This is a genomic window from Streptomyces sp. 2114.4 (assembly GCF_900187385.1).
Taxonomy (GTDB): domain Bacteria; phylum Actinomycetota; class Actinomycetes; order Streptomycetales; family Streptomycetaceae; genus Streptomyces; species Streptomyces mooreae.
Genome location: NZ_FYEY01000001.1, coordinates 4,710,144 through 4,824,999, shown reverse-complemented (window position 1 = coordinate 4,824,999; position 114,856 = coordinate 4,710,144). Strand labels below are relative to the sequence as shown.

General features: G+C 69.7%; 102 protein-coding genes, 1 tRNA gene, 4 pseudogenes and 1 riboswitch (2 of these 108 only partly in view). Of the genes and pseudogenes, 50 read left to right on the top strand and 57 right to left on the bottom strand.

The features are described from left to right. A protein-coding gene (locus CFW40_RS21285) for a MoaD/ThiS family protein (RefSeq protein ID WP_086721746.1) crosses the window boundary here: on the bottom strand, positions 1-254 show its 5' portion. Its footprint begins 25 nt before the window's first position; only the first 254 of its 279 coding nucleotides appear in the window; it begins with the start codon at positions 252-254; the stop codon falls past the left edge of the window. 123 nt (positions 255-377) lie between these two features. Further along, the gene (gene thrC, locus CFW40_RS21280; protein WP_176956420.1) at positions 378-1,661 is read right to left on the bottom strand and encodes a threonine synthase; all 1,284 of its coding nucleotides are present in this window, start codon (positions 1,659-1,661) and stop codon (positions 378-380) included. A 17-nt stretch (positions 1,662-1,678) separates the two neighbouring features. Then, positions 1,679-1,837: riboswitch (SAM riboswitch) on the bottom strand. 169 nt (positions 1,838-2,006) lie between these two features. Between thrC and CFW40_RS21275 the strand changes: the two genes are divergently transcribed. Both CFW40_RS21275 and CFW40_RS21270 read left to right on the top strand, forming a co-directional pair. Next, positions 2,007-2,969 carry a glucosyl-3-phosphoglycerate synthase gene (locus CFW40_RS21275; protein ID WP_088799381.1) on the top strand — a complete coding sequence of 321 codons (963 nt, stop codon included), beginning with the start codon at positions 2,007-2,009 and terminating at the stop codon, positions 2,967-2,969. Positions 2,970-3,216: 247 nt separating this feature from the next. Further along, positions 3,217-3,825, top strand: a complete 609-nt coding sequence (locus CFW40_RS21270; RefSeq protein ID WP_088799380.1) for a hypothetical protein — start codon at positions 3,217-3,219, stop codon at positions 3,823-3,825. A gap of 93 nt (positions 3,826-3,918) precedes the next feature. On the opposite strand, the pseudogene CFW40_RS38200 reads toward CFW40_RS21270, so the two are convergent. Beyond that, a pseudogene (locus CFW40_RS38200) lies at positions 3,919-4,104 on the bottom strand (GntR family transcriptional regulator); the annotation flags it as partial. 79 nt (positions 4,105-4,183) lie between these two features. On the opposite strand from CFW40_RS38200, the gene CFW40_RS21260 reads away from it, so the two are divergent. After that, positions 4,184-5,629 carry a trehalose-6-phosphate synthase gene (locus tag CFW40_RS21260; RefSeq protein ID WP_088799379.1) on the top strand — a complete coding sequence of 482 codons (1,446 nt, stop codon included), beginning with the start codon at positions 4,184-4,186 and terminating at the stop codon, positions 5,627-5,629. Positions 5,630-5,758: 129 nt separating this feature from the next. On the opposite strand, the gene otsB is transcribed toward CFW40_RS21260, so the two are convergent. The 3 genes from otsB to CFW40_RS21245 all read right to left on the bottom strand — a co-directional run bounded on the left by otsB (position 5,759) and on the right by CFW40_RS21245 (position 8,556). After that, positions 5,759-6,655 carry a trehalose-phosphatase gene (otsB, locus tag CFW40_RS21255; RefSeq protein ID WP_088799378.1) on the bottom strand — a complete coding sequence of 299 codons (897 nt, stop codon included), beginning with the start codon at positions 6,653-6,655 and terminating at the stop codon, positions 5,759-5,761. Between the two features lie 187 nt (positions 6,656-6,842). Then, the gene (locus CFW40_RS21250) at positions 6,843-7,151 is read right to left on the bottom strand and encodes a DUF3263 domain-containing protein (RefSeq protein ID WP_256331350.1); all 309 of its coding nucleotides are present in this window, start codon (positions 7,149-7,151) and stop codon (positions 6,843-6,845) included. A 136-nt stretch (positions 7,152-7,287) separates the two neighbouring features. Further along, on the bottom strand, positions 7,288-8,556 hold the full coding sequence (locus CFW40_RS21245; protein WP_176956421.1) for an extracellular solute-binding protein: 1,269 nt from the start codon (positions 8,554-8,556) through the stop codon (positions 7,288-7,290). A gap of 279 nt (positions 8,557-8,835) precedes the next feature. On the opposite strand from CFW40_RS21245, the gene CFW40_RS21240 reads away from it, so the two are divergent. The 3 genes from CFW40_RS21240 (at position 8,836) to CFW40_RS21230 (ending at position 12,214) form a co-directional block, all read left to right on the top strand. Further along, positions 8,836-9,801: an ROK family protein gene (locus CFW40_RS21240; RefSeq protein ID WP_088799377.1), complete on the top strand. Its 966-nt coding sequence runs from the start codon at positions 8,836-8,838 to the stop codon at positions 9,799-9,801. Beyond that, on the top strand, positions 9,801-11,012 hold the full coding sequence (gene nagA / locus CFW40_RS21235; protein ID WP_088799376.1) for an N-acetylglucosamine-6-phosphate deacetylase: 1,212 nt from the start codon (positions 9,801-9,803) through the stop codon (positions 11,010-11,012). Before CFW40_RS21240 ends, nagA begins: the two co-directional genes overlap by 1 nt. A 263-nt stretch (positions 11,013-11,275) precedes the next feature. Next, on the top strand, positions 11,276-12,214 hold the full coding sequence (locus CFW40_RS21230) for a 1-phosphofructokinase family hexose kinase (protein ID WP_088799375.1): 939 nt from the start codon (positions 11,276-11,278) through the stop codon (positions 12,212-12,214). 183 nt (positions 12,215-12,397) lie between these two features. Here CFW40_RS21230 and CFW40_RS21225 read toward each other — a convergent pair whose 3' ends face one another. Then, positions 12,398-13,321 (bottom strand): carbohydrate-binding protein, encoded by a 924-nt coding sequence (locus tag CFW40_RS21225; protein ID WP_088799374.1) that lies wholly within the window; start codon positions 13,319-13,321, stop codon positions 12,398-12,400. Between the two features lie 377 nt (positions 13,322-13,698). Further along, entirely contained in the window at positions 13,699-15,375 is a 1,677-nt protein-coding gene (gene cdgB, locus CFW40_RS21220; RefSeq protein ID WP_088799373.1) for a diguanylate cyclase CdgB, read from the bottom strand. A 313-nt stretch (positions 15,376-15,688) separates the two neighbouring features. Here cdgB and CFW40_RS21215 point away from each other — a divergent pair, with 313 nt between their 5' ends. After that, positions 15,689-16,303: a flavin reductase family protein gene (locus CFW40_RS21215; protein WP_088799372.1), complete on the top strand. Its 615-nt coding sequence runs from the start codon at positions 15,689-15,691 to the stop codon at positions 16,301-16,303. A gap of 131 nt (positions 16,304-16,434) precedes the next feature. Here CFW40_RS21215 and arfB read toward each other — a convergent pair whose 3' ends face one another. After that, on the bottom strand, positions 16,435-16,863 hold the full coding sequence (gene arfB, locus CFW40_RS21210; RefSeq protein WP_088802263.1) for an alternative ribosome rescue aminoacyl-tRNA hydrolase ArfB: 429 nt from the start codon (positions 16,861-16,863) through the stop codon (positions 16,435-16,437). Between the two features lie 203 nt (positions 16,864-17,066). Here arfB and CFW40_RS21205 point away from each other — a divergent pair, with 203 nt between their 5' ends. Together CFW40_RS21205 and CFW40_RS21200 are read left to right on the top strand one after the other, a co-directional pair. Then, positions 17,067-17,642, top strand: a complete 576-nt coding sequence (locus tag CFW40_RS21205; RefSeq protein ID WP_006603875.1) for a TerD family protein — start codon at positions 17,067-17,069, stop codon at positions 17,640-17,642. 253 nt (positions 17,643-17,895) lie between these two features. Next, positions 17,896-18,393 carry a hypothetical protein gene (locus CFW40_RS21200; RefSeq protein ID WP_088799371.1) on the top strand — a complete coding sequence of 166 codons (498 nt, stop codon included), beginning with the start codon at positions 17,896-17,898 and terminating at the stop codon, positions 18,391-18,393. Between the two features lie 21 nt (positions 18,394-18,414). On the opposite strand, the gene CFW40_RS21195 is transcribed toward CFW40_RS21200, so the two are convergent. The 6 genes from CFW40_RS21195 to CFW40_RS21170 all read right to left on the bottom strand — a co-directional run bounded on the left by CFW40_RS21195 (position 18,415) and on the right by CFW40_RS21170 (position 24,100). Further along, on the bottom strand, positions 18,415-19,059 hold the full coding sequence (locus CFW40_RS21195; protein ID WP_088802262.1) for a pentapeptide repeat-containing protein: 645 nt from the start codon (positions 19,057-19,059) through the stop codon (positions 18,415-18,417). A 277-nt stretch (positions 19,060-19,336) separates the two neighbouring features. Beyond that, the gene (locus CFW40_RS21190) at positions 19,337-20,440 is read right to left on the bottom strand and encodes an aminopeptidase P family protein (protein ID WP_088799370.1); all 1,104 of its coding nucleotides are present in this window, start codon (positions 20,438-20,440) and stop codon (positions 19,337-19,339) included. A gap of 153 nt (positions 20,441-20,593) precedes the next feature. Further along, positions 20,594-21,790: an NAD(P)/FAD-dependent oxidoreductase gene (locus CFW40_RS21185; protein WP_256331351.1), complete on the bottom strand. Its 1,197-nt coding sequence runs from the start codon at positions 21,788-21,790 to the stop codon at positions 20,594-20,596. Beyond that, a complete protein-coding gene (locus tag CFW40_RS21180) occupies positions 21,790-21,984 on the bottom strand; it encodes a ferredoxin (RefSeq protein WP_088799369.1) in 195 nt (64 codons plus the stop codon). Before CFW40_RS21180 ends, CFW40_RS21185 begins: the two co-directional genes overlap by 1 nt. 62 nt (positions 21,985-22,046) lie before the next feature. Then, positions 22,047-23,264, bottom strand: a complete 1,218-nt coding sequence (locus CFW40_RS21175; RefSeq protein WP_088799368.1) for a cytochrome P450 — start codon at positions 23,262-23,264, stop codon at positions 22,047-22,049. Beyond that, positions 23,261-24,100 carry a DUF3159 domain-containing protein gene (locus tag CFW40_RS21170; RefSeq protein ID WP_088799367.1) on the bottom strand — a complete coding sequence of 280 codons (840 nt, stop codon included), beginning with the start codon at positions 24,098-24,100 and terminating at the stop codon, positions 23,261-23,263. The genes CFW40_RS21175 and CFW40_RS21170 overlap by 4 nt, the downstream gene beginning before the upstream one ends. A gap of 380 nt (positions 24,101-24,480) precedes the next feature. On the opposite strand from CFW40_RS21170, the gene CFW40_RS21165 reads away from it, so the two are divergent. Both CFW40_RS21165 and CFW40_RS21160 read left to right on the top strand, forming a co-directional pair. Further along, positions 24,481-25,143 carry a response regulator transcription factor gene (locus tag CFW40_RS21165; protein ID WP_088799366.1) on the top strand — a complete coding sequence of 221 codons (663 nt, stop codon included), beginning with the start codon at positions 24,481-24,483 and terminating at the stop codon, positions 25,141-25,143. Between the two features lies 1 nt (position 25,144). Further along, positions 25,145-26,578, top strand: coding sequence for a cell wall metabolism sensor histidine kinase WalK (locus CFW40_RS21160; RefSeq protein ID WP_088799365.1), 1,434 nt, complete (start codon positions 25,145-25,147; stop codon positions 26,576-26,578). Between the two features lie 21 nt (positions 26,579-26,599). Here CFW40_RS21160 and CFW40_RS21155 read toward each other — a convergent pair whose 3' ends face one another. Continuing rightward, positions 26,600-27,823 carry a hypothetical protein gene (locus CFW40_RS21155; protein ID WP_119098135.1) on the bottom strand — a complete coding sequence of 408 codons (1,224 nt, stop codon included), beginning with the start codon at positions 27,821-27,823 and terminating at the stop codon, positions 26,600-26,602. A 939-nt stretch (positions 27,824-28,762) separates the two neighbouring features. Between CFW40_RS21155 and CFW40_RS21150 the strand changes: the two genes are divergently transcribed. The 14 genes from CFW40_RS21150 (at position 28,763) to CFW40_RS21090 (ending at position 41,611) form a co-directional block, all read left to right on the top strand. Then, positions 28,763-30,088 carry a TfuA-like protein gene (locus CFW40_RS21150; protein WP_088799363.1) on the top strand — a complete coding sequence of 442 codons (1,326 nt, stop codon included), beginning with the start codon at positions 28,763-28,765 and terminating at the stop codon, positions 30,086-30,088. Beyond that, a complete protein-coding gene (locus CFW40_RS21145; RefSeq protein WP_088799362.1) occupies positions 30,081-31,220 on the top strand; it encodes a YcaO-like family protein in 1,140 nt (379 codons plus the stop codon). The genes CFW40_RS21150 and CFW40_RS21145 overlap by 8 nt, the downstream gene beginning before the upstream one ends. Positions 31,221-31,264: 44 nt before the next feature. Further along, positions 31,265-32,041: a hypothetical protein gene (locus CFW40_RS21140; RefSeq protein ID WP_088799361.1), complete on the top strand. Its 777-nt coding sequence runs from the start codon at positions 31,265-31,267 to the stop codon at positions 32,039-32,041. Between the two features lie 32 nt (positions 32,042-32,073). Further along, positions 32,074-32,352, top strand: a complete 279-nt coding sequence (locus CFW40_RS21135) for a hypothetical protein (protein ID WP_088799360.1) — start codon at positions 32,074-32,076, stop codon at positions 32,350-32,352. Further along, positions 32,345-32,794, top strand: coding sequence for a hypothetical protein (locus CFW40_RS21130; protein ID WP_088799359.1), 450 nt, complete (start codon positions 32,345-32,347; stop codon positions 32,792-32,794). Before CFW40_RS21135 ends, CFW40_RS21130 begins: the two co-directional genes overlap by 8 nt. Further along, a complete protein-coding gene (locus CFW40_RS21125; protein WP_088799358.1) occupies positions 32,791-33,915 on the top strand; it encodes an acyl-CoA dehydrogenase family protein in 1,125 nt (374 codons plus the stop codon). The genes CFW40_RS21130 and CFW40_RS21125 overlap by 4 nt, the downstream gene beginning before the upstream one ends. Beyond that, on the top strand, positions 33,915-34,157 hold the full coding sequence (locus tag CFW40_RS21120) for a phosphopantetheine-binding protein (RefSeq protein WP_088799357.1): 243 nt from the start codon (positions 33,915-33,917) through the stop codon (positions 34,155-34,157). The genes CFW40_RS21125 and CFW40_RS21120 overlap by 1 nt, the downstream gene beginning before the upstream one ends. After that, the gene (locus tag CFW40_RS21115; protein ID WP_088799356.1) at positions 34,157-35,716 is read left to right on the top strand and encodes an amino acid adenylation domain-containing protein; all 1,560 of its coding nucleotides are present in this window, start codon (positions 34,157-34,159) and stop codon (positions 35,714-35,716) included. Before CFW40_RS21120 ends, CFW40_RS21115 begins: the two co-directional genes overlap by 1 nt. Before the next feature lie 14 nt (positions 35,717-35,730). Beyond that, positions 35,731-37,017 (top strand): MFS transporter, encoded by a 1,287-nt coding sequence (locus CFW40_RS21110; protein WP_176956423.1) that lies wholly within the window; start codon positions 35,731-35,733, stop codon positions 37,015-37,017. 72 nt (positions 37,018-37,089) lie between these two features. Further along, positions 37,090-37,983, top strand: a complete 894-nt coding sequence (locus CFW40_RS21105) for a phytanoyl-CoA dioxygenase family protein (RefSeq protein WP_088799354.1) — start codon at positions 37,090-37,092, stop codon at positions 37,981-37,983. Positions 37,984-38,057: 74 nt separating this feature from the next. Further along, positions 38,058-38,612 carry a hypothetical protein gene (locus tag CFW40_RS21100; protein ID WP_143034546.1) on the top strand — a complete coding sequence of 185 codons (555 nt, stop codon included), beginning with the start codon at positions 38,058-38,060 and terminating at the stop codon, positions 38,610-38,612. 251 nt (positions 38,613-38,863) lie between these two features. After that, complete coding sequence (locus tag CFW40_RS37195; protein ID WP_176956424.1) at positions 38,864-39,016, top strand: hypothetical protein; 153 nt, start codon at positions 38,864-38,866, stop codon at positions 39,014-39,016. A 179-nt stretch (positions 39,017-39,195) separates the two neighbouring features. Then, positions 39,196-40,482, top strand: coding sequence for a TfuA-like protein (locus CFW40_RS21095; RefSeq protein WP_176956425.1), 1,287 nt, complete (start codon positions 39,196-39,198; stop codon positions 40,480-40,482). A 28-nt stretch (positions 40,483-40,510) separates the two neighbouring features. Next, complete coding sequence (locus CFW40_RS21090) at positions 40,511-41,611, top strand: YcaO-like family protein (protein ID WP_176956426.1); 1,101 nt, start codon at positions 40,511-40,513, stop codon at positions 41,609-41,611. Between the two features lie 77 nt (positions 41,612-41,688). Here the strand turns inward: CFW40_RS21090 and CFW40_RS21085 are convergent, their stop codons facing one another. Continuing rightward, positions 41,689-42,360 carry a TetR/AcrR family transcriptional regulator gene (locus CFW40_RS21085; protein ID WP_176956427.1) on the bottom strand — a complete coding sequence of 224 codons (672 nt, stop codon included), beginning with the start codon at positions 42,358-42,360 and terminating at the stop codon, positions 41,689-41,691. Between the two features lie 107 nt (positions 42,361-42,467). On the opposite strand from CFW40_RS21085, the gene CFW40_RS21080 reads away from it, so the two are divergent. The 4 genes from CFW40_RS21080 to CFW40_RS21065 all read left to right on the top strand — a co-directional run bounded on the left by CFW40_RS21080 (position 42,468) and on the right by CFW40_RS21065 (position 49,640). Further along, positions 42,468-43,907, top strand: coding sequence for an amidase (locus CFW40_RS21080; RefSeq protein WP_088799349.1), 1,440 nt, complete (start codon positions 42,468-42,470; stop codon positions 43,905-43,907). A gap of 478 nt (positions 43,908-44,385) precedes the next feature. Next, positions 44,386-45,951: an FAD/NAD(P)-binding protein gene (locus CFW40_RS21075; protein WP_176956428.1), complete on the top strand. Its 1,566-nt coding sequence runs from the start codon at positions 44,386-44,388 to the stop codon at positions 45,949-45,951. Beyond that, on the top strand, positions 45,951-47,429 hold the full coding sequence (locus tag CFW40_RS21070; protein WP_088799347.1) for an MFS transporter: 1,479 nt from the start codon (positions 45,951-45,953) through the stop codon (positions 47,427-47,429). Before CFW40_RS21075 ends, CFW40_RS21070 begins: the two co-directional genes overlap by 1 nt. Positions 47,430-47,960: 531 nt before the next feature. After that, entirely contained in the window at positions 47,961-49,640 is a 1,680-nt protein-coding gene (locus CFW40_RS21065; RefSeq protein ID WP_088799346.1) for an amidohydrolase, read from the top strand. Between the two features lie 4 nt (positions 49,641-49,644). Here CFW40_RS21065 and CFW40_RS36715 read toward each other — a convergent pair whose 3' ends face one another. Next, positions 49,645-50,121, bottom strand: coding sequence for a hypothetical protein (locus tag CFW40_RS36715; protein WP_143034547.1), 477 nt, complete (start codon positions 50,119-50,121; stop codon positions 49,645-49,647). A 210-nt stretch (positions 50,122-50,331) separates the two neighbouring features. On the opposite strand from CFW40_RS36715, the pseudogene CFW40_RS21060 reads away from it, so the two are divergent. Beyond that, positions 50,332-50,604 (top strand): annotated as a pseudogene (locus CFW40_RS21060) (tyrosine-type recombinase/integrase); the annotation flags it as partial. A 603-nt stretch (positions 50,605-51,207) separates the two neighbouring features. On the opposite strand, the gene CFW40_RS21055 reads toward CFW40_RS21060, so the two are convergent. The 4 genes from CFW40_RS21055 to CFW40_RS21040 all read right to left on the bottom strand — a co-directional run bounded on the left by CFW40_RS21055 (position 51,208) and on the right by CFW40_RS21040 (position 55,282). Then, entirely contained in the window at positions 51,208-51,393 is a 186-nt protein-coding gene (locus tag CFW40_RS21055) for a hypothetical protein (RefSeq protein ID WP_088799345.1), read from the bottom strand. Continuing rightward, the gene (locus CFW40_RS21050) at positions 51,390-52,169 is read right to left on the bottom strand and encodes a hypothetical protein (RefSeq protein ID WP_088799344.1); all 780 of its coding nucleotides are present in this window, start codon (positions 52,167-52,169) and stop codon (positions 51,390-51,392) included. Before CFW40_RS21050 ends, CFW40_RS21055 begins: the two co-directional genes overlap by 4 nt. Further along, on the bottom strand, positions 52,166-54,322 hold the full coding sequence (locus tag CFW40_RS21045) for a hypothetical protein (protein WP_256331352.1): 2,157 nt from the start codon (positions 54,320-54,322) through the stop codon (positions 52,166-52,168). Before CFW40_RS21045 ends, CFW40_RS21050 begins: the two co-directional genes overlap by 4 nt. A gap of 432 nt (positions 54,323-54,754) precedes the next feature. Beyond that, positions 54,755-55,282, bottom strand: a complete 528-nt coding sequence (locus tag CFW40_RS21040; protein WP_088799343.1) for a hypothetical protein — start codon at positions 55,280-55,282, stop codon at positions 54,755-54,757. Between the two features lie 855 nt (positions 55,283-56,137). Between CFW40_RS21040 and CFW40_RS21035 the strand changes: the two genes are divergently transcribed. Further along, entirely contained in the window at positions 56,138-57,133 is a 996-nt protein-coding gene (locus CFW40_RS21035; protein WP_143034548.1) for a hypothetical protein, read from the top strand. 179 nt (positions 57,134-57,312) lie between these two features. On the opposite strand, the gene CFW40_RS21030 is transcribed toward CFW40_RS21035, so the two are convergent. After that, positions 57,313-57,879, bottom strand: a complete 567-nt coding sequence (locus tag CFW40_RS21030; protein ID WP_088799341.1) for a peptide deformylase — start codon at positions 57,877-57,879, stop codon at positions 57,313-57,315. A 163-nt stretch (positions 57,880-58,042) separates the two neighbouring features. Continuing rightward, a complete protein-coding gene (locus tag CFW40_RS37190; RefSeq protein WP_176956264.1) occupies positions 58,043-58,240 on the bottom strand; it encodes a hypothetical protein in 198 nt (65 codons plus the stop codon). Between CFW40_RS37190 and CFW40_RS21020 the strand changes: the two are divergent. From CFW40_RS21020 to CFW40_RS38975, 3 genes and pseudogenes are all read left to right on the top strand, one after another. Beyond that, positions 58,240-58,582, top strand: a pseudogene (locus tag CFW40_RS21020) (LacI family transcriptional regulator); the annotation flags it as partial. The gene CFW40_RS37190 and the pseudogene CFW40_RS21020 overlap by 1 nt on opposite strands. Positions 58,583-58,912: 330 nt before the next feature. Next, on the top strand, positions 58,913-59,257 hold the full coding sequence (locus CFW40_RS37185; RefSeq protein WP_088799340.1) for a hypothetical protein: 345 nt from the start codon (positions 58,913-58,915) through the stop codon (positions 59,255-59,257). Further along, positions 59,232-60,431, top strand: coding sequence for a sigma factor-like helix-turn-helix DNA-binding protein (locus CFW40_RS38975; protein WP_107446798.1), 1,200 nt, complete (start codon positions 59,232-59,234; stop codon positions 60,429-60,431). The genes CFW40_RS37185 and CFW40_RS38975 overlap by 26 nt, the downstream gene beginning before the upstream one ends. 737 nt (positions 60,432-61,168) lie before the next feature. Here the strand turns inward: CFW40_RS38975 and CFW40_RS21010 are convergent. The 8 genes from CFW40_RS21010 to CFW40_RS20970 all read right to left on the bottom strand — a co-directional run bounded on the left by CFW40_RS21010 (position 61,169) and on the right by CFW40_RS20970 (position 71,663). Further along, complete coding sequence (locus CFW40_RS21010; RefSeq protein WP_088799339.1) at positions 61,169-62,185, bottom strand: hypothetical protein; 1,017 nt, start codon at positions 62,183-62,185, stop codon at positions 61,169-61,171. A gap of 3,206 nt (positions 62,186-65,391) precedes the next feature. Further along, a complete protein-coding gene (locus CFW40_RS21000) occupies positions 65,392-66,435 on the bottom strand; it encodes a serine hydrolase (protein ID WP_088802260.1) in 1,044 nt (347 codons plus the stop codon). 82 nt (positions 66,436-66,517) lie between these two features. Next, positions 66,518-67,615, bottom strand: a complete 1,098-nt coding sequence (locus CFW40_RS20995; RefSeq protein WP_088799337.1) for a glycosyltransferase family 4 protein — start codon at positions 67,613-67,615, stop codon at positions 66,518-66,520. Next, positions 67,612-68,148, bottom strand: a complete 537-nt coding sequence (locus tag CFW40_RS20990) for a deoxycytidine triphosphate deaminase (RefSeq protein ID WP_088799336.1) — start codon at positions 68,146-68,148, stop codon at positions 67,612-67,614. Before CFW40_RS20990 ends, CFW40_RS20995 begins: the two co-directional genes overlap by 4 nt. Further along, positions 68,145-68,684 carry a dCTP deaminase gene (dcd, locus tag CFW40_RS20985; protein WP_088799335.1) on the bottom strand — a complete coding sequence of 180 codons (540 nt, stop codon included), beginning with the start codon at positions 68,682-68,684 and terminating at the stop codon, positions 68,145-68,147. Before dcd ends, CFW40_RS20990 begins: the two co-directional genes overlap by 4 nt. Then, the gene (locus CFW40_RS20980) at positions 68,681-69,904 is read right to left on the bottom strand and encodes a metallophosphoesterase (protein ID WP_088799334.1); all 1,224 of its coding nucleotides are present in this window, start codon (positions 69,902-69,904) and stop codon (positions 68,681-68,683) included. Before CFW40_RS20980 ends, dcd begins: the two co-directional genes overlap by 4 nt. Next, positions 69,901-71,229 (bottom strand): UDP-N-acetylglucosamine 1-carboxyvinyltransferase, encoded by a 1,329-nt coding sequence (locus CFW40_RS20975; protein WP_176956430.1) that lies wholly within the window; start codon positions 71,227-71,229, stop codon positions 69,901-69,903. Before CFW40_RS20975 ends, CFW40_RS20980 begins: the two co-directional genes overlap by 4 nt. Beyond that, positions 71,220-71,663 (bottom strand): ATP-binding protein, encoded by a 444-nt coding sequence (locus tag CFW40_RS20970; protein WP_088799333.1) that lies wholly within the window; start codon positions 71,661-71,663, stop codon positions 71,220-71,222. The genes CFW40_RS20975 and CFW40_RS20970 overlap by 10 nt, the downstream gene beginning before the upstream one ends. A gap of 176 nt (positions 71,664-71,839) precedes the next feature. Between CFW40_RS20970 and CFW40_RS20965 the strand changes: the two genes are divergently transcribed. Both CFW40_RS20965 and CFW40_RS20960 read left to right on the top strand, forming a co-directional pair. Next, entirely contained in the window at positions 71,840-73,102 is a 1,263-nt protein-coding gene (locus tag CFW40_RS20965) for a helix-turn-helix domain-containing protein (protein ID WP_088802258.1), read from the top strand. Next, positions 73,099-73,653 (top strand): flavoprotein, encoded by a 555-nt coding sequence (locus CFW40_RS20960; protein ID WP_088799332.1) that lies wholly within the window; start codon positions 73,099-73,101, stop codon positions 73,651-73,653. The genes CFW40_RS20965 and CFW40_RS20960 overlap by 4 nt, the downstream gene beginning before the upstream one ends. 55 nt (positions 73,654-73,708) lie before the next feature. On the opposite strand, the gene CFW40_RS20955 is transcribed toward CFW40_RS20960, so the two are convergent. The 8 genes and pseudogenes from CFW40_RS20955 to CFW40_RS20920 form a co-directional block, all read right to left on the bottom strand. Continuing rightward, on the bottom strand, positions 73,709-74,164 hold the full coding sequence (locus CFW40_RS20955; RefSeq protein WP_088799331.1) for a hypothetical protein: 456 nt from the start codon (positions 74,162-74,164) through the stop codon (positions 73,709-73,711). A gap of 9 nt (positions 74,165-74,173) precedes the next feature. After that, complete coding sequence (locus CFW40_RS20950) at positions 74,174-75,517, bottom strand: WXG100 family type VII secretion target (protein ID WP_088799330.1); 1,344 nt, start codon at positions 75,515-75,517, stop codon at positions 74,174-74,176. Between the two features lie 170 nt (positions 75,518-75,687). Further along, positions 75,688-75,846 (bottom strand): hypothetical protein, encoded by a 159-nt coding sequence (locus CFW40_RS38195; protein WP_256331354.1) that lies wholly within the window; start codon positions 75,844-75,846, stop codon positions 75,688-75,690. A gap of 241 nt (positions 75,847-76,087) precedes the next feature. Beyond that, the gene (locus CFW40_RS20940) at positions 76,088-77,797 is read right to left on the bottom strand and encodes a relaxase/mobilization nuclease domain-containing protein (protein WP_088799329.1); all 1,710 of its coding nucleotides are present in this window, start codon (positions 77,795-77,797) and stop codon (positions 76,088-76,090) included. 4 nt (positions 77,798-77,801) lie between these two features. Next, positions 77,802-78,203, bottom strand: a complete 402-nt coding sequence (mobC, locus tag CFW40_RS20935) for a plasmid mobilization relaxosome protein MobC (protein WP_256331756.1) — start codon at positions 78,201-78,203, stop codon at positions 77,802-77,804. A gap of 329 nt (positions 78,204-78,532) precedes the next feature. Next, positions 78,533-79,446 (bottom strand): annotated as a pseudogene (locus CFW40_RS20930) (DUF2637 domain-containing protein). 201 nt (positions 79,447-79,647) lie between these two features. Further along, entirely contained in the window at positions 79,648-81,003 is a 1,356-nt protein-coding gene (locus tag CFW40_RS20925) for a DUF3631 domain-containing protein (RefSeq protein WP_371127280.1), read from the bottom strand. Positions 81,004-81,224: 221 nt separating this feature from the next. Continuing rightward, positions 81,225-81,455, bottom strand: coding sequence for a hypothetical protein (locus CFW40_RS20920; protein WP_088799328.1), 231 nt, complete (start codon positions 81,453-81,455; stop codon positions 81,225-81,227). Between the two features lie 97 nt (positions 81,456-81,552). Between CFW40_RS20920 and CFW40_RS20915 the strand changes: the two genes are divergently transcribed. Together CFW40_RS20915 and xerC are read left to right on the top strand one after the other, a co-directional pair. Continuing rightward, the gene (locus CFW40_RS20915; RefSeq protein ID WP_088799327.1) at positions 81,553-82,242 is read left to right on the top strand and encodes a transcriptional regulator; all 690 of its coding nucleotides are present in this window, start codon (positions 81,553-81,555) and stop codon (positions 82,240-82,242) included. Further along, positions 82,239-83,906 carry a tyrosine recombinase XerC gene (gene xerC / locus CFW40_RS20910; RefSeq protein ID WP_088799326.1) on the top strand — a complete coding sequence of 556 codons (1,668 nt, stop codon included), beginning with the start codon at positions 82,239-82,241 and terminating at the stop codon, positions 83,904-83,906. The genes CFW40_RS20915 and xerC overlap by 4 nt, the downstream gene beginning before the upstream one ends. 45 nt (positions 83,907-83,951) lie before the next feature. Here the strand turns inward: xerC and CFW40_RS20905 are convergent. Continuing rightward, positions 83,952-84,025, bottom strand: a tRNA-Thr gene (locus tag CFW40_RS20905). A gap of 176 nt (positions 84,026-84,201) precedes the next feature. On the opposite strand from CFW40_RS20905, the gene CFW40_RS20900 reads away from it, so the two are divergent. The 3 genes from CFW40_RS20900 to CFW40_RS20890 all read left to right on the top strand — a co-directional run bounded on the left by CFW40_RS20900 (position 84,202) and on the right by CFW40_RS20890 (position 86,834). Continuing rightward, the gene (locus tag CFW40_RS20900) at positions 84,202-85,338 is read left to right on the top strand and encodes an ABC transporter ATP-binding protein (protein ID WP_088799325.1); all 1,137 of its coding nucleotides are present in this window, start codon (positions 84,202-84,204) and stop codon (positions 85,336-85,338) included. Between the two features lie 320 nt (positions 85,339-85,658). Further along, a complete protein-coding gene (locus CFW40_RS20895) occupies positions 85,659-86,075 on the top strand; it encodes a hypothetical protein (RefSeq protein WP_088799324.1) in 417 nt (138 codons plus the stop codon). Positions 86,076-86,105: 30 nt separating this feature from the next. Next, positions 86,106-86,834, top strand: coding sequence for a nucleotidyltransferase family protein (locus tag CFW40_RS20890; protein ID WP_088799323.1), 729 nt, complete (start codon positions 86,106-86,108; stop codon positions 86,832-86,834). Positions 86,835-87,112: 278 nt separating this feature from the next. Here CFW40_RS20890 and CFW40_RS20885 read toward each other — a convergent pair whose 3' ends face one another. The 7 genes from CFW40_RS20885 to CFW40_RS20855 form a co-directional block, all read right to left on the bottom strand. Next, positions 87,113-88,753 (bottom strand): DoxX family protein, encoded by a 1,641-nt coding sequence (locus CFW40_RS20885; RefSeq protein WP_088799322.1) that lies wholly within the window; start codon positions 88,751-88,753, stop codon positions 87,113-87,115. A 178-nt stretch (positions 88,754-88,931) separates the two neighbouring features. Next, the gene (gene rlmB, locus CFW40_RS20880) at positions 88,932-89,888 is read right to left on the bottom strand and encodes a 23S rRNA (guanosine(2251)-2'-O)-methyltransferase RlmB (protein ID WP_088799321.1); all 957 of its coding nucleotides are present in this window, start codon (positions 89,886-89,888) and stop codon (positions 88,932-88,934) included. A 128-nt stretch (positions 89,889-90,016) separates the two neighbouring features. After that, the gene (cysS, locus tag CFW40_RS20875) at positions 90,017-91,411 is read right to left on the bottom strand and encodes a cysteine--tRNA ligase (protein ID WP_088799320.1); all 1,395 of its coding nucleotides are present in this window, start codon (positions 91,409-91,411) and stop codon (positions 90,017-90,019) included. A gap of 122 nt (positions 91,412-91,533) precedes the next feature. Further along, positions 91,534-91,938: a PPOX class F420-dependent oxidoreductase gene (locus CFW40_RS20870; RefSeq protein WP_088799319.1), complete on the bottom strand. Its 405-nt coding sequence runs from the start codon at positions 91,936-91,938 to the stop codon at positions 91,534-91,536. Positions 91,939-92,103: 165 nt separating this feature from the next. After that, entirely contained in the window at positions 92,104-92,649 is a 546-nt protein-coding gene (gene ispF, locus CFW40_RS20865) for a 2-C-methyl-D-erythritol 2,4-cyclodiphosphate synthase (protein ID WP_256331759.1), read from the bottom strand. Beyond that, a complete protein-coding gene (ispD, locus tag CFW40_RS20860) occupies positions 92,642-93,388 on the bottom strand; it encodes a 2-C-methyl-D-erythritol 4-phosphate cytidylyltransferase (RefSeq protein WP_088799318.1) in 747 nt (248 codons plus the stop codon). Before ispD ends, ispF begins: the two co-directional genes overlap by 8 nt. Positions 93,389-93,796: 408 nt before the next feature. Further along, positions 93,797-94,279 (bottom strand): CarD family transcriptional regulator, encoded by a 483-nt coding sequence (locus CFW40_RS20855; protein ID WP_003953493.1) that lies wholly within the window; start codon positions 94,277-94,279, stop codon positions 93,797-93,799. An 885-nt stretch (positions 94,280-95,164) separates the two neighbouring features. Between CFW40_RS20855 and CFW40_RS20845 the strand changes: the two genes are divergently transcribed. Beyond that, positions 95,165-95,803: a DUF461 domain-containing protein gene (locus CFW40_RS20845; protein WP_088799316.1), complete on the top strand. Its 639-nt coding sequence runs from the start codon at positions 95,165-95,167 to the stop codon at positions 95,801-95,803. A 197-nt stretch (positions 95,804-96,000) separates the two neighbouring features. Here the strand turns inward: CFW40_RS20845 and CFW40_RS20840 are convergent, their stop codons facing one another. Next, entirely contained in the window at positions 96,001-96,681 is a 681-nt protein-coding gene (locus CFW40_RS20840) for a response regulator transcription factor (RefSeq protein ID WP_086721180.1), read from the bottom strand. After that, entirely contained in the window at positions 96,678-97,946 is a 1,269-nt protein-coding gene (locus CFW40_RS20835; protein WP_088799315.1) for a cell wall metabolism sensor histidine kinase WalK, read from the bottom strand. Before CFW40_RS20835 ends, CFW40_RS20840 begins: the two co-directional genes overlap by 4 nt. Positions 97,947-98,484: 538 nt before the next feature. Here CFW40_RS20835 and phoU point away from each other — a divergent pair. Further along, complete coding sequence (phoU, locus tag CFW40_RS20830) at positions 98,485-99,162, top strand: phosphate signaling complex protein PhoU (RefSeq protein WP_088799314.1); 678 nt, start codon at positions 98,485-98,487, stop codon at positions 99,160-99,162. Between the two features lie 645 nt (positions 99,163-99,807). Here the strand turns inward: phoU and CFW40_RS20825 are convergent. After that, positions 99,808-100,056, bottom strand: coding sequence for an SCO4226 family nickel-binding protein (locus tag CFW40_RS20825; RefSeq protein ID WP_088799313.1), 249 nt, complete (start codon positions 100,054-100,056; stop codon positions 99,808-99,810). 409 nt (positions 100,057-100,465) lie between these two features. Between CFW40_RS20825 and CFW40_RS20820 the strand changes: the two genes are divergently transcribed. The 3 genes from CFW40_RS20820 (at position 100,466) to CFW40_RS20810 (ending at position 103,801) form a co-directional block, all read left to right on the top strand. Then, a complete protein-coding gene (locus tag CFW40_RS20820) occupies positions 100,466-101,215 on the top strand; it encodes a hypothetical protein (RefSeq protein ID WP_088799312.1) in 750 nt (249 codons plus the stop codon). A 424-nt stretch (positions 101,216-101,639) separates the two neighbouring features. Next, positions 101,640-102,947: a lanthionine synthetase LanC family protein gene (locus CFW40_RS20815; protein ID WP_088799311.1), complete on the top strand. Its 1,308-nt coding sequence runs from the start codon at positions 101,640-101,642 to the stop codon at positions 102,945-102,947. Beyond that, entirely contained in the window at positions 102,944-103,801 is an 858-nt protein-coding gene (locus CFW40_RS20810; protein ID WP_088799310.1) for a maleylpyruvate isomerase family mycothiol-dependent enzyme, read from the top strand. The genes CFW40_RS20815 and CFW40_RS20810 overlap by 4 nt, the downstream gene beginning before the upstream one ends. Positions 103,802-104,012: 211 nt before the next feature. On the opposite strand, the gene CFW40_RS20805 is transcribed toward CFW40_RS20810, so the two are convergent. Further along, the gene (locus CFW40_RS20805) at positions 104,013-104,774 is read right to left on the bottom strand and encodes a phosphoglyceromutase (protein ID WP_088799309.1); all 762 of its coding nucleotides are present in this window, start codon (positions 104,772-104,774) and stop codon (positions 104,013-104,015) included. Positions 104,775-105,034: 260 nt separating this feature from the next. Between CFW40_RS20805 and CFW40_RS20800 the strand changes: the two genes are divergently transcribed. Both CFW40_RS20800 and CFW40_RS20795 read left to right on the top strand, forming a co-directional pair. Further along, on the top strand, positions 105,035-106,459 hold the full coding sequence (locus CFW40_RS20800; RefSeq protein ID WP_088799308.1) for an MFS transporter: 1,425 nt from the start codon (positions 105,035-105,037) through the stop codon (positions 106,457-106,459). A 213-nt stretch (positions 106,460-106,672) separates the two neighbouring features. Further along, complete coding sequence (locus CFW40_RS20795; protein WP_305532195.1) at positions 106,673-108,064, top strand: hydrolase; 1,392 nt, start codon at positions 106,673-106,675, stop codon at positions 108,062-108,064. 173 nt (positions 108,065-108,237) lie between these two features. Here CFW40_RS20795 and CFW40_RS20790 read toward each other — a convergent pair whose 3' ends face one another. From CFW40_RS20790 to mshA, 3 genes are all read right to left on the bottom strand, one after another. After that, positions 108,238-109,167, bottom strand: coding sequence for a trans-aconitate 2-methyltransferase (locus CFW40_RS20790; protein ID WP_176956431.1), 930 nt, complete (start codon positions 109,165-109,167; stop codon positions 108,238-108,240). Between the two features lie 192 nt (positions 109,168-109,359). Further along, positions 109,360-109,920 (bottom strand): YbjN domain-containing protein, encoded by a 561-nt coding sequence (locus CFW40_RS20785; protein ID WP_256331355.1) that lies wholly within the window; start codon positions 109,918-109,920, stop codon positions 109,360-109,362. Continuing rightward, a complete protein-coding gene (gene mshA, locus CFW40_RS20780; protein WP_176956432.1) occupies positions 109,913-111,283 on the bottom strand; it encodes a D-inositol-3-phosphate glycosyltransferase in 1,371 nt (456 codons plus the stop codon). The genes CFW40_RS20785 and mshA overlap by 8 nt, the downstream gene beginning before the upstream one ends. Positions 111,284-111,487: 204 nt before the next feature. Between mshA and CFW40_RS20775 the strand changes: the two genes are divergently transcribed. Further along, entirely contained in the window at positions 111,488-112,453 is a 966-nt protein-coding gene (locus tag CFW40_RS20775) for a class I SAM-dependent methyltransferase (protein ID WP_371127100.1), read from the top strand. 56 nt (positions 112,454-112,509) lie between these two features. Here CFW40_RS20775 and CFW40_RS20770 read toward each other — a convergent pair whose 3' ends face one another. After that, positions 112,510-113,397, bottom strand: coding sequence for a helix-turn-helix domain-containing protein (locus tag CFW40_RS20770; RefSeq protein WP_088799305.1), 888 nt, complete (start codon positions 113,395-113,397; stop codon positions 112,510-112,512). A 246-nt stretch (positions 113,398-113,643) separates the two neighbouring features. Here CFW40_RS20770 and CFW40_RS20765 point away from each other — a divergent pair, with 246 nt between their 5' ends. Then, positions 113,644-114,651: an aldo/keto reductase gene (locus CFW40_RS20765; protein WP_088799304.1), complete on the top strand. Its 1,008-nt coding sequence runs from the start codon at positions 113,644-113,646 to the stop codon at positions 114,649-114,651. A 153-nt stretch (positions 114,652-114,804) separates the two neighbouring features. Here CFW40_RS20765 and CFW40_RS20760 read toward each other — a convergent pair whose 3' ends face one another. Next, positions 114,805-114,856: the 3' end of an Lsr2 family protein gene (locus CFW40_RS20760; protein WP_088799303.1), read on the bottom strand. 272 nt of this gene lie beyond the right edge of the window; the window shows 52 of its 324 coding nt (coding positions 273-324); its start codon lies off the right edge, out of view — the gene reads right to left on this strand; its stop codon occupies positions 114,805-114,807.

Below are 114,856 nucleotides of genomic sequence, written 5' to 3'. Positions count from 1 at the left end.
ATGATCGAGACTCCCGCACCGTCCGGGGTCGGCGTCTCCAGACCCTGCTCGAAGCGCACGTCGTCGTCGTTGACGTAGACGTTCACGAAGCGGCGCAGCTTGCCGGCGTCGTCGAGCACCCGGGCGGCGATGCCCTGGTGGTTCTGCTCCAGGTCGGCGATCACCTCGGAGAGGGTCGCGCCCTCGGCGGCGACCTCGGCCTGGCCGCCGGTGTACGTGCGGAGAATGGTGGGGATGCGGACCTTCACGCTCATGGTTCTGCCTTCCGGGTGTTGCGGAGTACGAGTTCGGGGACGGTGGCGCGGCCTCGTGGCGGACGGGTCGGCAGCCTCGCGGCGGAGGTGGCCCGGCCCCGTGCGCGGACGGGGCCGGCGGCCTCAGCCGGCCAGGCCGGCCGCGCGGAACGCGTCCAGGTCCGGACGGATCGTGGCCGTGGGCCCGGAGGTCGGGGCGACCGCGTCCAGCGTCTTGAGGCCGTCACCGGTGTTCAGGACGACGGTGGTCAGGGACGGGTCGAGCACGCCGTCCTCGATCAGCTTCTTGGTCACGCCGACGGTCACGCCGCCCGCGGTCTCCGCGAAGATGCCTTCCGTCCTGGCCAGCAGCTTGATCGCGTCCACGATCTGCTCGTCGTTGACGTCCTCGACCGCGCCGCCCGTACGGCGGGCGATGTCGAGCACGTACGGGCCGTCGGCCGGGTTGCCGATCGCCAGCGACTTGGCGATGGTCTTCGGCTTCTGCGGGCGGACCACGTCGTGCCCGGCCTTGAAGGCCGCGGACACCGGGGAGCAGCCCTCCGCCTGGGCGCCGAAGATCTTGTACGGCTTGTCCTCGACCAGGCCGAGGGCGATCAGCTCCTTGAGTCCCTTGTCGATCTTCGTGAGCTGCGAGCCGGACGCGATCGGGATGACGATCTGGTCCGGGAGCCGCCAGCCCAGCTGCTCGCAGATCTCGTACGCCAGGGTCTTGGAACCCTCGCCGTAGTAGGGGCGCAGATTGACGTTGACGAAGCCCCAGCCCTCGCCCAGCGGGTCGCCGATGAGCTCGGAGCAGAAGCGGTTGACGTCGTCGTAGTTGCCCTCGATGCCGACCAGGTCACCGCCGTAGACCGCGGCCATGACGACCTTGCCGGCCTCCAGGTCGTGCGGGATGAACACGCAGGACTTGAAGCCGGCCCGGCGCGCCGCGGCGCCGACCGCACCGGCGAGGTTGCCGGTCGAGGAGCAGGAGAGGGTGGTGAAGCCGAAGGCGCGGGCGGCCTCGACGGCGATCGCCACGACGCGGTCCTTGAAGGAGTGCGTCGGGTTGCCCGAGTCGTCCTTGACGTACAGACCGCCGGTGACGCCCAGCTCGGCGGCGAGCCGGTCGGCCTGGACGAGCTTGGTGAAGCCGGGGTTCAGGTTGGGCTTGTCGGCCACGTCGGCGGGGACGGGCAGCAGCGGGGCGTAGCGCCAGATGTTGTCCGGACCGGCCTCGATCTGCTTCTTCAGGCCCTCGGGGTCGCCGCTCGGCAGGTCGTACGCGACTTCGAGCGGCCCGAAACAGTCCTGGCACGCGAAGATCGGGCCGAGCGGATTGCGCTGTCCGCACTCGCGGCAGGACAGCGCGACAGCGGGGCCCAGAGCGACGGTGGGGGTGTTTTCGGTGACTTGCACAGCCATGGAGGCGAGGCCCTTTCTCCTCATCTTCCTCGCGGCGAATCTCGCCACGAGACGGATTTGGCACCTTCCCTAGCCGGGAGCCTCGCGCGCGGGACGTCAGCGTCCTTGCGGCAAGACCGGCTGGAGGGTTGCCGGGGCTTCAACGGGCCGTATCCCTCTGCCCCTCTGGATGAGCGGTATGGCGCTGGGCCGAAACCCAGGCGTTTGTGGCGCGGACCCCGACATGCGACGGTCATCCGCGTTGTTCAAGACTGTAACCGACGGCACTGACGGTTGAGATAGTCGTCCGAACCGCGAGATGGATCACAAGGCCGCCGATCCGGCGGCGACCGAGGAGTCGTAGACGTGCTGGAAGAGGTGGAGCGCTGGCTGAGCAGCCGCTCCTGGTCCGCCGCGGACCGCCCGCTGGGGCAGCTGCTGGAGGCGAAGCACCAGTCGGGCCGCACGGTCAGTGTCGTCCTGCCGGCGCTCGACGAGGAGGCCACCGTCGGGGCGATCGTGGCGGTGATCCGCGCCGAACTGATGACCGGGCCGGTCCCGCTCGTCGATGAGCTGATCGTGCTGGACTCCGGCTCCACCGACCGGACCGCCGAGGTCGCCGCGGCGGCCGGCGCCCGGGTGGTCCCCCGCGACAGCGTCCTGCCGCGGCTGCCGGCCCTCCCCGGCAAGGGCGAGGTGCTGTGGCGCTCCCTGCTGGCCACCACCGGCGACATCGTCTGCTTCATCGACGCCGACCTGCGCGAATTCTCCGCCGCCTTCGTCTTTGGGATCGTCGGCCCGCTGCTGACCGATCCGGACATCCAGTTCGTGAAGGCGATGTACGACCGCCCGCTGGAGACCGGCACCGAGGGCGCCGGCGCCGGCCAGGGCGGCCGGGTCACCGAGCTGGTCGCCCGCCCGCTGCTGAACCTGCACTGGCCGCAGCTGGCCGGCTTCGTCCAGCCGCTGGGCGGCGAGTACGCGGCCCGCCGCTCCCTCCTGGAACGCCTCCCCTTCCCCGTCGGCTACGGCGTCGAGCTCGGCCTGCTCGTCGACGCCCTGCACACCGTCGGCCTCGACGCCCTCGCCCAGGTCGACGTCGGCGTCCGCAAACACCGCCACCAGGACGGCCAGGCCCTCGGCCGAATGGCCGCCGCGATCTACCGCACCGCCCAACTCCGCCTGGCACGCGGCCACTTGGTACGCCCCCGGCTCACCCAGTTCGACCGCGGCACCGACGGCTTCGTCCCCCGCACGACGGACGTGGACACCGAGGAGCGTCCGCCGATGGCCGAAATCCCGGAGTACGCGGAGCGGCGGGCGGCGTGAGGGCCGGCACCCCTCGGCCTCCACGGCTGGCGGGTGACGGCTGACGGGTGACGGCATCCGAAGCCGCACCCCGGGCGTGTCGCCGATGCCGACCCCAGCCCTCTGACCTGGCGGATCCGGGTGTCAGGCGGCCCACCTCCCCGAAGTCCCAGGAGGGAAACCCATATTCGCTTACCAGCGAGTAGTCGGGCCTATTAGGGTGGCAGCGTTCTTGATCATTCCGATCTGACCAGGGGGAAGTCTGTTCATGCGTATCTCTACGGGGAAGATCCTCACCGCCGTGACGGCAGTGGGGGTGCTGGCCACTGCGACGCCCGCTCAGGCGCAGTCGGCCGACTCGGCGCAGCAGCCCGTGACCAAGGCTGCCGCCACCTCCGCGGGCACCGAGGTCGCGGCGGCGGGCCTGCGCAAGCTGTACGACGAGCGCTTCACCGTCAAGCCCAACAACGCGCACTACCCGGGCCTCAGGGTGAGCCCGGCCAAGGCGATGCAGTCGCTGAAGCACTGCTTCAACTGCACGTTCCCCGTCAAGGGGGCGCCCAAGAAGTTCCCGAAGGAGAACCAGCGCCTCAACCTTGAGGCCTGCGCCGCCTTCTTCGCCTGCAAGGACGCTCCGGTGCGCTACCACGGCCTCGGCAGCATGAAGAACGCCTGGTACTTCACCGCGGAGAAGGGCCACTTCGACGGCCAGGGCTCGAAGGTCTACTTCAACTTCTACACAGGCTCCAAGGGCTACCTGGAGCTCCATGTCGAGGGCTACGTCACCCACCCGAGCGTGCCCGACTCGCTCAACAAGCGCTTCGCCCTCGAAAAGTGGCAGGACTTCGCCCACAACATGGGCGTCGAACTCGACTGATCCCCCCGCCCACCGCGGAGGGCACGCGTCACCACCACTGCGCCCCCGGTCCCTGGCCTGCCCGAACCGGCCAGGAACCGGGGGCGCTCCCCGTTCCGGACTGTGCGGCGCGGCGTCCACCAGGTCACGGTCCGGGACATCGGCCGACCAGACCGACCGTCCCTCACCCCATTGCTCCCGAGCCAGCCGCGGGACGCCACGGCGCCGGACCGGCTGGAACGCCCGCACGAAGACCCCGGCACCCTTGCGGGCCTCGGCAAGCCCCTCCGAGGTGAGCACACGAGGAGTGGTCACCCGGCCGCGTCTCTTGGCCGCTTCCGTACGTTTGCGCGGATCCGTGGCGGGTTACTGTCGCGACATGGTGTCCGAGCGCAGTGCGGCTGCCCCTGTGGGGGCCGAGGTTCTTGTTGCGTCCAATCGCGGGCCGGTCTCCTACGGCCTGGCGGAGGACGGCACGCTCACCGCGAAGCGGGGCGGGGGCGGGCTGGTGTCCGGGCTGTCGGCCATCGGGCCCGATGTGGATGCGGTGTGGGTGTGTGCGGCGCTCGGTGACGGGGACCGGGAGGCCGTACGGCGGACGGGTGGTGCGCTGGAGCCGGGGGACACCGGCGGGCAGCGGGTGCGGATGCTGGGCATTCCGGCCGAGGTGCATGCCGCCGCCTACAACGGCATCGCGAACTCCGTGCTGTGGTTCGTCCACCACATGCTGTACCAGACACCGCTGGAGCCCGTCTTCGACGCGGAGTTCCGGGCGCAGTGGGCGTCGTACGAGGCCTACAACCGCACTTTCGCCCAGGCGCTCGCCGACGAGGCCGCCGCGGGTGCGGCGGTGCTGGTGCAGGACTACCACCTTTCCCTGGTCCCGGGGATGCTGCGGGCGCTGCGGCCCGACGTACGGATCGCCCATTTCTCGCACACGCCATGGGCGCCGCCGGAGTACTTCCGGATACTGCCGGACGACATCGCCGAGCAGTTGTTGCGGGGGATGCTGGGCGCCGACCGGCTGGGGTTCCTCACCCACCGCTGGGCGAACGCGTTCCGCGCCTGCTGCGCCGAGGTGACCGGCGGCACCGAGAGCACCCGGATCGGTGTGCACGGGCTCGGGGCGGACGCCGGGTTCCTGCGCGAGCGGTCGCAGCGGGCGGACGTCCACGAGCGGATGGCCGCCCTGCGGGAACAGATCGGCACGGGGCCCGACGGGGCGGCGCGCAAGACCGTCGTGCGGGTGGACCGGACGGAGCTGTCGAAGAACATCGTGCGGGGGCTGCTCGCCTACCGCGAGCTCCTGGCCGGGCACCCGTCATGGCACGAGCGTGTCGTGCATGTCGCCTTCGCCTACCCCTCGCGCCAGGACCTGGCCGTCTACCGGGAGTACACGGCGCAGGTCGGACGGCTCGCCGAGGAGATCAACGCCGAGTACGGCACGGAGAGTTGGCAACCGGTCGAGCTGCATGTGAAGGATGACTTCGCGCGCTCGCTGGCCGCGTACCGGCTGGCGGACGTGGCGCTGGTCAACCCGATCCGGGACGGAATGAACCTGGTCGCGAAGGAGATCCCGGTGGTCTCCGACCAGGGCTGTGTGCTGGTGCTCTCCCGGGAGGCCGGGGCGCACGAGGAACTGGGCAAGGACGCCCTCACGGTCAATCCGTACGACGTCAGCGACACCGCGCGGGTGCTGCACGAGGCGCTGACGATGGACGCCGGGGAACGCGGCGAGCGCACGGCGCGGCTGGCCGCTGCCGCCACGGCGCTGCCGCCGGCGCAGTGGTTCCTGGAGCAGTTGCAGGCGCTGCGGGCGCTGTAGGAGGCAGAGGCCCGGCAGGCGGGAGGCGGGACCCGCGCTGACGTGTCCGCTGCGGCGGCCGTTGGTCCCGGCCAGGGGCCCGGGAAGAGGATCAAGCGCCAGGGTTGCCGTGCGGGACGTCGAGGTGATTCAGCCCAGGCGGTCGGCCAGGGCGGCGAGCAGGGCGACGACTCCGGTCGGGCCGTCGACCACCAGGTCGGCGCGGTCGGCCAGCTCGGCGACCTCGTTGCTGCCGCTGCACACCAGGACGCCGCCCAGGCCGTCGGAGCGCAGCTCTTCGACGGCCGCGAAGGCCGCCAGGTCGCCCAGGTCGTCGCCGGCGTACAGGACGGTGGTGGCGCCGGTCTCGCGGACCCAGTCGGCCAGGGCTACGCCCTTGTCCATGCCCGGCGGGCGGAGTTCCAGGACGAGGCGGCCCGGCTCGACGATCAGGCCGTGGCGTTCGGCGAGCGCGGTGAGCGGGCCGCGCAGCTGGTCGAAGGCGCCCTGGGGGTCGGTGGCGCGGCGGGTGTGGACGGCGATGGCGCGGCCGCCCTTGCGCTCGATGGCGGTCTCGACCCAGGTGCCGTGCCAGACGCCGGAGGCATCCAGGACGCCGGGGAGCTCGGCCTGTATGGCGGCGATGCCGGGGGGCGGGGCGGGCGCGTGGACGGTGCCGGTGGCGGCTTCCCAGCGCTCGGCGCCGTAGTGGCCGAGGACGGTGAGATGGTCCAGGCCCGGCGCCTCGGCGAAGCCGCCGAGGCGGACCGCGACGGTGGCCGGGCGGCCGGTGATCACCGCGGCGGCGCGCAGCCGGGGCGCCAGGCGGCCGAGGGCGGCGACGGCACCGTCATGGGCGCGGGCCTTCTCCGGGTCGGGGACGATATCGGCGAGGGTGCCGTCGAAGTCGAGGGCGATGACGGCGCGTTCCGGGTGGGCCAGCAGCGCGGCGAGGCCGTCGCGGCCGGCAGCGGTGCGCGGGGTCGGTACGGATCCGGGTCCGGGTGTCGGCTGGGAGTGCGGCGCGGCGTTCGGGGGGCTGCCCATGGCGCCGACCCTACCGGCGGACGGCGGGCGGCGGGGGTACCTCCACGAGGGCCGGGAGGGTGCGGGGGCGCACCAGGACGGCGCGGTGGGCGCCCGTGTCAGCGGCGGGCAGCTCTCTCGGCGGCGGACGCCCGTGTCGGCCGTCGAGGTCAGCCGCCGGCGGCTGCGTCAGCGGCGGGCGCCGGGGTCAGCGGCGGGCGCGGCGGGCGTCACGGACGCGGCGCAGGCGGTTGACCGTGACGGGATCGTGGGCGAGCGCGCGGGGGTCGTCCAGGAGCGCGTTGAGGAGTTGGTAGTAGCGGGTCGGGGAGATACCGAGCTGTTCGCGGATGGCGCGCTCCTTGGGGCCGGGGCCCGGCCAGGAGCGGCGTTCGACGGCGAGCACCGCCTCGTCCTGGGCGGTCAGCCCCGCGGCGCTCGCACCGGCCGGGCCACCCGTCCCTTCCGGGCCGCCCGTGGCTTCCGCGCCGCCCGTGCCTTCCGTACCGCCCGTCATCACGCTTCCACGATAAGCGCACGGTCGGACCGGGCCCGGCCCCTCGCCCCGGCCGGACCGGGACGGCCGGGGCGAGGGCACCCCACCGGCCCGACCCCGTCGGCCCGCCTTCTCTCCCGCACCCGCGCCCCCGCCGTCATTCGCCGGTGTTGTCCGCGGCGTCCGCGGTGTTCTGGATGTCGGTGAGCACCCCGGCCGGGTTGCCCCGGGGGTCGACCGCGGCGCCCATCTTGGCCTTGACCGTCTTGGAGATCAGCGGCCAGGACGTCTTGTTCGCCGGGTAGAACTCGGCGTTGGGGAGCTGCTTGAGGAAGCCGTGCAGCTTGGTGTACGCGTCGTCGGCCTGCATCGCCTCGGAGGCGGAGGTGGTGACCGGCAGCAGGCCGTAGTCGCCGGAGAACTTCTCGACGTTCTTGTCGCTGTAGACGAAGTCGAGGAACTTGCCGACCTGGGCGCGGTGGCCGCCCTGCTTGAACGCCATCATCCAGTCGGCGACGCCCATGGTGGCCTTGGCCTTGCCGTTGGCGCCGGGGAGTTCGACGCTGCCGTAGTCGATGCCCTTGGCCTCGGCCTGCTTCATCAGGGTGGGGTGGCCGTTGAGCATGCCGACCTTGCCGTCGGCGAAGTCCTGGAAGGCGTCCTTGCGGTTGAGCTTGGCCGGGTCGGTGCCGGTCAGACCCTTGCCGACGAGGTTTTCCTTCAGCCACTTGAAGGTCTTGACGTTCTCCGGCGAGTCGATCGTGTACTTGCCGATGCTGTCGGTGTAGCCGCCGCCACCGCTGAGCATCCACTGCATCGTCTCGGCCTGGGTCTCCTCCGGGCCGAGCGGCAGCGCGAAGGGCATCTTGACGCCACGAGCCTTCAGGAGCTGGGCGTCATGGGCTATGTCGTCCCAGGTCTGCGGCGGGGAGGCGATGCCGGCCTGGGCGAACAGCTTCTTGTTGTAGAAGAGCCGCCGGGTGCTGGCGCCGAAGGGCATGCCGTACTGGACGCGCTTGTATTCGCCGGCCTCCGCGAGGGAGGGGGTGAAGTCGGCCTGGGTGGTGACGTTGAGCAGCTTGTCGACGCCGTAGAGCTGGCCCTTGGCGGCGTAGTCGGCGTAGGCGCCGATCTGGGCGAGGTCGGGTGCGTGGCCGGCCTTGACCAGGTCCTCGACCTTCTTGTCGACGTCCGTCCAGCTGTAGACCTCGACATCGATCTTGGTGCCGGGGTGCTTCTTCTCGTAGGCGCGGGCGAGCTCGTCCCAGTAGTGCCGGGAGCTGTTGGACGGGCTGTCGCCGTAGTCCGCCGCGATCAGTTTGAGGGTGACGTCGTCGCCGCTACCGGAGCCGCTGCCGCAGCCGGTAAGAGTCAGCGTCATGGTGGTGGTGATGACCGCCGCCAGGCTCAAGTACCGCCGCTGCACCGCTGTTTACCGCCCTTTGTTCTGAAAATCCGTGCTTGCCGGGGCGCCTGGCCCCGCCGTCTGCGGGGTCCCCCCTGCAACGGCATGAACAGCGGGCCGGGCCCGCTGTTCATACCCGAGTCTCCCCCGCGGCCTTTACAAGGTCTACACCACCCCCCGTTTCGCGGAGGCGCAGGCCGTCGGGCCCCTCCCTGTGAGCTCCCTCCGGACAGTCCCTCCGGGTGATCCGATCGGTGAGTGGACTAGACCTTTCGGGGCGGATCGCGCGAAACTGTTCCCGTGAGACACGTCATCGCCCTTGATGTGGGCGGCACCGGTATGAAGGCCGCCCTCGTAGGGGTGGACACGGCGCCTTCCGGGGAGACCGCCACCGGTCCTCCCGTGCTGCTGTACGAGGCACGGCGCCCCACGGGCCGGGAGCGGGGCCCCGACGCGGTGGTCGAGGCCGTCCTCGGCTTCGCCGCCGAGCTGCGTGACCTGGGCGCGGCCCGCTTCGGCGTCCCCGCGGCGGCGGCCGGCGTCGCCGTCCCCGGCATCGTCGACGAGCGCTCGGGCACCGCCGTCTACGCCGCGAACCTCGGCTGGCGGGACGTCCCGATGCGGGCGCTGCTGTCCGAACGGCTCGGCGGGGTGCCGGTCGCCCTCGGCCACGATGTCCGCACCGGCGGTCTGGCCGAGGGCCGGATCGGTGCCGGGCGGGGCACCGAGCGGTTCCTGTTCGTCCCGCTGGGCACCGGGATCGCGGGCGCCATCGGCATCGGCGGCCGGATCGAGGCCGGCGCGCACGGCAGCGCGGGAGAGATCGGCCACATCGTCGTACGGCCCGGCGGACGCGTCTGCGGCTGCGGTCAGCGCGGCTGTCTGGAGACGGTGGCCTCGGCCGCCGCGGTCGGCCGTGACTGGGCGGCGGTCTGCAAGGATCCGCAGGCCGGCGCGGCGGACGCGGCCAAGGCCGTGGAGTCCGGCGACGAGCGGGCCCGCGCCGTCTGGCACGACGCCGTGGACGCCCTCGCCGACGGCCTGGTCACCGGGCTCACCCTGCTCGACCCGCAGACCCTGATCATCGGCGGCGGACTCGCCGAGGCGGGCGACACGCTGTTCACGCCTCTGCGGGAAGCGGTCCGCCGCCGCGTTACGTTCCAGCGGCTCCCCTCGATCGTCCCGGCGGCCCTGGGTGACGCCGCCGGGTGCCTGGGCGCAGGCCTGCTCGCCTGGGATCTTCTCTCCACGGAGGTAACCGCCTGATGGCACGGCAACAGTTTGCGCAGCGGCCCTCGGACCCCGGACGCACCGTACTGACCGGCGCCCGGATCGCCCGGCCGTCCGGCGTCGTCGAGCCCGGCCGGATCACCGTCGAGGGCGGCCGGATCGGCGACGTGCACAGCCGGGAGGCCGATCTGGACGAGGCGGTGGCCGGACGGGTGGTGGACCTGACGGACCACCTCATCGTCCCCGGCTTCGTCGATATGCACGTCCACGGCGGAGGCGGCGGCTCGTTCTCGTCCGCCGACCCCGAGGAGTGCATGACGGTGGCCGAGACCCACCGCCGGCACGGCACCACCTCGATGGTCGCCTCCACCGTCACCGGCGAACTGACCGACCTCGCCCGGCAGGCCGCGGTGCTCGCCGAGCTGATCCAGCAGGGCGAGCTGGCCGGTATCCACTTCGAGGGCCCGTTCATCTCCGCGCACCGCTGTGGCGCCCACCAGCCGGAGCTGCTGCGCGATCCGGACCCGGCCGACGTCCGCAAACTGCTCGACGCCGCGCACGGCACCGCGTCGATGATGACCGTCGCTCCCGAACTGCCCGGCGGCCTGGAGTCCGTACGGCTGCTGGCCGACGCCGGGGTGATCGCCGCCCTCGGCCACACCGATTCCGACTACGACGCCACGCGCCGGGCCATCGAGGCCGGCGCCACCGTCGCCACCCACCTCTTCAATGCGATGCCCCCGCTGGGCCACCGCGCGCCGGGCCCGGTCGCGGCCCTCCTGGAGGACGAGCGGATCACCGTCGAGCTCATCAACGACGGCACCCATCTGCACCCGGCGATCCTGCAGCTGGCGGTCCGTGAGGCCGGCGCCGGACGGGTCGCGTTCATCACCGACGCCATGGGCGCGGCCGGGATGAACGACGGGATGTATCCGCTCGGCCCGATGCAGGTCGAGGTCAAGGACGGTGTCGCGCGGATCAGCTCGGGCCCCACGGCCGGTTCGATCGCCGGCTCCACCCTCACCCTGGACCGGGCCTTCCGGCGCGCGGTCACCCTCGACGGCCTGACGGTCGGCCAGGCCGTACAGGCGCTTTCGGCCACCCCGGCCCGCCTCCTGGGCATCGACGACCGGACCGGCTCCCTGCAGACCGGCAAGGACGCCGACCTGGTGGTGCTGGACGCGGCGTACGAGCTGGTGGGGGTCATGCGCCGGGGCGAGTGGGTGGTGCGCCCGAAGGGGGCCTGACGCCGGGCGGGGCGGCTGCCCGGCGCCGGGCAGCGGCGGCGGGCGTAACGCCCGGCGGGACGGCCGGTCAGGGGCAGGGCGGCGGTCAGGGACACGGTCGGCTGACGGGCCTCCGGCGGCTCCGGTACACCCGGGAGCGGGCCGGGTCTGGGCCAACGACCACCAGCGATGGCATGATCGCTCGCGCACTTGTCCGTATGCCACCGCCGCGCGCGGTGGCCCGACGCCCGGCCGCCCGGCCATGACTGCCCGGAGGGGCGACCATGATCCTCACGGTCACGCTGAACGCCGCCCTGGACATCACCTACCGCGTTCCCCGGCTCCAACCCCACGCCACGAACCGGATCACCGAGGTGTCCGAACGCCCCGGCGGCAAAGGCCTGAACGTCGCCCGGGTGCTGGCCGCCCTCGGCCACCGCACGGTCGCCACCGGCTTCGCGGGCGGCGGCACCGGCGAGGCGCTGCGCGCGCTGCTCGCCGAGACCGACGTCACCGACGCACTGGTCCCGGTCGGCGGCGCCACCCGCCGCACCGTCGCCGTCGCCGACGCGAGCAGCGGGGACACCACCCAGCTCAACGAGCCGGGCCCCATCGTCACCCCCGCCGAATGGGACACCTTCCTCGGCACCTACCGCGAACTGCTGGGCGAGGCGCGGGCGGTGGCGCTGTGCGGCAGCCTGCCGCCGGGCGTCCCGGTCGACGTCTACGCCCGGCTCACCCGGGCCGCGCGCAGCGCCGGCGTCCCGGTCCTGCTGGACACCAGCGGCGAACCGCTGCGCCGGGGCCTGGCCGCCCGCCCCGACCTCGCCAAGCCCAACGCCGACGAACTCGCCGCCCTCACCGGCAGCACCGAACCGCTGCGCGCCGCCCGCGACGCCCGCCGCCGCGGCGCCCATGCGGTCGCCGCCTCACTGGGCCCGGACGGCATGCTCGCGGTCACCGCCGACGGCGCCTGGCAGGCCGCGCCGCCACAGCGGATCGCCGGCAACCCGACGGGCGCCGGCGACTCGGCGGTGGCCGGTCTGCTGTCGGGGCTGGTGGAGGAGCTGCCCTGGCCGGACCGGCTGGCCCGTGCGGTGGCTCTGTCCGCCGCGACCGTACGCGCCCCGGCGGCGGGCGAGTTCGACGCGGCGACGTATGAAGAGCTGCTGGCGCGGGTGGTGGTGACGAGCGCTCACCCCCCGTCCGGCCCGGCCCGCTGAGCAGCAACGCACCGGCCCACCACGGCCGGACGGCGCTCCACGGCAGGCATCGGACGGCGCACGCGCACACCCACCTGCGATCGCCCCACTGCAATCGCCCAACGAAAACGGTGTGCCGCGGGGACCGTTCTTCCCTGCGGCACACCGTCGGCACCTACCGGACCGTCGCCGGCCCGGCCGTCGTCAGCGCTTGACCTGGCCCGCCTTGAGGCTCACCTTGTCCAGGTTGAAGTCGCACTTGTTGCCCTGCTCGCACGAGATCTTGATGGTGTTCGTGCCCTTGTTCAGCTGGATCCAGGCGAAGGTACGGGTCCAGCCCTTGTCCCACTCGCCTTCCTTCGCCCCCGCGAAGTTCTCCATGTTCAGCTTCGTCGAGCGCGGCTGGCCGTTGATGGTCAGCGAGGAGTCGGCGTCCTTGCCCGGTACGCCGTAGCCGACGAAGAGCGTGTAGTCGCCGGACCGGGGCACATCGACACTCCACGTGGCCGACGCGCCAGGGGTGTTCATACCCGCCACATACGTGCCGCCGTCCGAGCGGGCGCCGGGCACGTCCTTGGCCGTGGTCGCCCCGCCGTCGAGCCGCAGGCTGCCGGCGTCCTGGGCGGGCAGCTTGCCGGGAGCGGGCTTCTTGGGCTTGCCACCGGGGTGCACCTTGCCACCGGCCGACGGCTCCGACTTGCCCGCGGTGTCGTCCTGGGAGTTCTTGCCGTTGGTGAGCATCGCGACGCCGATGCCTATGCAGACCACCGCGACGACGGCGACGGCGCCTATCAGCAGGCCATTGCGGCCACGGCGCGGCTCCTGGCCGCCGCCGTTGCCCGGGCCCGCGCCCGGACGCGCGCGGTCCCCGCCGGGCAGCGTTTCCGGCGCGGCGTAGTGGGCGTTCTGCTGCCCGTAGGTCACCTGCTGCGGGGCCTGCTGTCCGTACTGGCGCTGGCCGACCGCCCGCACCTGGTTGTAGGAGGTACGCGGGACACCGGGCTGCCGCGCCGCCGCACCGTCGCCCGACGGGCCCGATGCGCCGCCCTCGCCGCCTTCCGAGCGGTAGAGGTAGCCGAACGGGTCGTCGTTCTCCGGCGTGTCCGCGCCGTTGTTGCCGGCCGTCATTCCGTGTCACTCCCAAGCGATCTGTGCGCGTCTGGACGCGTCTTCCCGCGTGCGCTGTCGTCTGCCGCGCGAACTGGTCTGGCGGGCCCCCGGCGGCACCGCGCCGCATCGGCGCAGCCTACCCCCTCAGGGCCTGCGCACACCGAGCCCGAAGGGCCACAAGATCGCTACGGATCGGTGAACTGCTGGTGTGGGGGCCGTGGGATGCCGGGTGTGAGATACGCGGCATCCGGCCCGGGGCGAGGCGGGCGCCCCGGGCGGCGGGAGCTCCGGCCAACGGGGGCGCTACGGGCGACAGGGCGCTACGGGCGACGGGGCACCCCCGGGCGACGGGAGCGACCCGGCCACCCGCCGGCGCCGGCCGCTCCGCCCGCGGCTCACCCGGCCGCCCGCCGGTTCGCCTTCGAGCGGGAGCGCTTTTCGACGTACATCCGCTGATCGGCCGACTCCAGCACTTCCTCGGCCGTCATCCCGCAGCTCGCCCAGCCGATGCCGAAGCTGGCGCCCACCCGGACCGCCCGGCCCTCCACCCGGATCGGCGGGATGATCGCGTTCCGCAGCCGGACCGCGAGATCCTGGGCGTCGGCGGTGCCGAGACCGTCGGCGAGCACCACGAACTCGTCGCCGCCGAGCCGGGCGACCGTATCGCCGTCCCGGACGCCGCTGGTCAGCCGGCGGGCGACCTCGATCAGCACCGCATCGCCGGTGTTGTGCCCGAAGCGGTCGTTGATCGACTTGAAGCCGTCGAGATCGCAGAAGAGGACCGCGAGCCCCTTGGAGCCGTCGTCGGCCGGCCCGTCCGCGGGGGCGACGAGGTGGACGTGGTGGTCGAACGGGGCCGGGGGCCCGCCCTCGAAGCCGTCGAGCCCGTCGAACGGCTCCTTGCCGTCCGGCCGGAAGCCGGGCGCCTCGTGGGGATCGGTGTGCAGGACGCGCGAGGAGGCGTAGGCGTCCGCCATCGAGCCGGGCGTGCGGGCGCACAGCCGGGCGCCGAGCCGGGCCCGCAGCTCCGCGCTGTTGGGCAGTCCGGTCAGCGAATCGTGGCTGGCGCGGTGCGCGAGCTGCAGCTCGTGCCGCTTGCGCTCCTCGATGTCCTCGACATGGGTGAGCAGGAAGCGCGGCCCGTCGGCGGTGTCGGCGACGACGGAGTTGCGCAGCGAGACCCACACGTAGGTGCCGTCCCGGCGGGCCAGCCGCAGCTCGGCGCGGCCGCCCTCGGCGGAGGTGCGCAGCAGCGTGCCGATGTCCTCGGGGTGGACCAGGTCGGAGAAGGAGTAGCGGCGCATCCCGGAGGCCGGGCGGCCCAGCAGCCGGCACAGCGCGTCGTTGGTGCGTAGCAGCCGCCCGTGCTGGTCCCCGCCCATTTCGGCCACGGCCATCCCGCTCGGCGCGTACTCGAAGGCCTGCCGGAAGCTCTCCTCGCTGGCGCGCAGCGCCTGCTGCTCGCGCTCCAGCCGGACCAGGGCGCGCTGCATGTTCGCCCGCAGCCGGGCGTTGCTGATCGCGATGGCGGACTGGAAGGCGTACATCTGCAGGGCTTCCTGGCCCCAGGGGCCGGGCCGCCGGCCGTTGCGCGGCCGGTCGACGGAGATCACTCCCAGCAGATCGCCGCCGCCGTTGGACGCGGTGTACATGGGCGCGAAGAGGCGGTCCATGGGGTGCCACTCGTCGGGGAAGCGGGGCACGGGCCCGGCCGTGTGCCACTGCGGTACGTCGTCGTCATCGAGCACCCAGCCCTCGGTGTGCGGGATGAAGACCAGGTCGCCCCAGCGCTCGCCCATGGCCAGCCGGCGCTCCCAGGAGGTGCGGGAACCGGCCCGCCCGGCCATCAGCGCCTCGGCGCCCGCGCTGCCGGCGACCGCGGCGACCACGAGATCGCCGTCGGGGCGGACGAGGTTGACCGCGGCCAGCTCGTAGCCGAGCCCGTTGATCGCACCGTCGGCGACCGTCTGCAAGGTGTCCGCGAGACTACGTGCGGTATTCAGCTCGGCGACCACTTGGTGCAGCTGCCGCAGGGTCGCAAGACGGACGTATGGCTCCGACTCGGTCTCCATCGCTCGCTCTCCCTGAGACCTCGACAGCAAACTCCACGATTCTTTGTCGTCCGATTCCACGCTCACTGAATCACAGTGAGCTGTTCACTCGGTACACAGGGTCAACAATTAGCGCCTCCTGTGACTCAAGTCACAAAGCCCGAAGGGTGTTTGGCGATCTTCCATAAACCCGCCACGGGAGCTCGCCTTCACTCTTTCTACACTTGCTGAACGCAAATTTCCGAGTGTTCCGGACTTCCGTCGTCAGACCTAGGACGCGGCTGGTCCCCGGGCCCGATGCGCGGCGCGGGCCGGCGAAGTTAGCTTTTATGGCGTGTTCACGAAAAGCCCTGCCGATACGGCGGCCTCCGGGCCCACCGCCCCTTCCGCACCCGCCGTCGCCCTCACTTCCACGCCGGACGGGGCGCGCATCCCGCATTCTGTTGGAGTGAGTGACGACGAATTCCGTGCCGCCCTGTCCCGCCTCGCCGCAGGCGTGGTGCTGATCACCGCCCGCGACCCGGACTACGGGCCGCACGGCGAGGACGTCGGCATGACCGCCACGGCATTCCTGTCGGTCTCCCTCGACCCGCCGCTCGTGATGGTGAGCGTTCGCAACGATTCACGGATGGACGACCTGCTGGCGCTGCAGCCGCTGTGGGCCGTGTCGGTGCTCTCGGGGCATCAGCGGCAGATCGCCGGCCGGTTCGCGATGAAGGGGCGGATCAGCGACCGGCTGCTCTTCGAGGACCTCAAGTTCGTACGGGGCGAGGTGTCCGGTGCCCCGCTCATCGGCGGGGCGCTCGCCACCATGGAGTGCCGTACCGAGCAGCGGGTGGTGGCCGGCGATCACACGCTCGTCATCGCGCGGGTCCTGGCCACGACGCTGCCCAGCGAGGACGACGGGCCGCTGACGTACTTCCGGGGGAAGTACCGGCAGTTGGAGTGAGGGGCGCACCCTGCCGGGGTGAGCGGGGACGGCCAGGGGCGATGCCTGCGGGACGGGCGGATGGCCGGGGAGGGCCGGGGGCGGCCGGGGGACGGCGCCCGCGGGGCCGGTCAACGCCGGTTGCGGCCCGGTCAGCCCCAGTCGCGGCCCGAGCGGCCGCGCTTGGTGTCGCCGCGCTGCTTCTTCTCCCGCAGCCGCCGCTCGTTGATGCCCCGTGGGATCCGCGACTTGCGGCGCGGCTTGGGCGGCGGCGCCGTGGCCTCGGCCAGCAGCGCGGCCAGCCGGACGGCGGCGGTCTCGCGGTTGCGCCACTGGGAGCGGTGCTCCGAGGCCCGTACGGACAGCACGCCGTCGGTCAGCCGGCCCGCCAGCCGCTCCAGGGCGCGCTCCTTCCACACCGGCGGCAGCGCCTGCGTCCTGCCGAGGTCGAAGCGCAGCTCGACCTGGCTGTCGCTGGTGTTGACGTGCTGGCCGCCCGGACCCGAGGAGCGCGAGAACCGCCAGACGAGCTCGGCCTCGGGAAGGACGACCGCACCGCGGATGACATGGGGCCCGGACATGCGTCCTATGATCTCGCGCGCCACGGGACCCGTCACCCGCTTTTCCTGGTCCATTGCGGCACATCCGGCATCAGGATTCGGCAAAGAAAGTAAAGAGAGCTGGAACCTCCCGGACCTCTGATGGCGTTGTGGTGGGTGACGGTAGCTTCGTCCGCAGTACGGAGCCCGACGCTTCGACGAGTCGACAAGGAAAGGGACTTCCCATGGCTGTAAGCCTGTCCAAGGGCGGCAACGTCTCCCTCACCAAGGAGGCACCGGGCCTGACCGCCGTCACGGTGGGCCTCGGCTGGGACGTCCGGACCACCACCGGCACGGACTTCGACCTCGACGCGAGCGCCATCGCGGTCAACGGCAACGGCAAGGTCTACTCCGACCAGCACTTCGTCTTCTTCAACAACAAGGCGACGCCCGACCAGTCGATCGTGCACACCGGCGACAACGTCACCGGCCAGGGCGAGGGCGACGACGAGCAGATCAACGTCAACCTGGCGGCGCTGCCGGCCGACATCGACAAGATCGTCTTCCCGGTCTCGATCTACGACGCCGAGAACCGCAGCCAGAACTTCGGCCAGGTGCGCAACGCGTTCATCCGCATCGTCAACCAGGCCGGTGGCACCGAGATCGCCCGCTACGACCTCAGCGAGGACGCGGCCACCGAGACCGCCATGGTCTTCGGCGAGCTGTACCGCAACGGCGCGGAGTGGAAGTTCCGCGCGGTGGGCCAGGGCTACGCCTCGGGCCTCGTCGGCATCGCGCAGGACTTCGGCGTCAACGTCTGAGCCACGCCCGCACCCGGCGCGGCCGGGTCAGCGCACGGAGGGCCGGTTCCCCAGGGGGGCCGGCCCTCGGCGCGTTCGGGGGGAAGGAGCCGGGGAGCGGGGCGCCGGCGGGACACATGCGGGCGGGGCGCCGGGCGGGCGGGAACGGCCGGAGACGGGCACGGAGACCGGCGCGGGCAGGCGGGGCGCGGGTGCCTCTCCGTGCGGCCCATGCGGGCGTCCGCGCGCCGCACCGGCGTGACACCATCAAGGCGTGATCGACCTCGGCTACTCCCTCTCCCGCCGCTTCCCGGACCCGCCGCAGACGGACTACCGGACCGCGGACGTGCGCGCGCTGCGCCACGACCTCTTCTGCGGCGATGTCTACCTCGCCGACACGAAGACGGACCGCGAGCTGTCCACGGCCTGGGGCTGGGTGCCGGTCCTCGACTTCGCCTGGGCACTGTGCGACATCGTCGAACAGCTCGACACCGACCCCCGGGGCAACCGCTCCGCCCGCCCCGTCCACGCCGAGCTGGACTTCACCGAATCCGCTGACCGGATCTTCTTCGAGCGCCGCTTCGGCTGGGTGGACGTGGACGCCGACTGGATGGCCGCCGACGAGGCCCCGCTCACCTTCCAGCACGCCGCACTGCGCCGCGAGGCCCGCGACTTCCTGCACGACCTGATCGCCGACCTCACCGATATGCACGACGGCCTCGGCGACAACCCGGCCATCTGGGACCTCCAGGCCCGCTTCCCCCGCGTCTGAGCGCCCGGCCGGCCGGGCGGCTCACTCCACCCGCACCCCTATCTGGGCCGCGAACGCCGGGGCCAGATCCAGCAGTTGGGACGCGCTGATCACCGCGCCCGACAGCCGGTCGATCCCCCGGGCGACATCCAGCGCGGCCGCGCCCCGCAGATCGACGTCCTTCATCCGCGCCTCGGAGAAGTCCACCCGCGCCAGCGTGCAGTCGTCGAAGGTCACCCGCTCCAGCTCCGCCCCCGCGAAGTCCGCTTCGACCAGCACACAGCCCTCGAAGGCGACATCCCGCAGCTTCGCCTTCCGCAGATTCGGGAAATCGATCTTCCCGCCGCGCACCACGACGCGCTGCAGCACCGCGCCGTGCAGCTGGGTCCCGCCGAGCCGGGCGTCCCTCACCTCCACATCCCGCAGGGATGCCTGGGAAAGGTCCGTGCCGACGCCGCGGACGCCGCTCAGCACGCTGTCGATGATCCGCGCCCGGCTGAGCACCGTCTCGTCGAGCGCACAGCGCCGCAGCGCGCAGTCCAGGAAGCGCGCGCCGCGTGCCGACTGCCCGGCCCAGTCGGCGTCCGCGAACTCCAGCCCGTCGTAATCCCCCTCGGCCTCCAGCTCACCGCCGTCGTACGCCGCCAGCTCCGGCAGCCGGACCTCCGGCCGACGCACCGCCCGCACCGTCTCCGCACCGCGCCCTGCCACCGGGCCACCGCCTTCCTGCCGTCCGAGCCGCCCGCCGTCCGAGCCGTCCGCCGTCCCGGCCCACGCCCGCCGCTGCGGCCCGCGCCCGGACTCCGGTCCACGCCTGCACACCCCATCGTGAACCACACCACTGACAACGCACCCTGACCTGCAGAAATACCCGGCAGCCCGCGGCGGAGGCGCGGCCGCGGCGGCAGGCCCCCGCTGCAGGGCTCCCCGGCCGCAGCCGCCCCCGGCCGAAGCGGTCGGCCCCCTACCGCACCACCGCCATCTCCCGGGCCGTCTGGTTCAGCCGTCGCCCGCCCGACTCCGTACACGTCACGATGTCCTCGATACGGACCCCGAACCGCCCCGGCAGATAGATCCCCGGCTCGATCGAGAAGCACATACCGGGGACCAGCGGCAGATGCTCGCCCTCCACCAGATACGGCGGCTCGTGCGTGGTGACCCCGATGCCGTGGCCGGTGCGGTGGATGAAGTACTCGCCGTACCCGGCCGCCTTGATGATCTTCCTGGCCACCCGGTCGATGTCCTGGCACGCGACGCCCGGCCGCACCGCCTCGAACGCCGCCTGCTGCGCCTCCCGCACGATGTCGTGCACCTTGCGCTCCTCGGCGCCCGGCGTCCCGACGTGCACGGTCCGCGAAGTGTCGGAACCGTACCCGTCCTTGAGGCCACCGAAGTCGAGCACGACCATGTCGCCCTCCTCGATGACCCGTTCCCCGGCCTCGTGGTGCGGATTGGCGCCGTTGGGGCCCGACCCGACGACCGTGAAGTCCACCTGGCTGTGCCCGTGCTCGGTCAGCAGCCGCGCCAGGTCCGCCGCCACCTCCCGCTCCCGCCGGCCGCCGAAGCGCACCCCCAGGATCTCCTCGTACGTCGCGTCCGCGGCGGCGCCGGCCGCGGCCAGCCGCGCCACCTCATGGGCGTCCTTGACCGCGCGCAGCATCGGCAGCGCCTCCGTCAGCGCGGTGTATGCGGTCCCCGGCAGGCACCGCTGCAGCCCCAGCAGATGCAACGCCCACGTCCCGTCGGACACCCCGTACCGCCCCTGCGGATCCACCCACTTGGCGACCTCCGCATACGGCTGTGAGCCGTCGGTCCACCCCGACACCTCCATCGCCGGGGCCCCGGCCGAGCGCTCCGCGTCCGGATACTCCAATACGGGCACCAGCAGCCGCGAGCGCCGCCCCGGCTCGATCACCAGGGCGGTCAGCCGCTCGGTGTCCGCGGGCGGACGGTAGCCGCACAGCCACACCAGATCCGGCCCCGGCGTCACGATCAGCCCGGCCAGCCCGGCATCGGCGGCGGCCCGGCCCGCCCGGTCCATCCGCCGCTCGTAGTCCTCGTGCGTCATCGAAGTCACCATGCCGGTGAACTTACGCCGGTACGACCCTGCCGGCGCGTCAAAAAACCTTTCCGGCGGGCCTCTTCCCCCTCCCGTTCACCCGGCCGTCCGCCCCTGGCCCCGGCGGGCGCAGCACCGGTCCGCCCGCCGGGCCTGCCCTCGTTACTCCGGCCCCCCGTTACTCCGCACCCGCTCGCCGATACGGCCGCGGTACGCGTGCAGGGCGCGTGCGCTGTTCCAGCCGAGTACGCCCACCACGCGGCCGCCCTCCTGGTAGAGCGCGACGAACCTGCCCGTCCGCGGATCGCCCTCGACACAGGTGATCCGGGCATCCGCGGGACACCGGCCGTGGAACTGGATCCTGGCGTCGTACTGGTCGGTCCAGCCGAACGGGACCGGCGCGTAGGGCACCGCGTCCTCAGGGCTGGCGAGGAGGTTCCTGGCGACGGCGAGGGCCTGGGTGGTGGCGTTGGTGCGCTGTTCGAGGCGGACGCGGTCGCCGGTGACCGGGTCCGGCCAATTGGCGACGTCGCCTGCCGCGTAGACCCCGGGGGCGGCGCGGCAGTGGCTGTCGCAGAGCACGCCGTCCCCCAGGGGGACCGTGGAGTCGGCCAGCCAGTCGGTGGCCGGCACCGAGCCGATCGCGACCACGACCACATCGGCGGGGAGCCGGGAGCCGTCGTCGAGCACCACCTCGGTGACCCGGCCGTTCCCGCCGGTCAGGCCGGCGACGCCGCGGCCCATCCGCAGCCGGACCCCGTGGTCCTGGTGCAGTCCTGCCACCAAGTTTCCCACCCAGGGGCCGACTTGTGCGGCCAGCGGGGTGGGCGCGATATCGACGAGGGTGACGTCCAGGCCCAGCCCCCGTGCGGTGGCGGCGATCTCGCTGCCGAGGAATCCAGCGCCGATCACCACGACCCGCGGGCCGCCCAGCAACTGCGTACGCAGCGTCAGGGCGTCGTCGAGCGTGCGCAGTACGTGCACCCCGGCCAGGTCGTGGCCGAAGGGCAGCCGGCGGGGCCGCAGCCCGGTCGCGATGACCAGGCCGTCGTAGCGCAGCCGGTCCCCGTCCTCCAGGGTGACGGTGCGGGCCGTCGTGTCCACGCCGGTCGCCCGACAGCCCAGGCGCAGCTCGGCCTTCAGGCGCCCGAGGTCGGCGTCCTGGCGCAGCACGGTCGTCTCCGGTTCCCGCTCACCGGCCAGGACCTGCTTGGACAGCGGCGGCCGGTCGTAGGGCGCCCGGGGTTCCTCCCCGACCATGGTCAGCGTCCCGGCGAAACCCTCGCGGCGAAGGGCCTCGGCCGTGGTGAGCCCCGCGGCCGAGGCGCCCACCACGACGATCCGTTCCTTCTCGGGCACTACTTCAGCACCTCGATGGCCAGCGCCGGGCAACGGGCGGCGGCGTCCTCCACCGAGGAGTGCTGCTCCTCGGGCGGCAGGGCGTCCAGGAGGACGACGACGCCGTCGTCCTCCCGCTGGTCGAAGACCTGGTCTGCGGCCAGCACACACTGGCCCGCGCCGACGCACTTGTCCTCGTCGATGACGACCTTCATCGGGATTCCTCTTCTTCCGTTTCTTCCGTGGTGGGGGTGCCGGATGCCGGCCGTGACGCCGGCTACCAGGTCACGGGCAGCGCGTGGACGCCGTAGATGAGCATGTCGTCGCGCATCGGCACCTCCTTCGCCGGTACGGCCAGCCGCAGGGAGGGGAACCGGTCGAAGAGGGCGGACAGTGCGGCCTTCATCTCCACCCGGGCCAGTTGCTGGCCGATGCACTGGTGGGCGCCGTGCCCGAAGGCCAGGTGCGGGCTGTAGGGCCGCTGCACGTCCAACTGGTCGGGGTCGCCGGTGAACTGGTCGGCGTCACGGTTTCCCGACGTCAGGGACGCGAGCACCGTGGTGCCGGCCTCGATGCGGTGGCCGTCCAGCTCCAGGTCCTCGCGCACCACACGGCGCAGGCCGAACTGAATGATCGTCAGATACCGGAGCAGTTCCTCGACGGCGTTGTCCCAGAGCGAGGCGTCCGCGCGCAGCGCCGCCAGCTGGTCGGGGTGGTGCAGCAGGCACATGGTGCCCAGCGCGATCATGTTCGCGGTCGTCTCGTGCCCGGCGAGCAGCAACAGCGCGCCGACGCCCGCCATTTCCTCGTCGGTGAGCCGGCCGTCCTGCACCAGGCCGCTGAGGATGTCGTCGGTGGGGCGGGCACGCTTGGCCTGGACCAGTTCGTGGATGTGCTGGTTCATCGCCAGATGCGCCTGCTGGACCTCCTCCTGGCTCGCGTCCAGCCGGAGCATGTTGCTCGAATTCCGCTGGAAGTCCGCACGGTCCGCGTACGGCACCCCCAGCAGCTCGCAGATCACCAGCGAGGGGACGGGCAGGGCGAAGTCCCGGAGGAGGTCGACCGGCTGCTCGGCGGACGCCATGGCGTCCAGGTGCTCGGCCACGATCCGCTCCACCGCGGGCGCCAGCTGCCGCATCCGGCGCACCGTGAACTGGCCGGTGAGCAGCCGGCGGATCCGGGTGTGCTCCGGGCCGTCCATCATGATGAACATCCCCGGCGGGGGCGGCGGCACCGGTGTGCCGGCGGGCACGGAGCCACCGGTGCGCGCGGGCCGGCGGTTCGCGCCGAACCGTGGGTCGGCCAGCACCGTCCGTACGTCGGCGTGCCGGCTGACCAGCCAGCCGTCCGTCCCGTCCGGGAAGGTCACCGGCGTGATCGGGGCCTCTTCGCGCAGCGTCCGGTACCCCTCGGGCGGGCTGAACGGGCAGGTCCGCTCGGTGGGCTGGGTCCGGGCGTCGGGCCGGGGCCGGGTGGTGGACTGGGTGTCGGTCATCGGACGGTCCTTTCCATGGGGGGCCGGGTTGGCGGGGTGTGTGCCGGGTTGGCGGGGTGTGCGGAATCGGTGGCGTGTACGGGGCCGGTGGGGCATACGGGGTCGGCGGGGCGTGCCGGGTCCGCGCTCAGGTCGGCGTCTGCGGGGCAGGCGGCGTGCGCGGGGAGGGCGGCGTGCGCGGGGAGGCCGACGTGCGCGGGGAGGGCGGCGTCGCAGCGGTGGCCGCCGAGGGCCCGCAGGTAGACCCGCCAGCCCAGCAGGGCGCCGAGCGCGAAGACGAGCGGCCCGAAGACATCGACCGAGCCGAGGGCGACGGCCTGGCCGGACAGGAACAACGGGAGCTGGACGGTCAGCATCAGGACGTTCCCCGTGAAGAGGACGAGGCTGCCCCTGGCGAAGGCCCGGCGGCGCACCGCGCAGCGGCGCCACGCGGTCCGCTCGCCCGTGAGCAGCCCCGCCATCACCCCCAGCGGCGGCCACCCGAGCAGGATCAGCACCGGTGCCGCCACGGCCATCGCGCAGTGCAGCACCAGGTGCGGGAGGAAGAAGCTGGTGGCCTGCCCGGTCCGTGCGGCCAACGCGCCCTGGACACAGACGAAGCCGAGGATCCCCAGCGCGCGCCCCACCGGCTCCTTGCGCACCAGCCGGTGGATGAAGGCCCCGGCCCCGGCCGTGAAGGCGAGCGTCAGCGCGACACCGAGCCGGTGGGTGAGGGCGAAGGTCAGGGTGAATCCGAAGGCGGGCGCGATATCGATCACGGTGCCGCGCAGCCGGCTCCGCACGGCGGCCCCGACGGCATCCACACCGCCGGCTTCCTCATGTGCGGCTGGGTCCACGGTCTCTCCAGGCTGCTCGGCGGACGGTGCTCTTTCCGGTGTCGTGGCTCAAGAGAAACCGCCCTCGCTGACCCGTCGCGGTCAGCAACCTGACCGTTGCCTGACAGCCTCCGCGGGCCGGGGTAACGTCTGCCGCGCCCGCGGACCGGGGCCAGGGGCCGGAACCGGCAGTCAGGAACCAACCGGTCAGGCAACCGACAGTCAGGCAACCGCCGGCCAGGCGCCCGCCGGTCAGGCAACCGCCGGCCAGGGAACCGCCGGCCGCGGCGACTCGTTGTCGTGACCGCAGACTCCGTGACCGATTGGTGCCCGCCATGCCCTCCGCCTCACAGACGAGTGACGCACCGTTGCCCCGGGGAACGGGGCAACGGCTGCTCGTCGTGGATGACGACCCGCGGATGGCGGAGCTGCTGGAGACCACCTTGGGCCTCGCGGGCTACACGGTGGCGACCGCGGGCTGCGGTGCGCAGGCCCTGAGCGCGTACGAGGCGCAGCCCCCGGATCTGCTGGTGCTGGACGTCATGTTGCCCGACATGGACGGTTTCCGCCTGTGCCGGCGGCTGGTGGAGAACGGGGCGCGGCTGCCGGTGCTGTTCCTGACCGCGCGCGATTCCGTCGAGGACCGGGTGACGGGCTTCGCCATGGGGGCGGACGACTACCTCACCAAACCCTTCAGCCTCCCCGAACTGCTGGCCAGGGTGCACGCCTTGCTGCGGCGCGCGGGCCGGTCCGCGGAGGAGAGTCCGATGCTGCGTTTCGCCGACCTGAGCGTGAACGAGCGCAGCCGGCGGGTGCGCCGCGGGGACCGGCTGATCGCGCTGTCCCCGACCGAGTACAAGCTGCTGCGCTACCTGCTGATCAATGCCGACCAGGTGATGTCGAAAGAACAGATCATGGACCACGTCTGGCAGCACCGCTTCGGAGCGGGCGTCGTCGAGAAGCTGGTGTCCCGGCTGAGGGCGAAGGTGGACGACCGGTCCCCCGCCCTGATCCACACGGTGCGCGGCTTCGGCTACAGCCTGCGCCTGCCCGGAAGCGGCTGAAGTGGCCGCCGCCTGGCGCGGCTCCTTGCGGGCGCGGCTGATGGTCGGGGTCGTCCTGCTGGCGGCCGGGGGCATGGTGGCCGTCAACGCGGTGTCGCTGATCGGGCTGCGCCTCAACCTCATCGATGTCGCCGACGCCACGCTCGCCAAGGCCCGCACCGCCGTGCAGCACCGGCTGAACGACCGGGCGGCCCCGGTCAACTCGGCAGGACTCAACTCCCTCATCCCCGACGGCGTGTACGTCGCGCTGGCCGACGACCACGGCAAGGTGGTCGCCCAGACCCCGGCACGTGACCTGGGCGGGCAGCTCCGCGCCCGCCCCGACCTGCCGTCGCCGGTCCCGGACAGCTTCGCCGACCGTCCCCGCACCCTGTCGGCGAAGAGTGCGCCCGTACCCCGCTACCGCGTCCTGAGCTTCCCCGTCGGCCCGTCCGCCACGGTCCGGCCCGCGCCCGGCGCACCGCCCCAGCGGTTCAGCACGGTCGTGGTCGCCAAGAGTCTCCAGCCGGGGGAGGACGTCGTCTACTGGCTGATCGGCGCCGATGCCGCCGCCACGCTGGCCGCGCTCGGCGGCATCGTGCTCCTCAGCCGCGGCGTACTCCGCGTGGGCCTGCGGCCGTTGCGCGACATGGCCGCCACCGCGAAGGCCGTCGCCGACGGCGACATCGACCAGCGCATCGAGGTCGCCCGACGCCACTCCGAGGTGGGAGAGGTCGCCACCGCCCTCAACCGGGCGTTCGACGAACGGCAGCGGTCCGAGGAACAGCTACGGCAGTTCGTGGCCAACGCCTCGCACGAACTGCGCACCCCGCTGACCACGATCCGCGGCTGGGCGCAACTCCATCTGCACGGTCTGGCCCAGGATCCCGAACTCATCGAGCGGGCGATGCTGCGCATCGAGGGCGAGGCGGCCCGGATGCACGCCACGGTCGAAGAGCTGCTGCTGCTCGCCCGGCTCGACCAGGGCCGCCCGCTCGCCGGCGCACCGGTGAACCTCGGCACGCTCGTCAAGGAAGCCGTCGGCGATGCCCGGGTCCGCGACCCCGGCAAGCCGGTCACCGTCGAGCTGGAGGGCGAGGTCTTCGCCTGCGGCGACGAGGACCGGCTCCGGCAGGTGCTGCAGAACCTCCTGAGCAACGCACTGCGCTACACCCCTTTGGGCACCCCCATATCGGTGGGCGCCCGTGCACTGCCCGGCGACACGGTGGAGCTGACGGTCCGCGACCAGGGCCCCGGTATGCCCCCCGAGACCGCCGAGCGCATCTTCGAACGCTTCTACCGCGGCGAGGAGTCCCGCGACCCGGCCGCCGGCGGCACGGGCCTGGGCCTGAGCATCGTCAAGTCGATCGCCGAAGCACACGGCGGCACGGTGACGGTCCACACCGCACCCGGCAAGGGCAGCACCTTCACCGTCATCCTGCCTGCGCCACGATGAGCGGCCGGCGGCGTCCTCACCTCAGACGAGGTAGCGCTGGTCCAGGCTTTTCGGCGAGAGGGCCGGATAGCCGAGGAAACGCCTGCGGGGTGCGGGCTGGGGCGGTTCGGCGGGAGCGGGGACGAGTTCACGGACGCGGGGGTCGACCGTCATCAGCCTCGGTGCAAAGGAAACATCGAACTTCTGGGCCGCTGCCTCGAGGTGGTAGACCACGCCCTCGTGGACGACGTTCTCCTTCCGGGTCGCCAGATAGACGAACTGCGGATCGATCTCGTGCAGCAGGCGCTTCGGTATCCGCGCCGGGAGTGTCAGAGCGTAGTAACGCGGCCAGTTCTTCAGCCGGTGGCGTTCCAGCCAGGAGCGGCCGAAGGGGCGGAGGCTGGTGAACATGGCGAAGCTCCATTCAAGCTTCACCCCTGCTACGACCAGCAGGAAGTTCAGGACGAAGGCCAGTGCGACCAGTGCGTGGACGAGCGTGGCCGGGCCGCCCGAGGGCGCCGGGCCGAGCGCTTGGGACGACACCGCGACCGCGCACAGCGCCCCGTATACCGCCCCCTGGTAGAAGTCCTTGTACAGCCAGCTGTGTGACCGGGGGCCGGTGGCCGTGCGCCCGGTCGCCAGCGCGAGCAGGCCGGTGGACAGCGCCGCGAGCCAGACAGGACCGGAGCCACCGGGCAGCTCGACCCGGCCGTCCGGGGAGAACGCGGTCACCCACAACGCCATGGCCACCACCGAGAAGGGGAAGTTGCCCGAGACTCCGAAGACCAGGTGCATGAGGACCGCGAGCCACAGACTCCAGCGCACCCCGCCCGGGACGCACAGCAGAAGGCCGGCGGCGAGCTCCGCCACGATCACCCCGGCCGGGACGGCCTTCAGCAGCCGGCGGTGAATCGGCAGGCCGAGCAGACGGAAGTAGTGGGCGGTGACGACCCGGCCCGCGCTCCGCTCGGTGAACAGGTATTCGTCATTGATCTTGAGCAGAGCCGCGGTCAGGTAGACGCCGGCAAGGACGTCTTGCGCAAAGACGGGATGCAGGTGCACCGGCGTGAATGCCATGACCGCTGCCGCCACCGCCCCCAGCCAGGAATGGTCGGAAAGACGCCGGTGCGTCGCAAGCATCCAGTAGAAGGCCAATACGACAGCGATGGCCCGCCCGCCGAGCGAGGGCAGGCTCAGGACGGCCAGCAGAGCCAGCGGGAGGGCCACCACTTGGCCAAAAACCGCCGCCGCGCGGGGCAGCCGCATTCCGAATACCGGCGCAAAGTGGTTCCCCACCCCCGAGAATCCATATTCCCAGTGCCTATTGACCTGGTGAAAGAGCAGACTGGCCACGACAAGAGCAATGGGCGTGATCTGGAAAGTCATTCCGAGTCCCCCGATGGGTTACCTTTTTGCGCCTTCGGGGTGGATGCCATACGACGGCCCACGGGAGCCCTTTGGCCGCACGCGCATGCCGCAAAACCCCGCGTGGCTGATGCTCGACTTCCACGACTTCAAGATCCTGCATGGAGTCGCACCGACCGTCAAGAGCCCTCCGGGCCGCCCGCGGATTCGCTCGCCCCGCTGCCGGCGCGGCTTGCCCCAGGGCCGTTTGAGGCCCACCCGAGGGCCTGCCGCGGCCCACCGAGGGTCGACCGAGACCTACCGAGACCCGTCCGGACCCGCACGACGCCGCTGACCTGCAGATTCATTGAATTCTCCCATTCCTCCCTTCTGCCGTTGGCCACGGAATGGAAGATTCCCACCAAGAGATGATCGCCGATTCCGCAGCTTCGGTAAATAACTCCAAAACCGTGTCACCATTTTCTTTGAACGTGCTATTCGCGCGAATAGTCGGGACGTGAAAACGGAATACTAACGTCCATCGGCAGGCGGGAACGGACGTCCGATAAATCCTCTGGACGAGTGATCAGAGCACGAGGTAGCGTGCCGTCGGCGCTTACAGAAGCGTCGGCACTTCCCTCAATTAATGATTGGGAGAAAGACATGGCTGAGGTAATTCTCGACACCGCCAGCGACGTTGCGGAGCTCTCCGGCGAGGACTTCGAGGGCCTGTTCGCGGACGCCCCGCTGGTCATCACCGACAGCGAGGTTCGTGACTAATCACGTCACGCCAGGCGGTTCGTGCTGATTGAACCGCGCAATTCGGTTCGACGGCACAGCGCTGAAAAAAGGGGGCAGGGCATGGCGGTTCATGTGTTCGTTGGGCCGTCGTGCCCTGAACCTCTCGTACGGCAGAGCCACCCTGGTTTTGTCCTGCACGGGCCGGTCAAACACGGCGACCTCTTCTCGGCCGCGCTCGCCGAGGGGGATGTCGTCGTGATCGTGGACGGGATCTACCACCACCGTCTGGCACTGCGCCACAAGGAGATCCTCGACGTCCTGGCGCGGGGCATCGCCGTGATCGGAGCAGCCAGCATCGGCGCCCTGCGGGCGGCCGAACTCGACGGGTTCGGCATGATCGGCGTCGGCCGTGTCCACCGCTGGTACCGCACCGGCGTCTTCGAGGGCGATGACGCGGTGAGCGTGGCCCACAGCGAGACCGGCTCGCCGGCAGGGCTCAACATCCCCCTGGTCAACCTCCACACCGCGATGCTGGCCGGCTGCGACGCCGGAGTCCTGGGACGGGATTCGGCCCACCGCCTCATGGCGCGGCTGGAGAGCGAGTACTACCCGCTGCGCACCCCCGAGCGTGTGCGCTCCCTCATCAGGCAGTGCGACGAGACCGCATTTGCCGACTGGTACGAGCAGCGCTTGGGCGCCGACCCGGACGCCTTCGACCAGAAGCGGGCCGACGCCCTCGAGGCCTTCGCGCTCGCCGAACGGCTCGACACCCTGGCGCAGCCCTCGTCCCCCGGCGCGGCGAGCGGCGAACGCGACTGGCGTACCGAGTACCACCGGCGCTGGCGCAACCGCTTCGCCACGGCCACCCCTGACCTGCACCACCGGCTCGCCTACCAGCAAATCTTCGACGCCGGCTTCCCCGACGTCTGGTGGGACTTCCTGAACGGCTCGTCCGCCGCCGGGTCCCCAGCCGCCTCCGACGGGTTCCGGGGCCATGTGCGGCAGCAGCTGGGCCCGGTCGCCGTCCCATGGCTCGACGACTCCGCGATGCGGTCCCGGATCACCGCGGTCATCTGCCCGCTTCCCGACCTGGCGGATCCCCGGGAAGCCAAGCTGCTGCTGCGCCGTGAATCGGCCGAGGACCGGGCCCGGGTCGCCGACTGGCTGGAACAGATGCGGCAGCACCTCGAAACCCATCCCGGGCGCAGCCTCGGCCAGATCCGAGAAGCGGTGTGCACACGCCTGCTTGCGCGGATCTGGGACGTGGACACCGGCAGCGAGCTGACCATGGAGTGCGGCCGGAGGGGATTCCCCTCGCCGCGCCAAGCCGCCGGTGCCTTCCGTCCGTTCGCGCTCGCCTACTTGTCCGGCCAGACGGCCCGGACTGCGGAGACGGCGGAGACGGCCCCAGCGGCCCGGACGAGCGGAGCGCGCGGCCATGTCTAAGGTCAGACTGCCCGGGACGCACCGTGCGGTGGCGCCGGAGACCACCTGGGCCCGGCTCGCACCCCGGCTGCGTCAGTACGGCATCAGCCGGGTCGCCGACGTCACCCGCCTCGACAACATCGGTATCCCTGTCTACCTCGCCGTACGGCCCGAGTCCGAGACCCTGGCCGTCTCCCAGGGCAAGGGTGCCTCGCCGATTCTCGCGAAGCTCTCCGCCGTGATGGAATCCGTTGAGCTGTGGTACGCCGAGCGGCCCACGCTCGACACCTTCACCGCCACGGCCGGGAGCCTCGGTCTCCCGTATTGCCTGACCGATCTGAACCTCCGTACGACGGGTGAGTGGATCCAGCAGCTCGAACTGGATTGGGTCTGGGCCTCTTCACTGGCCGACGAGAGGCCGGTACCGGTTCCGCTGGACCTCGTCCGGCTCTCGTACAGCGGAGAGCACTACTGGCGCCACCGTCTCTTCGAGACGAGCAGCACCGGACTCGCCTCCGGAAACACCTTCCCCGAGGCATGTCTCCACGGGCTGTACGAAGCGGCCGAACGGGACGTCCTGGCAGCCCACCCGTCCCGTACCGACCCCGGACGCCTTTTCATCGACCCGGCGACCGTCCGCAACCCCCATCTGCGCTCCTTGATGCGCCGGCTCACCGACGCCGGAGTCGCGTTCGAGATCACCTGCATTCCGAACCGGTTGGGGATACCGACGTTCGCCGCCTTCGTCTGGTCGCCGCTCTTCCCCCTCGTGTGCGCCGGTTCCGGCAGCCACATGGACCCCGGTGTCGCGCTGTCCCGTGCGCTCACCGAGGCCGTACAGAGCCGGCTGACCGAAATCAGCGCCACCCGCGATGACATTCCGTCGGACCAGGACACGGCTCGGGACGCGAGTGCGGACCCCGGCTTCCGCCCCCACGCCGAGGGGGTGAGCCTCGACGACGCGCTGAGCGGTCACGGCGGCAGCTACGACGACATGGAGGAGGAGCTGGCGGTGGTCACACAACGGCTGACGGACGCTACCGGCCACGCCCCCCTCGCGGTACGGCTGTCCGGGCCGGCCGATCCGTTCAGTGTCGTACGGGTCGTCTGCCCCGGGCTCTCCTATGCGGAAGGGCGCACCCTCTCCCCCTGACCGCCAGGGCCATGACGCGCAGGATCAGTGATGCGAGGTTTCCAGTGAACATTCAGCGGGGCAGCTTCCAGCACTCGGAAGGCTACGTTCTCGAGTACGAGGTGACCGAACCCGAGACCCTTACCAGTCCTTATCTGCACATCCTCTTCCACGGCTTCAGCCGCATCGAGAAGCACGTCCCCCCGGTGTTCGCGCGTAAGCAGTGGAAACAGGCGGACCGGTCCGTGTGCCTCTCCTTCTCCGACCCCATCCACCGCTTCACCCAGGACTCGTGCTGCGGCTGGTTCCTGCTGGGCGAGGAGGAGTTCGTACCGAAGATGTACGAGCTGCGCGCCTCCCTGCTGGAGCGCCACGGGCTCAAGGGCACCGTGTGGCACGGCCTGTCGTCCGGAGGATACGCGGCACTCAAGCACTGCATGCGGGCGGGGGGCGACGACCTCGCGTTCGTCATCTCGCCGCACAACGAGCCCACCGTTCTTCCGCAGTGGGAGCGGGAGGCCGCACCGTTCCGCCACCTGCCCGGCATGGCCGCTCCGGAGACCATGACCGACATCATCGAGGACTGGGCCGCGCCCGGCAGCTCGCGCTTCCTGCATGCGCTGGTGTCGGAGAAGGACTCCTACTTCGCGCTGGAGCACCTACGCCCCCTCATCCGGAGCCTGCACGGTCACGAGAGCGCCCGGGCGGTCATGCTCCGTGACGGCCGGGGCCACGGATTCATCAAGGACGCCGACTACGACTCCCAGCTCAACGAGGCGATCCAGCGCTGGGAGGCCCACCGGGCGCGTCACTCCGCCACCGCGGCAGCCACCGCCGAATGACGCATCCGCCGGATCGCAGAGAGGAGTACGCAGTGTCCGAGGTAAAGATCATCCTTTCCACCCCGCTCGCCCGGTTCGCCGACGGCGAGACCAAGTTCCAGGTGCCGGCCGGCACCTTCCAAGAGGTCATCGACAAGGTGTACGAGCGCCACCCGGCTCTGCGGCTGCGCCTGGCGGACGGCGCGGGGGCGCTCCTCCCCTTCGTCAGCGTCTATGTCGGTGAGGACAACATCCGCGATCTCGGCACCCCGGACATCGAAGTGCCCCCGCGGACCACCGTGATGATCATGTCGGCGGTGGCCGGTGGATAGTCCCGCAACTCAGCGGACCATCCGCCAGGCCGCCACCGGCGACGCCGGGGCCGTCCGCGAGCTCTACGGAGCCGGCGAGGTCGAGGAGTTCGCCCTCCGGCTGTCGGACCGGCACACGGCGCCCGGCACCACGCACTACGTCGTCGAGTCGGACGGCCAGATCGTCGCGGCCTTCGCGCTCACCGCGCTCGGCCGGCTGCGGCCCGGTGGCAAGGTCCGGCTGATGCTGCACGAGATCAAACTCCGGCCCAGTTACCGGGGCACCAGCGTCGCCGAGGACATCCTCGGCTGGCTGGCGACCGACCTCGGTGTGGGCACCGGGCGGGAGCTGCTCACGCTGGCTCCGCTGGGCCAGCAGCCCTCCAGCTTCCAGCGGTTCGGGCTGACGGAGTCCCACCAGGCGTTCAAGTGGCCCGTCCGGGACGGAGGCATCCGCACATGACGGAGGATCGAGAGCTCCCGCACGGTCCGGAGTTCACCAACTGGCTTGCCGGATTGCGGTCCTGGGCCGGAAAGGCCCCGGAAGAAGCCACCGCCTGGCGTGCGGCGGGCGCTCAGGGGCTGCTGTCCCTGGCCGTTCCCGAGGCCGCCGGCGGCGCCGGGGCCGGCTACGAGGCGGCCTGCCTCGCCCTGGAGGCATTCGCCGAGGAGAGCGGGCTGAGCGGGCTGCCCTTCTCCATGGCGGCACAGATGTGGGCCTGCCAGGAGCCCCTTCTCGAATTCGGCAGCGAGGCCCAGCACGCCAGGTACCTGCACCCCCTCACGGCGGGCACGGCCGTGGGCGCCTTCGCCGCCACCGAGTACGACGCGGGCTCGGACCTGCTGTCCCTGCAGACCCACGCCGAGCAGGATGCCGAGGGGCGATGGCGGCTCAACGGCGCCAAGACCTTCGTCACCAACGGACCGACCGCCGATATCTTCGTGATCATCGCCCGCACCGCCGAAGGCAGCTCGCTCTCCGGCCTCACCGCCTTCCTGGTCCCCCGGGACACCCCCGGCCTGCAGATCGGCAAGGTGATCGAGAAGTCCGCGCTGGCGGGCGCACAGCTGTGTTCGCTGCTCATGGACGACTGCGTGGTGGACGACACCGACCGGCTGGGCGGCGCCGGCGGCGGATTCGCCGTCCTCATGCATGCGATGCGCTACGAGCGTGCCTTCATCCTGGCGCCTGCCCTGGGGCTGATGGCCAGGGCACTGCACCACGCGGTCGACCACTCCCGCTCCCGCAGCCAGTTCGGCCGGCCGCTCAGCTCGTACGACACGATCCGCCAACGCCTGGTCCGGATGCACATGAGCCTGACCAGCGCGCGGGAACTGCTCTACGCCACGGCCCGGGCGGCCGACGGAAACCGGCTCGAACACAGCCGGTCGTCCTTGACGAAACTGCACGTCAGCACGGAGTTCAACCGGTTCTGCCAGGAGCTGCCGGATCTGTACGGCGGCTACGCGCTGCTACCGGAGACGGGCGCCCTCGCGCTGACGGCCGACGCGGTGGCCAGCCGGTACTACTCCGGCACCTCCGATATGCAGATGAAGATCATTGCTGAAGGGCTGGGTTTGTGATGACAGAAGACTCCGTACTCAAGGCCGTCCTCGCCGCGGTCCGCGAGGTGGCGCCGGGAGCCGAAATCTCCGACGACACCGCCCTCATCGCCCAACGGGTCATCGATTCGCTGTCCCTGCTCAGCCTGGTCTCTCTCCTGGAGAAGGAGTTCTCCGTCACCATCAGGGACTCGGAAATCCTCCCGGCCCACTTCGAGAGCCCGCTCGCCGTCCGGGCCTTCTTGAAGTCCAAGGGCTGCTGATGGCGGCCGGCCGATCCCTCGCCGACGACCTGCGGGCGACCGCCGCCCGCCACGGCGACCGTACCGCCGTCATCGACGGAACCACCACGCTCAGCTATGCCGAACTGGACGGCATCGCGGAACACCTCGCCCAGGCACTGCGCGCGCGGGGCGTCACTCCCGGCGATTGTGTCGTCTGGCACGGGGCGAAGTCCTCGCTGGCGGTGGCGGCCGTCCACGGCATTCTCCGCTCCCGGGCGGGCTACGTCCCGATCGATCCGGACGGGCCCATCGCCCGCGCCGAGCTCATCGCCGGCCGCTGCCTCCCCCGCGCCATGGTGGCGGACGCCGGGGCCCGGGACCAGTGGCGCACGGTCGCCCCCGGGCTCGTATGGGAGAAGCTGCCCCTCGGCCCCGAACCGGTCGGTGAACTGTGGTGCGCAGTCCCCACGGACGCACCACGCGCCCCGCTGGACGATCTCGCTTATGTGCTCCACACGTCCGGCAGCACCGGTCTTCCCAAGGGCGTGGTCCACACCCACGCCAGCGCCTCGGCATTCGTCGACTGGTCGGTCCAGGAGCTGGGGCTCACGGAGCGCGATGTCATCATCAACTCCGCACCGCTGCACTTCGACCCGACGACGCTCCACCTCTTCGGTGCCGCCCGGACAGGCGCCGCGGTCGCCCTGATGCCCGCCTCCGCCGCGCCCTTCCCCGCCGCGCACATCGACTTCTGCCGCCAGGTCGGCGGCACCGTCTGGTACGCGGTGACCTCGACCCTCGCCTGGCTCACCCGCAGGGGCAAGGAGCTGCTGCCGGAACTGCGGGGGCTGCGTGCGGCCGTGGTCGGCGGCGAGGTGCTGCCGCCGGACGAGGTGAACGTGCTGCTCTCGGCCCTGCCGGGGATCCGGCTGCTCAACGTGTACGGACCGACCGAGAGCAACGTCTGCACGTTCCACGAGATCCGTGGCCCCCAGCAGCCCGACGCCGTCATCCCCATCGGGAGGGTGCTGCCGGGCGCTGAGATCGCTGTGGTGGACGAGCGGCTGGAAAGGGTGGAGCCCGGTTGCCCGGGCCAGCTTCTGGTCCGCGGAGCCATGCTGATGGAGGGCTATCTGGACCCCGAGCAGACCGCCCGCGCTTTTGTCCGCACCGCTGACGACCGGCGGTGGTACGCCAGCGGTGACCTGGTCCGGGAGAACTCCGCGGGAGAGCTCGAATTCATCGGCCGCGAGGACGCCCAGATCAAGTCGCGTGGCTTCCGGGTCGAGCTCGGGGAGATAGAACGGCACCTCCACTCGCTCGACGGTGTTCACGAATGTGTCGCGGTGGCGACACCGGACGCCGTCTTCTCCAACGTGATCACCGCTTTCGTGACGGCGGATCACCTCGACGACGTCAAGCCGCTGCCCGATGTGCTGCGGGCCCGGCTGCCGCACTACATGGTGCCGGAGCGCCTTGTCCTGGTCGCGGATGAGCTGCCCAGGAACTCCAACGGGAAGGTCGACCGGAAGGCTCTGTCGGAGCTGGCCGCCCGGCCGGAGCTTGATGACACCCCCGGGCTGACGGTCGTCCACTGAAGGAAGACAGAACTGTGACCCTACCCTCCGCCGACGTCAGCGCCTTGCCCGATGAGACGGTCGAGGTCCTCAAAGTCCCGGACTTCCGGCTGCTGTGGGCCGCGAACGGATTCCGGTACGCGGCCTCCGAGGTTGCCGGGTTCGCGCTGCCCCTCACCGCGCTGCTGCTGCTGCATGCACCGCCGCTGATGATGAGTCTGATCTTCGTCTGCAGCCGGGCCGGGTTTTTGGTGATGGGGCTCCCGGCCGGTGTCTGGATCGACCGCTGGCGCAAAAAGCCGGTACTGATCTGGGCGGACGTGGTGTACGCCGTGGCCTTCGGCAGCATACCGGCCGCCTACTTCCTCCATGCCCTCACCGTGGCCCAACTGCTCGTGGTGGCACTGATGGTGAGCCTGGCAGGCGTCTTCTTCGACGTGGCACACAGCAGTGTGCTGCCCTATGTGCTCCCCAGACGCCGGGTGGCGGACGGCAATGCCCGGCTGCAGACGTCCGAGACCGCCCTCCAGGCGGTCTCCCCCAGCGTTGCCGGTGTCCTGACGCAGAGCGTCGCGGCCCCCGTTCTCTACTGCTTCGCCGCTGTCTGTCACCTGACGTCGGTCGTGCTGCTGCGTCGCATCCAGCCGGACGGGGACATCGCCCGCGGCAAGGGCGAGTCCGAACGGAGGTTCCGGCGTGAGATCGCGGACGGCATCGGCATCCTCTTCAAGCAGCCTCTGCTCCGCCTGCTGCTCAACCAAGCGGCCCTGAACAACATCGGCGCGGGCATCATCCTGGCGATGCTTCCGGTGTTCCTCCTCAAGGAGATCGGCGTCGCCCCCTGGCAGTTCGGGCTGCTGTCGACGCTCGGTGCACTGGCCGGGCTCACCGCCTCCCTGGTGGCCCCCGGATTCCGGCGCCGGTTCGGTGAGATACGGATGACGCTGGTCTTCTCCGCCCTGACCCCGGTCGCTGTCCTGGCGGCACCGCTGGCCGGCGTCTTCCGGGAGGTCGCCGTGCCGCTGGTCGCGCTGGCGGAGGTCCTGATCGGCTTCGCCATCGTGGGCCGGTCGGTGTCCACGGCCGGGCTGCGGGCCCGGGTGACACCGAACGCGTACATGGGCCGGGTCACGGCGGCGTACAGCGTCGTCGTGCAGGGAGCCACGCCCCTCGGCGCGCTGGCCGGCGGCCTGATCGCCAACCAGTGGTCCACCGGTACGGCCCTGTGGGCGGGCGGGCTGGCCATGGGTGTCCCCCTTGTCCTGCTGCTGCTCTCCCCCCTGCGCCGCTACCGCACGCTCCCCGCCGAGTGGGAGGTCTGATCGCCATTCTTCGCCGACAAGCCGCGTCCCCGCCTCCCCCCACCACCGCATAGCTCACCTGGAGAATCCCGTATGACCGCACTGGATCAGGCCGCTGCCGCATATGAGGAGCACGGCTTCGCCATCATCCGCAATGTCATCCCCGAGGACCTGCTCGAAGAGGCACGTGCCCATGTCGAGTGGCTGACGGCCAGGTACCCGGAGCTTCGGCCCGAGCACTTCCACCACCCGCTGATCCGCAATGACGCCTTCTGGGTCCGCCTCATATCGGACCCGCGGCTTGTGGACATCGGCGAGCACTTCCTGGGCCCGGACCTTGCCTGCTTCACGGCGCATTACGTCTGCAAGCCGCCCTACGACGGCCATCCCGTGCTGTGGCACCAGGACGGTGCGTACTGGAAGCTGACGCCGATGAACGCCCTCACGGTGTGGCTGGCCATCGACGAGAGCACCACCCGAAACGGCTGCCTGCGCATGATCCCCGGCAGTCACAAGCTGCCGCTGCACGAACCGAGCCTGCGCACGGACCAGCCCAATATGCTCTTCTCGGAGGCCGACAGCGGGCTGGTGGGCGAATGGGCCGAGAAGCAGGGCATCGTCGACATCGAGCTGAACCCCGGTGATGTCTCGATTCACCATCCTCATCTGCTGCACTGCTCGGAGGCGAATACGTCACCGAAGCGGCGCTGCGGACTCGACATCGGCTATATCTCCACCGCCACCCGCATCGAGAGCGACGGGCTCTACCTGGACCCCGTGCTGGTGCGCGGCACGCCCATCGAGGGCGTCAACACCTACCGTGACCTGCCGCGGTACTCGCCCGGCGAAACCGTTCCGTTCGCCGGCCATGAGACGTGGAACGACCGGCCCGGCGTCGCCCCGGCCGGCCCCCCGGCCGGGGAAGCGCCCCTCACCACAACCGAGCGGATGATCGAGCGGCTGCGGGAGGGCACTGTCGCGCGCTGAACCGGGCGTGCACAGCGGACTCGACGAATCACAGACGGCTCCGTGGTGGGGCCCGGGGAAGGGCGGACCAGGAAATGCAGAGAGTTGTCTATATGCAGGACCGGGACGACGGCCAGCGGATGAAGGACGTCATCTATGTCCATCCGCCCAGCTACAAGGGCGAGGAGTTCCCGAACCCCGCCGGCCTGCCGCGCCCCGTGGTGGGCGGGCTGCCCTTTCCCTGGGTCACCCCCATGGCAGACGGTAAGCCGCTGTTCCGTGAGATCGAGCGGGTGAAGGCGGAACTCTGCCGCCGGCTCTGGGGCTGTCAGGTGTGCGGGAACGACCTCGACAGCACGGCCTGGGTGGCACTCAAGGAGCCCGCGGAGGGGTCGGCGGTGGTCTCCTCCGCCGCCATCCATCCCGCATGTCTTCGGCTGGCGGTGCAGTACTGCCCCGTGCTCGGCGACCCGGCCATGGGCTATGCGTTCACGGAGGTGTACGAGGACGACATCGTCGCCGTGACCGACGAGTCACCGCACCGGAACGGCCGGGCCCCGGCGGCCCGTTGGCATCTGCGTCCGGCCGCAGAAACATCCCGGCCCGAGCGGGTCCGTACCTTTCATTCGCTCTCCGATGTGCGGGGCTGAACTCTCCGCAGACTGCACAGCCGGCACGGACCCGGACACCGGAAGAGGTCTGAAGCCGGACCGCCACCAGGCGAATTCATCGCAATTCATTCGCGGAATAAGTACCGCCGGTATGTAAATTCAGCACATCCGAGCCAGGGAATCACGCAGCATCACGACACCTTAAAATTACCGCAAAGCCATGGCTTCGGGTATTGGCGAGCGACGCACCGAAATGCGAACGTACATGTCAACCAACTCCAGGAGGAATCATGCTGGATCAGCTTCAGAAGCCCCTTGAGGCGACCACGGAAGACATCGACAGCATTGTTGCGGCGCGAGAGCTGACACGGGAAGACTTCGATGCGCTCTTCGCGGACGAGTCGCGGATCGCCACCGCCTGGGAAGTTGTCGACCCCTCGTAAGGAAATTGAACCACGAAGCAATCAGCGCATTCCCGGCGGGGAATGACTGCTTCGTTCAATTTTTCAGGTCGGCTTGAGATACACCCCGGAAGGGCCCGTCTTCCCTGAGTTTCGCCGATGGATTCTCCGGGAAGCCCGGGCCCTCTCCGCGTGGAAAAGAGACCGGGGAAGGGAAGGGCTTGACAGTCCATGCGTTCGTCGGGCCGTCGTGCCCCGCTTCCATCCTGCTCAAGCACTATCCCGATGTTGTCCGCCATGGTCCGGTCGGGCACGGCGATCTCTTCGTCGGGAACATCACGGCGGGAGATGTCGTCGTCATCATCGACGGCGTTTACCATCATCGCCTGGCTCTTCGGCACAAAGAGATTCTGGACGCCATGGCACGAGGCGTCACCGTGGTGGGGGCGGCAAGCATCGGCGCACTGCGGGCGGCCGAACTCTCGACGTTCGGCATGTCAGGGGTCGGTCAGATTTACCAATGGTTCTGTGACGGCACCTTCGACGGGGACGACGCGGTCAGCGTGGCGCACAGCGAGTCCGGGGACCCGACGGGTATCAATGTGCCGCTGGTCAACCTCCATGCCGCGATGCTCGCCGGCTGCCGGGCCGGAGTACTCCGCGAAGAATCGGCTTCACGGCTGCTGGCACTTCTTGAGCAGGAGTACTATCCGCTCCGCAGCACCGAACGCGTCCTCTCGATTGCGGAGGCAGGCGGTGAGCCCGCATTCGCGTCATGGTATCGCGCCCAACTCCGGCAAGATCCGTTCGCCTTCGACCAAAAGCTCGCGGACAGCCTGGCAGCTCTCGATTTTTCCACGCATGTGCGGCCATCGGAAACTGCCACCTCCCTCGGAGTCGACTTCGGCCGAGATTGGCGCACCGAGTACGTGAGCCGCTGGCGCCAAAGATTCACCATGAGTTCCGGGACATCCATGCTGCACCGGTTGGCCTATCGGCAGATCTTCGATGAAGATTTCCCTCGGACATGGTGGGAGTACATGCAGCAGTATTTTCGCTCGATGTCTCCAGGAACAGGCGATGGTCTTGGTCATTTCGTAGCGCACGAACTCGGCACGACGGCCAGGGAATGGATCGACGATCCGATTCTTCGCACCCGCATCACCACGCTGATATGCCCTGTGCCGGATCTCGGCGAACCGTGGCAGAACGATCTTCTGCTCCGCGGCGAAACACGGCACGACAGGCAGGTGATGTCCGATTGGCTACGCCTGACCGGGGAGCATCTGGACCGTCATCCCGGGAGAAGCCTGTCGCACATCCCCCAATCCACCTGCCGGCACTTGCTGGCGCGCATCTGGAATGTGGAGGAAGACCTCCTACCGGAATGCGGACGGCGAGGATTCGCTTCGCTGCGGCAGGCAGCCGAGGCGCTGAGACCCTTTACCATCGGCTATTTGTCCCAGGTGACAGAAGCGGCAGCAAGCGGGGCACACGCGGATGACTAAAGTCAGATTGCCCGGTACGCACCGGGCTGTGGGGCCGGACACCACATGGTCACGCCTCAGCCCGCAGCTGAGCCGGTACGGAATTACCCGCATCGCCGATGTCACCCGTCTCGACGACATCGGCATCCCCGTCGTCCTCGCGGTGCGTCCGGCATCCGAGACGCTGGCGGTGTCGCAGGGAAAGGGTGCGTCAAAGATCCTGGCCAAGCTATCTGCCGTCATGGAATCCATCGAACTCTGGCATGCCGAGCGGCCGCCCCTGGAACCCTTTGCGGCGCCTGCCGAAAGCCTCGGTCTTCCCTATGCACTCACCGATCTGAACCTTCGCACCATGGGTGCATGGGCCGACAAGCTCCGGTTGTCATGGGTGTGGACGCGTCCGGTGCTCGGTGGCGACCCAGTGCCTGCACCATGGGACCTCGTCCAGCTTTCCTACAGCGGGGACCACTTCACCCGCCCCAAGATCTTCCACACCAGCAGCACGGGCCTGGCATCAGGAAATACCTTCACCGAAGCGTGTCTGCACGGGATGTATGAGGCCATCGAGCGCGACGTTCTGGCCGGCCGGGAAAGCTACGGCGGCAACAGTCGCTTGCTCATCGACCCCAGGACGATTCGGGATGAGCATCTGGTCTCGCTCCTCGACCGACTGAGCCGCGCGGGGGTCGAGGTCCACATCACCTGCCTCCCGAACCGGTTCGGGGTGCCGACTTTCACCGTGTTGATCTGGTCGCCGCTCTTTCCCGTTGTGTGTGCCGGTTCCGGCACACACATGGATGCGAACGTCGCACTGTCCAGGGCGGTGACCGAAGCCGCGCAAAGCCGTCTCACCGAGATCAGCTCCACAAGGGATGACATCCCTTCCGGCTTCGCACTTCCGAGAGATGCCTGTGCGGCTCCCGGCTTTCGCCCCCACGACGAAGGCATCGATTTTGCGGACGCCGTACGCGGCCAGGGCGGGGACTTCGACGACATGGAGTGGGAACTCAAGACGGTCGTGGGGCGAGTCAACGACGCCGTCGGCCATGAACCCCTGGTCGCCGATCTCTCGACACAGCCCGATCTGTTCCGTGTCGTGCGCGTGGTCTGCCCGGGACTTGCCTACACGGAGGGGCGCACTCTCGCCTAGGAACTGTGTTCCCCGGAGACGGGGTGTGATCGGCGATGTCGGTCAACCGGCCGCAGGCCGCCACGCCCTGGCGACGGTCAGGCCCGCCGTGACGCCGGATCCTGGCCGTCGTCCTCCCCTGCCGGATGCCGCGCAAGCGCGGTCCAGGAGCGCAGGAGCAGGTCGAAGGCATCGACGACGACATCGTCGGGGATGCCGGCGGGGGCCAGCAGGCGCTGGATGAGCAGGCCGTCCTCCAGGGCGTGGACGATCAGGGCGAGGAACGCGGGGTCCGCCGGCGACTCGACACCGCGGGCGGCGAACGCCTGCTCCAGGCCGGCGGCATGGGCGTCGCGGGCGAGGAGTTCACGTTCGGCGAGCAGCGGTCGCAGCTCCTCGTTCCGCAGCGCGTGCAGGACGAGCTCCATGCGCAGGGCGAGCCATGCGGGCAGGTGCCGGGCGCGTTCGCGGTTCCAGGCCCGGAGTTTGTCGAGGGCGTCGGCGAAGGAGGCGGCGCCCTGGGTGAGGGCGCCGACTTCGTCCAGTTCGCGGCGGGTGCGGTGCTGCAGCAGCTCGGCGACCAGGGCGTTCTTGTCGTCGAAGTTCCCGTAGAAGGCGCCGCGGGTGTAGCCGGCGCGCTCGGCGATCTGCTCGACGGAGGTGCCGTTGACGCCGCGTTCGGTGAACAGCTCGGCGGCGGCGTCCAGCAGGCGGCCGCGGGTCTGCTGTCGGCTCTCTTCGCGGGTCAGGCGCTTGCGTTCGGGTGTCACCACCGCATCCTACGGCGCGCGCCCCGGCCAGATATTCAGTTCTGTATCCAAATACAGGTCTGTATCTTCAATTCGTATCTTCACTGCCTGAACGAAGGGAGAGCCCGATGGGGACAACCACGGAACTGTGGGCGCTGAAGGCGTCGGAGCTGGCGGAGCTGGTGGCTCGGGGAGAGGTGTCGGCAGCGGAGGCCGTAGAGGCGCACCTGGAGCGGATCGCCGCGGTGAACCCGCAGGTGAACGCGGTGACCCGGCTGCTGGAGGACAGCGCCCGGCAGGCGGCGTGGGAGACCGACCGGCGCCGGGCCGCCGGGGAGCGGCTGGGCCCGCTGGCCGGGGTGCCGTTCACGGTGAAGGAGAACATCCACGTCGCCGGATCGGCGACCACGCACGGCGTGCCGTACTTCCGCGACTGGGTCGCGCCGTCGGACGCTCCCCCGGTACGGCGGCTGCGCGCGGCCGGGGCGATTCCGGTCGGCCGCACCAACATGCCCGACCTCGCGATCGCCGGAGTGCACACGGTCAGCCAGCTGTTCGGGGACACCGTCAACCCGTGGGACCCGCGGCGTACTCCCGGCGGCACCAGTGGCGGCGATGCGGTCGCGGTGGCGACCGGCATGGCGCCGCTGGGCCTGGGCAACGACTCCGGCGGGTCGGTGCGCAACCCGGCGACGTTCAACGGCGTCGCGGGGCTGAAACCGAGCTACGGACGGTTCCCGGCCGACCACCGGATGAGCGATCAGGAACCGGTCCTGGGCCACCAGCTCTTCCCCGTGGACGGGCCGCTGGCCCGGTCGGTGGCGGACCTGCGGGCGGCGTACGAGGTGCTGGCGGGCACGGACTGGCAGGACCCGCGGGCGGTCCCGGCACCGCTGTACGGACCACGGCCGGAAGCGCCGGTGCGGGTCGGCGTGGTGTTTGACCCCGGCGGCCGCGGCGACGTCCACCCGGACGTGCGCGCGGCGATCGAGGCGGCGGCCGCCGCCCTGGAGGACGCCGGGCACCCGGTCGAGGAGGTCGAGGTGCCACGGCTGCAGGACGCCCTCGACGGCTACGGCGCGCTCCTGCGCACCGAGTTCACCCTGGCCTGGCCCGTGCTCCGGCGGCTGCTCACCGACGACAGCGCCCGCCATATCGAGCTGGACACCCGACGCCACCCGGCCGTCGGCCTGGAGGAGTACCTGCGGCAGACCGGCGTGCGCCTCGGCGTCCAGCGCGCCTGGGCCCGCTTCTTCGAGGACTTCCCGCTGCTGCTCGGGCCGGTGTCCACGCAGCCGGCACCGGAGCCGGTGGTACCGCGGACCCCGGAGGAGCGCGACGCGATGATGTCGCCGATGCGTCTGCTGACCGCGACGACGTACGTGGGGGTGCCGGCCGTGGCCATACCCGCCGGTCTCGCGGCCGGCCTGCCGCAGGGCGTCCAGGTCGTGGCGGGGATGTACCGCGAGGACCGGTGCCTGGACGCGGCCCAGCGGATCGAGGAACGCCTGGGCGTACTCACCCCGGTGGACCCGCGCGCCCACCGGGCCGACAGACAGGAGAGCTGAGGGCCGCACGGAACCCCAGCTTCCACTCGGATCGTCAACTACCGCCCCTGCGCTGCAATTTGGCCATAAGTGGCTCAGAACCACTGCATTGGCGTCTTTGAGCCACCTTGGCCGACCAATTTCGGATGGCGATCGACGGCCGGCAGCCTAGAATCAGCCACATCGGCCGGTCGCCCGCCTGGCCGTTGCCGTGCACGGGTTCCGGGGGAGAACCACCGGGTGCCGCCGTAATGGCGGCACTCAATGACGTGTGCGGAGAACCACCGCGGGCGGGGTGCGCCGTCATCTCGGCACCTGGGTACGGAAGGACCGGGCCGGCGATCGGCCCGGCACGGGCCGACGCGACCGTCCGCGAACAGCCCCGTGCCCCTTGCTTCATGGAACCACCGGTCCCCACCGGCCTTGATCGGGAGGGACGCCCGTGGCGCGCCGTCGCGATCGCCGACCTGCTGCTTTTCATGAACCGCTGGAGCTTTCTGTGACCTCTCGCCCCGTCATCGCCGTCATAGGCGGTGGTGCCGCCGGAACCGCCTTCCTTGCCGCCTGCGCCCGTGAACTCTCCGCTGACAGCCGGGAGTTCGCCGCGGACATCCATGTCTTCGACCCGACGGACCGGTTCGGGCCGGGCGTCGCCTACGCACGGGACACCCACGCCGCCCTGTTAAACCGTCCGCTGTCGGCGATGTCCGTGGACTACAACGACCCGGGCCAGTTCCGCCGCTGGCTCAATCGCTCCGCGGAGCAGCTGCGTTCCACCGCCATCCCCCTGGACTGGAAGGCCGCCTCGGCCTTCGCTCCCCGCGCCGCCTTCGGCCACTACCTGGAGGGGGTCTTCGCCGGGGCGTGCGACGATCTCGAACACCTCGGCGCCCGGGTGACGACCGTACGCAGCTCGGTCACGGAGATCGCCGAGGTCACCGAGGGCGCCGGGGCCACGGGGACCGGCGGGGCCGCCGAAGGCCCGGACGCCTACACCATCACCACCGCGGACGGCATGACCTTCACCGCCGACAGCGTGATCCTGGCAGTCGGCACGCTGCCTCCCGTCGACGTTTTCGGCCTGGCCGGCGCACCAGGTTTCATCGCCCAGCCCTATCCGCTGGCACCGTCGCTGGCCTGCGTGGATCCCGCGGACCGGGTGCTGGTCCTGGGCACCGGGCTGACGGCCGTCGACAGCGCGCTCGTGCTCACCGAGCAGGGCGTCGGGGTCACCCTGGCCTCCCGCTCCGGCTTCGTACCGGATGTGAGGTCCAGTCCGGTATCGCGCTGGGACGATCCGGAACACTCCTTCGGCGGCCTGGAACTCGCCGCCCGGGGCGCCGTGACGCTCCGGGACATCTACGCCCTCATCGATTCCTCGCTCCGGGAGCACGGCACCAGCCTGCGAGACGCGGTGCGCCCGTACGCGGAACGGTGGCCCGCGGCGGAGCTGCTGCGGTCGCGGCTGGCCGACCCCGGCCCCGCCGGCCTGCTCCAGCGCTGCGTCACCGCACTCACCCCGGCGTACTCCGCGCTCTGGCGGGCACTGCCCGCCGGGGAGCAACGGGCCTTCCTGCGACGCCACCACCGTGCCTTCGCCTGCCTGCGCAACCCCATGCCGCCGGTGAACGCGCGCAAGCTGGTCGCTCTCGCCGAGGCAGGGGACGTCAGCTTCCGGCGCGGTGTCACCGCGGTGCGCAGGGAACCGGGCGGCGGCTTCACGGCCGCGTTCGCCGACGGCTCCACCGAGCGCTACGACCGGGTCGTCAACGCCGTCGGCCGGACCAACGACCTCACCGCCGCCCCCGAAGGCTCCCTGCTGCGGGACCTCGCGCGCCGCTCCCTGGTGGCCGCGCACCCGGCAGGGGGCATCCAAGTGGAACCGGAGAGCAACCGTGCGCTCCGTCCGGACGGCACCCCCCGGCCGGGCTTCCATGTGGTCGGCGACCTGGCCTCGGGCGTCCACTTCCATTCCAGCTCCATGGAGTACGTCGCCCGGCAGGCGGCGCGGGTCGCCCGGTACAGCGTCGACGAGCACGACCGGTACGCCCTGCAGGCGGTCTGATGACCGACATCCGCCTCTCCCGGGGGCTCACCCTGTGCCTGATGTCCCTGGTGTGTGTGCCCCAACTCGCCCTCGCCGCCTTCGTTCCGGCCATCCCGCAGATCGGGGCCCACTTCGGCGCGGGCGAGTCGGACCTCAGCCGCTCGATGGTCGGCTACATGGCGGCGTACGCCATCTCCATGCTGGTCACCGGCCAGTTGGCCGACCGGTACGGAGCGAAGCGGACCCAGCTGGCGGGCCTCGCCCTGTTCGCGGGCGCCTCCGCACTCTGCCTGCTGGCCCCGAACGTCGCCGTCTTCATCGCCGGCCGGGTACTCCAGGCCCTGGGCGCCGGCGCGGGCACGGTCATCGCCCGGCTCTGGGTGCAGAAGGACCTGCCGCAACGGGAACGGCTCAATGTGCTCACCGCGCTCACGACAGTGATCGCGGTGACCCCCGCCGTCTCACCGCCGCTCGCGGGCCTTCTGGTGCAGTACGCCTCGTGGCGCATGCTGTTCGTCTGTATGACGGCGGTCGGCATCGGCACCCTCGTGGGCGCGGTGTTCCTGCTGCCCTCCGACAAGCCGCGCAACGGACTGCAGCCGGCAGCCGGACGGCAGACGACGGGGCCGGGAACGGGACCGTCATCGGGAACGGGAACGGGAACGGGACCAGGAACGGGAACGGGAACGGGACCGGAAGCGGGACCAGCAGCGGCACCCGCACCCGCACCCGCACCCTCACCGGAACCCCCGCCCCGCACCTCTCCCGAAGGCCCCCTCACCGCCTACCGGCGCATCCTCGGCAACCGGGACTTCTCCGTGTTCGCCACCGCCATCAGCCTCGCCTGGTGCGCGTACTTCACCTTCACCACCTACTCCAGCCACGCCATCCAGGTAGGCCTCGGCGCCTCCCCCGTCGAGTACGGGGCCCTGTACACGCTGGTGATCGCCGGTTACGTGACGGGAAGCAGCGTGGCCAAGCGCCTGGGCCGGGTGCGCTCCCTGGAGCTGGTCGCCCGGCTCGCCTCCTCGGTCGCGGCGGCCGCGGCGCTCGTGATGTCCGTCAGCGTGCGGATCTGGCCGGACGAGCCGTTGAGCCTGGTCGTCCCCATGGCGTTCTGCATGGTGGGAGTCGGGGCGATGTTCCCGACCTGCCAGGCCGGAATGATGCGCTACGACGGACAGCACGCAGGCGCCGCCTCCGGCTTGTTCTTCGCACTGCAGATGGCTTCCGGCGCCGCCTACACCGGAGTGACCGGACTGGGCGGTGACCCGGAGTTCCCAGGACTCGCGGTGGCCATCGCCCTGCCCGCGCTCGCCCTGCTGCTGGTCTGCGCCGTCCTGATGCACTCCGCCGCGGAACGGTCACCGCAAGGACCGGCGGACGCGCCGCGCCCGGCGCCCGAACGACAGCCGGGCACGGAACCCGAACGGCCCGCCGTACAGCCGGAGCCCTCCACGACGGCGGCACCCCACCACGAGAAACACGGTTCCTGACCGGCGCCACGCGTCAACGAAGGCCGGCCCCGGACACATCCGCGCGGCTCATGGAGCACCCGACCACGCCACCTCGCGTCGTGGCCGGGTGCTCCCACGACGCTCCTCCGTTCCCGGTCGCCACGCACACGAGCCTGCCACCCGTCCCTGCATCCGGGAATGAATCCGGGACCCACCGACCCGGTCTCAAGGCCGCCGAACCCGCCCTCGCCACCATGCGCCGGATCATGCGCGAAGACCTGAGCGTGGCCGACTGACACCAGTTCGCTCCGGCACGTCCATTTCACCCAGCAGACTCGGTATGGAGTGGCAGGGCACGTGGTTGGCACCTCGACGACTCCGAAGTGCACCGGCCGTAAGGGCGCCGACACCACCTTTAATTGGCGTGAAGTTGCGAGTCGATCGACGTACATGTGCTGCGCGGGAGAGGCTTTTTGTAACACAGTGGGCGGAGGAAGCATCAAGCTTCACTGTGAGTGCTGTTGATCTTATACACGCCAGGATAAGGGACCCAACGCTCCTGGAGGGCGCATGCGCAGGGCGCCCGCAGATTATGTTCTGACTGGAGCTCGCGTCCGCCTCGGTCGGGGGCACTGGGCTAGAGCAGTAGCTGTCCGCGGAGGAAGAATTGCTGCAATTGGACGCGATTTTTCCAGCATCCGCGACCTGATCGGACCTCATACGCGGGTAATTGAGTCATCGGGAGGGCTGGTTGTCCCGGGCTTCCAAGACAGTCACGTGCACGCACCCTTCGCGGGTCTTGATAGACGACGTCTTTCTCTTCATGGCATTAAGGGGCGATCCGCCTACCTTGAGGAGATCGCCACCTACGCCCAGCGTCATCGGGCCAATTCGTGGATCGTTGGCGGTGGTTGGGTGGCAGAACACTTCCCCGATGGTTGTCCACGAAAGGAGGACCTGGACACCGTCGTACCTGACCGGCCAGTGTTTCTATTCAACGGAGATTTGCACGGAGCATGGCTCAACTCTCGGGCGCTTGAGGTGGCCGGCATCACGAAGAACACCCCGGACCCTGTCGACGGTCGCATCGAACGTGACTCCGTTACCGGAGATCCATTGGGGACCTTGCAGGAAGGCGCAGCATACTGGGTCAACGACTATTTTATTCCGCAGCCACAACAAGAGGAGTGGGAAGCGGCAATTCTGAATGCTCAGCGTTACCTGCACTCTCTCGGTGTCACAGGCTGGCAGGATGCCTGGGTCACTCCCGCTACCCAAACCGCCTACGAGTCACTCACTACGCAAGGGCGACTGACAGCCCGAGTCGTCGGCGCACTATGGTGGGACAGGAACCGGGAAATGGAACAACTCCCTGAACTGTTGGAGCGCAGGGAACATGGGCTCGCCGTGGTCTCGCCCATGGCGCACTTGGGCTCGGGATTTTTCCCCACGTCAGTGAAGATTATGACGGACGGTGTGCTGGAGAACTTCACTGGAGCTTTGTTGGAGCCGTATTGCGACGGGTGTGGTGGTGATAGTGACCGGCAGGGCGTCACGTATCTGGATCGAGACCTCTTGGCCTGCGCCGTCACCGAGCTCGATACTCAAGGGTTTCAGGTCCACTTTCACGCGATTGGAGATCGCGCCGTACGAGAAAGCCTCGATGCGATTTCCCGCGCTCGCTCCTCCAACGGCAAGAATGATCGACGCCACCACATTGCCCACGTACAAGTCGTCCAGCCGGACGACATCGCACGCTTCAACGAATTGGAAGTTGTAGCAAATTGTCAAGCGTTCTGGGCGCAGAGCGCGAGCGAAAGAGACGATCTAACAATCCCCTTCCTTGGAGCGGAGCGGGCTAGGTTGCAATTTCCGTTTGCTGCGTTGCTTGCGTCAGGAACTCAACTGGCCATGGGGAGCGACTGGGCAGTGACCACAGCTGACCCTCTCGAGCAACTTGAGGTGGCTGTCACCAGAATCTCACCCCAGGACCGTGACCACTCCCCATTTCTCCCTGAACAACGCATAAACCTGGATGACGCCCTGGACGCATTCACTATCGGTTCCGCGTACGTCAATCACGACGACCAGGGCGGCCACATTGCGGTGGGAAGCCGCGCCGACCTTGTTCTACTGGACACCGATATTTTCGCCCCGGGGTTCATTACGGACCATTCGGCACCCATTTCAGATGCACGTGTGCAACTCACAGTGGCTGGCGGCTCAGTAGTCTACGATGCCGAAAGCTAGCGAATCAAACCCGCGGCATAGTGGCTGGCGGAGGCGGCTCCGAAAGATGTGGCGTCAAAGTCGGCCACCATGACGGGTGATCGAACACAACCTGCCGTAAGGCAGGAGATGTCGCGAACATTCCAGCTACATAATAATCCCAGCAATCATACTCGCTTGTCCCCGGAGCCAGTGATTTGATCATGAGGCCATAGTCCAGAGCGTCGGCGAACATGTGAGCCAGAGTCAGGACCTGTTCCCTCTCATCTCCAGGCTCCGGCACAGCAGCACCATGAAAGAAGTACTGATTCAGCTGGGGGTGCTGAAAGATGAGCGTACCGACATTGTGGAGCCTTTCAACGCTGTTATAGATGGCCGATGCGGCTGCGATTCCATTGGTGATAACCGTTTGCCGCGTCAGTTGGCGAATTTGCCAGGCAGAAAACAGAATCGAGAATACTGCCGCTGCAGAAGCTATGATGCCGAAGATCAGAGTGCTCAAGGCTCCCCCTCGTGACACGAAACCCCTGTGGGGCATTCCCTGATCCGCGGACTTGAATCCCCGTTTGCGCCATCAGCACGGACAGGTCAATTCACTCCTGCATCAAACAATGCAGGAGCACCTAGGCCCCCGAACACACCCGCCGTCTGATCACCGCGCGCAAAACCCTGGACCCGCTCTCCCCGGACCGTCGCCTCTGGGCCTGGGCCCGGCCGCCCCGTCGAGCCTCGTAACCTGAACCCCTCCTTCTCCCGGCTCACCGCCTCGGCGGGCCTTTGCACCATCCGTCTCCACGACGCCCGGCGCGGCTGCGCCACCCTGCTCACCGCGGCCGTCGTCGCTCCCGGCGTGCTGATGGAGATCCTTGGCCACAGCCAGACCAGCATGGCCATGGACGTCTAAACCCACGTCGCCCAGGACACCCAACGGGAAGCGATCAGCCACATGGACCGGCTGCTGAAGCGGCGGCTCGACCGAGACTGATCACGGCTGTGGGGCGATCCGACCGCCCCGTTGATGTCACCCGTAGATGCCAGAAGCCCCAGGCCATCCACCGGCCCGGGGCTTCCTCCCTGTTCAAGCTCAGAGCCCCCTGTCGGATTCGAACCGACGACCTTCGCTTTACAAGTGGGGTCGAATACCTGATCGGGGGTGCTGGTGTCTGCCGGGTGGTGCTGTTCTTGCAGGTCAGCACCACCCGGTCTGACGCTGGGTCCGGCTTTCGGGGCCTCATGTTTCGCCGTCCGCTCACGCATCGCTCACGCACCGGACAGCTTTCGGTGCGGCGGGATTTGAAATGGCAACCTCTTCGTCCCGAATGAGGTTCGAGGAGGGGCCTGACCGGGACTGGTCAGTATTTGTCCTGGTCAGACGGCTGGTGTGGTGTGGTGGTGATGGGGTTCAGTGGGCGTCCGGAGGAAGATCATCTCCCAAGGGGGCACGGGCACTGTGTTCCGCGCAGGTCTCGGCAACGGTTGCTGCCGCGAGTTCGCAGATGGCGCCGACTGATGCGGCGGGGGGCCCGCCACATCGGGTCAGGTCGTGGTGGCGGGCCACGTAACGCTGGCTGCGGCCATGACGGCTCGGTCATCTCCGTGGGTCCTCCGGGAGATGGCCGTACAGGCGGTACCCCATCTCGTCGGGGTGCCGTGTGACGCGAGCCAGTCGCCAGGCTGCCTCGTACGACATACGGCCGTGGTTCTGGGCACGGAGGCGCACCGCCAGCACGCTGGTGACCGGATCGAGGAGCCAGCGCAGGAGCGTCACCTTCACTGGAACTCGCCGGCGATGGCGGTGAGGGCACGGGCGGCGTCCTCGTCACCGAATGCCTTGACGGTGCCGGCGAGCAGGGTCAGGAGTTCCTTGCAGCCTTCGGGGGTCAGCTTGCTGACGAAATCGTGGAGCACCTGAGCAACAACGACCCACCGCTGTCCGGGTTGCCACTGTCTGACGGTGCGGACCAGTTCTTCGAGATCCGTACCGGTCGGTGGCCCGCCTAGACGCGGCCAGTTCTCGGCCGCGCTTTCCAGGGCTGTGTAGAGCCGGGCGGTGGCGGGGTTGGCGAGGATGTGCTCCTGGAGGAACTCCTCGCGTGCCCGGGCCTGGCGACGTGCCAGCTCGTCCAGTTCGAGTTCGCGGCGCAGCAGCTCTTCCTGACGATGGTGCTTCTGCCACAGCTGTTCCGTGGCGAGCGCGGCCAGCCGGGTTGGTTCGTCCACATCGATGCTCACGGTGGCGTCCACGACGATCACGCCTTCGCCACCGATCGGCAGGGCCTTGGTGAGCGCGGATCCGATGTCTTGCTCGGCGGCATCCGGGCGGAGGACATCGCATTTGGCTGCCGCCTTGTCGATCACTACCCTGACGAGTCTCCCGGCAGCTCGCGGATCCGCAGGAACGTCGGTGTCGTCACGGCGCCGCCATGCTGCCCGGACGTCCACGCAGAAGCAGAGCGTCGGGTCCGTGCTGCGTGGCCGGTCGGAGAAGGCGGAGACCCATGTGGTGGCACCCAGCTCGGAGGCGTCATCGGGGACGGGGCGGCGCTTCATGCGGCTTCGGACTCCTCCGTCTCGTCAGCTTCGGAGGCTTCCGTCAGTAGGCGCTTCTGGACCTTGGCGAGGTCGGCGTCGAGGAGGGAGGAGAGCTCCTGTTTCAGGTGCGACCGGTCGGGTGAGTATGGGCGGTTCTCACTCTGGACCCAGACCTGGGAGCAGGTGCGGAGGGCTTCGCGCAGGATCGGGCCTTCAGGACCGCGAACGTCCACGGCCCGGCGGAGGGTGTCGAGGATGAGTGATCGCAGCGGCGGCTGTTTGAGGGCCGCGTCGAGCCACAGGTAGATGGCGTGGTCGAGTTCGCGATCTCCTGCCGGTCCAGTCGCTTGACGCAGGAGGGTGCGCCATCCGGTGACCAGGCCGGCGACGGGCGGGCGGAATTCCTCGTCCTCGTCGCTGTCCGGTGTCGTGTCGTTGTGCAGAACTAGCGGCACTCGGTCGGCCTTGGACGCGGGAGACGCGGCGAGAGCCGCGAACGTGCGCTGGCCCACGGTGTCCATGATCTTCTCGTCGCCGCACCAGTCGACGACGTACCCGAAGAGGGTCTTCCGGACGGACGTGTCCGCCCATAGCACCTGGATCGCCTCGCGCAGGCTGCCCACAACCTCCTCAAGTCCGATGTTCGCCACACGCTTCAGGCGGCGTAGCGCCTTTCCGGTGTGCCGACGTCCGAACTGCCCGGTGCAGACCTCGACGACCGCCTGCTGGAGGGAGGGCTCTTTGCGTTTGGCCCAGGACAGCAACAGCGTGTGGACGTATGGCGCGCTCGCGGCGTGGATCGCCGCGTTGTCGAACAACTCCACGGCCAGAGGCCACAGTTCTCTGTCCGTGCCGTGGGAGTACCACGCCTTGACGATCTCCTCCAATGGTTCCTGCCTGCGATGACGCACGGCCCAGCGCAGCGCGAACTCACCGATGCGGCCCGCCAGGGCACGGCGGGCGTCCTTGGTGATGGTTTCCAGGGCTTCCTTGTTCGTCCCCGTGTCGTCGATGGGTACCTGCGCGAGCCACTTCAAGAAGGACGTACGAGACAGAGGGCGGTCGTTCCAGAAGTACTCGATCGCGGCGTCGTCCCAGTGCGGGCGGTCGAAGCGAAGGGTGCCGTCCTCCTCGCGCCGCGCCTTGATCGCCTTGGTCATGGCGATCACGCCCGGGGCTTGCTGCCCGTGGATGGGAACGGAGTCCTTCTTCTTGTCTAGCGTGTCGGTCAACTCCGCGGCCTTGGCGTACACATGCCCCACTGGGTCGCCGCGCAGGACGGCCGCGGCCAGGAGGAAGTTCCGTTCGAAGCTGGTCCGGAAGTGGTCCTCCGGTTCGTGCCACTCGTAGAGCGCGTCCTCCCAGTTGCTCAGGACGGCCACGACGTTGGCGATCTGTGCGTCGAGGGAGAGGGGCCGCTCGGCGGAAGTCAGCTGTGTCGACTCCCGGGCTAAGTCCAAGGGGACGTCGGCAGCGTGACGCTCGGCCTTTCGGTGCTCATCGAGCATGAGAGAAGTGACGTTCAGGATGTCCGTGGGCGTCATGCCGTCGATGAGTCGGCGTATACCGGTGTTGCGGAGCCAGGTACTGACGGGGAACGACGGCTCCTGCGCGAGCAGCCAGCGGGTGGCGATGTCGTGCGGGCGGATCTTGCCCAGGTCCGGGGCTACGCCTGGCGGTGCGCCGTGGCTGATGCGCTGCCACTGTTCCGGGCGGGTGAGGACGATGAGCCGGTTGTCCCGCCGGGTCAGCCGCTCGCCGAGCTTGCCCAGACCGGAACCGAAGGTGTCGGCGACCTGGAAGCCGTCCTCGTCCGGCGGCAGTTCGAGCAGGAAGCCGCATCCGTGGTCGTGAGGTAGGCGTCGTGCGGGGAAGTGCTGGGAACCGCCGAAGGAGAGTGGTCGCACTTCTGTGATCAGACCTTCTTCCACGAGCTGGTCGAGAAGGGCGTAGGCGGTCGTGGTCCTGCTGCTGTTCGGCGGACGATTGATGACCAGCACGGACCCCGAGGGCCGGAGGGACGCCAGTGCCTGCGCGAACGGGCTGCGGCTCCGGTCCGCGCCTTCGAAGTGGGGCTCGGCATAGACCTTGCGGATCACCGCCAAGTACTCGGAGTCGATGGGCGCGTCGGCGTCCAAGGTCTGCTCGAACACGTACTTCGTGCCGATCATCTCGCCCAGATTGATCAACGCACGCTGTAGCGTGGCCGCTTGCCCGACCGCCTCGATCGCCTCGGGGGACGGTGATGCCGTCCTGCCCCGCTCGGCTTCTTGCTGGGCCAATGGCTCCGGGCTGCTCCGTGGGGCGGCAGGGGGAGGTGGATACGGCGAGAGTCCGGAGACGGACTGTGCGCTCGGCGCCGTCACCGCGGCCGCGCGGAAGTCGGTTGATGGCTCGGTATTGGCCACTGAGCCCGTCGCGTGTAAGCCAGCCGAACTGCCGTATTGTTCGGCGAGGGTGGTTTCTTCTTGATCTGTGTACCGGTCAAGCAGTGGTGGACGCACGCGCGAATCTTCGGTAGCGCTGTGCGGCACTCCAGTAGCCGGAGCGGGCTGCTGGGCAACGCCCGGTTCGTCGTCGAAAGCCATCGGTCGCGTCGCCTCTCAGCCGATGGTTCCGTCGATCTCGGTGCCTACTTGTTCCGCCGACGCCTCGATGACCTTCGCGGACTGGTCCACGCGCACGCGGCCCTGTTGGGAAATGCCTTGCGCGCGTACGCCGACCTGGTGACCGGCGAGGCGGTCCGTGCGTTGTGTGACGGAGACACCCGGGCGGGCAGGCCGCTCTTCCTCGTCACCAAAGGGCAGCTGCCGCCCATAGATCTCCTCCAAGTCCAGGCGCAGCCCACCCAAGAGCTCCCTGAGCTCGGGGTCGCCTCCCTGTAGCAGCGCAGGACGCGTCAGATACACCTGGAGTGCTCCGCGGGCTTCGGTGATGCGCTCGATGCGCGCGGCGGACAGTTCAGCTGGGTGGACGGTAAACAGCCCGCTTCGCCCTTCCACCTCTTCCGGTTCCTCTAGGGGAACTCGGCCCGAGCGTCGATCGAGGACCGCCCCGGCCCGATCGAATAGGAATTTGACCGCCTCGGTGAGCGCGGTGCCGACGAGCATCGGAAACGTCAGTGGATCCATGGCTGTATACCCTCCCCGTTGATTGCGCATCCCGCGGCCTACCTGCGGGCACAAAACCCGACTGACGGTACGTTCGCTGTCACTCAGAGAGAAGAGTTGTTCCGGTCGCCGGAGATGCCGTCTGGAATGCCCCTGTCGTTCATGTGTGCGATGCCCTTGACGTGGGCGCCGTCCCGCGGTGCCCATTCCATACGCATATGGCAGGCGAACTTCCGGCTGGAATCATGCGGAATCGCCCGTGTGCGATCTTGCTGGCGTGGCCGAAATGCGGCAGAGGGGGCGCACGACTCTTCCGTGCCCGGAACGGAGGGCGCTTTCGCGACATCGGCATCGACGCGGGGTCGGGCGTGAGCGCAAGCGGAGCAGGCCATACATGGTGCCCGCGCTGCGTCTAGGTCAAGCTGGAGCTGACACGCGCCTTCTATCACGACAGCCGATTCCGTGGGCTGCCCCGGGAAGGCTGCTACGCCTACTGTCTCGACCCTGCCCGCTTCATGGCTGGCCCTTCGCTCAACGTCCGCTCCCACCCCCGGTGGCTTGACGAGCGCCAGGCGGTGCGCCAAGCGGGGGCGCAGCATGGTCATCGACCGACACGGTTCGCTCGCGCCAAGGACAGCCGCCGGCGCGCCGTAGCCATCATGGCGATGCGCGTGGCGGTCGTCGTATCGGAACGCCGCGGCGGTGGCAGCATCCAGTTCCGCAGAGGCTTCCCGAGCAGGCTTCTGTTTGCGAAGTTCGACCAAGCCCGCGTCAAGTGGCCCGGTTGGCCCTGGCCCCTCGGATCTTCACGACGTTGAACCTCTGATCTCCATCAAACCAGTCCGCCGCGCCGTGACTGAGCCGGAGCATGGTGGTATGTCGATTTGGTACCGGCCTGTTGGTCTTGTACGCGCCCACTGGAAGCTCGCCTTCTTGCCGGTCGGGTTTGTGCTGAACCTCTGGGGCAACCAGCTTTATGAGGCGGGGCGCCAGGCCGTTGGGGCCGTGATCTTTGTCTTCAGTATCGCCCTAATTGTTGTGGCGGGACGTCACTGGCGAAAGATCTCTCCTGGTTTGCAGGCGCCGAAGCCTTTACGCCGCATACGTAGTCGGCTGCGGCAGTGGGTGACAATTACTTTCCATACGCCCGTATGGTTCAGTCGCCGAGAGAAGGCGAAGGTGGCGATCTGGGGGATTATCGCGTTCAAGATATCCTTCTATCCACTCAATGTGGCTGACAGGATCATCGCAGCTCCAGAGCAATTCATCGCTCGCTACGGGGACGCTCAGAAGATGTTGGCCTTCTGCCTCCTCTTTCCTTACTTGGCGCACTGGTTTGAGCCGAAGGATAGACTGCTTGAGCGGCTGGAGGGGCGTGTCCTTCGAGCCATGGTCAGCCGGACGGTCGGGAACTTTAACGGAGCATGCGGTGTGGCTATTTTGCTGTATGCCGTGCTGCCGACGATTTCTCGTGACTACACCAAGGTGCTACCAGCTCTAGCGGTCACTGTCGCAATTGCCACCGTGGTGGCCACGCACAAAATGTGGACCCGCTACCGCAAATTGTGCACGCAGGCGCACAAGAACATCCAGGCCCTGATCCGGGCGCTGGAGCAATCGTCCGGAGCTGGAGCGCATTCGGAAGTTATGGCTACCTGGGAGGTGGTGGAGTTGGATTTTCGGACTCGCGTGGATACTGGCTACGTCTTCGGTATGCGATTCGCCCCGAAAGTGATTATCTCCGCAATCGGCGAAGCGGTTGAGAAGGTGAACAACGGGCTGCCCGGTCATGAGGAGGCCCGGGCTCAGGCGTTGGCTGACTTAAAGATCATTCGAGATGTGTGTGTTGAGCGGATTGATGCGGTGGCGTGAAGCGGTTTGTGGATCGAGCTGGTGTGTAGCATCTGCGGATGCATTTTCTCGTTGGGGAACGTTACGGATTGCGATAGCAGCGCCTCGCGGGAGCGGCAGGCGAGTTCGGCAGCGCCGGGCACGCCGCGGAGTTGGTAGACCGCGAGCCCGTATCTCGGCCCCCCCCGTGAAGTTGACGGCTACTGCTCGTATGCCCAGGCCCTGCCGGTCTGTCGGTACTCCTCGACGGGGATCGGCTCGACCCCGCTGCGCATGCGGGCGGTGTAGAGCAGGCCGTCGAGGTGGTCGATCTCGTGGTGGATGAGGCGGGCGAGGCCGCGTTCGTACACGATGGTGACGGTCTCGCCGGTCAGGGCCGTGGTCTCGACGGTGACCTTCAGGGGGCGGGGGACGAGGCCGCAGACGTCGAAGAAGCTCAGGCAGCCCTCGTACTGCTCGTCCAGCTCGTCGGAGCGGTCGGTGATCTTCGGGTTGAGCAGGATGACGGCGGGTGCGTCGCCGGGCGGCTGGACGACGGCTGCGGAGCGGCCGATGCCGATCTGTGGGGCGGCGATGCCCATGCCCTTGGCGAAGGGGTGGACCTGGCCGATCCGTTCCATCGCGGCGAACAGTTCGTCGGTGATGCGCTCGGCTTCGTCGCGCTCGACGGGCAGGGTGAAGGCGCGGGCCGGTTCGGCCAGGATGCCGGCGCCGTGCTGGACGACTCCGAGGTCGCGCATCTGCTGGCTGGGCCGCACGTCAATCACCTGAAGTCCCCTTGTTCAGTGTTGTGTTCGGGCCGTGCCCGGAACCTCCACTTAAGACGGTACCGAGCGTGGAGGGCGGGCGTGGTCGTGATCCAGGTGAATTGCCTTAGTTCACCGTCGTCGCTGCGGACGGGTGGGGTCCGCAGGGGTGAGGCTTCGGCCGTCATGGAGGTCTCGGTGCCCCACACGACGGGGTCGAGGGCTGCGGGGAAGCGAGCTGGACTTCGAGTTGTTCGGTGGGCAGGCGGACGGCCCGCTGGAACCAGTTGCCCCATTTGTCGTCGCCGACGGTGTAGGCGTACTCGATCCACACGGACTCGCCGGGGTAGAGCGGGAAGCGGCCGTGTTCGTTGTCGAACACTTGGCGAGCCGTGGCCTGGTGTCCCCCCGAGGCCGAGGTGCAGCCGCTCGGGCGGACGCCTGCTGGCTTCCGATCGCCAAGGGCCTCACGCCCCACGGCCTCCGCCACACCCACCGGACGATGGTGGAGGACCTCGGCACCGAGAACGTCCTCATGGACGAACGAATGGGACACATCGACGGCTCGGTCTCGGCGCGCTACGCCCATGTCACGTCCGGTATGCGCCGGCGTCTGATGTCCGGGCTGACCGAGCAGTGGGAGGCGACTCTCGAAGCCCGCCGCGCGATGTGCACTCGCTCCCCGGTGGCTGTGCTCGACGGTCTTCTGGACGCACGAGGGTAGACGGCGGCGGTGGTCGGCGCAGTGCTGTTGGGTGCCTGGATTCTTCCTGGGATGCCAGGCACTCAACAGTGAGTTCCCGTACGAACCTCATGGATCTTGAGCCCGCGTTACGAAACTCTCTTTAGATCTGCCTGGCGCCCTGTTGGCACCTGGAGAGCTCTGACCTGCAGATTTATGTAGGTCTTCAAATGGCTTCTATTTGGAGGCCGTTCGCGCTAGAGTCCTCTTGTCCAGCACACTTGTGCCCGGACGCAAGGCTCGCCATCGGCGGGCCTTTTTTGTTGTTCAGTTGCGCGGAGAAGCCCCCGGCAGTGGTCAGCCGGGGGCTTCTTGCGTCTGTACTGGGAGGGCATCCTGTTGACTCAACCACTCCTGCTCGCGGCCGACTCCGGTTGGGCGCACGATCTGGCGCAGGCTGGCATCGTGGCTCTCATCGTTTTCGGATTGATTGCGCTTGCCGCGGTCTGCCGTGCCCGTCCAGAAGACATGGTGCGCATGGTCGAGGCCGTGGGCCGAGCTCTGGCCGGCCTGGTGCCGTGGTCACGTCGGAACCTGAGTGTGGGGCAGCCTCCTACGGCAGAGACACTGCCTGCTCAGCCCGAGCTGGAGGGCGGCCTTCGGTCGATGGAAGCGGGAGGGGGCGAAGGGGATGCGAACCAGGGCCGCGAGGCGTAGAAGGTCATTTCGAGATCCCACGGCCCGGTACGTGGGCAGTGACGTCCTGAGCCAGGCTCTTGCGGAACTCGACGACGCTCAGCGGGACCTCCTCCTTCTGAGGCTGCAAGGGGCTCCAACTGCCCAGGTCGCCCGTCGTCTTGATACGCCTCCGTCCAACGTAGAAGCCGTTGTTGCGGACGCACTGGAGACCCTCCGTACTTCCGGGTACGCCGGCTCCCTCTTGGAGGAGATGCGGTGGGAGCACGGTCCGCTCCGTTCTGAGGTGGTGAGAGATCACTCCAGCGAAGTGGTAGTGCTGCAACGCTGCATCTGGCCTGAGTGCGAAGCCATCGTCGCTCAACCGGCCACAGGCCGTACGCGGTTGTACTGCTCGAGTGCGTGTCGGCAGAAGGCATACAGAAGACGTCGAAGTGGGAAGGAGGCACCGTCACTTCCCGCCCCGCCGAAGGTTCGTCGGCGCTTCACGATTCGGGACCCTTGGGCCGATGTACCGGAACTCCCCGCGCCGTTCGCAGCGCTTCAGCACCCGGTGTTCAGGCAGCACATCGTGCCCCGCCTCGCGGCCTGGTCGCGTGGGATCAGTCCCTCGCCGCTGGGAGCCCGCGTTCTGGGCTCGAGGCCCGGTTCCCGGGGTATGGCGTGGAGCCTTGTCTTGCCTGCACTCGCCACTCACGGATCGCCCATAGGTGATTCCTATCGAATGCTGATCGACGGTTCTCATCGTGCACGTGCCATATCGCCAAGTTTCGTGGGGTCGTTGCATAGCGTGGCTGTTCGTGGGCGTTGGCGCACACAGGCCGTCCTCGGAGAGAACTCCTGGGGGAGCTTCGGACAACAGGCTTTGCCTTTGAGCTCGATGGCCCCTTTTGCGGCCCGCCATGGCGCAGCCAGAACCCTGACCAGCCCGATGCTTCTGGGAATACCTGCAATACGTGGCCATGCTCGGCAACCTGATCGCGGTCTCCGAGGATGGATCCCCCCGCCATCGAGGCCGACAGGAACTGCTTGGGCCTTGCCGAGGGGAGACAGGCTGCATTGGCCGCAGTCCAAGCCGGTCGGCTGGCAACGTGGCCGGACGCAGTCTCGCGCGTGGGGGAGGAAGCACATGGGAGGTCACCAGAAGGCGTCGATGCGCAGGCGGTCAGGGAGGAAGGGGAGGCGGTCCGGGTGACCCACCACCCAACATGGCTGCACCGAGTATGGGCGCGCGTTCGTGATCGGAATCGGCAGGGAGTGAGGAGCACGGGCAGCCGTTCAGTCCAGCGCGTTTGCGACTGCCCAGCTTTCGCGCTCGCCGAGCTTCGGCATGACTGGCTGAGGGCGAGCGTCACCTGGGGGAGCCCGACCAAGATCCTCTCCCAGATTTCTCCCAGACGATCACCGGAGACGCAGGAAGGGCCTGATCCGAATCCGGATCAGGCCCTTGACCTGGTGTTTCTCTGTCGGGGGTGGCGGGATTTGAACCCACGACCTCTTCGTCCCGAATGAGGTTCGGTCAAGATCGAGACCTGCCTGTTTGGCTTTTCCGCAGGTCAGGGCGTTGGGCTCGGCGGGTCTCGGGTGGCGTCGGGAGGGGTTGGGGAACGGGTCGGCTCCCAGATGGCTACCCGCGGCGTCGGCCTCATTTCCCGGGCCTCAGTCCCGTACTCGCCCTCGGTGAGCTGATCGGTGACCGCCGCCTCGCTCCGCTTCAGCAGGAAGATCCGCTTGGCTCGTCTTGCCGGACCTTCCAATCTTGCGGCGGCGCTCTGTCACCTGCCAACGCTGACGTCGGTGTTCGAGGACTGCCTTCCACAGCTCCAGGCGATGGCGAGAATCCTTCGGCAACACGAAGCGGAGGACTCCGAGGACAACGGCAGCCACCAGCACGGGTGCGGACCCCGGGTGGTCGGTGAGGAACGGCATGGATCAGCCCTTCCCGTCGCACAGGTCGAGTGAGGCGGTGCCCAGCACCACCCGGTATGTGTCACCGTGGCGGGTAAATCTCGCGCCCTTGACCCCGGCCTCCCGGTGGGTCAGTGCCAGAGCCAGGTCGCGGGGTTCGGGATAGCCGGTCCAGCGGCACTCCCATGAGTCGCCGGCGCCCCAGAGCCGACGTACGGGACCGTGCCGAATCACTTCCGGTTCCTTCCGGCGTTCGACTCCGGGGCGCTCCAGAGGGTCCCAGGACAGACTGGTCGCCCAGCGGCCACACCGGTCAACCAGGTTGTAGCGGGAAACGAGACCTGCTAGCAGAGTGGTCGCTTCCCCTGAGATCGGGGGAATGGCTGCCAGTGCGCGGCGCTCGTGCGCGGTGAGGTCGTTGTCCAGCGTGAGATAGGGGTGCCGGGGCACGAGGCTGCGCCTGTTGCCGCGCCGGCATCCGGCTGGGTCACCGGTGATGGTCAGCAGTGCACCGGTGGGCAGATGGCGTAGACAGACGGAGCGCTGCCCATGGCACGTGTATGTGACCTCGTGCCGTAGTCCAGGGACGCCGCGTGAGCCGGCTCCCTGGGTGGCTAGCAGCCGGGTGGCCACGTTCTCCGGGGCGCGCTCCGCCACTATCACCAACTGGTCCCTGCGGGGTGACATCACCGGGTCGTACGAGGCGACAACCGAGTAGTTCCACCTCGCCGTCGGACCGGTGTACACGTTGCCGTTGAAAAGCGCGAGCGCTAGTAGGGCCCGGAAGGCGCGCTGGTCGTCCGAGCAGTGGTCCAGGCCCAGCCCGTGGGTGTCGCTGCTGATCGCGGATTCGGCGGCGGCTTCGCTTTCCCCGGTGTACTGGACGCGGAGAGGGATCCGCTCCCCGGGCGCCATAGTGTGGACGGACAGTCCGCCCAACTCGCGCGCGGCGGTCAACCGTGCCTGCTGGAAGGGGATGACTTCACTGGACTCGTGCTGGATGCGGCGTGCGAGTTTAACGATGTCCCTGTCGAGCGTCATGTCCGGCTCCCGGTGGGCGCGCCTCAGTGCTCCCGCCCACTGCGCCCCATTAGGAGGAACGACAGTTTTCAATCACGCGCGCACTACGGCACTTTGCGCCCTCAACCCTGGGTAGCTGCGGGAGGAACCCAGGTCCGACGTAACGGCGAGCGTGGTCGCCTGACCGAAGCATAGCGTCTTTAGGGCACGTTGGACGAGGGTGTGCTCCGCTTGCGGAGCACACCCTGACCGCCTTTCAGTGCAACCAGTTCGCTACTCCCATGACACTGGCCGCCACCGTGCTCGCGAACGCCAGCGATTTGAGCGGTGCCGCGATCAAGGGTCACGTGCAAGGGGCCCGCAACGGAGCTCGAAGGCCGGCCTGGGCGAGGGCGGCTCCAACGGGTAGGCGGCCTGAGTGTCAGGGACAACGTGATAGTTCAGATGCTTGGGCACGGCTTCTCCGGTTCTTCGGCTCACGGCACATGTCGGCCGTAGGCAAGCGGCTGGCTCGGTGATTGGAGCGCGCCCACCTTCGAGCACCTGCTACTTAGCACCGCAAGTCGCTCCGGCCCGCTTCCTGCCGTTGCCGTCGACTCTGGCCGAGAAGATCACGGTGGAAAGGTGCGGCGGGGTCGTCGTGATCACTTACCTGCCAGACCAATGTGCTTGGAGCTGGAGCGCTCACGGCAGCGACGGAACCCGCCACGAGGCGGAGTAGGCGTATACCGTCCGATGGAAAGCCGTGATCGCGGTTGAGTGCTTCCTTTGAGATCACGTCGACCCTTGGGGGACATCAGCGGTGTCCCGATGGCGTTTGGCGATCCGAAGGAGTGTTGGTGCTGGGATGACGACGCACGGGCACAGGAGCCGATCAACGACGCGTGACGACGATGGGTGACGGCGGCGCCTTCGGTGAAGCCGCGCATGGGAGGGCATTTACCCTCTTCCGGATCCGCGCCCCAAACGGCTCCCAGGCTGCCGCCGTCATTCGAGTGATCATGGCGGGCAGGGTGGCGAAGGGTCCGTCGACGGCGTACCCGAACCGCAGAAGTGACCCCACAATCGAACCGGCAGCCGTCGACGCCGATCTGCCCCAAGACCTCCACGCAAAACCCTCGGACACGAAGCAGCGCCCGAACTCATCGGAGTGGGACCGGCCGTCGTGCGGCAGGCCGGACGGGATTCCCGCCGACCTGCACGCCGTAGACCGTGTGGGACTCGAACCTCCAATCAATGGAACCCGGAAAGATCACGTTGGCCGATGTCGGTCTCTGGTTTGCCTGCTCGGTGTGGTTCACGGTGGCGCGCCGTCTGGCTAGGGCCGGCGCATCCGCTCACGCATTGCCGCACCGAACAAGCCCTTCGGGCAGTCGTCTACGAGTTCTGACAGCGAGGCCGTCCCCCGACCGCAAGCTCTGACACACCTACATCAACCGCCCATAGGCAACATGATGTTGGTCGTTCCCCTATGCCCGTCGTCGCACGAGAAGGACTGACCTCCTACTTACTTGCGGTTGCGGGATGAACGGCCAGTCCAGACGGCGTACAAGCCGCCGAGAGCCGACGCGAGAACCGATATCCCCTCGGCATCGACCGACCGACTCATGATGAGCACTACACCGACCGCGAGAACGCCGATGAACGCTGTGGCGTCAGCGCCGAGTTGCGTAGGCTGGGTGGGCATCAGTGTTCCTCCAGAACGCTGTGGTTGGGCGCGAGGACGGTGGATGCTTGCCGGCGCTGCCGTCCTCGCCTCCGAGCACCGGGCGGTGCTCGCTGGGAACCATTCTGAGTGGGCTATCGGAGGACAGGCATGGGGAGCGATGACGTCTTGGTCCGACTTATCCGCGCGCGTGCGCCCGCGCAGAGAGGGGGAGGTCGGACCAAGACGTCATCGCCTGCGGTAGGGGGACAACTTTGACGGAGACGACGCAGAATCAGCAGAGGGCCCGGAAGCGAGCCGAGACGCTCAGAGTCCTCGTCCGGGAGCGGGGGCTCCCGGAGGTTCTCGCTGCGGCGGAGAAGCTGTGGTCCAACGGCCACGCACCCAACGAAATTCGCATTCGAACCCTCTATGTCCGCAACCCGAATATTCCAGACGTGGACCTTTGGGTCCCGTTTCCCGTCCCTGCGCAGCTCAGATTTGGACCCGAACTAGACGAACGCAAGCGCCCTGCGTCTCACATACTTCCCCCTATGGCGCGCCTTATTGTGTCACAAGGGGTGGCACTTCAGTTGCATTTGACTGCACTATTTGTCGCACACTGTCAATCCCGCCCAGGTCGGGCGTGGGATAACCAGATTCCCCTCGGTAGGCGCACCCCTGATTCGGTGAATTGGTTGGACCTTATGGCTGTGTCTGCCAAGTCCAGTGGGAGTTCCGCCCAGGCGTCGGCCTACACGCGGAATAAACTCCGCCAGTTTCGCTCGGCTCTCGGCCTACTGGCCCGGAATCATATGGTCGACCTGGGGAAGCATGGGTCGGCGAATAGGTACGAAGGGTTCCGACTTCTGTCGGAGGATGCCAGTAGCTCATCGGCGGGTGCAGTCGAGTACCGCGTCCCTCGTGGCGACGAAGATACGCTGAACATTCCCTTTCAGTTCTTCACGAGGGGGTGGGTGCAGGTGCTGACGAAGAGTGAGATCGCTGCCTTTTTGATGTGCCTCCAGCTGGCCTCCGAGGAGGAGTATCGATCCATTTCATGGAAAGATCGGGCCGGCCTTTTTGGGCTTTCGCGCGACGTGTATGACGCCACGCAGGCCCTTGAGGCATACCGACTTATCAACATCATGAGACCAAGAGATCGGAGGGAGGACGGTACTTGGCGCGGCTTCAGCAGCGGCGGCCAACCGTTCTCAAATAAGATTCGCCTGAACCTTCGCGGCCTCTGGAGGCCGGCCCCCGAAGTTGTCGAGGCAGCGGTGATAAAGACTGCTGTTCTAGGTAAATGGTCCAGACCCCTCGGTGGGTAAGTCAGGCGTGCATACCGCCCGGTTGCGTGCCAGCGTGCACGCCGGTCGTGGTTGTCGGGTCTGTATTGATGGGACTCTCCCGTGAAGCGGAGGCATCGCTGAGTTCGCTGGTCCCTTCCAGTCTGGGATGCCCGTGCTCTCCGTGAGAGGCGCCGTGCTCAGGCACGGTAACTTGGCCACTGACTCCGTCAAACGCTCGCCCGTGCTTTCCGGAAGGGAAAATTGTCCAATTGCGGTCCCAATTCCGTGTCTCAGCCGAAGGTGAGCGCGCCGAAGGCATTGCGGATGCGGGTCAACGGTTCGCGGTCGCGGGTGTAGTAGAGCTTGTTCGTCAGCAGGACGGCCCAGGTTCCCCGTTTGGGGGAGATCCACATGCCGGTGCCGGTGAAGCCGTAGTGCACGTAGGTGCGGTTGGTGGGTGCGGTACCAGGGGCCGGGTGCCAGAAGAGGCCGCGTACGGGCTCCAGGGTTCCGGTCTGGACGCTGAGCGATTCCTCGACCCAGTTCGGCCCGAATCCCGGTGCGACAGCGGCGGTCGTGGGGTCGAGCATGTACTTCAGGAAGCGGGTGAGGTCGTCGAGGGTGGAGAAGGCGCCGGCGATGCCGCAGACGCCGCCGAGGAGACGGGCGGAGAAGTCGTGGGCGATGCCCTTGAGGTGGCGGCCGGTGTCTTCGTCGAGTTCGGTCGGCGCACAGCGGACGGTCAGCTCGGGCGGCAGTGGGCCGAATCGGGTTTCGGTCATGCCCAGGGGCTGCCAGATGCGGGTGGGGGCGAGCTGGTCGAGGCCCTGGCCGGAGAGGCGCTCGGCCAGGTAGCCGAGGATGAGAGCGGCCCGGTCGGTGTACTCGACGGCCTCGCCAGGCGGCCGGTGGAGGGCTTCGTGGAGGACTCCAGCCCGGATCGTGGCCGGAACAGTGCCGTAGAGGTTCTTGAGCTGGGCCCGCAGGGGTACGCCGGCTGTGTGCGTGAGCAGTTGGCGGGCGGATGCCTGACCGAGGGGGTGGCCTGTGACCTCGGGCCAGAAGGCGCCGAGGGGGTCATCGAGCGGGAGGGCGCCGTCTTCCCAGAGGGTGCCGATCGTGGACCAGACGGCCAGGATTTTGGTCAGGCTGGCGACGTCGAAGACCGTGTCCGGCCGCATGGGGATGTCCGGCTCGGTGGGGTCGAGGACGCCAGCGGTGCCTGCGGCCTGCATGCCGACGGCGTTGCCGATGGCCCACACCGCACCGGGGTAGACCTTGTCGCGGACGCCGTCCGCCACGAGCTGCTTGATCCGGTCGGTGCTGTCTTGCATGAACATCTCCGATGTCGCAGTGCGGGCCCGCCCGTCAGCGTAGTGACGCGGGCGGGCCCGGCCGGGGAACGTGGCGGGGTAGTCAACTAATCCGGTGGCCGAGTTCGGTCAGGGCCTTAGCGGTGGCGCTGAGCGGATAGCGGGCGGCGTTGTTTCGTCCGGCCTGCTGCAAGGCGGCCAGCAGCCCCGGGGTGGTGCGGAGTCGGTCGATGTCTCGGGCGACGGCTGCGGGGTGGGTGAAGTCGGTCGCGGTGCCAGAGGCGGCGAGTGTTTCGGCCAGGCCGGGGACGGGCTGGTACAGCACGGGCAGACCGCAGGCTTGGGCTTCGAGAGCGACGAGGCCCAGGGCTTCGAGGGTGGTGGAGGGCATGACGAGCACGTCGTGGTCGGTGAAGGTTCTCCACAGTTGTGGACGGCGGAGCCAGCCGAGGTAACGGATCTTGACGCCGGACTGCCGTATGGCGCGGGTGAGGGTGTGGAACTGGTCTTGTGGCGCGGCGATGCTCAGCTCGACGCCCTGGACGGCCGCCAGGGCCAGCAGCAAGTTCTCGGCGCCTTTCTCTGGCGTGAGACGGCCGGCGTAGAGCAGCCGGAAGGGGCTGCCGGCCGGACGGGGTGATCTGTGCGGTGGGCGGGCCAGGAGTTGGTCGGGGATGCCCCAGGGCACGTGGGCGATCTTCGTGCGGTCGGTGGTGGGCGCGATTCGCAGGAGTCGGTCGGCCATGGCCGGTGTCGGCACGACGATTGCGTCGGCGAGTTTCACGGACTCGGTCAGGACCTTGTGTTGGTCGCGGTGGGATTCGGCGAACAGCAGGTCGGTGCCGTGTACGAGTGCGATCCGTGGGTGCTCGGGCAGGGCCTTGATCAGCGCGGGGGTGCCACCGAAGGTGAGGTGCTGGAGGTGGAGGACGCTGATGTGATTCGGGTCGATTGCCCCGGCCAAGGCCTGTCGGAGGGCGGCTACGTAGCGGTGGAAGGCCGGGCCTTCGAGGCACTTGCCCACGATAGGCAGTAGGTCGAGCCCGGCGGGCAGCCCGGGGCTGGGGCGGGCGGGGGCGAGCATGAAAGCCCGCGCGGGGATGTGGGGTTGGGGTCCGGTGTAGAGGTCGAGGAAGAGTTCGACACTGCCGCCAGGGCTGGGGAAAGGGAGGTCGAGGGCTGTGGCGACCGTCGTGTTCATGGCCGACCCCCCGGGGTCTCTTCGTACAGACGGGAGGTTTCGATTCCCTGGCTGGCCGTGTACTTGAGGCCGTGCTTCTGGTAACTGGCTGCAGCGCCGAGGGGCTGCAGAAAGACGAGCTTCCCGAAGGTCATGCGGGGGTAGATGCGGACCGGCTGACTGACACGGATCTCCAGGGTCCAACGGATGGCGTGGCCTTGGTGGCCGAGCGGCGCGGATACATGGACCCAGATGCCGAGGGCACCAGTGGTGCGGTCGCCGTTGAGGAGCTGGGCGTACGTCTCCGAGCCAGTCTTCTCGTGGGTGACGCCGAGGTAGAGCACTCCGGGTTTCAGGACGAATCCCGTGCGGGGGATGGAGATCTCGGTGAACGAGGTCGGGGTGGCGGCGTCGAGCTCTCCGTCGCAGACGTGTAGATCGTCGCCGAGACGCCAGTCGTAGGCGTTGGGAGAGAGCCTGCTGGGATCGTACGGGTCGATGGTGATCTCGCCCGCGGCAAGAGCAGAGGCGATGGCGGGACCGGTGAGGATCACGGCGCCACCGCTTCCAGTGGAGCGAGGTCCTGCCAGTAGGCGGAGGGCTTGGGCCCGCTGGCTGCCTGGTACTTGCCCGAGTACGGAGTGATGGGGCCGACGGCGACGAAGAACATGATCTGCCCGACCTTCATGCCGGCGTAGACGCGTAACGGCCGGATCGGGGAGAGCATGAGCGTCCACTGGCCGTGGAATCCGATGTCGCCGATGGGGGCGGTGATCTCGACGAACAGGCCGAGCCGGCCGACGGAGGAACGGCCGAAGAGGAGAGGGACGAAGGTGTCGGAGCCGACCTGTTCGACGGTGTGGCCGAGGTAGAGCTGGCCTGGCTTGAGGACGTAGCCGTCGGAGTCGATCTCGATCCGGCGGGTCGGGTTGGGCCGGTGGGCGTCGAGGACGGGTGCGGTGTAGGCGAGCAGGGTCGGACCGAGGCGGACGTTGTAGCTGTTGGGGTTGACCTGTGCTTCGTCGAAGGGGGTGATGCGCACGCGGCCGTCGGCCGCGGCTGCGGTGATTTCTGGGCCGGTCAGGATCATCGGTGGGTCCCTTCGGTTAGGACGCGTTGGACGGCCTGGCGGAGGCGGAGGCCGGCTTGGTGGGTGCGGCCGTCCAGGTAGCTCTCGGCGAGGTAGTCGGTGGTCAGCACGGCTGGCAGCTGCGGGGGCAGAGGCTTCGGCTGGGTGATCAAGGGGCCCGCGCTCTTGGTGAGGTAGGGGAGCAGTGCGCCAGGGGTTTCTCTCAGGTCCTGGGGGATGCGGGCGTGGACGAGCTGGTTGTTGAAGGGCTCGATGGTGAGGAGGTCGCCGAAGGTGAGGACGTCGTCGAGCTGGGTGGGGCGCAAGGCGGTCTCGTTGAGGACGACGGCTTCGGCACCGAGGGCGGTATGGAGTCGGGTGGCGAGGTCGTCGAGGAGGAGCCTGCGATCGAGGACCCGTCCTCGGTACGGCTTTGAGACGGCGCCGATCGGCAGGGCCAGACGATCTTTAAGGTCCTCGATTCGATCACGGATGAGGGCGAGCTGGGGCGGTAGGGACGCCGCGCTGGTGATGTCTGGGAAGTGCGTAGTCTGCGCCGTCCATCGCGTGAGGGCCGGCTCAGCGATGGCGTAACCGATGCCGAGTTCACGACCCTTGAGAACGAGCGTCTCGCCCACATGGGTGGGGCCGTACTGGTCGCTGTGGCAGTGCCCGGCGAAGATCACGTCGAGGAAGGGGCAGACGGCGGCCAGCTTGAGGTCCTCGTCGAAGCCGGAGTGGCTCAGCACGACCCAGGAGTCGATCTCGTGGTGGTGCGCCAGCATCACTTCGCGCAGTGCCTGACCTGGTTCGGTGACGCGTTGGCCGGCTCGCTGATCGATGGGGATGGAGTGGAATGCCTGGACGCCGATGACCGCGGTGATGGCAACGCGCCGTCCGCCGATGCGCGCGGTGTGCAGGCGGCGGAAGAGCGGTCGGCCGGTTTCGGCATCGACGGCGTTCGCGCACACGGTGATGTCCCGGAGCGGTGGGTCGAAGTGGTGGATCCAGCCGTGGTTCCCGGGCGCGATCACGTCGTAGAGGCCATGGAGGATCGCTGTTTCGATACGGCCGTGGCCGAGGCGGTAGTAGCCGCTGCCTTCGAAGAAGTCGCCACAATCGACGATGAGCGTCTCCGGCCGGATGGCGTGCAGGTGGGCCAGCATCGGCAGGGCGTCGTCGAACGAGGAGTGGACGTCAGTGGTGGCCACGATCCGCCGCAGGGGGCGTGGACCGGTCACGGGGTGACCTCGCAGATGTCGGCTCCGAGTGCGAGCAGCTTGGTGGGAAGGTCGGCATGGCCTCGGCGGAGCTGTTCGAGGCCGCCGAGGGTCGTGACGCCGTGGGCGGTGAGGCCGGCGATGAGCAGGGCCGACCCGGTACGGATGTCGGTGGCTTCCACCCCGGTCCCGATCAGCTGCTGCGGCCCGGTCAGGCGGCACTGGGTGGGCGAGGTCTCGTGGATGTCGGCGCCGAGACGTGCGAGCTGAGGGATGAGGTTGCTGTGACGCCCAGGGTTGATCGCGTCGGCGAACAGGTGGGTGCCGGGCATGCCCAGGGCCAGTGCCATCAAGGCGGGTTCGAAGTCAGCGTCGAGTCCGCCGGGAGAGAGTGAGGCGATGGCTCGCAGGGGTTGATGGGTGGGGCGTGTGCGTTCGGCGTGGACGATGAGGATGTCTTGCTGGGCGTCGACGGGAATGCCGAGCCAGCGCAATGCGGCCACCATTGGCGCCACGTCCTTGCTGCGTACGCCCTCGATATGGCCGTTGCCCCGTGTGGCGGCGATGGCGCAGGCCAGGGTGCCTGCTTCGACCTTGTCTCCGGGGACTGCCCAGGTCACCGGCTCCTGCGATGCGGAGGCAGGCGGAGCCAGGGAGAGAACGCGCTCGTCGGCTCGGATCTCCCAACCGGCCACTTGTAGCGCCTGCAGGACGCTGAGGACTTCGGGCGAGAGGTTCGGCTGTCCCAGCCGCAGTGGTCGCTTGGCGACGACGGCGCGCAGAAGTGCCGCGATGCTCGCACCACGGGAACGGTACGGCAGCATCACCGATACCGAGCCGGTGCGACTCTCGCCGGCTTCGACGCTGTAGCCGTGGTCGTTGACGAGCGCGCGGTCGCCGAATGCCTCGTAGACCTTGAAGTGCTGCTCCATGCCGCGTTCACCGATCCGGCAGCCGCCCGGCCAGGGCAGTACGGCCCGCCCGTGAACGGCGAGGAGAGCGGGAACCAGGTAGTACGAGGCACGGATGCGGGCAGCGGTTTCGTGGAGTTCCGGCGCGATGTGCATACCGTCGCTCGGCTGCACCAGGACGGTGTGGGGCTTGTCGACCTTGCAGGTGGCTCCGTGGCCTGCGTGCTGGAGCAGCATGAGCATGGCCTGGACGTCGTCATTGGCCGGGACGTTGGTCAGCTGGACAGGCCGGCGCAGGGAGGCCGCCGCAGCGAGGAGCGGCAGGGCGGCGTTCTTGGAGCCGTCGACGGTCACGGCCCCGGAAAGCGGCGGGCCGGGACGGATGGCGATCACTTCGGAGGTAATGGCGGGTGTCCGGGCGGTTGTCACGGCCATCTCCTTGGAAGGTGAACCTGTGGTGCGATGTGGGGACTTGGGACTGCTCGCAGGTGGATTTCGGCCCAGCACCGCTTGCCGGACTCGGTCGGCTCGACGGCGTACCGGTCTGCCAGGGCCGCGACGATGAGCAGGCCCCGGCCGTGCTCGTCGACCTCGTTGGGTGACCTGGGCCGGGGAAGGTCGGGGCTGCTGTCACTGACCTCGATCCGTATGGCGTTGCCGTCGCAGCGGGCAACCACGGTGATGGCGCTGGGACCTGCGTGCTGCACCGCATTCGAGAGCAGTTCGCCAGCCACCAGCTCAGCGGTGTGCAGTGCGTCGCTGTCGGCCGGTAGGCCCCAGTCGTGCATCTCGGCGGCGAGCCGACGCCGCGCAGCTGCTGCAGCGTGCGTCGTGCCGGGTACGGAGAAGCTGAGGTGCTGCGGTTCCATGGGCGGCCTCCCAGGCGAGTTCGGCCACTCCACGGAACCGGCGTCAGCAGAGGACGGACCACCCCAGGTGCCGGCGCTGCATCAGTTATGCAGGACCTGCATCAGCACCAAGTTCAGCTCTACTACGCTCTGTTGAGCAGGCAGGATCGGCGACGGCGGAAGGGGCCGTGGCGCGGATGGCCGATGCATACGACGAGGCGAGACGGATCGGTGAAGTGATCCGGCGGGCAAGGGTGCTCGCGAAACGCTCCCAGACGGACGTCGCCGCCGCACTGGGCTACCACCAGTCCAAGCTGAGTCGCCTGGAACAGGGCCGGGGCACCGAGGACTCCCGGGTGGTGCGGGCAGCTGCAATGGAGCTCGGCATCCCACTGCCTGCTGTCGGCCTCGCCGCCATGCCGGAAACCAGCACCTGCGACCCCGAGACAGAGGACATGCACCGCCGAACCTTCCTCGCCGCCAGCATCGCCGCCCTCACAGCACCCACCACACCGGTCGCCGGCCACGGCGATCTCGTCCACTCGCTCCTCCCAGGCCCGATACCTGCCTCTGCCCAGGACCCCCAGGACACACCAGGGCTCAGCGACCGTGTCACTGCGGCCCGGCGGCTCTTCTGCACCTGCGACTACGCCGAGCTGGAACGCGTGCTGCCCGCTCTGATCGGCAACCTCCGGCACGCCGCGATGGGCTCCAGCCAGGCCGTCGGCCTCCTGGCCACCGCGTACCAGACCTCCGCCAGCCTGCTCCTCAAGCTCAGTGATCACGGCAATGCCTGGCTGGCGGTCGGCCGTGCCATGGCCGAGGCCGAGCGCTGTGGCGACCCGGTTGTCCTGGCCTCCAGCGTCCGTGTCCAGGCGCATTTACTCGCCCGTGAAAAGCACACCACCCAGGCCGTTACCGTGGTCCGGCACACCGCCGACCAGCTCACCGGCTCCTACGACAAGCGCTCTCCGCGCTATCTCGCGGCCCTCGGCCTCATGCTGCTGCGCGGCGTCACCGCTGCCAGTACCGCCGGCGCCCGCTCGGCCACCAAGGACTTTCTCACCGAGGCGAAGGACGTTGCCCGCTACGTTGCACTCGACCGCCCCGACGCCTGGGCCAATTTCAGCCCTACCAACGTCGCCCTCCACGCAGTCAGCGCCGCGGTTGCCTTCGGCGACGCGGGCGTGGCCCTGGAGACCGCCCGCCCGCTCATGCGCCGGCACATCCCGGTCCCCGAGCGACGGGCCGCCCTATGGGTGGAGGCAGCACGCGCATACAGTCAGCAGGGGAGGCTCGCCGACGGCTACCAGGCCCTGCGGATCGCGGAGAGCTGCGCGGCCCAGGACATCCGTCGGCCTGCCGTACGGGAACTGGTCGCCGACATGGCCGCCCGTGACCGCCGCCGCGCCCTGCCCGAACTGCACCACTTCAGCCGACAGCTGGGAGTCCCCGCGTGAGTGATCAGCCCGACCAGCCGAAGAAGCCGTTCCTGTACGTCGTTGTGTGCGCAGCCGGGATCGCGGGCGACGTCGGCAAGCTGATCACTGCTGCCCAGGAGGCGAACTGGGATGTCGGGGTCATCGCTACTCCGCAGGGTCTCGGCTTCATCGACGCGATGGCGGTCGAGGCGCAGACCGGCTACCCGATCCGTTCCGCCTGGCGCAGTCCCGGCGACCCTCGTCCCCTCCCGCCGGCGGACGCCATCGCGGTCGCCCCGGCCACCTTCAACACGATCAACAAATGGGCTGCCGGGATCTCCGACACCCTCGCGGTGGGCATCCTGTGCGAGGCGTACGGCTTCGGCATTCCCACCGCTGTCCTCCCGTATCTGAACTCCGCCCAGGCCGCCCACCCCGCGTACCGGCAGAGCCTGGACCGGCTGCGTGAGATGGGCGTCCTGATCGGCTCGTACGAGCCGCACCGACCGAAGGTCGGCGGAGGGGCAGATCGTTTCCGCTGGGGGGAAGCGCTGGAGCTGCTCACCCCGGGAGTGCCGGGACGGATGTGAAGCGACTGTGGCCCGATGCGCGCGACGCATCGGGCCACAGTCGCTTGAAACCACCTCAGATAAGGGGATTCGCGCCGATTGTCACTTCTGCGTTGGCGAGCATTCGGGCGATCTGGATCGGGAGGTTTCCGAATTCCTCCATGACGACGTCGAACGGGTCGATGTGGCCGGCTTCGCCATCGCGTGCCGTGCCTTCGATGACGTAGCGGAAGCCGCGGGGCGAGGTCTCGTCGTCCAGGACCTTCCACGACGCACCGTGCTCGCGAATTCCGACATCTGCCACATAGGCGGCCAGGTCATTGTGGAGGGTGACCCAGTCGTCCTGCTCGAAGTCGTCAAGCGGGAGCTGGGAAACGTAATCCTGCAGCGGGCCGATGAGGATCAGCGCGTCCTGCTCGTATTGCTCGGCGGGGACGTTGAGCATCTCGGCGATGCCCAGCACATTCTCGTGCGCGTCCTGAGCCCACTGGTCGAGGTTGCCCCGCGCCTGGTCCGCCTCGGAAATCTGCATTCCTTCTCCCTAGTGGTGTTCCACGAATATGATACCGGCTTCCTTAAGGTATTCGCGCAATTCCTGTGAAGGTCCTGCGTGAAGGAACACCCACCGGGGGTCGAATCCCGGGTCCATTCTTCGTAGCGCGATGTCTTTGTGGATCTGCTCTTTGATGTGCTTGCTGAGCGGCACCTCTACTTGCTGGGGTGCGTGCTGGCCGGGAGCTATTTCGACCATGCGGTACTGCTGGTATGTCTTCACCTCAAGCCCGAGCGTCCGGCCGTCGGGCAGTTGGACGGGTACGTCGACCTTCCGGCCGCCTCTGGCGGTGACAGGGTACTTGGGGTCCTGGTTCGTGGGGACCGGGTAGTGCTTCTCGGGCTGGCCGCCGTACATCTTGCGCACGTGGTCTTCTCCTGTGGACCAGCGCTTGCGCTTGTCGCGCATCTTCCGCACCTGCTCCAGCGAGGGACCGCCGTTCCCCTTCGCCAACTGCCCTCGCCGAGGAGGGGGCGGGAGAGCAGGGACCTCGTCGCCGTTTCCCGTACGGAACATGCGTGAGGCGGAGCCACGTGGCAGGGGCCCACCGCCGGCCGTCGCGAGTCGTGGGCTGCCGAAGCCCAGGGATTCGAGGTGTATGTCGTCGAAATTCCTGAGCACGGTCTTGAGGCCGCCGGCTCTTGAAACGGCTCGTGCCGTACGGGCCGCGCCTCCGATGGCGCCTCCCATGAGGACACCGGTGACGCCCGCGTCTTTGATCTCGGCGAGGTTGATGCCGCTCTGCTCGCCCAGCAGGTTCCTGCCGCCCTGGGCGACGACGACATCGACGGTGATCGCTTCGAGGCCGCCGATAGCAGCGGTTGCCAGAACCGTTCCGGCGATCTCGGCAACCGTGGCCGACACAGCGACACCGGCCGCACCGGCTGCCGCGGCGATGGTCTCGGCTGCACCAAGGGCGGCGACTTCGGTGATTCCGCCAGTGAACACGGCCAGCGCAGTGCCCGCGACGAGGACTGCGCCGGCGATCTCCAGCTCATGCTTGATCTTGCTCTTGGCCTCGGCGATCTGGTCGGCGAATTTGTCCAGTGCTTTGGCCATGTCCCGGGCGGCAGATGCCAGATCGTCCAGGTAGCCCTTGCCTCCACCGTGGTACTTGCGCCAGAACTCCGAGAACGCCTCAATCGACTGGCCCTTGTTGTTGTCGATGACGTCCTGCGCTGATTTATGCGCTGCCGCGGTGCAGTCCTCGACGTCGTCGGCGTATGTGCGCCAGGCGCGAGCGGCTTCCCGGAGTTCGTCCTCGTCCCCCTCCGGCCACCACATGCCGGTGAGGTCCTGCACGACCTCCTTCACCTTGTCGGAAGCGCTCAATGCGCACCACCACGGCCGCCGTCCTTGAAGCCGGAGGCGCTGGAGCGGTCGGCCTCCTCATGGTTGTCGGCCATGTCCTTCATGGACTTCTGGATGCTGGCCAGCCCTTTGACCAGAGCATGGGCGGCCCGTTCGACCTGGTCGCGATGAGGGGTATACGCGTCGCGGAACTACTGTCCCTGTTCGTCGTCACCCCATGGTGAACCGAGTGCAGCCAGGGAGTGCTTGAGCCTTTCCGTGGCCTTCTCCAGCGCCACCGACTCCCGGTGGAATTTCGGCGCTTCGGTTTTCAACTGGTCTGTGTCTATGTCGAAGCCGGAAGCGGCCACGGACTCCCCCCCTTGACGGTCTATCTCCACTCTCCATCCAACCTACAGGGAGGGACTGACAGTGCTGTCGGAGGCGTTCAAGCCCGCACGCCTATGGGGACTTGATTCAGCCAGTTTTGGTGGGTGGGCATGCTCGAATCAGGCTGTGAACTGCTGACAGGGCCCCAACCGATGGAGCCCTGTCAGCGTGGACGTCTACTGCTTCATGGCTGCCGACCTCCGGCCGCAGAAGCCGACGTGTTCAGCGACGCGGACGATGACGCGTGGGCGTGGCTCCGTTGGCCGCAGCGTGAGGCTGTGGCGGAGTGGGCCGTAGCTGCGTCGCACGGCTGCTGCGGGCGTTGGCGGCTTGTGCCAGTGGGCTGGGGGCGTGTCGTTCGCCGAGGCGGCGGACGCGCCATGTCAGTGCGCGGGCGGGGTTGCGGGCGTCGTCCAGGGTGCGTTGGCCTACTGCTTGGTCGAGGACGGTGGCGGCGTTGTGTCCGGCGCTTTCTGCCTCGGCGAGGACGGTGGCGAGTGCGTCCCAGGCGGGGTCGTTGAGGATGCGCTCGGCGTGCTCGGGTACTGCCTCTTGGAGGTAGTGGGCGAAGCGCCCCTTGCTTTGGAGGCTGGGGGTGCGTTGCGTGAGGCCGGCCAGGACCGGTTCGGCGGTCTGTGCGTATGCGGCGTGTAGGTGGAGGAGGGCTTGCTGGGCTGCGGCTTCCTGCTGGGCGTGTTGGCGAGTGCGGTGCCAGTGCATCGCGTAGGCGACCGCGGTGAGCATGGTGTCCAGGAGCATGGCGAACCCGGCGCCGTCCCTGTCCTGGGGCCGGTCGCGCCAGATCGTCTGGATGCTGCGGCGTAGGACGCGGGCGCTGTCGCGGTCACCGGTGATGCGGGAGCGGGTGGCGCGCTCGAAGACGGCGGCGGCCCGTTCGAGGTCGGCCTTCACCGTGGCAGGTGCGGTGGCCGGCAGCAGGTCCAGTGCTCCGCCTAGCGCTTCCAGCTGGCCTTGGGCCACCGCGTCGTTGCTGCCGATCAGGTGGCTGGGGATGCGTTCGGTGGCGGCGGTGGCCTGGTGCCACGGGTTACCCGGTGGGACGGTGGCCGGTTTGGGGCTGGTGGTGGCGAGGCGTTCGCGGATCTTGGGCAGGGACAGGTCGGGGGCGAGGGTGGAGCCCGCGTAGAAGACCGGCTCGCCCTTGTCGTTGGTGTCGCCGGGCAGGGCGAAGTTGCAGCCGAGTGCGTCGCCGGAGGGACCGAGCTTGAGGCGCACGGTCACGTCTGTGGCCTCCAGCAGGGCGAAGAACTCGGCCTCGTCCGCCGCGGCGGCGACGGCGCGGCGCACTCGCATGCGCAGGACGTCGCGGGTGGCGGCGTCCTGGCCCAGGCGCTTGGCCTTGAAGTGTTCCTTGCTGGTAGGGCGCTTGGCGGCGGTGCCGTCGCCCGGCTTGAGTCGCCTGAGCCCGTAGTCGACTTCGATCTTGCGGGCTTCGCGCTGGACGGCGCGCTGGTCGTGGTTGCGTTTGGGGCGTTTGCCGTCTTGGCGTACGAGGGTGGCGGCGATGTGGATGTGGTCGTCGGCGTGGCGGACGGCGACCCAGCGGCAGGCTTCTTCGTCTCCGTCGGGGGCGAGGCCGGCGGCGGCCACGATCCGGCGGGCGATGTCCGCCCATTGGGCATCGGTGAGGATCGGGTCTTCGGGGGCGGCACGGACGGGGCAGTGCCACACGGTGTACTTGGGCGCCTTGTCACCCAGCATCTTCACGGGCTGGTTGAGTTGTGCGGCGAGCTGGGCCTCTACTTCCTTCGGGTCGCGGTGGGGGCTGCGGCCGGGGTCCGGAGCGAAGTCGTTCCAGGACGCCACCAGGTGCGGGTCGGTGTGCTCGTTGGCCCGGCCTTCGCCGAAGAGGTAGCGGATGGTGCGGCGCGTGGCGTCTGGGCCCGTACCGAGGATGATCTTCGGTATCACCGGCTCACCGTGCCTCTGTGACCCGGGCGACGGCGGTGTCCAACTCGGCGATGGACGCCTCGACCCGGTCCAGGAGCCGTTGGACGGTGTCGGGGTGGGGCCAGGCGCCGTCCTTGTTGAGGTGCCAGGTGAGCTGGTTGAGGTTGTTGCCGATGCCGCCGAGCTGCCGGTTGGCAGCCATCAGCGTCTTCACCATGGCGCGGTAGTCGGCGACTGCGGCGGTGGGGTCGTCAGCGCGGGCGGCGGCGAGCGAGCACTCTGCGACGTAGCCGCCAGGGTTCATGCGGCTGAGGTCGGCGGCGTTCTTCACGAGGGCGAGTTCGTCGTCGTTGTAGCGGGGAGAGATGCGGTGCTCGCGCAGCTGCTTGTCACGCAGTCGACGACGCGGCGCGGGCTTGGGCGGCACGTTCGACGACGGCTCGACGACCCCTTCCTCGGTCGGCTCCCCTGGGCCGGCCGACTCCGGTGCCTCCTCGGCGCCGGATGCCTCCGCCTCCCCCGGGGCGGAGGCCGGGTAAGGACTCCTTACCCGACAACTTGCTGCGTGTGAGATGGGGGTGGTGGTCATCTCCGGCTGGGGGATGGGGGGTTCGTGGTGCTGGTGGTGCATGGAGCGGTTCTCCGTGGGTGCTGGTGTCGGGTGCCCCGCTGTAGGCGGTGCCCGTGTCCCCGCGCTCTCTGCACGGGAACACGGGGTGAGCGGGAAGGGTGGGGCGATCGGCGTGATCGCGGGGGTCAGGCAGCGGCGACGGGGGCTGCGTCGAGTTCCGCCTGCCGCTGGGAGGCGGCTTCGTCGAGTTCGGCCTGAAGATGGCCTTCAGCCTGTCCGCCTCCTTCCTGCCGATGGTCAGGTCCTGGCTGCGGAACGTGTCTTCGATGTGGCGGCGCGAGGCTCGGCCTTGGCGCCCCAGTGGTGCGGTACGCGCGATGGCGAGCCGTTCGGGGGAGATCTCGCTGGCTTCGTGGTCCTGCGGTTCGGTGGACGGCTGAGGGTCCTCGGCCATGTCTGGGGTGTCCGAAGCCACGTCGGCAGAACTCCGAGCCACGTCGCCGGGGCCGTGAGCCACGTCGGCTGCGATTGGCTCCGGTGCATCGTGAGCGGTGCCCACGGGGACAGTGGGCTTGGCGCTGTCGGTGCTGTTGTGGCTGTGCCCGACGGGGTTGTGGCTCTTGGTGGTGCCCGGCTCGTGGGGGCTGGGAGCGGGCTGGCGGCGGATGACGATGTAGAGGTGGACGGCGCCGGCCAGGGCGAGTGGAGCGATGGCGGACAGGGCGCCGACGGTGAGGTCGTCGAGTTGTAGGCCGTCGTCGTGGCGGGCCTGCTGGTTGAGGCGGACGGCATGCAGGGCGTTGGCCCAGATGCTCGTCACGGTGGCCACACCGACCAGCGCCCACACGTACGCGCGGGAGCGTGTCGGGGCGGTACGGAGCATGAGCAGGGCGCCGACGCCGATGGCGATGAACCCGTCGATCACGAGGGGGAAGGCGTAGGTGAGCAGTCCGCGGATGTGGACGGCGACGGCCATCTGCCGCAGGGCGTCGTAGGAGAGAGCGAAGGCGAATGCGGCGAGCAGGGCGATGCCGAGGCGGATCGCATCGGTGCCCGATATCGATATCCGGGTGGGTTTGGTGAGGGTGCGGGAAGTCAAGCGGAGGCACTCCGGGTGGGATTGAGCGGCGGCCACCGGCGCGGGGGTGGGCGCCGTGAGGTGTGGTGACTCGTACCACTCGTTGCATGCCTGGTCAGAGCAGGTACGAGTGGCGGCGTGATGTCGACTCGACCCGTTGCGGGCCGGGCACCCGTCCCCGCGCTGACCTGCGCGGGGACGGGTGGTACGAGTCGTGGCGGGTCAGGCTCCGGTGTCGGGGAGCGGCTCGGCGGCCTGTTGGGCGGGCCCGGCCGAAGGCGTCGGCTCGGGGCAGTAGCGCGCCCAGGTGTCGAGGAACTGGTTGCGGGTGAAGCCCCTGGCCTGGGTGCCGTCGGGGAAGCGGCGGTTGGACGAGTGGAGGCCGTAGGGCTTCAGCCGCTCCTGAAGGCCGCGCGGGGTCAAGCCGTCTGGGCCGTAGTCCGCCCACGGCGCTTCCTTGTCCGCGTTGAGGTGCTCCAGCAGGCGCTTCGTGCGCATTGCCGGCGGGTCGTTCTCGGCGGCGAAGGCCCGGCGGATACCGACCAGCAGGCGCGTGCGCAGACCGCCCTGTTCGTCCTGCCCGGCCTCGTAGTCGGTCATGACGCGGCAGGCGGTGCGGGCCAGCGCAGGCCACTCGCCGCCGGCGAGGTCGGCGATGGTCACCAGAGGCTCCCAGGTGTCCGCCGCGCGGTCCTCCACCGGCATGGCCGGCTCCATGTCCATCGCCTGCCGGAACAGCGGCTTCAGCCACGCGGCGAGACGGTCGCGTATCGCGTGCAGGGCCGGAGTGTCGCGGACGGTGCGGAAGTGCGCCACCTTCTCCTTCCCCGCCCGGCGGCGCATGCGGATGACCACCGACCTGTCCATGACCGTGTCCGGCAGGTCGCCGATCCCGGCAAGCGCTGCCATGGCGAAGGTGGAGAACTTCGTCGGCTTGTGCTCTGGCCCGACCACCCGCAGCGTCGGGCGGTTGCGCTGGTGGCCCGCGTTGATCAGGCCGCGCACCTCCTCGTTCTTCTCCGCCGCCTTGGTGGTGCCGAAGAGGGTGTCGGCCTCGTCGACCAGGAGCGTGATCGGGTCATCGTCGTCGACCGACCGGAAGATCGCCGCCGGGCTGGCGTTGACTGTGATCAGAGGGTTGTGCACCGTCTCAGTGATCACGTCCAGCAGCCGCGACTTCCCGCACCGCTTCTCCGGCGCGACGATCGCCAGGCGCGGCGCGTGCTGCCACGCACGCTGCAGATGCGTAGCCGCGACCCACAACGTCACCGCCGTGAGCGCCTCCTCACTCGGCATCACCACATACCGCGCGATCTGTGCACGAAGTTCGGCCAGCACCTGCTCGCCCTCGCGCAGAGGGCCGATGAGCACGCCAGCACTCGCCGTCCGAGGCTCGGGTACGGACGGCCGCTGCGCCGCACCATCTCCCGATCGCGGCTCGCCTCCCTCTCCGGCTTGCTCACCGGCCAGGTGGGCACCCGGCTTCCCAGGGATCGCGACCGCCGGCCACTTCGCCTTGCCGGTCTCGGTCTGGGAATGTGCGTCGGGTGTCGTAGGTTGCACAGGGCAGCTCCTCATCTGGCGGCTTCGGGCTTGCCCGCCCTTGCCGCCGGGTTGGTTCTCACAAGGCCACGTAGGGGTGTTGCTCGGGCCTCCGGCGTTGCCCCGCCGGGGGCCCCTCCACGTGTCGCGGCTACTCGACCGCGGCGCGGGACCAAGGACAGTACGTCCACGCCCTGGCACAGTCCAGCGTTTCTGTGTCAGCTCAGCGCAGAAGCGACTGCTACGGTGCCCCGCTCTCACGCCGCCAGGCCCAGCAGCTCCAGCAGGTCCGCCGTCACCACGCGGTAGGCGTTACCCAGCCGCAGCACCCGGCACGGGTACTCGCCCCGCTTCGCCAACGCGTAGCCCTTACTCCGCCCCAACCCGAGTGCCCGGTTTCCTGTCTCCAGGTCAACGGCAGCAGGGAGGGCCAGAAGGTCATCCCGGCTCATCCCCTTCGTCCCGCCAACGGGTCCGTTCTCACGCATACACACACTCCATCCATGACTGAGCCCTCGGCGAACGCGACCATCACGTCCGGCTCCAGGCGCACACCTACCAGAATGACCGAGCTAATGTGTCCTCATGACACAACGCAATGCCGATGCTGGATACGACGACGAGGACGACGTTCCCGAGTGGACCGACCACGTGATGGCCACCGTGGCCGCCGAAGTCCGCCGACGCAGAAAGGAGCTACGGATGAGCGCCCAGGACCTGGCCGACGCTTGCGCGGACCTCGGTCACCCGATCCCCCGCAACGTCATCGCCAACATGGAATCCGGCCGCCGCGCCACCCTGCCTCTGGTCGACGTCATGGTCCTGGCCCAGGCGCTGCACACGAACCCGATCTGCCTGATCTACCCGATCGGATACGTCGCCGAGATCCAGCGCCTCCCCTACGAGGATCGGATTGCCCCGTGGGAGGCCATGCGCTGGTTCACCGCTCAGGACAGCGGCTATCTGGCCGACCACGACATGCTCCGCTACCAGCGCGAACACATCGAGGCCCTCGGCGAGGCCCGCTCCGCGATGGCCAGCGAGCGATACGCGCGATACGCCGTCGAGACGGCGCGCAACGCCGCAGAGCGGGCCGAGGCCCTCCGCGATCAGGCCGCCTGCATCGAGCGAATCGACGCGGCCAAGCAGCGCCTCCGCGTAGCCCGCTCCTTCATCCGGCGCGACCGCGGACTCCTCCCCTACCTGCCACCAGAACTCGCCGAAATCGATCCGCCGGGATCCCAGCCCAACACCGCCGAGGAGGACAGCCTTTGAAGGGCTCCACCCACCGCCGCTGCTACTGCCGCGACCCGCACACCGGCAAACCGCTCGGCAAGAAATGCCCCAAGCTCTCCAACCGGAAGCACGGCTCGTACTCCATACGCCAGGAACTCACGCCCCGCGAAGACGGCACCCGCCACTCCTTCAGCCGCGCCGGCTACGAGACCCTGAAGGCCGCCCAGGCCGACCTCGACCACATACGCGCGCTCCTCGGGCTCGCCGATGCCGACGATCCCGAGGGGCTGGCACAGATCGCCGAACTGTTGGAGAAGGTGGCCGACGAGAAGGCCCCACTGCCCAACGTCGAAGAGACCCGGCGACGCCTCAGCCACGGCCTGGACCTGACCAGCCGCCTCACCGTCGGCGACTGGCTGGACATGTGGCTGGCCGGCAAGAAGGGGCGGCAGAGTGCCATCAGCCGCGATGAGGGCAACATCCGCCTCCACCTCAAACCGCGGATCGGGCACCTGCGGCTGGACCGTCTCCGCGTCAGCCACCTCTCGGAGATGTTCGAGGCAATCGCCGAGGCCAACGTCGAGATTGCCGAGGGAAATGCGGCCCGCCGCAAGGCAATTGAGGACCTTGCCCAGATCCCCTGGAAGGGGCGCGAACATCGCGCCCGCCGCAAGGTGCTGAAGGCCGCCATCGCTGAGATGGCCCCCTTCCGCCGCGTAGTCACTCCAGCCACGCGCCAGCGCATCCGCTCCACCCTGCGGGCCGCGCTGAACGCTGCGATCGCCCAGCAGTTGATCACCTTCAACCCGGCTACCCACGTCGAGTTGGAGGCGGGCAAGCGCCCCAAGGCGCTGGTGTGGACCGAAGAACGGATCCTCCACTGGAAGCGCACCGGCGAGAAGCCCTCGCCCGTGATGGTCTGGACACCACAGCACACCGGCCTCTTCCTCGACCACGTCGCGGAGGACCGCCTGTACGCACTGTGGCACCTGGTCGCCTTTCGCGGGCTGCGGCGAGGTGAGGCGTGCGGGCAGCGGTGGACCGACACACACCTCGACGACGGCCGCATCACCGTCGCCAAGCAACTCGTCGTGAACGGCTGGGAGGTGTACGAGGACGATCCCAAGACCGACGCCGGCGCCCGGACCATCGCGCTCGACTCGGACACGGTCCAAGCCCTCAAACGGCACCGCATCCATCAGGAGAAGGACCGCGAGGGGTGGGGCAGCGCCTGGGTGGAAACCGGACGCGTCTTCACCAAGGAGAACGGCGAGATGCTCCACCCCGCCAACGTCACCCGCCGCTTCATCGAGCTGTACGAGGAGATCGACCTCCCGCCGATCCGACTCCACGACCTGCGCCACGGAGCGGCGACCCTCGCCCACGCGGCCGGGGCCGACCTGAAGGACATCCAGGAGATGCTCGGCCACTCCTCGATCGCCATCACGGCGGACACGTACACGAGCCTGCTGCCGGAGACCGACCGGGCGATCGCCGAGGCCGCTGCCCGCCTCGTCCCTCGCGCACGCCGGACGGATCAGGCCGCCGGGACCGAGGCCGACCTCGAAGCGGACGAGAAATCCGGAGCCGAAGCCGTGGCGGACGGTGCCGATGAATCCGCACCCCAGCCGGGCTCTGTTCCCCCGTCCGCTCACGCACCGCGCACGCAAACGGCCCCGGACGAGGAGTCCGAGGCCGAATAGAGCGCCTCTCCGGGGAGAAACCCCAGGTCAGCGCGGCGTAACAAGAGCCCCCTGTCGGATTCGAACCGACGACCTTCGCTTTACAAGAGCGGTGCTCTGGCCAGCTGAGCTAAGGAGGCGTGCGTGAAGCAGTGTACCCAGGTGGGACGGGTGCCGTTCCCAAAATGGTGAGTGCAGGGCTACTGACACCGGGGGCGGCTGCGGGTAGCGTCACGGAGAGTCCATATCAGTGGACTACACCACTCCTTTTACTCGGATCGTCCGGCACGTTCCTGCCGGTGAAGGGACTTTCACCATGGCTACGGTCACGTATGACCAGGCAACCCGTATCTACCCGGGTTCCGACAAGCCCGCCGTCGACAAACTGGACATCGCCATCGAAGATGGCGAATTTCTTGTCCTGGTCGGCCCCTCTGGATGCGGCAAGTCCACCTCGCTGCGGATGCTCGCGGGGCTGGAGGACGTCGACGGAGGCGCCATCCGTATCGGGGACCGCGATGTCACCCACCTTCCGCCGAAGGACCGGGACATCGCCATGGTGTTCCAGAACTACGCGCTCTACCCGCACATGACGGTCGCCGACAACATGGGCTTCGCGCTCAAGATCGCCGGAGTGCCGAAGGCCGAGATCCGGCAGAAGGTCGAGGACGCGGCCAAGATCCTGGACCTCACGGAATACCTGGGGCGCAAGCCCAAGGCGCTGTCCGGCGGTCAGCGGCAGCGGGTCGCGATGGGGCGGGCGATCGTCCGGGAGCCGCAGGTGTTCCTCATGGACGAGCCGCTGTCCAACCTGGACGCCAAGCTCCGCGTCCAGACCCGTACGCAGATCGCGGGGCTGCAGCGTCGGCTCGGGATCACGACGGTGTACGTCACCCACGACCAGGTCGAGGCCATGACCATGGGCGACCGGGTGGCCGTGCTCAAGGACGGGCTGCTGCAGCAGATCGATTCGCCGCGGAACATGTACGACCGGCCGGCGAATCTCTTCGTGGCGGGGTTCATCGGGTCGCCGGCCATGAATCTGGTCGAGGTGCCGATCACGGACGGCGGTGTGAAGTTCGGCAACAGCGTCGTTCCCGTCAGCCGTGAGGCGCTGACCGCGGCCGCCGACAAGGGCGACACGACGGTGACCGTGGGTGTGCGCCCCGAGCACTTCGAGATCGTCGAGCAGAACGGCGCCGCCGCGAAGTCGCTCTCCAAGGAGGCCGCCGACGCGCCGGCCGGCCTGGCCGTCACGGTCAATGTCGTCGAGGAGCTGGGCGCCGACGGCTACGTGTACGGCACCGCGGAGGTCGGCGGCGAGGTCAAGGACCTCGTCGTACGGGTCAACGGCCGCCAGGTCCCGGACAAGGGCACCCGGCTGCACGTCGTACCGCGGCCGGGCGAGACGCATGTCTTCTCGACGTCGTCCGGGGAGCGCCTGACCGACTGATACGTGCCCCGGGCCGGCGCCGGCTCCGACCCGGCCGATACGGGATGAGTGATGTGTGAGAGCGGCGGCGGTAGCGGGTAGTACGCAGTACCCGCTACCGCCGCCGCTGCGTTGTGCCCCGCGGCATGGCGCCGCGACGTCATGATGCCAACTCGGCACCATGACGGCATGAAGGCATGACGCCAACTCGGCACCATAGGGGCATAACCGTGCTTTTCGTATCCGTGCGTCAACTTCGAAACCGCACCGGCGAGCCATTGCATCCCTCGATCAGGTGACCAAATGTCGCCAAATCATCACTCCTCGCTACCATCTCGACCGTGAACTCCGCAGCCCGCCGCATCGGCAGAACTCTCGCCCTCGTCCTCCCCGTCGTCCTCGTGCTCTCCGGAACCCTCGCGGTCACCCGGGTTCCGTGGGCATCGACGGCCACCGACTCCCAGGTGCTGACCGCATCGTCCGGAAGGGTCTCCACCAAGGCCGGCCCGCTCGCCCCCCAGGAGGCCCTGCGCAAGCGGCTCCTGGTCGAGCTCCAGGAGAAGGATCCGGGCGTCGCCCTGACCCACCTCCAGGAGGCGACCACCAAGCGGCCCTCGCTGGCCAAGCACTGCGTCTCCATCGCCCGTGACCTCGGCCGTGCCGCGGTCGCCAAGTACGGGGCCGCACACCGCGCTCAGGCCTTCTCCCGCCCGGTCTGCGACACCTCCTTCGCCACCGGCGTCGCCGCCGCCCAGTGACCCCTGCTCGCACCGCATAGGGTGCGATCCATGACAGGTGACCGGCATCCTCACCCCACGCAGGCCGTGGTCCTGGCCGGCGGCCAGGGCGCACGTCTCCGCCCGTACACCGACGACCGCCCCAAGCCGATGGTCGAGATTCCCGGCACCGGGACCCCGATCATCGGCCACCAGCTGAACTGGCTGGCCGAGGAGGGCGTCACGGACGCCGTCGTTTCCTGCGGGCACCTGGCCGGGGTACTCCAGGAGTGGCTGGACCGGGCCCAACTGCCGTTGCGCGTCACGACCGTTGTCGAGACCGAGCCGCTGGGCCGCGGCGGCGGCCTGAAGTACGCCGCCGGCTCCCTCCCCCGCCCGGACGAGCCCTGGTACGCCACCAACGGCGACATCTGGACCCGCTTCCCGCTCCGGGAGATGGCCGCCTTCCATCACGAGCGCGATGCCGAGGCCACCCTCGCGCTGGCCCGTCCCCGTATCCCCTGGGGTGCCGTGGAGACCGACGCGTTCGGACACGTCCTGGACTTCATCGAGTCGCCGCCCTCGCCGTATCTCATCAACGCCGGCGTCTATGTCTTCTCCGCCGCGTTCAGGGGGCTCCTGCCCGACCGCGGCGACCATGAGCGCACCACCTTCCCGCGCCTCGCCCGCGAACGCCGGCTCGCCGGTTTCCCGCTCCCTCAGGGCGCCTACTGGCGTGCCATCGACACGGCCAAGGACCTCAGCGAGGCCGCCAAGGAACTGAGCGCGCACGGAGGTTGAGGAAGAGGGGCGACCAGCCCCCACCAGCCCCAGGGCGCCGGCTCCCTCCCCAGGCCCCTCAGGCCCCCTCAGGCCCCCGCAGGCACGCAGCCCCGGCAGGCACGTTCCCTCCCCTGCCGCCCGCCGCGCTCTCCGCACCCGCCCCGCTCTCCACCCGCCCCACACGCACCTGTCCCCGACCGCTCCCCTCCCCGTCACGGCCGGTGGATCCGAACCGTACGGAAAGCGGGACGATCGGGGACGGGTACAGGAACGGGCAACAGGCGCAAAGACCCCCGTCAGCCCAGAAGCCCGCCGAGGCTCCCTCCCCCGGAGTCGCCGCCGGAGCCGCTGGAACCGGTGCTTCCGGTGCCGGTGGTGCCGCCGCCGGTGCCGCCCGCCGAGGTCGGCACATGGGTCGGTACCGGCTCGCGGGTCGGCACGGTCTGCTGGGGTGCGCTGGTGGTCGCTCCCGGCTGCTGGGAGAGGCCGCTGCCGCTGCCCGCCGACCGTCCCGTGCCGGAGGTCGACGCGGACGGGGTGCCGGGCTTACGGGCCTTGTGCGAGGCGTTTGCCGAGGGGGTGCCGGGGCGCGGTGCGGCGCTGCCCTTGTGGCGCTGGCCGGGCCGGGCGGTGTGCTTGTCCGGGCGGGGCAGCGGGGAGCCGGGGAGGTTGTTGATGGCGGGCTCGCCGGGCCGCGGGACGGTCGCGACCGTCGCGGAGCGTACGGCGCCGCCGAGCAGCGAGCCGATCAGCAGGGTCAGTCCGGCCACCACCGCCGTCATCACCGCGCCGCGGCGCAGCACCCGGCGCCGCAGGTCGGCCACCTCGACGCGGGGGCCGAGACGCCGCCAGGCCTCGCCGGCCAGCCGCCCGTCCATGGAGTAGACGGGCGCACCCGCGATGATCAGCGGGCTCCAGGCGGCGAGGTAGATGATGTCGGGGGCGTCGTAGGCGGGGAGGGTGCGCCAGCTGACGGTCATCAGCAGCACCGCGGAGAGCAGCGCGCCGATGGACGCGGCGACCCGCTGCCACAGTCCGCAGATCGTCAGGACGCCGACGACGACCTGGAGGAAGGCGACGGTCAGACCGGCGCCGACGGGGTGCGAGACGGCGAAGTCGCGCAGCGGCACGGCCAGCGCCCAGGGGTCGAGCGACAGCAGCCACTTGACCATCGAGCCCCGCTCACCGCCGTCGAAGTAGACGGGGTCGCAGAGCTTGCCCATGCCGGCGTAGACAGAGATCAGGCCGAGGAAGATGCGCAGCGGCAGCAGGACGACGCCGAGGTTCATCCGGCGGCCCGGGTAGTACGCGTGCCGCACGCTGTCGGTGCCGCGCCGCTTGGCGCCGGGGTCGTAGCCGTCCGGTGCCTGGAACGGGTCGTCGTCGTACCCGTCGTCGGTGGGGCCGCGGTCGCCGTAGGGGCTGCGGTAGGGGTGGTCCTGGTAGGTGTCGCCGTACGCGCTGCCGACGGGGCGTACGCCGCGCAGCAGCGGGGTGCGGTCGGAGTCGGCGGGGCCGCGCTGGCCGATCACGGTCGTGGCGGGGGCGGCGTCGCCGAGGCGGACCCGGGGCAGGACCTGGGTCGTGCCGACGTCCTCGCCCTGGCCGCCGTCGAGGCCGACGCCCGCGTCGCGCACCGCGTGCAGGAGTTGGGTGGTGGCGCCGGCCGTGCCGCCCGGTTCGGTGCGGCCGCTCCACACCACGGGCGCCCGGCGTCTGGCGCCGGCGGCCGGGCCGCGGAGGGCGGGGATGTGCGCGGCGTCGGCCAGGGCGCCGCGCGCCGCGGGCGCGGCGAGCTGTACGCGGAAGCTGGCGTGGTTGACGATGACCTGCGCGGGATCGCACGGCACCTTGACCGAGCTCAGGCCCGGCTCGTCATCGAAGCCCGGCGAGCGTCCCCCCGTAGGTGTGCGGGGTGTTCTGGTGTCCACGCTCATCTAACCGAGTGACCCCCGGTTAAGACACTGCCTTGACCGGGTCGATCTGTCCGAGACCCGTCAAAGGATCAGGGGAGACGGCGCAGACGCCCTGCGGGACACGGGAGGCGGCACGGAGGGTCAGGTCGTGCCCCGGGGTGTGGCACAGGTACGCACCGGCCCCGGGGCACCCGGGGACTCAGCCGCGGCGGCGCGCCGCTTCCCACAGGACGACACCGGCCGCGACACCGGCGTTCAGCGACTCCGCGCCGCCCGGCATCGGGATCCGCACCCGTACGTCACAGGTCTCGCCGACCAGCCGCGACAGGCCCTTGCCCTCGCTGCCGACCACGATGACGACCGGGCCGTCCAGCGCCTCGACGTCCTGCAGCTCCAGCTCGCCGTCCGCGGCCAGCCCGACGACCGTCAGACCGGCCTTCTGGTACGACTCCAGGGTCCGGGTCAGGTTGGTGGCGCGCGCGACCGGCGTACGGGCCGCGGTGCCCGCCGAGGTCTTCCACGCGCCGGCCGTCATCCCGGCCGCCCGGCGCTCCGGCACGACCACGCCATGGCCGCCGAAGGCACACACGGAGCGCACCACGGCGCCGAGGTTGCGCGGGTCGGTGACGCCGTCGAGCGCGACGATCAGCGGGTCGTCACCGTCGTCGAAGGCGGCCGCGGCCAGGTCCTCGGGGTGGGCGTAGTCGTACGGCGGGACCTGCAGGACCATGCCCTGGTGGTTGAGGCCGTTGGTCATCCGGTCCAGCTCGGGGCGCGGCGCCTCCATCAGGTTGATGTCGCCGCGCTCCGAGGCGAGCTGGAGTGCGGCGCGCACCCGCTCGTCGGTGTCGATGAACTGCTGGACGTAGAGGGTGGTCGCGGGCACGCCGTCGCGCAGCGCCTCGAAGACCGGGTTACGGCCGACGACCAGCTCGGCGGTGCCCTTGGCACCACCGCGGCGCGGAGCCGGGCGGCGCGATGCGGCCTGCTTCGCCTGGGCGTTGGCGACGCGGTTCTTGACGTGTCCCTTGCGCGCGGAGGCGGGCGGGGTCGGGCCCTTGCCCTCCAGGCCCCGGCGCCGCTTGCCGCCGCTGCCGACCTGCGCGCCCTTCTTGTTGGACGTGCGGCGGTTCCTGCGCTGGCTGTTGCCGGCCATGGGTCACCTGTTTCTTCACTGCTCTCGACGTCTCGCGACGTGGAGTGGGTACGTACGTATGGATTGAGTGTCGCCCGCGGCCACCGTGCGAGGCGAATCCGGGTGGCCGGCGGGGTGCGGGACCGGGGTCAGGACAGCGACCAGCGCGGGCCCGAGGGGGTGTCCTCGATGGCGAGTCCGGACTGCTGGAGCTGGTCGCGGATGGCGTCGGCGGTGGCGTAGTCCTTGCGGGAGCGGGCGGCCTGGCGCTGTTCGAGGACGAGGCGGACCAGGGAGTCCACGACGCCGTGGAGGTCTTCTCCGTGGTCGGTGCCGCCGCCGGACCAGCGCTCGTCGAGCGGGTCCAGACCGAGCACCCCGAGCATCGCCCGCAGCTCGGCCAGCCGGGCCACCGCGGCTTCCTTGTCGTCGGCGGTCAGTGCGGAATTGCCCTGGCGGACGGTGGTGTGCACGATCGCCAGCGCCTGCGGGACGCCCAGGTCGTCGTCCATCGCCTCGGCGAAGGCCGGCGGGACCTCGGCCGCGGGCTCGACGACCCCGGCCTTCTCGACGACCCGCTGGATGAACCCTTCGATACGGGCGAACGCCGCCTCGGCCTCGCGCAGCGCGTCCTCGCTGTACTCGATCATCGAGCGGTAGTGCGGGGTGCCCAGGTAGTAGCGCAGCACGATCGGGCGCCAGCGCTTGATCATCTCCGAGACCAGCAGGGAGTTGCCCAGCGACTTGGACATCTTCTCGCCGCTCATGGTCACCCACGCGTTGTGGGTCCAGTACGCGGCGAAGTCGTCGCCGAAGGCCTTGGCCTGGGCGATCTCGTTCTCGTGGTGCGGGAAGATCAGGTCGATGCCGCCGCCGTGGATGTCGAAGGCGGTGCCCAGGTACTTGTGGGCCATCGCCGAGCACTCCAGGTGCCAGCCGGGCCGGCCGCGGCCCCACGGGGTCTCCCAGCTGGGCTCGCCCTCCTTCGCCGCCTTCCACATGGCGAAGTCGCGCGGGTCCCGCTTGCCGGTCTCCCCCTCGCCGGACGGCTGGAGGAGGTTGTCCAACTCCTGGTTGGACAGCCGGAGATAGTCCGGGAAGGACCTGACGTCGAAGTAGACGTTGCCGTCGGCGGCGTAGGCGTGACCGCGCTCGATCAGGCCGCGCATCATCTCGATCATCTCGGGGATGTGGCCGGTGGCACGCGGCTCGTAGGTCGGGCGCAGGCAGCCGAGAGCGTCGTACGCCGTATTGAAGGCGACCTCGTTCTCATAGCCCACGGACCACCACGGGCGGCCCTGTTCGGCCGACTTGTTGATGATCTTGTCGTCGATGTCCGTGACATTGCGCACGAACGTCACGTCGTAGCCGCGGTGCTCGAACCAGCGGCGCATGATGTCGAAGTTCAGTCCCGACCTGATGTGCCCGATGTGCGGGGCGGCCTGCACGGTCGCACCACACAGGTAGATCGAGACACAGCCCGGCGTGAGCGGGGTGAAATCGCGAATCTGCCGGGCGCTGGTGTCGTACAGGCGAATCGTCACGGAACCAGGGTAGTCGGAACGAGGCAGTGCCCCGCGACCCATTGGGCCACAGGGTGACGTATCCGTCATCGGCGTCCGGTTCGCCGGACGTGTCGCCGCCTCCGGCGCGGGCGGCGAGCCCGTCAGATACTGCCGACCACCTTACGCGGCGTGATCCGGACGACCACCCGCTCGGCGTCCTTGCCCGCCTCCGGGTTGAACTCGGCGTACGGCTTGCCGGTGTACTTCCGCGACAGCTCGTCGATCAGTTCCTGCCCGCCCTCGGTGGTGAGGGAGGCGGCGCCGCGGACCTCGGCGTAGGTGTACGGGGCGTCGAAGGGCTGGACGACGACCGTGACCCGCGGATCGCGGCGGAGGTTGGCCTCCTTGCGCCGGCCGACGGTCGTCGAGATCAGCAGGTCGCCGCCGTCCCGCTTCACCCAGACCGGGGAGACCTGGGGGCTGCCGTCGGGCTGGATGGTCGCCACGGTCACGAAGACCGGAGTGTCGAGGAGCTGCTTGAGGTCGTCGGACAGGGTGGCAGTCACGAGCGGTCCTTCCTGCGGGCCTTCCGGGGACACGGATACTCCGATCCTCCCCTCAACACCCGTGCGGCGCCCGGCATTCCCACGCCATACGGGGGATGCCGGGCGCCGCACGCAGGCGCCGCACACGCAAGGGCGGACGCGCCCGCCGGTGACGCGCCCGCCGGTTCAGGCCGTACGGAAGACGATCGCCGTGGCGATCGCGGCCAGGCCCTCGGCGCGGCCGGTCAGCCCCAGCCCGTCCGAGGTCGTGCCGGAGACCGCGACCGGCGCGCCGACGGCCGCCGACAGCGCCTTCTGGGCCTCTTCCCGCCGCTTGCCGACCTTCGGGCGGACGCCGATGACCTGCACCGCGACATTGCCGATGGTGAAGCCCTCGGCCCGGACGATCCGGGCGGCCTCGGCGAGCAGCGTCACCCCGGAGGCCCCGGACCATTCGGGGCGGCCGGTGCCGAAGTGCGCCCCCAGATCGCCGACGCCGGCCGCCGAGAACAGCGCGTCGCAGGCGGCGTGTGCGGCGACATCGCCGTCACTGTGCCCGGCCAGGCCGTAGCCGCCGCTCTCCTTCTCGTCCCAGAGCAGTCCGGCGCACCACAGCTCGCGGCCCTGCTCGAAGGCGTGCACATCCGTGCCGATGCCGACGAGGGGGACGGCTACGGGCGCGCCGCCGGCCGCGGCGGCCCCGGCGGACTCGGGTCCGGTCTGCTCAGACATAGCCATCGGTGGCCCTCCTGCGGGCGAGTACGGCCTCGGCCAGGACCAGGTCCAGCGGCCGGGTCACCTTGAACGCTTCCTCGTGCCCCGGGACGACCACGACCGGCGACCCGAGCCGTTCGACCAGCCCGGCGTCATCGGTGGCGCCCTCGCCCTCGACGACGGTGTCATGGGCCTTGCGCAGGGTCGCCAGGTCGAAGCCCTGCGGGGTCTGCACGGCGCGCAGCAGGGCCCGCTCCGGGGTGCCGACCACCGGCTCCGGGGCGCCCTGCGGCTGCGGGTCGACCTGCTTGACGGTGTCGGCGAGCGGCAGCGCCGGGACGACGGCGGGCGCACCGTCGCGTACGGCGGCGATCACCGCGTCGACGGTCTCGACCGGGACCAGCGGGCGCGCGGCGTCATGCACCAGCACGACGTCGATGGTGTCCGGAAGCGCGGCCAGCCCGAGCTGGACGGACTCCTGGCGGGTTCCGCCGCCGGGAACCACCTGGAGGTCGGTGCGCTCGGCGAGCGGGTGCTCGTGGAGCAGGTGGCTGACCTCGGCGGCTCCGTCGGGCGGGGCGACCACCACGATGAGCGAGACGGCACGTGAGGCGGCCATCGCACGGACGGCGTGCACCAGCATGGGGGTGCCGCCCAGCGCGCGCAGCGCCTTGGGGGTGCCGGGACCGAGCCGGACACCACGGCCGGCGGCGGGGATCACCACGGCGGTGCGGATCGGACGGGAGGAATCTGGCATCGATGGCTCCGGAGTCCGGGGCGAGCCCGGAATTGACGCAGACAGGTTTGTTTCCTCGGGAGAGGTGGGTATGGCCCTGGGGGTAGCCCCGGCCGGAGGCTGGGGACGTGCCGGGCGCGACGCCTTGACCGGCCCCTTCCGTGACACCGGTCGAGGCAACTGCCCGGGCCCGGCACACACCGCAGGGCCAGCAGTTGCCGGTCCCCGCAGGTCACAACCTCATATGTCAAGGTCACACAGCTCATGACCCGGTTCATGAGGCTCATGACACAGCAGCTCGTGACCGATACAGCAGCAGATATGCCGCAGCGCCCGGCAACAGGCCGCCTCACTGGGAAACGGTCGTCACTCGGGCACCGCGGCATTGCTACGTCGTCGCTGCGCCGGATCTCGCCGACGCATACGTCGTCAGGACGCGAGTACCTCGTCGAGCAGGGCCTCGGCCTTGTCCTCGTTGGTGTTCTCCGCGAGGGCGAGCTCGCTCACCAGAATCTGGCGCGCCTTCGCGAGCATCCTCTTCTCACCGGCGGACAGTCCGCGCTCTCGCTCACGCCGCCACAGGTCACGCACCACTTCGGCGACCTTGATGACGTCACCGGAGGCGAGCTTCTCGAGGTTTGCCTTGTAGCGACGGGACCAGTTCGTCGGCTCCTCGGCATACGGTGCGCGAAGCACCTCGAAGACCCGGTCCAGCCCGTCCTGGCCAACCACGTCGCGTACGCCGACGAACTCCGCATTGTCCGCTGGAACACGAACAGTCAAGTCGCCCTGGGCGACCTTCAGCACCAAGTAGGTCTTGTCCACGCCTTTGATCTGGCGAGTTTCGATGGCCTCGATCAGCGCGGCCCCGTGATGGGGATAGACCACGGTGTCGCCAACCTTGAACGTCATGTGACAGGTACCCCTTCCGTGGCTATCCATGCTAACACGGGAACGGACCGTTCTGAATGGCGTTTTCGCAGGTCAGGGCATATCTCGGGGCTTGACAACCACGACCGGAACGTGCTGCAAAGGGTCCCGGAAGGCGGGTATTCGCAGGTCGGAGGGGCTGCACGGGTGAGCGGAAACCCGCCCGTCACATACCGGGAGCGCGGAGATCGACAGGCGGAATGTCCCGCTTCGTGTAGATCCAGATGAGCGAGTTCCGCTACTCCGTTCGGCTGCTCCCGGTCCTTCGCGGACGATTCCTGAATTGATCACGATCCGGCATCCCGAAGAGGGTGATCAATTCCGCGAGGCCTTCACATTCCCTGCGAATACTGCTTTTCCCCGGCGAGAAACGCACGGGCCTCCACCCGAACGGCCGCTTGCCGAATATCCCTTCCCCGTTCCGGAGGGCGATCCCGGTTCTTGAGAACGATCTCGGGGGATCTCGGCGGGTGATCGCAGTGGGTGATCACAGTGGGTGATCGCAGTGGGTGTTCACAGTCGCAGTCCGGGGTGCGGCCGGGCGTGTTGTCCGGCGGGTTCTCCCGGCCGCTGCCCGGCGGAGCTTGCACCACCGCCTCTTGATCCACCGTCAGGTTTCCGTGGCGGCATCCGCTTCGGGGGCCGGAAAACCGGGCCCGGACGGCGGTGGCGGGCCGTCGAGCGCGCTGGGGGCGGGTCGGGTGCGGCGGCGCGAGGACGGCTCGGTAACCTAGCGGCGCTGACACACCCTTAGGGCGGCTTAACGCACCCGTCGTCATGACGCGTACGCAGGGCCGCCCCAGCCGCCCATCCGCGACCGGGCACGAACGTTCGGCCGCCGTAGCTCGTCAAGGAGATGCCGCCGCCGTGAGCCGCAGCCTTCGACGCGGCGTCCTCGCCGCCACCGTCCTTTCGCTCTCGATCGCCACGCTGTCCGCCTGCGGGGCCGGGAACGAAGCCCAGACGCTGCAGGTCAAGCCGGACAACGCCGCGACCTCCGTCGACGGCATCAAGATCCAGAACATCAACGTGATCACCCAGCCCGATGTGAACGCCAAGGGCCCGGCCGTGGTGGCCGCGACGGTGTTCAACAACGGCGACAAGGACCAGAAGCTGACCGGGATCTCGGTCGACGGCACCGGCCAGTCGGCCAAGCTCTCGCCGGCCGGCGGCGGCTCGGGCCCGATCACCGTGCCGGCCGGGGGCTCCGTGGTGATCGGCGGCAAGGACAACGCCTCGGCCGTCCTGGCCAGCGGCCGCGACGCCGTCAAGGACGGGAACGTGCAGCCCCTGACCTTCACCTTCACCTCGCTCGGCAAGGTGAAGGCCAGCTCCTACGTCGTCCCCGCGAAGAACTTCTTCGAGGGCTACGGTCCCTCGCAGCTGCCGCAGCCGTCCGGCTCGGCTTCTCCGTCCGGCTCCGCCAAGCCGTCGCAGTCGGGCAAGCCGTCCGGTGCGGCCTCCCCGTCCGGCTCCCCCTCGTCGTCGGCGCACAGCGGTCACTGAGACCGCCCGCGCGACGCGTCACACAACGCCTCAGGGGCGCCCGTCCGATCCGGAGGGGCGCCCCTGAGGCGTACTCGGGCAGAGCGCGCGGGCGCGGCGGCCGGTGAGCGCCCGCTGCGCGCCCGGCCGCTGCTCTGTGCGGCTCATGCTCGTACGGCTCGTGCGCTGTGCGGCTCGTGCTCGTACGGCCCGGAGTTTTACGGCTCGAACTTGTAGCCCAGGCCGCGGACCGTGACGAGGTAGCGTGGCGCGCCCGGGTCGGGTTCGATCTTGGCGCGCAGTCGCTTGACGTGTACGTCCAGGGTCTTGGTGTCGCCCACGTAGTCGGCGCCCCAGACCCGGTCGATGAGCTGCATCCGGGTCAGCACGCGCCCGGCGTTGCGCAGCAGCATCTCCAGGAGGTCGAACTCCTTCAGAGGCAGGTCGACCTTGCCGCCGGAGACCGTGACGACATGGCGGTCCACGTCCATCCGGACCGGGCCGGCCTCCAGGGCCTGCGGGGTGACCTCCTCCGGCTCGCCGCGGCGGCGCATCACCGCGCGGATGCGGGCGACCAGTTCGCGGGAGGAGAAGGGCTTGGTGACGTAGTCGTCGGCCCCTATCTCCAGACCGACGACCTTGTCGATCTCGCTGTCCTTGGCGGTCACCATGATGACCGGCACATTGGAGCGGCCACGCAGCTGGCGGCAGACCTCGGTGCCGGGCAGGCCCGGCAGCATCAGGTCGAGGAGGACGAGGTCGGCGCCGTTGCGCTCGAACTCGTCGAGTCCGTCGGGGCCCGTAGCCGCGATGGCGACCTCGAAACCCTCCTTGCGGAGCATGTACGACAGTGCGTCGCTGAACGATTCCTCGTCCTCGACGACAAGCACTCGGGTCACGGAAGGACCTCCGGGGCTGGATGAGCAGGGAGCGGATCGTTGAAGGTCTCGTACGGGCGGTCCTCGTCGTCGAGGCCCTCCGCGGAGGGGTCGGCGGGCCGTTCGCGGTCGCGCACGGCTCCGGCTTCCGGGAGACGCAGGGTGAAGGTGGAGCCCTGTCCCTCAGCGCTCCACACCGTGACCTCCCCGCCGTGCGAGGCGGCCACATGCTTGACGATGGCGAGGCCGAGGCCGGTCCCGCCGGTGGCGCGCGAGCGCGCCGGGTCGACACGGTAGAACCGCTCGAAGACGCGGTCACGGTCCTTTTCGGATATCCCGATGCCCTGGTCGGTCACCGCGATCTCGATCAGGTCGCCGCCGGGCGCGGAGACCCGGCGCCCGGCGATCCCGACGCGGGTGCGCGCCGGGGAGTAGTTGACGGCGTTCTCGACGAGATTGCCCAGGGCCGCGGCGAGCTGGCCGCGGTTTCCCCATACGTGCAGTTCCGCGGCGCCGCCGACGGCCATCGTGATCTGCTTCGCGCCGGCCTGCTGGCGGCAGCGGTCCATCGCCTCGGCGACCAGCTCGTCCACCCGGACCGGCTCGGCGTCCTCCAGCGGGTTGTCGTTCTGCACCCGCGAGAGGTCGATGAGCTCCTGGACGAGGTTGGTCAGGCGGGTCGCCTCGTTCTGCATCCGGCCTGCGAAGCGCTCGACGGCCTCGGGGTCGTCGCTGGCGTCCATCACGGCCTCGGAGAGCAGCGACAGGGCGCCGACCGGGGTCTTGAGCTCATGGCTGACGTTGGCCACGAAGTCGCGGCGGACCGCCTCTATCCGGCGGGCCTCCGTGAGGTCCTCGACCAGCAGCAGGACGAGCCGGGAGCCGAGCGGGGCGACTCTGGCGGAGACCGCGAGCGCTTCGCCGCGGCCGGTGCCGCGGCGCGGCAGATCCAGCTCGACCTGGCGTATCTCGCCGTCCCTGCGGGTGTCGCGGGCCATCGCCATCATCGGCTCGACGGCGAGCTTGCCGCCCCGGACCAGCCCGAGGGCGTAGGCGGCGGAGCTGGCCTTGACGACGGCGTCGGCCTCGTCGAGGACCACGGCCGAGGAGCGGAGCACCGACAGGACGGTGTCGACCCCGGGTGGCAGCACGGCTTCGGTGTGCAGGGAGGTACGGGTGGGTTTGGCCTGGTCGCGCTCGCTCCAGCGGAACGCCAGCATGGCGAAGACACCGGTACAGAGCCCGGCGATCGCAGCCACTGCGGCGACGGCCGCGTCCACGTTCATGACTCCAGGTTATGCGCCGGGTCGGACACTTCCCCAGCCTTGCGGGGCTCTGCTCGAACAGCCGTCGCCCAGAGTTCACCCTGCGGTCCGCGCTGGTTCACTCCGGAGGCCGGTGCGAGGCGGGCGGCTGCCCGGCGGATGTCCCTAGGGGGACCGGCGCGAGCGCCCTGCCGCTCCGGCGCTCGGCCAGGTGAACCGCGCCCTGGCCCCCGGGGCCGTGGATGCGTCGCCCAGAGTTCACCTTCACGTCGGCGCCGGTTCACCCCCGGTGGCACCGCAGGTCGCGCGGTGCCCGCAGGGTGACGGTGCGGGTGCCACCGGGGGTGAACCGGCACGCGGCCGGACACCCTGAGCGACCGCGGGGCCACGGCCCTCCGGAGCACCGGCACCGCGGCGGGGGCCGGCACCGTGGAGCACCGCCCCGCCGGGCACGGGCCGCGCGGGCACCGACCGTGAGAGCGTGGGCACAGGTCACCCTGCACCCCGTTCCACCTCCCACCACGCCACACCACCACATCGATGCGAGAGAAGGTCACAGATGCGGGACGCGTACCACGAGGAGCTGGATTCGATCGGCGAGGGCCTGGTCGAGATGGCCCGGCTCGTCGGCTCCGCGATCGGGCGCGCCACCACGGCGATACTCGACGCGGACCTCAAGCTGGCCGAGAACGTCATCGCCGCCGACGAGAAGGTCGACGACCTCCAGCGCGATCTGGAGGCCCGCGCGATCGCCCTGCTGGCGCGGCAGCAGCCGGTCGCCACCGACCTGCGGATCGTCGTCACCTCGCTGCGGATGAGCGCCGACCTGGAGCGCTCCGGCGACCTGGCCCAGCACGTGGCCAAGCTGGCCCGGCTGCGCTTCCCGCAGTCAGCCGTGCCGCAGGATCTGCACGCCACCATCCTGGAGATGGGGCAGCTGGCGCAGCGCCTGATGGCCAAGGCCGCCGAGGTCATCATCACCAAGGACGTCGACCTCGCGCTGCAGCTGGAGCAGGACGACGACGCGATGGACATGCTGCACCGCACCCTCTTCCAGCACCTGATGGACGACCGCTGGAAGCACGGCATCGAGACGGCCGTGGACGTGACGCTGCTGGGCCGCTACTACGAGCGCTTCGCGGACCACGCGGTCTCCGTCGCCAAGCGGGTCGTCTACCTCGTGACCGGCGAGCACGCCGACGAGATCGCCCCGCCGACGACGGTGGAAGGCGCGTAATCGCGGAGGCGGGAGGTGTTACCGCGGCGGCGGGAGGCGTGGCCGCGGCGAGGGTGCGAGGCGTGGCCCCGGCTACTCCTGCGGCTGTCGTGCAGCTGATCACGGCAGCGCGAGGAGGGCACGGGTCCGGCCCGTGAGCCGTCGTGCGCCGTTGACGTGTGCCCCCACGCGCCGTTGACGCGCCTCGGCACCCGGGCTTGCAATGGGCACCAGGTGACCCCTAGGAGGCAATGCATGGCACCCATGGCGGACTCCCCCAACCCCGCGCTCCAGGACGCCCCGACAGCCGTCGGGCGTCCACTGCTCCCGCTGCTCGGCGCCTGCGGCTGTGGCTCCGGCTGCAGCTGCGGCTGTCAGTCGGGCGGCCCGTGCCAGTGCGGCGGCGGCTGCTAGCCACCCTGCACGGCATGGCGCCACTGCGACACAGCGCCATCGCGGCCCCGGCTGGATGCTCTTCCGGCCGGGGCCGTTGCTGACCGGTCGGTCCCTCAGCGGCCGGTCAGGAACTTGGCCGTCCCGTGGCCGGTCAGGAACTTGGCCGTCCCGTGGCCGGTCAGGAACTTGGCCGTCCCGTGGCCGGTCAGGAACTTGGCCGTCCCGTGGCCGGTCAGGAACTTGGCCGTCCCGTGGCCGGGCAGCGGTGGGTCAGAGGGAGACCGACAGCGGATGGATCTCGTCGGCCTTGTGGCCGGCCCGCTCGTGAATGCGCTGCACGGCCCCCGCAGACGGCGCGTCCGACAGACAGAAGACATCGCCGGACTCGGTGTCGGCCCAGGCGTGCTCGAAGGTCACGCCTTCCTCGCTCTGAATGGCGAGATCGGCCTGGTGCGCCGCCTTGATGTCCTCGGGGCCGAGACCCTTCATACCGTGATGAACGTCCATGAATTTGGGCATCGGGCTCATCCTTCCGGTCGCGGACGATCAATACCCCCGGCGCTCCCCGCGCCCCTCCCTCCATGCTGCATCCGGACGCCGCGGTCCTCGCCCCGGCCTCAGCGGCTCACCTCCCGTGGCGCGACCGCGCCCGGCCCAGCTCGGCCCGGCCCGGCCCGGCCAGAGGGGACTCGTACGGCCGGACTTCCCTGCCCCGGCCGTTGGGCGAAAGCACTCATCGGGCCCCATCGCCGGCCCGTAAGCTTCCGATGCGCCGGGCAACTCGGCCCGCGAGGCGGGGCCGAAGCCCTCCCCGCCGGGTGGGCCCTCCCGTCAGGACGGTTCCTCTCCCCAGGGTGGGGCCCGGCGCCCTGCTTCGAGCGCCATCCACATCTACGGGCCGCCTCCCGACACGATCGCGGAGATCCACATGCCTCTCGAAGGACCGCGCTACCTCCTCGTCCAGGCCCGCTCCGAGCCCTCCCCCCTGTACGAGCCGTACGAGCGCGGCACGTACGAGGACATCGAGTCCTTTACCGGCAACGTCCCGCTGGACGCCCCCTCCCTGGACCTGCCGGAAGACCTGACTCACGCGCTGCGCTCATGGTCACTCTCCCGTCCACCGGCCGGTTTCCCCTCCCGCCCGGCCCTGCACAAGCACGTCAAGCAGGGCTTGGTGGCGGCTCGGCGACTGGCCTCGCACCTCGGGCCGTCGTGGGCCGTGCGCTACTGGGACGAGCGCCACCGGGCGTCGAAATGGGTGTGCTGGGGCTGCGAACGCCTGCACTGGGAGCGCGACAGCCACGGCACGCCTCCGCACCCGCTGGACCTCATCGTCGAGGGCGAGTTCCAATACGGCCCGCTGCGCTCCGAAGGATTCGGGGACTTCTTCCCCGATGACCCGACCGCCGCCCTGAACCTGTCCGACAGCCTCGTCACCGCCCTGTACGGCTGGGCGGACGAAATCAACACCACCCTGAACCTCGACATCCGCGACCGGGTGGAGGGCAAGTACGACGACACCTGGCAGCGCCTGTTCCACGAGGGCGGAAGCCTGTCCAGACAGCTCGCCCACGAACTCGGCCCCAGCCGGACGGTGGCCTACAAGGGCCTGGCGAACGGCGGCCTCGCCGCGATGACGTATGTGGCGTGGCGGGGGGACCGGGAATTGCCGGCGTGAGACGGGGCGTGGCGAGCGGGTGACGGGGAGCGGTCATGGGAGAACCACCGCTCGCCGGCGCATGCCGAACAGCTCGTGCGCGATTTCGTTCAGGAGTTGACCACGCCCATGCACCGCGCCCGACCCGGCGACCGCCGGCCGGCACCGTCCTTGCCCGGCGGTCTGCCCGTGCCGTGAGCCCTCGCCCGTGCTGTCGCCATCGCCCGGCCCCCTCCGTCCAGCCACCGTCAACCAGACAGGGATACACCCGGCTCGCACGGCATTCTGCGAGAATGCCGGCCTCCGCATTCCGGCAAACCCGGCACGGTGCTGCACTCCGCTGCCGCGCGGGGCCGAACTCCCTTTCCGCGCTGCTGACTTGAGACAGCATGCGGAGGGCCGCCTTCCGATGGGCGGGGCCGAAAGATCATGCGAGAGTGGCCGCATGACGGCACCAGAAGTCACGGTTGTGGCGGTCGACGAGGTCGAGGGGCTCGCGGTGGAGGGCCTGCGGTGGCTTACCGGGGCGGCGCGGGAGACCGCCGGCGGAGGCCTCGCCTGGGCGATGCGGCCCTCGGACGACGAGCTCGACCCGATGCTCTACAGCGGTACGGCCGGGATCGTCCCCGTGCTCCTGGAGGCGTGGCGGCACTTCGGCGATGACGCCTACGCCGACACCGCCCTGCGCGCGGCCCGCAGCCTCGCGGACTCCGTCGACGGCATCGACGACGACTCCCTCTACTTCGGCCGCACCGGAATGGCCCTCGTCCTGCGGTCCGTTCATGACGCACTCGGCGACACGGCCGCCGGCGTCGCCGCGGACCGTGCACTGGAACTCGTGCGGTCACGCTTCGACGGAGCGCGCTGGGGCGAGCTGTACGAGCTGATGGGCGGCAACGCGGGGATCGGCCTGGGCGCGCTCGTGGCCGGCGACGCCGAACTGGCCGTGCTCGCCGTGGAGCCGTATCTGCGGACGGCTGAGCAGACCCCGGCAGGTGCCCACTGGGCCCACCGCACCGGCGTCGACGCCCGTCTGCACCACATCTCGCACGGCACGCTCGGCATCGTCCTGGCACTTGCCAGGGTCGGCCGGGCCACCGGCCGTGCGGACCTGGTCGAGCTGGCGCTGGCCGGTGCCGCGGACGTAGTGGCCCGTGACGAAGCGGGGCCCGAGGGCTTTCTGGTGCTGCACTCCACTCCGCAGTACCGCCCCGATGTGATCGAGCCCATCAGCTACGGCTGGTGCCACGGACCGGCCGGCGACGCCCAGGTCTTCCGGCTGCTGCGGGACATCACGGCCGACCCTCTCTGGTCCGCCCTGGCCGATCGCTGCTGGTACACGGTCACCCACTCCGGCCTGCCCCGGCGGCTGCGCCCCGGCTTCTGGGACAACAACGGCCGCTGCTGCGGCACCGCGGGCGTTCTGGCCCTGGCCTGCGACCGGCTCGTCGAACGGCAGGACCCGTACGACTTCGCCCACGTCCTCGTCGCGGACCTCGCCGCCCGCGCGATCCGGGACAGCGACGGCGCCCGCTGGTCCAACTTCGAGCACCGGCCCGTTCCGGGCGACCTCGAACCGTGCACCGGCTGGGGGGCGGGCAACGCGGGCATCGTGCGCGAACTCCTGCGCTTCGTACGGCTGAGCCGCGGGGGCGAGCCCCGCTACGCGTTCGCCTGGCCGGACCAGCCTCCGGCGGTACGCGCCCAGCCAGGGCCGAGTTCTCCGGCGGGTATCGGCAGGATGACGTCATGAACGCCCAGTCCCCTGACGTGTCGGCCTCTTCCTGGCTTGGTGTCCCGATCGATGCCCGTTCCCTGTTCGCGCCGGAGCAGGCCGCGCTGATGGTGACCCTGCGCGGGCTGACGCCCGCCGACTGGGGCAGGGAGGCGGTCCCGGGCTGGAGCGTCCGGGACCTCGCCGCTCACCTTCTGGGCGACTTCTACGGACGTCTCGCCCGGGACCGGGACGGCCACCGGGACGGGCCCTCTTTCGCGCCGGGCGAGACGCTGGAGGCGTTCATCCACCGCATCAATCAGGAATGGGTCGATGCCTGCCGCCGGGTGAGCCCGACCGCGCTCACCGACACCCTCGACCTGGTCGGCGGGCAGGTCGCGCGGTTCTTCCAGACCACCGACCCCAACACGCCGTCGCTGGGGGTGTCCTGGGCTGGGATCGACCCCGCGCCGATGTGGCTGGACGCCGCCCGTGACCTTACCGAGTTCTGGACCCACCGCCAGCAGATCCGCCACGCCACCGGCCAGGACACCGACCCCGATCCACGGCTGCTGTCCGTCGTCCTGGACACCTTCATGCGGGCCCTGCCGCACACACTGCGCGAGGTCACCGCGCCGGCCGGCACCCAGATCGAGGTGAGGATCGACGGCCCGGCGGGCGGCAACTGGACAGCGACTGCCACCGGCACGCAGTGGTCGCTGGCCGAGCCGGGGGACGGACGCCCAGCTGCTGCCGTCGTCCTGGACAGTGAGACTGCCTGGCGCCTGTGCACCCGTGGCATTCAACCGGACACCGCCCTGGCCCACGCCCGGATCGACGGCGACCGGCAACTCGCCGAAGCAGCCTGCCAGATCGTCTCCGTCATCTACTGACGTGCCGATACACACAGTGACATCGGTGGCCGGTCACTTCCCCGAAGGTGTACGCGCACCTGACGCTCAGCAGCCGAGAGCGTGACCGGAAGGCTCTGGGCTCGCGCTCCGGCCGCAAGGCCGGGAGGCCTGAGGGCCCAGGGTGGGCCCAGGCCGTGAAAACGCCCCCGACCTGCGCTGACGGCGCGGGGCGGGGGCGTGATCGGGGGGCTTACTTCTTCTTGCCCTGGTTCTTCACTGCCTCGATGGCGGCCTTGGCGGCCTCCGGGTCGAGGTAGGTGCCGCCGGGCTTGAGCGGGCGGAAGTCGGCGTCCAGGTCGTAGGCGAGCGGGATGCCGGTGGGGATGTTCAGGCCGGCGATGTCCTCGTCGGAGATGCCGTCGAGGTGCTTGACCAGGGCGCGCAGCGAGTTGCCGTGGGCCGCGACCAGGACCGTCTTGCCGGCGCGGAGGTCCGGGACGATGCCGTCGAACCAGTACGGGAGCATGCGGACGACGACGTCCTTCAGGCACTCCGTCTGCGGGCGCAGCTCCGGCGGGAGGCCGGCGTAGCGCGGGTCGGAGAACTGCGAGTACTCGGCGTCACGGTCGAGCGCGGGCGGCGGGGTGTCGTACGAGCGGCGCCAGAGCATGAACTGCTCCTCGCCGAACTCGGCCAGCGTCTGCGCCTTGTCCTTGCCCTGCAGCGCACCGTAGTGGCGCTCGTTCAGCCGCCAGCTGCGGTGGACCGGGATCCAGTGCCGGTCGGCGGACTCCAGGGCCAGCTGCGCGGTGCGGATGGCGCGCTTCTGGAGGGAGGTGTGCACTACGTCGGGGAGCAGGCCGGCGTCCTTCAGCAGCTCTCCGCCGCGGACTGCCTCCTTCTCGCCCTTCTCGTTGAGGTTGACGTCCACCCAGCCGGTGAACAGGTTCTTCGCGTTCCACTCGCTCTCGCCGTGGCGGAGGAGGATCAGCTTGTACGGTGCGTCGGCCATGGCGTCGAGCGTAATCCAAGTCGTCGCGGCACCTTCCGTGGGTCCAGGACCTGGGCATTCCGGCGCCGTTTGACGTGTCCCGTCAAATGACTGGTGGCGGGGACAACCCTCTGTGTAGGTTACGCATGCGGCTTGAGCCACTTACATGAGCTGCTTGCGTGAGCCCCTTACGCGGCGGCGCGATCGCCTCGTCGCCGCTTCCCGCCCTCCCACGCCCCTTCCATGCACCGCGGCACCGCCATCACCACGGGGGAACTGTCATGTCCGCATCCGTAGCGAAACCCTCCGGGCCGGCGGCCCGTCTCAAGCGAGCCGCCCTCGAAAGCGTCTCCGGTCTCCCCCGGCAGTTCTGGTGGCTGTGGACCAGCACCTTGATCAACCGGCTGGGCGCTTTCGTCGCCACCTTCCTCGCCCTCTACCTGACCGTCGAGCGCGGCTACTCGGCCTCGTACGCGGGCCTGGTCGGTGCGCTCTACGGCCTTGGCGGGGTGATCTCGTCCGTCGGCGCCGGGGTGCTGACCGACCGGCTCGGCCGGCGGCCCACGATGCTGACCGCGCAGCTGTCGACGGCGGCGTCCGTGGCAGTGCTCGGCTTCATGACGGATCCGGTCGCGATCGCGGCGGTGGCGGGCGTGGTCGGTATGGCAACCAACGCCTCCCGGCCCGCCGTACAGGCGATGATGGCGGACATCGTCGCCCCGGAAGACCGCGTCCGCGCCTTCTCCCTCAACTACTGGGCGATCAACCTCGGCTTCGCCGTCTCCTCCACCGCTGCCGGACTCATCGCCCAGCACGGCTACCTGTCGCTCTTCCTGGGCGAGTCCGCGCTGGTGCTGGCCTGCGCGCTGGTCGTCTTCTGGAAGCTCCCCGAATCACGGCCCGCCGCGGGGGCACCGGACGGCCCGGATGGCGGCCTGGGTGGCTCGGACGACGGCGGCGGCGCCGTCACAGCCCCCGTCTCCATGCTGACCGTCCTGCGCGACGGCCGCTTCATGACCGTCGTCGGCCTCAACCTGCTGCTCGCCCTGCTCTTCCAGCAGGCGTATGTCTCGATGCCCGTGTCGATGGGCCGGGACGGCTTCTCCAGCGCCGACTTCGGCCTGGTCATCGCGGTCAACGGCGTCCTCGTCGTGCTGTTGCAGATCCCCGTGACGCGCTTCATCGAACACCGCAGCCCGGCCATGCTCCTCATCGGCTCGGCCCTGCTCGCCGGTTACGGCTTCGGGCTGACCGCGCTGGCGGACTCGGTCGCCCTGTACGCGCTCGCGGTCACCGTCTGGACGCTCGGCGAGATCATCAACTCCCCGACCCAGATGGGCCTGGTGGTGCGCCTCTCGCCGCTGCACGGCCGCGGCCGCTACCAGGGCATGTACTCCCTGTCCTGGTCCATCGCCTCCCTGACCGCCCCTCTCCTCGGTGGCATGGTGCTCGACCACTACGGCGCCGATGCGCTGTGGGCCGGCTGCGCGGCCGTCGGCACGGTGGCGGCCATGGGCTACGGACTGCTGCTGCGGAGCCTGCCGGGGCAGAAGGCGGCGGTGGTCCGCTCGCCGCGGCCCGCGGATACGGAATCGTCCACGGCGACGGAGGGGGAAGCGCCCGTGCGCCTGGAAGCTCGCGTGGAAGCGGAAGCAGCCACACACGTGCAGGGCCGTGGGGGTGCGGAGGTGTCCGCACCCCGCTGACCTTTTTCAGCAACTCCGTGATGCGGCCGCATCCTCGTTCGCGCCCTTCGTTGCCCTCGCCTGGCCGGAGTTTGTGCAGGCGACCGTGCCGCCCACCCGTGTGGCTGCCGGTGTCGCCGCCTCAGGTGCCGTCGTTGGTGACGGTGACGCGCGTGCGGGCCTCGGCCGAGGGCGGCACGCGCCCCTGACGTGTGGCGTGGAGGAGCTATGAGGGTGCGCGGTTCAGGGGGGCGGAGGGCCCGGCGGTTGGTGGTGGCCGGGGCGCTGGTGGTGGCGGGGGTGCTGGTCGCGGTGCCGGCGGGAGTCCGGAAGGCTGCCGGGGTGGCAGGGGCGGACGGGGCTGCCATGGTGGCAGGGGCGGACGGAGCTGCCGGAGCGGACGGGGTGGCCGGGCCCGGGGGCGGGGCTCCTCGGGTACCGGCCGACGGGCCCCCGGCCGATGCCATGACGCTGCCCGCGCCCACCGGCCGGTACCGCGTCGGTACGGTCGCGCTTCACCTGACCCACCGGTCACGCACCGATCCATGGGCCGGCGGGCAGACGCACCGGGAGTTGATGGTGAGCATCCGGTACCCGGCGCGGGCGGGTGCCGGGCGGTATCCGCCCGCGCCTCAGCTGTCGGCGCGCGAGGCGGCGGCGTTCGACGCGCGGAACAACTTCTCGGAGCAGGTGCCGCCGGGGAAGGTGCAGTGGGCGGCAACCCGTACCTCTGCGCATGCGGGGGCGCCCCTGGCCGCGGGCCGGCCCTCCCGGCGGTGGCTGCCGGTGGTGCTCTACTCCCCCGGCGTCGTCGATCCGCGCTCGTTCGGCAGCACGCTCTGCGACGAATTGGCCTCCCGCGGCTACGCGGTGGTCACCATCGACCACACCTACGAGGCGCCCGCCGTGGAGTTCCCGGACGGACGGCTGGCGCGCAGCGTGCTGGCGACGGAGTTGGCGAAGGCGCAGAAGAGCGGGCGGATCACGGAGTTGCTGAAAAAGGTCAGCGGGGTGCGGGTGGCCGATGTCCGCTTCGTCCTCGATGAATTGGCCGAGCGGGGAGCCGCCTCGCCGGTGCCCGCCGGCCTCCGGCGGGCGCTGGATCTGCGTGCCGTCGGGATGTTCGGGCAGTCGGCCGGCGGGTTCACGGCGGCGCAGACGCTGCATGACGACCGGCGGATCAAAGCCGCGGTGAACCTGGACGGAGTGATGGGCTACACCCAGCGGGACGACGACCCCGCGAACCCGTCGACGGTCGGACGCGAGGGCGTGGACCGGCCGTTGCTGCTGATGGGGATGGCGGGGAACACCCATCACACGGTGGCGTCCTGGGGCGCGGTGTGGCGGCACAGTACGGGCACCTGGCTACGGGACCTGACGCTGCGCGGCAGCAGGCACGCCAGTTATACGGATGCGGAGGCGCTGGTGCCGCAGATCGCGCGACGGGTGGGGCTGCCGCGCACGGCGGTGACGGCGCTGATCGGGACGGTCGACCCGGCGCGGGCGGTCGCGGCGCAGCGGGCGTACGTTTCCGCGTTCTTCGACCGGTGGCTGCGCGGGCGGGACGACGGCGGGCTGCTGGACAGGCCCTCGGGGCGGTTTCCGGAGGTGGAGTTCGTGCGGTGACGTGCAGTTCGTGTGGTGAGGTGAGTTCGCGCGGTGAGGTGCAGTTCGCGCGGTGAGGTGCAGTTCGTGCGTAGGGGGCGGTGCGGGGTGGGACGGGGCGGGGGCCGACCGGCAGTCCGGCCGGCCCCCGGGGCGTGGGGCACGGGGGCGCGAGGACACGGAGGCCGCAGCGCTCAGGCGGCCGTCCCGAAGTGCACGGTCTTCGCGGTCAGCAGGAACAGGTCGGTACGGCGGTCGATGCCTGCCGGGTCGGCCGGGTCGAGGAGCCGGTCCAGGGTGGACCGGTCCTCGGCGTTCAGGATTTCGGCGAGCGTCTGGCGGGACCGTTCCAGGGAGTGCCGCGCGAACTGCCGGGGCCCGTCGGCCAGGGGCGCGGGGTGGTCCACTAGGAAGGTCCTGCTCCGGGCGTCGGTGAGCCCCGCGGCGCGCAGCATGCCGGGCCAGTCCTCGACCACCGCCACCGAGCCGGGCAGCTCGGCCCGCATCCGGCTGAAGCGGTCCGCCTGCGCCGCGTCGAGCCGTTCCTGCAGTCCGGGGCGTCCGAAACCGAGGTCCCGCGGAAGCCAGCGGGCCGGCAGGCCGCCCTCGACGACGGCCAGCACTCCGCCGGGTTCGAGCAGCCCGGCCAGCTGCTTCACCACGCCCTGCTGGTCGCCTACGTGGTGGAGCGCCTGCCCGGACCACACCAGGTCCGCCGGCCCGAGACCGGCCAGCCCCGTGGGGAAGTCGGCCTGCTGCGTGCGCAGCCGGACGCCGAGCCGTCCGGCCCGTTCCCCGGCGCGGGCCAGCAGTTCCGGGGCACCGTCCACCGCGGTGACGTCGGCCTGCGGGAACGTCGCGGCCAGTCGGCAGGCCGCGACGCCCGGTCCGCTGCCGATGTCCAGGATCCGGCGGGGGGCGAGGTGCGTCAGCTCGGCGAGGGCCTGCTGGACGTAGGGGCTGTGCGTCTCGCCCTCCAGCTCCAGCAGGTCGGCCATGGCGGCCCAGTCGAAGTCGGGGTCGGGGGTGTGGCCGTGGGTGTGTCCGTGAGCGTGGCCGTGGGTGTGGGTGTGGTTGACGCTCTGAGTGGGGTTGCCGTCGTGGGTGTGGTCGTTGTCGGTCATCGCACCTTCTCCAGTGATTCGGGCTCCGCCGGCGCTTCCTCGATCAGGTCCGCTTTCACGCGGGAACCTCCTGGCGCCGACCATGCGCCAGGCCCTTCGAGTTCGGCAAACATTGTTGCCGTTTCCGCAAAAGGCGGTGCGTGCGAAGGGGGAGCAGGGGCCTCTTCCTGCCGGCTTCCCGCCCTCGACGGCTTACGACCCCGCGGCGCTCCCCCGCGTCAGATGCGTGAACGCGTCCAGGTTGCGGGTGGACTCGCCGCGCGACACCCGCCAGGCGTACTCCTTGCGGATGGCGGTGGCGAAGCCCATTTCCAGCAGGGTGTTGAAGCTGCCGTCGGCGTTCTCCAGGACCGTGCCGAGGATGCGGTCGAGCTCGTCAGGGGTGACGGCGGCCAGCGGGAGCTTGCCGACGAGGTAGATGTCGCCGAGCTTGTCGATCGCGTAACTGACGCCGTAGAGGCGGGTGTTGCGTTCGAGGAGCCAGCGGTGCACGGCCTCGTGGTTCTCGTCGGGGTGGCGGACGACGAAGGCGTTGATGGAGAGGGAGTGCCTGCCGACGATGAGCGAGCAGGTCGTGGAGAGCTTGCGGGTGCCGGGGAGCTTGATGACGTAGGTGCCGTCGGAGGGCGATTCCCATTCGAGCTCGGCGTCGGTCAGGGTCCGCTCGATCACGGCCTGCGCCGCCGGAACCGTCCCCCCGGCCGTGGTGTTGCCGTTGCCCACTGCCCCACTCGTCTCTCGCTCGTCACCCATGGAGGGATCGTAGGTGACGGCGGTGCTCCTGCATGGCGGCGGTGTAGACGTCGCCCGTGGCCGCGGCGGCGGTGTCCCAGCCGAAGGACTGGGCGTGCCGGGCGGCGTCGGTGCCCATCCGGGCGGACAGGGCCGGGTCCGCGATGAAGCGGCCGAGCGCGCGGGCGTAGTCGGCCGGGTCGTGGCCGCTGACGAGGAAGCCGCTGACGCCGTCGCGCACGGCCACCGGCAGACCGCCGACCGCGGCCGCGATGACCGGGGTCCCACAGGCCTGGGCCTCGATGGCGACCAGTCCGAAGGATTCGCTGTACGAGGGCATGACCAGCACGGATGCGGCGCGGTACCAGTCGGCGAGCTGTTCCTGGCCGACCGGCGGGCGGAACTGCACCAGGTCGGCGATGCCGAGCCGGGCGGCCAGCTTCTGCAGCCCCTCGGGCTTGGCCAGGCCGCTGCCGCTGGGCCCGCCGACCACGGGCACGACCATCCGGGAGCGCAGCGAGGGGTCCTCGTCCAGCAGGGCGGCGGCGGCCCGCAGCAGGATGTCGGGCGCCTTCAGCGGCTGTATTCGGCCGGCGAACAGCGGGATGACCGCGTCCTGCGGCAGGCCGAGGCGGGCGCGGGCGGCGGCCCGGCTCTCGGCGACCTCGCCGCCGGTGGGCCGGAAGCGGTCGAGGTTGACCCCGGGGTGCACCACGGCGACCTTGCCGGGCTCGGCCTCGTAATGCCGGACGAGTTCGTCCGCCTCCTCGGCGGTGTTGGCTATCAGGCGGTCGGCGGCCCGGACGATCTGTGTCTCGCCGATCACCCGGGCGGCCGGCTCGGGGGCGTCGCCGGCGGCCAGCGCGGCATTCTTGACCTTGGCCATGGTGTGCATGGCGTGCACCAGCGGGACGCCCCAGCGCTCGGCGGCCAGCCAGCCGACATGGCCGGAGAGCCAGTAGTGGGAGTGCACCAGGTCGTAATAACCGGGGCGGTGACCGGCCCAGGCCTGCATCACGCCATGGGTGAAGGCGCACAGCTGGGCGGGCAGCTCCTCCTTGGCCAGGCCCTCGTACGGGCCGGCGTCCACATGCCGTACGAGGACGCCGGGGGCGAGCTCGACGGAGGGCGGGAGGGTGCCGGTGGTGGCGCGGGTGAAGATCTCCACCTCGATGTTGATCGAGGCGAGCTTCCTGGCCAGCTCGACGATATAGACGTTCATACCGCCGGCGTCGCCCGTACCGGGCTGGTGCAGCGGAGAGGTGTGGACGCTGAGCATCGCCACCCGGCGCGGACGGCGTGCGCTGCCGGGCAGGCGCAGGCGGGCCTGGCCCGGGAACTGGCCGTGCGGCCGACTGCGGAGCCGGGACACGTGTGGGCTCACGTCGAGCTACCTCCTAGGCGGGGCGGACGGCACGCCTCCGACCCCCTCCAACAATGCACCGCGGCTATCCATTTCCGTCCGGCATGCCCTGGCCGCACTTTGCCAAAGCGTGACCAAGCGAGGGCCATAGGTGCCTCAACGGGGCGAGGGCCATGGGTGCCTCGGCGGGCGGCGTTCCGGCGCCCACCCCATACCCTCGAGGGCATGGCCCGCCGCCCCAACGTCTCCCCCGTCCCCCAGGTCTCCCCCCGCTCCCCCGTTTCCCCCGGCTCCGCCGCCGCCCTGATCCCCGCGCAGTCCCGGTCCGCACCCGGGCAGTCCCGGCCCGTCGGAAACGCCACCCGCGGGACCACCAACCCCAACCGGCTGCGCCGCATGGACCGCTGGATAGCCGCCGAGCACGGTGCCGTGCTGCGCCGCGCCGCGGACCCCGTGGCGGTCGATCTCGGCTACGGCGCCGCGCCCTGGACCGCGGTGGAGCTGCTGGGCCGGCTGCGGACGGTGCGCCCGGACGCCCGGGTCGTCGGCATAGAGATAGACCCGGCGCGGGTCGAGGCCGCCCGGCCGTACGAGCGGGCGGGGCTGGACTTCCTCCACGGCGGCTTCGAGGTACCGCTGCCGGGGCAGCGCAAGCGGGCGCCGGTCCTCATCCGGGCCGCGAATGTGCTGCGGCAGTACGACGAGGACGAAGTGGCCGCCGTGTGGCAACGGCTCTGCGCACGGCTGGCGCCCGGCGGGCTGCTGGTCGAGGGCACCTGCGACGAGATAGGGCGCCGGCACGTCTGGGTGGCGCTGGGCCCCGAGGGCCCGCGCACGGTCACCTTCGCCGCCCGCCTCAGCACCCTCCACACACCCTCTGACCTGGCAGAACGCCTCCCCAAGGCGCTGATTCACCGCAATGTGCCGGGCGAGCCGGTGCACGCCTTCCTCCGGGACTTCGACCGCGCCTGGGCCACCGCCGCCCCGCTCGGCGCACTCGGCGCCCGCCAGCGGTGGCGCGCCGCCGTACAGGCCCTGGCCACGGACTGGCCGCTGACGGGTGACCCGCGGCGCCGGCGGCAGGGGGAGGTCACGGTGCGGTGGGAGGCGCTTGCGCCCAGGGGGAGTGCGGCGGCCCCGGGCCCGGTGGGAAGCGCGGTGCGAAACCTGGTGCGTAACGCCGTCCGCTGAGGCGGCGCGCGGCCGTCGCTACGCGATCCCGGTCCTCCCTACGCCCCCGGTCCTCGCTACGCGGTCAGCACCGGGGCTCCGAGGGCCGCCAGCTCCCGCAGCCGGCCCTCCGTCTCCGACCCGCGCTCGGCCGTGTACGTCACCAGCGCCTGGTCCGGGTCGCTGCTCAGCCGGAAGCTCTCGAACGTGAGGACCAGCTCGCCGACGTGCGGATGCAGGAGGGTCTTGGTGCCGCGCAGGCACTCGAACACCGACTGGGTCTCCCAGATCCGCCGGAAGTCCCGGCTGCGTGCGAGGAGTTCATTGACCACGTCGCAGATCCGCGGATCCTCGGGGTGCCGCCCGCTCTCGGCGCGCAGATTGCCGACCACCTCCACAGCCTTGGCCTCCCAGTCCGCGTGCAGGGCGCGCGCCGCCGGGTCGAGGAAGACCAGCAGCGCGGTGTTGCGCCGGTCCGGGGCGAGCGCCGGAAGGTCGAAGGAGATCCGGCCGCCGAGCGCGTTCCAGGCCAGGATGTCCAGGCCGCGGCCGAGGACCATGGCCGGGACGGTGGCCTCCATCGCGTCCAGCACCCGCTGGACCTCGGGGCGCACGGTTTGCCGGGGAACGGCACACGGGCCGCCGTCCGGGCCCGGGGCGGCGACGCCGTCCGCCGGGCGGCGCCGGGGTGCCGCGACATTGTGCAGGTAGGTCATTTCGCCGTCGGACAGCCGCAGCGCCCGTGCGATCGCGTCCAGAACGGAGTCGGAGATGGCGGGCGCACGGCCCTGTTCGATCCGGGTGTAGTAGTCGACGCTGATGCCGGCGAGCTGGGCGACCTCCTCGCGCCGCAGACCGCGCACCCGGCGGCGGTTGACCCCGTCGGGCAGGCCGAGGTCCGCCGGGTCGAGCGCCGCCCGGCGCACCTTGAGGAACGAGCCGATCTCGATTTCCGCGTGGAGCATCGGACCAGTATGCGATGCACCGCCGGTCGGGTGGTTCCGCCGGACCCAGGCTGCGACGGGCCTGGTCCGCTCCCCCTACGGGCCGCAAGGTGGTGCACAGACGCCTCGGGGCGCGCCCCCGGGCCGCGCCGAAACGCCCCCGGGGACGGCCCCGGAGCACGCGCACGGCGCCCCGGAGCACGTACGCGCCCCCTCACATCCGGCACCTCACGTCCCGCACCTCACATCCGACACAAGGAGCAGCACATGCAGCGCAGGATCCTCGGCGGTACCGGCATCTCGGTCAGCGAGTACGCGCTCGGCGCGATGATGCTCGGCGCCTGGGGCAACACCGATCACGACGACTGCGTACGGCTCGTGCACCGTGCGCTGGACGCCGGCATCAACTTCGTGGACACCGCGGACGTCTATGCGGCAGGCGAGTCCGAGGAGATCGTCGGCAAGGCGCTCAAGGGGCGCCGCGAGGACGTCGTCCTGGCCACGAAGTTCTTCAACTCGATGGGGCCGGACGCCAACCACGGCGGCAACTCCCGGCGCTGGATCATGCGCGCGGTGGAGGACAGCCTGCGCCGGCTGGACACCGACTACCTCGACCTCTACCAGGTGCACCGGCCCGATCCGGCCACCGATATCGACGAGACGCTTTCCGCGCTCTCGGACCTCGTGCGGTCCGGCAAGGTGCGGGCGATCGGCACCTCGACCTTCCCCGCCGAGCAGTTGGTCGAGGCGCAGTGGACCGCCGAACGCCGCGGCCATGTCCGCTTCCGGACCGAGCAGCCGCCCTACTCGATGCTGGCGCGCGGCGTGGAGAGCGCGGTGCTGCCGACCGCGCAGCGCTACGGAACGGGCGTGCTGACCTGGGGCCCGCTCAGCGCCGGCTGGCTCTCCGGCCGCGATCTCTCCGTCAGTTCGCGCGCCGGCCTGGAGAGCCGGAAATTCGACCTGTCGGTCCCGGAGAACGCGCGGAAGGCGGAGGCGGTCGCCGCGCTGTCGAAGGTCGCGGCCGAGGCGGGCCTCACGCTGCCGCACCTGGCGACGGCCTTCGTACGGTCCCACCCCGCGGTGACCTCCGTGATCATCGGCCCGCGCACCGCCGACCAGCTCGACAGCATGCTGGAGGGCTCCGAGGTCACGCTCGGCGCGGATGTCCTGGACCGGGTCGACGCGATCGTGCCGCCCGGCACCGACCTCAACCCGGCCGACAGCTACTACGTGCCGCCGGCCATCGCGGACACCTCCCTGCGACGCCGCTGAGCGTTCGGATTGTCCGGGGGAAAAATGGTTTCGCGGTGTCCTTTCCTTTCCCGGAACAGCGGGCCGCCACTGACACCGCGGACAGGACCACCGGAACCGGACACAAAGAAGCCCCTCACACGTGGTGAGGGGCTTCCGGTTTATCCAAAAAATTCACTTGGCCTTTTGGTACGCCTCACGAATCTCAGCGGGCACCCGCCCGCGG

Coding starts and splice junctions, on each gene's coding strand:
- thrC (WP_176956420.1), bottom strand. CDS start 1,661: ATGGCTGTGCAAGTCACCGAAAACACCCCCACCGTCGCTCTGGGCCCC.
- CFW40_RS21270 (WP_088799380.1), top strand. CDS start 3,217: ATGCGTATCTCTACGGGGAAGATCCTCACCGCCGTGACGGCAGTGGGG.
- CFW40_RS21260 (WP_088799379.1), top strand. CDS start 4,184: ATGGTGTCCGAGCGCAGTGCGGCTGCCCCTGTGGGGGCCGAGGTTCTT.
- otsB (WP_088799378.1), bottom strand. CDS start 6,655: ATGGGCAGCCCCCCGAACGCCGCGCCGCACTCCCAGCCGACACCCGGA.
- CFW40_RS21250 (WP_256331350.1), bottom strand. CDS start 7,151: ATGACGGGCGGTACGGAAGGCACGGGCGGCGCGGAAGCCACGGGCGGC.
- nagA (WP_088799376.1), top strand. CDS start 9,801: ATGGCACGGCAACAGTTTGCGCAGCGGCCCTCGGACCCCGGACGCACC.
- CFW40_RS21230 (WP_088799375.1), top strand. CDS start 11,276: ATGATCCTCACGGTCACGCTGAACGCCGCCCTGGACATCACCTACCGC.
- CFW40_RS21225 (WP_088799374.1), bottom strand. CDS start 13,321: ATGACGGCCGGCAACAACGGCGCGGACACGCCGGAGAACGACGACCCG.
- cdgB (WP_088799373.1), bottom strand. CDS start 15,375: ATGGAGACCGAGTCGGAGCCATACGTCCGTCTTGCGACCCTGCGGCAG.
- arfB (WP_088802263.1), bottom strand. CDS start 16,863: ATGTCCGGGCCCCATGTCATCCGCGGTGCGGTCGTCCTTCCCGAGGCC.
- CFW40_RS21205 (WP_006603875.1), top strand. CDS start 17,067: ATGGCTGTAAGCCTGTCCAAGGGCGGCAACGTCTCCCTCACCAAGGAG.
- CFW40_RS21190 (WP_088799370.1), bottom strand. CDS start 20,440: ATGACGCACGAGGACTACGAGCGGCGGATGGACCGGGCGGGCCGGGCC.
- CFW40_RS21180 (WP_088799369.1), bottom strand. CDS start 21,984: ATGAAGGTCGTCATCGACGAGGACAAGTGCGTCGGCGCGGGCCAGTGT.
- CFW40_RS21175 (WP_088799368.1), bottom strand. CDS start 23,264: ATGACCGACACCCAGTCCACCACCCGGCCCCGGCCCGACGCCCGGACC.
- CFW40_RS21155 (WP_119098135.1), bottom strand. CDS start 27,823: ATGCGGCTGCCCCGCGCGGCGGCGGTTTTTGGCCAAGTGGTGGCCCTC.
- CFW40_RS21150 (WP_088799363.1), top strand. CDS start 28,763: ATGGCGGTTCATGTGTTCGTTGGGCCGTCGTGCCCTGAACCTCTCGTA.
- CFW40_RS21145 (WP_088799362.1), top strand. CDS start 30,081: ATGTCTAAGGTCAGACTGCCCGGGACGCACCGTGCGGTGGCGCCGGAG.
- CFW40_RS21125 (WP_088799358.1), top strand. CDS start 32,791: ATGACGGAGGATCGAGAGCTCCCGCACGGTCCGGAGTTCACCAACTGG.
- CFW40_RS21120 (WP_088799357.1), top strand. CDS start 33,915: ATGACAGAAGACTCCGTACTCAAGGCCGTCCTCGCCGCGGTCCGCGAG.
- CFW40_RS21115 (WP_088799356.1), top strand. CDS start 34,157: ATGGCGGCCGGCCGATCCCTCGCCGACGACCTGCGGGCGACCGCCGCC.
- CFW40_RS21105 (WP_088799354.1), top strand. CDS start 37,090: ATGACCGCACTGGATCAGGCCGCTGCCGCATATGAGGAGCACGGCTTC.
- CFW40_RS21100 (WP_143034546.1), top strand. CDS start 38,058: ATGCAGAGAGTTGTCTATATGCAGGACCGGGACGACGGCCAGCGGATG.
- CFW40_RS37195 (WP_176956424.1), top strand. CDS start 38,864: ATGCTGGATCAGCTTCAGAAGCCCCTTGAGGCGACCACGGAAGACATC.
- CFW40_RS21080 (WP_088799349.1), top strand. CDS start 42,468: ATGGGGACAACCACGGAACTGTGGGCGCTGAAGGCGTCGGAGCTGGCG.
- CFW40_RS21070 (WP_088799347.1), top strand. CDS start 45,951: ATGACCGACATCCGCCTCTCCCGGGGGCTCACCCTGTGCCTGATGTCC.
- CFW40_RS21065 (WP_088799346.1), top strand. CDS start 47,961: ATGCGCAGGGCGCCCGCAGATTATGTTCTGACTGGAGCTCGCGTCCGC.
- CFW40_RS21050 (WP_088799344.1), bottom strand. CDS start 52,169: ATGAAGCGCCGCCCCGTCCCCGATGACGCCTCCGAGCTGGGTGCCACC.
- CFW40_RS21045 (WP_256331352.1), bottom strand. CDS start 54,322: ATGATCGGCACGAAGTACGTGTTCGAGCAGACCTTGGACGCCGACGCG.
- CFW40_RS21040 (WP_088799343.1), bottom strand. CDS start 55,282: ATGGATCCACTGACGTTTCCGATGCTCGTCGGCACCGCGCTCACCGAG.
- CFW40_RS21035 (WP_143034548.1), top strand. CDS start 56,138: ATGTCGATTTGGTACCGGCCTGTTGGTCTTGTACGCGCCCACTGGAAG.
- CFW40_RS38975 (WP_107446798.1), top strand. CDS start 59,232: ATGCGAACCAGGGCCGCGAGGCGTAGAAGGTCATTTCGAGATCCCACG.
- CFW40_RS21010 (WP_088799339.1), bottom strand. CDS start 62,185: ATGACGCTCGACAGGGACATCGTTAAACTCGCACGCCGCATCCAGCAC.
- CFW40_RS21000 (WP_088802260.1), bottom strand. CDS start 66,435: ATGCAAGACAGCACCGACCGGATCAAGCAGCTCGTGGCGGACGGCGTC.
- CFW40_RS20995 (WP_088799337.1), bottom strand. CDS start 67,615: ATGAACACGACGGTCGCCACAGCCCTCGACCTCCCTTTCCCCAGCCCT.
- dcd (WP_088799335.1), bottom strand. CDS start 68,684: ATGATCCTGACCGGCCCAGAAATCACCGCAGCCGCGGCCGACGGCCGC.
- CFW40_RS20975 (WP_176956430.1), bottom strand. CDS start 71,229: ATGGCCGTGACAACCGCCCGGACACCCGCCATTACCTCCGAAGTGATC.
- CFW40_RS20970 (WP_088799333.1), bottom strand. CDS start 71,663: ATGGAACCGCAGCACCTCAGCTTCTCCGTACCCGGCACGACGCACGCT.
- CFW40_RS20965 (WP_088802258.1), top strand. CDS start 71,840: ATGGCCGATGCATACGACGAGGCGAGACGGATCGGTGAAGTGATCCGG.
- CFW40_RS20955 (WP_088799331.1), bottom strand. CDS start 74,164: ATGCAGATTTCCGAGGCGGACCAGGCGCGGGGCAACCTCGACCAGTGG.
- CFW40_RS20925 (WP_371127280.1), bottom strand. CDS start 81,003: ATGAGGAGCTGCCCTGTGCAACCTACGACACCCGACGCACATTCCCAG.
- CFW40_RS20920 (WP_088799328.1), bottom strand. CDS start 81,455: ATGCGTGAGAACGGACCCGTTGGCGGGACGAAGGGGATGAGCCGGGAT.
- CFW40_RS20915 (WP_088799327.1), top strand. CDS start 81,553: ATGACACAACGCAATGCCGATGCTGGATACGACGACGAGGACGACGTT.
- CFW40_RS20900 (WP_088799325.1), top strand. CDS start 84,202: ATGGCTACGGTCACGTATGACCAGGCAACCCGTATCTACCCGGGTTCC.
- CFW40_RS20890 (WP_088799323.1), top strand. CDS start 86,106: ATGACAGGTGACCGGCATCCTCACCCCACGCAGGCCGTGGTCCTGGCC.
- CFW40_RS20885 (WP_088799322.1), bottom strand. CDS start 88,753: ATGAGCGTGGACACCAGAACACCCCGCACACCTACGGGGGGACGCTCG.
- rlmB (WP_088799321.1), bottom strand. CDS start 89,888: ATGGCCGGCAACAGCCAGCGCAGGAACCGCCGCACGTCCAACAAGAAG.
- ispF (WP_256331759.1), bottom strand. CDS start 92,649: ATGTCTGAGCAGACCGGACCCGAGTCCGCCGGGGCCGCCGCGGCCGGC.
- ispD (WP_088799318.1), bottom strand. CDS start 93,388: ATGCCAGATTCCTCCCGTCCGATCCGCACCGCCGTGGTGATCCCCGCC.
- CFW40_RS20855 (WP_003953493.1), bottom strand. CDS start 94,279: ATGACGTTCAAGGTTGGCGACACCGTGGTCTATCCCCATCACGGGGCC.
- CFW40_RS20835 (WP_088799315.1), bottom strand. CDS start 97,946: ATGAACGTGGACGCGGCCGTCGCCGCAGTGGCTGCGATCGCCGGGCTC.
- phoU (WP_088799314.1), top strand. CDS start 98,485: ATGCGGGACGCGTACCACGAGGAGCTGGATTCGATCGGCGAGGGCCTG.
- CFW40_RS20825 (WP_088799313.1), bottom strand. CDS start 100,056: ATGCCCAAATTCATGGACGTTCATCACGGTATGAAGGGTCTCGGCCCC.
- CFW40_RS20820 (WP_088799312.1), top strand. CDS start 100,466: ATGCCTCTCGAAGGACCGCGCTACCTCCTCGTCCAGGCCCGCTCCGAG.
- CFW40_RS20815 (WP_088799311.1), top strand. CDS start 101,640: ATGACGGCACCAGAAGTCACGGTTGTGGCGGTCGACGAGGTCGAGGGG.
- CFW40_RS20810 (WP_088799310.1), top strand. CDS start 102,944: ATGAACGCCCAGTCCCCTGACGTGTCGGCCTCTTCCTGGCTTGGTGTC.
- CFW40_RS20805 (WP_088799309.1), bottom strand. CDS start 104,774: ATGGCCGACGCACCGTACAAGCTGATCCTCCTCCGCCACGGCGAGAGC.
- CFW40_RS20800 (WP_088799308.1), top strand. CDS start 105,035: ATGTCCGCATCCGTAGCGAAACCCTCCGGGCCGGCGGCCCGTCTCAAG.
- CFW40_RS20790 (WP_176956431.1), bottom strand. CDS start 109,167: ATGACCGACAACGACCACACCCACGACGGCAACCCCACTCAGAGCGTC.
- CFW40_RS20785 (WP_256331355.1), bottom strand. CDS start 109,920: ATGGGTGACGAGCGAGAGACGAGTGGGGCAGTGGGCAACGGCAACACC.
- CFW40_RS20775 (WP_371127100.1), top strand. CDS start 111,488: ATGGCCCGCCGCCCCAACGTCTCCCCCGTCCCCCAGGTCTCCCCCCGC.
- CFW40_RS20770 (WP_088799305.1), bottom strand. CDS start 113,397: ATGCTCCACGCGGAAATCGAGATCGGCTCGTTCCTCAAGGTGCGCCGG.
- CFW40_RS20765 (WP_088799304.1), top strand. CDS start 113,644: ATGCAGCGCAGGATCCTCGGCGGTACCGGCATCTCGGTCAGCGAGTAC.